95 protein-coding genes and 2 riboswitches (1 of these 97 cut by a window edge) are annotated in these 115,343 nt (G+C 62.2%); of the genes, 60 read left to right on the forward strand and 35 right to left on the reverse strand.

Features of this window, described 5'->3' with window-relative positions; all coding sequences use genetic code 11:
* Nucleotides 1-77 precede the first annotated feature (77 nt).
* Both treS and glgB read left to right on the forward strand, forming a co-directional pair.
* The gene (treS, locus tag LOY50_RS10505) at nt 78-3,422 is read left to right on the forward strand and encodes a maltose alpha-D-glucosyltransferase (protein WP_258690797.1); all 3,345 of its coding nucleotides are present in this window, start codon (nt 78-80) and stop codon (nt 3,420-3,422) included.
* A gap of 11 nt (nt 3,423-3,433) precedes the next feature.
* Nucleotides 3,434-5,668 carry a 1,4-alpha-glucan branching protein GlgB gene (gene glgB, locus LOY50_RS10510; protein ID WP_018611388.1) on the forward strand — a complete coding sequence of 745 codons (2,235 nt, stop codon included), beginning with the start codon at nt 3,434-3,436 and terminating at the stop codon, nt 5,666-5,668.
* Nucleotides 5,669-5,942: 274 nt separating this feature from the next.
* Here the strand turns inward: glgB and gudD are convergent, their stop codons facing one another.
* From gudD to LOY50_RS10525, 3 genes are read right to left on the reverse strand one after another with little or no spacing between them, the layout of a single operon-like run.
* Nucleotides 5,943-7,286 (reverse strand): glucarate dehydratase, encoded by a 1,344-nt coding sequence (gene gudD / locus LOY50_RS10515; protein ID WP_253473251.1) that lies wholly within the window; start codon nt 7,284-7,286, stop codon nt 5,943-5,945.
* A gap of 28 nt (nt 7,287-7,314) precedes the next feature.
* Nucleotides 7,315-8,661, reverse strand: coding sequence for an MFS transporter (locus tag LOY50_RS10520; RefSeq protein WP_258690798.1), 1,347 nt, complete (start codon nt 8,659-8,661; stop codon nt 7,315-7,317).
* Entirely contained in the window at nt 8,658-9,038 is a 381-nt protein-coding gene (locus LOY50_RS10525; protein ID WP_258690799.1) for a hypothetical protein, read from the reverse strand. Before LOY50_RS10525 ends, LOY50_RS10520 begins: the two co-directional genes overlap by 4 nt.
* On the opposite strand from LOY50_RS10525, the gene LOY50_RS10530 reads away from it, so the two are divergent.
* Nucleotides 9,000-9,710, forward strand: coding sequence for a FadR/GntR family transcriptional regulator (locus LOY50_RS10530; RefSeq protein ID WP_253473259.1), 711 nt, complete (start codon nt 9,000-9,002; stop codon nt 9,708-9,710). The genes LOY50_RS10525 and LOY50_RS10530 overlap by 39 nt on opposite strands.
* Before the next feature lie 249 nt (nt 9,711-9,959).
* Here LOY50_RS10530 and LOY50_RS10535 read toward each other — a convergent pair whose 3' ends face one another.
* From LOY50_RS10535 to LOY50_RS10545, 3 genes are read right to left on the reverse strand one after another with little or no spacing between them, the layout of a single operon-like run.
* A complete protein-coding gene (locus LOY50_RS10535) occupies nt 9,960-11,141 on the reverse strand; it encodes an acetyl-CoA C-acetyltransferase (RefSeq protein ID WP_258690800.1) in 1,182 nt (393 codons plus the stop codon).
* An 11-nt stretch (nt 11,142-11,152) separates the two neighbouring features.
* On the reverse strand, nt 11,153-11,818 hold the full coding sequence (locus LOY50_RS10540) for a CoA transferase subunit B (protein ID WP_003180355.1): 666 nt from the start codon (nt 11,816-11,818) through the stop codon (nt 11,153-11,155).
* 35 nt (nt 11,819-11,853) lie between these two features.
* Nucleotides 11,854-12,552, reverse strand: a complete 699-nt coding sequence (locus tag LOY50_RS10545) for a CoA transferase subunit A (protein ID WP_003200117.1) — start codon at nt 12,550-12,552, stop codon at nt 11,854-11,856.
* A 251-nt stretch (nt 12,553-12,803) separates the two neighbouring features.
* On the opposite strand from LOY50_RS10545, the gene LOY50_RS10550 reads away from it, so the two are divergent.
* Nucleotides 12,804-13,706 (forward strand): LysR family transcriptional regulator, encoded by a 903-nt coding sequence (locus tag LOY50_RS10550; RefSeq protein ID WP_258690801.1) that lies wholly within the window; start codon nt 12,804-12,806, stop codon nt 13,704-13,706.
* A gap of 134 nt (nt 13,707-13,840) precedes the next feature.
* Here LOY50_RS10550 and LOY50_RS10555 read toward each other — a convergent pair whose 3' ends face one another.
* Complete coding sequence (locus tag LOY50_RS10555; protein ID WP_253473268.1) at nt 13,841-14,668, reverse strand: NAD-dependent protein deacetylase; 828 nt, start codon at nt 14,666-14,668, stop codon at nt 13,841-13,843.
* A 185-nt stretch (nt 14,669-14,853) separates the two neighbouring features.
* Between LOY50_RS10555 and LOY50_RS10560 the strand changes: the two genes are divergently transcribed.
* The 3 genes from LOY50_RS10560 (at nt 14,854) to LOY50_RS10570 (ending at nt 17,097) form a co-directional block, all read left to right on the forward strand.
* On the forward strand, nt 14,854-15,126 hold the full coding sequence (locus LOY50_RS10560) for a hypothetical protein (protein ID WP_214509051.1): 273 nt from the start codon (nt 14,854-14,856) through the stop codon (nt 15,124-15,126).
* A gap of 358 nt (nt 15,127-15,484) precedes the next feature.
* Nucleotides 15,485-15,856: a general stress protein gene (locus tag LOY50_RS10565; protein WP_253473271.1), complete on the forward strand. Its 372-nt coding sequence runs from the start codon at nt 15,485-15,487 to the stop codon at nt 15,854-15,856.
* Nucleotides 15,857-16,167: 311 nt separating this feature from the next.
* Entirely contained in the window at nt 16,168-17,097 is a 930-nt protein-coding gene (locus LOY50_RS10570; protein WP_258690802.1) for a ZIP family metal transporter, read from the forward strand.
* A gap of 25 nt (nt 17,098-17,122) precedes the next feature.
* Here LOY50_RS10570 and LOY50_RS10575 read toward each other — a convergent pair whose 3' ends face one another.
* The 3 genes from LOY50_RS10575 to LOY50_RS10585 all read right to left on the reverse strand — a co-directional run bounded on the left by LOY50_RS10575 (nt 17,123) and on the right by LOY50_RS10585 (nt 20,280).
* Entirely contained in the window at nt 17,123-17,530 is a 408-nt protein-coding gene (locus tag LOY50_RS10575) for a YkvA family protein (RefSeq protein ID WP_253473277.1), read from the reverse strand.
* 81 nt (nt 17,531-17,611) lie between these two features.
* Nucleotides 17,612-18,856 carry an FAD-binding oxidoreductase gene (locus tag LOY50_RS10580; RefSeq protein ID WP_253473280.1) on the reverse strand — a complete coding sequence of 415 codons (1,245 nt, stop codon included), beginning with the start codon at nt 18,854-18,856 and terminating at the stop codon, nt 17,612-17,614.
* A gap of 5 nt (nt 18,857-18,861) precedes the next feature.
* A complete protein-coding gene (locus LOY50_RS10585; RefSeq protein WP_253473283.1) occupies nt 18,862-20,280 on the reverse strand; it encodes a PLP-dependent aminotransferase family protein in 1,419 nt (472 codons plus the stop codon).
* A gap of 296 nt (nt 20,281-20,576) precedes the next feature.
* Between LOY50_RS10585 and LOY50_RS10590 the strand changes: the two genes are divergently transcribed.
* The 5 genes from LOY50_RS10590 (at nt 20,577) to LOY50_RS10610 (ending at nt 24,948) form a co-directional block, all read left to right on the forward strand.
* Nucleotides 20,577-21,542 (forward strand): transporter substrate-binding domain-containing protein, encoded by a 966-nt coding sequence (locus tag LOY50_RS10590; RefSeq protein ID WP_253473286.1) that lies wholly within the window; start codon nt 20,577-20,579, stop codon nt 21,540-21,542.
* A 52-nt stretch (nt 21,543-21,594) separates the two neighbouring features.
* Nucleotides 21,595-22,371 (forward strand): amino acid ABC transporter ATP-binding protein, encoded by a 777-nt coding sequence (locus LOY50_RS10595; RefSeq protein WP_249410642.1) that lies wholly within the window; start codon nt 21,595-21,597, stop codon nt 22,369-22,371.
* A 3-nt stretch (nt 22,372-22,374) separates the two neighbouring features.
* Nucleotides 22,375-23,055, forward strand: coding sequence for an amino acid ABC transporter permease (locus tag LOY50_RS10600; protein ID WP_253473289.1), 681 nt, complete (start codon nt 22,375-22,377; stop codon nt 23,053-23,055).
* Between the two features lies 1 nt (nt 23,056).
* The gene (locus LOY50_RS10605) at nt 23,057-23,704 is read left to right on the forward strand and encodes an amino acid ABC transporter permease (RefSeq protein WP_214509058.1); all 648 of its coding nucleotides are present in this window, start codon (nt 23,057-23,059) and stop codon (nt 23,702-23,704) included.
* Nucleotides 23,705-23,928: 224 nt separating this feature from the next.
* Entirely contained in the window at nt 23,929-24,948 is a 1,020-nt protein-coding gene (locus tag LOY50_RS10610) for a hypothetical protein (protein ID WP_253473293.1), read from the forward strand.
* Nucleotides 24,949-24,957: 9 nt separating this feature from the next.
* Here LOY50_RS10610 and LOY50_RS10615 read toward each other — a convergent pair whose 3' ends face one another.
* Nucleotides 24,958-25,152 carry a hypothetical protein gene (locus LOY50_RS10615; protein ID WP_003200134.1) on the reverse strand — a complete coding sequence of 65 codons (195 nt, stop codon included), beginning with the start codon at nt 25,150-25,152 and terminating at the stop codon, nt 24,958-24,960.
* Between the two features lie 367 nt (nt 25,153-25,519).
* Here LOY50_RS10615 and glsB point away from each other — a divergent pair, with 367 nt between their 5' ends.
* Complete coding sequence (gene glsB / locus LOY50_RS10620) at nt 25,520-26,428, forward strand: glutaminase B (RefSeq protein ID WP_253473296.1); 909 nt, start codon at nt 25,520-25,522, stop codon at nt 26,426-26,428.
* Between the two features lie 62 nt (nt 26,429-26,490).
* Here the strand turns inward: glsB and LOY50_RS10625 are convergent, their stop codons facing one another.
* Complete coding sequence (locus tag LOY50_RS10625; RefSeq protein ID WP_253473299.1) at nt 26,491-26,820, reverse strand: hypothetical protein; 330 nt, start codon at nt 26,818-26,820, stop codon at nt 26,491-26,493.
* A 634-nt stretch (nt 26,821-27,454) separates the two neighbouring features.
* The gene (locus tag LOY50_RS10630) at nt 27,455-29,401 is read right to left on the reverse strand and encodes a DNA topoisomerase III (protein WP_258690803.1); all 1,947 of its coding nucleotides are present in this window, start codon (nt 29,399-29,401) and stop codon (nt 27,455-27,457) included.
* A gap of 244 nt (nt 29,402-29,645) precedes the next feature.
* Here LOY50_RS10630 and LOY50_RS10635 point away from each other — a divergent pair, with 244 nt between their 5' ends.
* The 4 genes from LOY50_RS10635 to LOY50_RS10650 all read left to right on the forward strand — a co-directional run bounded on the left by LOY50_RS10635 (nt 29,646) and on the right by LOY50_RS10650 (nt 34,208).
* On the forward strand, nt 29,646-30,053 hold the full coding sequence (locus LOY50_RS10635) for a response regulator (protein WP_003200142.1): 408 nt from the start codon (nt 29,646-29,648) through the stop codon (nt 30,051-30,053).
* A gap of 103 nt (nt 30,054-30,156) precedes the next feature.
* Nucleotides 30,157-30,678 (forward strand): sigma-70 family RNA polymerase sigma factor, encoded by a 522-nt coding sequence (locus tag LOY50_RS10640; RefSeq protein ID WP_253473305.1) that lies wholly within the window; start codon nt 30,157-30,159, stop codon nt 30,676-30,678.
* A complete protein-coding gene (locus tag LOY50_RS10645; protein ID WP_258690804.1) occupies nt 30,675-31,634 on the forward strand; it encodes a FecR domain-containing protein in 960 nt (319 codons plus the stop codon). The genes LOY50_RS10640 and LOY50_RS10645 overlap by 4 nt, the downstream gene beginning before the upstream one ends.
* 96 nt (nt 31,635-31,730) lie before the next feature.
* Nucleotides 31,731-34,208, forward strand: a complete 2,478-nt coding sequence (locus tag LOY50_RS10650; RefSeq protein WP_258690805.1) for a TonB-dependent receptor — start codon at nt 31,731-31,733, stop codon at nt 34,206-34,208.
* A gap of 43 nt (nt 34,209-34,251) precedes the next feature.
* On the opposite strand, the gene LOY50_RS10655 is transcribed toward LOY50_RS10650, so the two are convergent.
* Together LOY50_RS10655 and LOY50_RS10660 are read right to left on the reverse strand one after the other, a co-directional pair.
* Nucleotides 34,252-35,874 carry an MFS transporter gene (locus tag LOY50_RS10655; protein WP_258690806.1) on the reverse strand — a complete coding sequence of 541 codons (1,623 nt, stop codon included), beginning with the start codon at nt 35,872-35,874 and terminating at the stop codon, nt 34,252-34,254.
* Between the two features lie 207 nt (nt 35,875-36,081).
* Nucleotides 36,082-37,725 (reverse strand): GMC family oxidoreductase, encoded by a 1,644-nt coding sequence (locus LOY50_RS10660; protein ID WP_253473333.1) that lies wholly within the window; start codon nt 37,723-37,725, stop codon nt 36,082-36,084.
* A gap of 130 nt (nt 37,726-37,855) precedes the next feature.
* On the opposite strand from LOY50_RS10660, the gene LOY50_RS10665 reads away from it, so the two are divergent.
* The 3 genes from LOY50_RS10665 (at nt 37,856) to LOY50_RS10675 (ending at nt 40,798) form a co-directional block, all read left to right on the forward strand.
* A complete protein-coding gene (locus tag LOY50_RS10665; protein WP_053123328.1) occupies nt 37,856-38,740 on the forward strand; it encodes a LysR family transcriptional regulator in 885 nt (294 codons plus the stop codon).
* A 272-nt stretch (nt 38,741-39,012) separates the two neighbouring features.
* Nucleotides 39,013-39,384, forward strand: a complete 372-nt coding sequence (locus LOY50_RS10670; protein WP_253473336.1) for a cytochrome c5 family protein — start codon at nt 39,013-39,015, stop codon at nt 39,382-39,384.
* A 115-nt stretch (nt 39,385-39,499) separates the two neighbouring features.
* Nucleotides 39,500-40,798, forward strand: a complete 1,299-nt coding sequence (locus LOY50_RS10675; RefSeq protein ID WP_258691221.1) for a D-arabinono-1,4-lactone oxidase — start codon at nt 39,500-39,502, stop codon at nt 40,796-40,798.
* 226 nt (nt 40,799-41,024) lie between these two features.
* Here the strand turns inward: LOY50_RS10675 and LOY50_RS10680 are convergent, their stop codons facing one another.
* Complete coding sequence (locus LOY50_RS10680) at nt 41,025-41,969, reverse strand: transporter (RefSeq protein WP_253473339.1); 945 nt, start codon at nt 41,967-41,969, stop codon at nt 41,025-41,027.
* A 206-nt stretch (nt 41,970-42,175) separates the two neighbouring features.
* Here LOY50_RS10680 and LOY50_RS10685 point away from each other — a divergent pair, with 206 nt between their 5' ends.
* The 16 genes from LOY50_RS10685 to LOY50_RS10760 all read left to right on the forward strand — a co-directional run bounded on the left by LOY50_RS10685 (nt 42,176) and on the right by LOY50_RS10760 (nt 59,853).
* Nucleotides 42,176-43,219 carry an AraC family transcriptional regulator gene (locus LOY50_RS10685; protein ID WP_253473342.1) on the forward strand — a complete coding sequence of 348 codons (1,044 nt, stop codon included), beginning with the start codon at nt 42,176-42,178 and terminating at the stop codon, nt 43,217-43,219.
* A gap of 84 nt (nt 43,220-43,303) precedes the next feature.
* On the forward strand, nt 43,304-44,062 hold the full coding sequence (locus LOY50_RS10690) for a GntR family transcriptional regulator (protein ID WP_258690807.1): 759 nt from the start codon (nt 43,304-43,306) through the stop codon (nt 44,060-44,062).
* Complete coding sequence (locus LOY50_RS10695; protein WP_258690808.1) at nt 44,055-45,785, forward strand: fumarate reductase/succinate dehydrogenase flavoprotein subunit; 1,731 nt, start codon at nt 44,055-44,057, stop codon at nt 45,783-45,785. The genes LOY50_RS10690 and LOY50_RS10695 overlap by 8 nt, the downstream gene beginning before the upstream one ends.
* A gap of 24 nt (nt 45,786-45,809) precedes the next feature.
* Complete coding sequence (locus LOY50_RS10700) at nt 45,810-46,055, forward strand: ferredoxin family protein (protein ID WP_003180418.1); 246 nt, start codon at nt 45,810-45,812, stop codon at nt 46,053-46,055.
* A 220-nt stretch (nt 46,056-46,275) separates the two neighbouring features.
* The gene (locus LOY50_RS10705; RefSeq protein ID WP_258690809.1) at nt 46,276-47,682 is read left to right on the forward strand and encodes an ABC transporter substrate-binding protein; all 1,407 of its coding nucleotides are present in this window, start codon (nt 46,276-46,278) and stop codon (nt 47,680-47,682) included.
* Between the two features lie 129 nt (nt 47,683-47,811).
* Nucleotides 47,812-48,594, forward strand: coding sequence for an ABC transporter permease (locus tag LOY50_RS10710; protein WP_253473354.1), 783 nt, complete (start codon nt 47,812-47,814; stop codon nt 48,592-48,594).
* A complete protein-coding gene (locus LOY50_RS10715; RefSeq protein WP_253473357.1) occupies nt 48,594-49,442 on the forward strand; it encodes an ABC transporter ATP-binding protein in 849 nt (282 codons plus the stop codon). Before LOY50_RS10710 ends, LOY50_RS10715 begins: the two co-directional genes overlap by 1 nt.
* Complete coding sequence (locus tag LOY50_RS10720) at nt 49,439-50,401, forward strand: HEAT repeat domain-containing protein (protein WP_258690810.1); 963 nt, start codon at nt 49,439-49,441, stop codon at nt 50,399-50,401. The genes LOY50_RS10715 and LOY50_RS10720 overlap by 4 nt, the downstream gene beginning before the upstream one ends.
* Entirely contained in the window at nt 50,398-50,670 is a 273-nt protein-coding gene (locus LOY50_RS10725) for a gamma-butyrobetaine hydroxylase-like domain-containing protein (RefSeq protein WP_253473363.1), read from the forward strand. Before LOY50_RS10720 ends, LOY50_RS10725 begins: the two co-directional genes overlap by 4 nt.
* Before the next feature lie 195 nt (nt 50,671-50,865).
* Nucleotides 50,866-51,054: a nucleoid-structuring protein H-NS gene (locus LOY50_RS10730; protein ID WP_258691300.1), complete on the forward strand. Its 189-nt coding sequence runs from the start codon at nt 50,866-50,868 to the stop codon at nt 51,052-51,054.
* Between the two features lie 321 nt (nt 51,055-51,375).
* Complete coding sequence (gene lexA / locus LOY50_RS10735; RefSeq protein ID WP_018606049.1) at nt 51,376-51,993, forward strand: transcriptional repressor LexA; 618 nt, start codon at nt 51,376-51,378, stop codon at nt 51,991-51,993.
* Nucleotides 51,993-52,625, forward strand: a complete 633-nt coding sequence (gene imuA / locus LOY50_RS10740) for a translesion DNA synthesis-associated protein ImuA (protein WP_258690811.1) — start codon at nt 51,993-51,995, stop codon at nt 52,623-52,625. The genes lexA and imuA overlap by 1 nt, the downstream gene beginning before the upstream one ends.
* Before the next feature lie 7 nt (nt 52,626-52,632).
* Entirely contained in the window at nt 52,633-54,054 is a 1,422-nt protein-coding gene (locus tag LOY50_RS10745) for a DNA polymerase Y family protein (RefSeq protein WP_258690812.1), read from the forward strand.
* On the forward strand, nt 54,030-57,128 hold the full coding sequence (locus LOY50_RS10750; RefSeq protein ID WP_408980849.1) for an error-prone DNA polymerase: 3,099 nt from the start codon (nt 54,030-54,032) through the stop codon (nt 57,126-57,128). The genes LOY50_RS10745 and LOY50_RS10750 overlap by 25 nt, the downstream gene beginning before the upstream one ends.
* 319 nt (nt 57,129-57,447) lie before the next feature.
* Nucleotides 57,448-59,559, forward strand: a complete 2,112-nt coding sequence (locus LOY50_RS10755; RefSeq protein WP_258690814.1) for an ATP-binding protein — start codon at nt 57,448-57,450, stop codon at nt 59,557-59,559.
* Between the two features lie 81 nt (nt 59,560-59,640).
* Entirely contained in the window at nt 59,641-59,853 is a 213-nt protein-coding gene (locus tag LOY50_RS10760; RefSeq protein WP_390178984.1) for a hypothetical protein, read from the forward strand.
* 193 nt (nt 59,854-60,046) lie between these two features.
* Here the strand turns inward: LOY50_RS10760 and LOY50_RS10765 are convergent, their stop codons facing one another.
* Complete coding sequence (locus LOY50_RS10765; RefSeq protein WP_214509081.1) at nt 60,047-60,568, reverse strand: DUF4142 domain-containing protein; 522 nt, start codon at nt 60,566-60,568, stop codon at nt 60,047-60,049.
* 217 nt (nt 60,569-60,785) lie between these two features.
* Here LOY50_RS10765 and LOY50_RS10770 point away from each other — a divergent pair, with 217 nt between their 5' ends.
* The gene (locus LOY50_RS10770) at nt 60,786-61,022 is read left to right on the forward strand and encodes a YdcH family protein (protein ID WP_018604789.1); all 237 of its coding nucleotides are present in this window, start codon (nt 60,786-60,788) and stop codon (nt 61,020-61,022) included.
* A 256-nt stretch (nt 61,023-61,278) separates the two neighbouring features.
* Here the strand turns inward: LOY50_RS10770 and LOY50_RS10775 are convergent, their stop codons facing one another.
* From LOY50_RS10775 to LOY50_RS10785, 3 genes are all read right to left on the reverse strand, one after another.
* Nucleotides 61,279-62,142, reverse strand: a complete 864-nt coding sequence (locus tag LOY50_RS10775; protein WP_018604787.1) for a LysR family transcriptional regulator — start codon at nt 62,140-62,142, stop codon at nt 61,279-61,281.
* Nucleotides 62,143-62,346: 204 nt separating this feature from the next.
* Nucleotides 62,347-62,661, reverse strand: a complete 315-nt coding sequence (locus LOY50_RS10780; RefSeq protein WP_258690815.1) for an SCP2 sterol-binding domain-containing protein — start codon at nt 62,659-62,661, stop codon at nt 62,347-62,349.
* Between the two features lie 51 nt (nt 62,662-62,712).
* Nucleotides 62,713-63,423 carry a histidine phosphatase family protein gene (locus tag LOY50_RS10785; RefSeq protein ID WP_258690816.1) on the reverse strand — a complete coding sequence of 237 codons (711 nt, stop codon included), beginning with the start codon at nt 63,421-63,423 and terminating at the stop codon, nt 62,713-62,715.
* A gap of 226 nt (nt 63,424-63,649) precedes the next feature.
* Between LOY50_RS10785 and sohB the strand changes: the two genes are divergently transcribed.
* Complete coding sequence (gene sohB, locus LOY50_RS10790) at nt 63,650-64,681, forward strand: protease SohB (RefSeq protein WP_258690817.1); 1,032 nt, start codon at nt 63,650-63,652, stop codon at nt 64,679-64,681.
* A gap of 353 nt (nt 64,682-65,034) precedes the next feature.
* Here sohB and LOY50_RS10795 read toward each other — a convergent pair whose 3' ends face one another.
* Together LOY50_RS10795 and LOY50_RS10800 are read right to left on the reverse strand one after the other, a co-directional pair.
* Nucleotides 65,035-65,529: a DUF934 domain-containing protein gene (locus LOY50_RS10795; RefSeq protein WP_018604779.1), complete on the reverse strand. Its 495-nt coding sequence runs from the start codon at nt 65,527-65,529 to the stop codon at nt 65,035-65,037.
* Nucleotides 65,513-67,171: a nitrite/sulfite reductase gene (locus LOY50_RS10800; RefSeq protein WP_214509085.1), complete on the reverse strand. Its 1,659-nt coding sequence runs from the start codon at nt 67,169-67,171 to the stop codon at nt 65,513-65,515. Before LOY50_RS10800 ends, LOY50_RS10795 begins: the two co-directional genes overlap by 17 nt.
* 503 nt (nt 67,172-67,674) lie before the next feature.
* On the opposite strand from LOY50_RS10800, the gene LOY50_RS10805 reads away from it, so the two are divergent.
* Complete coding sequence (locus LOY50_RS10805; RefSeq protein ID WP_258690818.1) at nt 67,675-68,811, forward strand: ABC transporter substrate-binding protein; 1,137 nt, start codon at nt 67,675-67,677, stop codon at nt 68,809-68,811.
* A 75-nt stretch (nt 68,812-68,886) separates the two neighbouring features.
* On the opposite strand, the gene LOY50_RS10810 is transcribed toward LOY50_RS10805, so the two are convergent.
* On the reverse strand, nt 68,887-69,105 hold the full coding sequence (locus LOY50_RS10810) for a DUF2970 domain-containing protein (protein WP_253473397.1): 219 nt from the start codon (nt 69,103-69,105) through the stop codon (nt 68,887-68,889).
* A 155-nt stretch (nt 69,106-69,260) separates the two neighbouring features.
* On the opposite strand from LOY50_RS10810, the gene LOY50_RS10815 reads away from it, so the two are divergent.
* Both LOY50_RS10815 and LOY50_RS10820 read left to right on the forward strand, forming a co-directional pair.
* The gene (locus LOY50_RS10815) at nt 69,261-76,148 is read left to right on the forward strand and encodes an NEL-type E3 ubiquitin ligase domain-containing protein (protein WP_258690819.1); all 6,888 of its coding nucleotides are present in this window, start codon (nt 69,261-69,263) and stop codon (nt 76,146-76,148) included.
* Between the two features lie 171 nt (nt 76,149-76,319).
* Complete coding sequence (locus LOY50_RS10820) at nt 76,320-77,798, forward strand: reprolysin-like metallopeptidase (RefSeq protein WP_258690820.1); 1,479 nt, start codon at nt 76,320-76,322, stop codon at nt 77,796-77,798.
* A gap of 90 nt (nt 77,799-77,888) precedes the next feature.
* Here the strand turns inward: LOY50_RS10820 and metH are convergent, their stop codons facing one another.
* The gene (gene metH, locus LOY50_RS10825; protein WP_258690821.1) at nt 77,889-81,599 is read right to left on the reverse strand and encodes a methionine synthase; all 3,711 of its coding nucleotides are present in this window, start codon (nt 81,597-81,599) and stop codon (nt 77,889-77,891) included.
* A gap of 156 nt (nt 81,600-81,755) precedes the next feature.
* Here metH and LOY50_RS10830 point away from each other — a divergent pair, with 156 nt between their 5' ends.
* Both LOY50_RS10830 and nfuA read left to right on the forward strand, forming a co-directional pair.
* Nucleotides 81,756-84,047, forward strand: coding sequence for a fatty acid cis/trans isomerase (locus LOY50_RS10830; RefSeq protein WP_258690822.1), 2,292 nt, complete (start codon nt 81,756-81,758; stop codon nt 84,045-84,047).
* 115 nt (nt 84,048-84,162) lie between these two features.
* On the forward strand, nt 84,163-84,747 hold the full coding sequence (nfuA, locus tag LOY50_RS10835; protein ID WP_003182850.1) for a Fe-S biogenesis protein NfuA: 585 nt from the start codon (nt 84,163-84,165) through the stop codon (nt 84,745-84,747).
* A gap of 356 nt (nt 84,748-85,103) precedes the next feature.
* Here nfuA and cobM read toward each other — a convergent pair whose 3' ends face one another.
* The 4 genes from cobM to LOY50_RS10855 form a co-directional block, all read right to left on the reverse strand.
* The gene (gene cobM / locus LOY50_RS10840) at nt 85,104-85,850 is read right to left on the reverse strand and encodes a precorrin-4 C(11)-methyltransferase (RefSeq protein WP_024616630.1); all 747 of its coding nucleotides are present in this window, start codon (nt 85,848-85,850) and stop codon (nt 85,104-85,106) included.
* A gap of 77 nt (nt 85,851-85,927) precedes the next feature.
* Nucleotides 85,928-86,332, reverse strand: coding sequence for a cobalamin biosynthesis protein (locus tag LOY50_RS10845; RefSeq protein ID WP_258690823.1), 405 nt, complete (start codon nt 86,330-86,332; stop codon nt 85,928-85,930).
* On the reverse strand, nt 86,329-87,024 hold the full coding sequence (locus LOY50_RS10850) for a CbtA family protein (RefSeq protein ID WP_024616632.1): 696 nt from the start codon (nt 87,022-87,024) through the stop codon (nt 86,329-86,331). The genes LOY50_RS10845 and LOY50_RS10850 overlap by 4 nt, the downstream gene beginning before the upstream one ends.
* Nucleotides 87,025-87,035: 11 nt before the next feature.
* On the reverse strand, nt 87,036-87,224 hold the full coding sequence (locus LOY50_RS10855; protein ID WP_014338677.1) for a CbtB-domain containing protein: 189 nt from the start codon (nt 87,222-87,224) through the stop codon (nt 87,036-87,038).
* 99 nt (nt 87,225-87,323) lie between these two features.
* A riboswitch (cobalamin riboswitch) is annotated at nt 87,324-87,562 on the reverse strand.
* 205 nt (nt 87,563-87,767) lie between these two features.
* Nucleotides 87,768-87,982: riboswitch (cobalamin riboswitch) on the forward strand.
* A 97-nt stretch (nt 87,983-88,079) separates the two neighbouring features.
* Here LOY50_RS10855 and cobW point away from each other — a divergent pair.
* From cobW to LOY50_RS10935, 16 genes are all read left to right on the forward strand, one after another.
* On the forward strand, nt 88,080-89,144 hold the full coding sequence (gene cobW / locus LOY50_RS10860; RefSeq protein ID WP_309475808.1) for a cobalamin biosynthesis protein CobW: 1,065 nt from the start codon (nt 88,080-88,082) through the stop codon (nt 89,142-89,144).
* A 3-nt stretch (nt 89,145-89,147) separates the two neighbouring features.
* The gene (gene cobN / locus LOY50_RS10865; protein ID WP_258690825.1) at nt 89,148-92,921 is read left to right on the forward strand and encodes a cobaltochelatase subunit CobN; all 3,774 of its coding nucleotides are present in this window, start codon (nt 89,148-89,150) and stop codon (nt 92,919-92,921) included.
* A gap of 203 nt (nt 92,922-93,124) precedes the next feature.
* Nucleotides 93,125-94,123, forward strand: a complete 999-nt coding sequence (locus LOY50_RS10870) for an ATP-binding protein (protein ID WP_258691222.1) — start codon at nt 93,125-93,127, stop codon at nt 94,121-94,123.
* 101 nt (nt 94,124-94,224) lie between these two features.
* Nucleotides 94,225-94,782, forward strand: a complete 558-nt coding sequence (locus LOY50_RS10875) for a VWA domain-containing protein (RefSeq protein ID WP_258690826.1) — start codon at nt 94,225-94,227, stop codon at nt 94,780-94,782.
* A gap of 201 nt (nt 94,783-94,983) precedes the next feature.
* Entirely contained in the window at nt 94,984-96,630 is a 1,647-nt protein-coding gene (locus LOY50_RS10880) for a phospholipase D-like domain-containing protein (RefSeq protein WP_258690827.1), read from the forward strand.
* 66 nt (nt 96,631-96,696) lie between these two features.
* On the forward strand, nt 96,697-96,945 hold the full coding sequence (locus tag LOY50_RS10885) for a type II toxin-antitoxin system Phd/YefM family antitoxin (RefSeq protein WP_024616638.1): 249 nt from the start codon (nt 96,697-96,699) through the stop codon (nt 96,943-96,945).
* Complete coding sequence (locus LOY50_RS10890; RefSeq protein WP_186650661.1) at nt 96,935-97,216, forward strand: type II toxin-antitoxin system RelE/ParE family toxin; 282 nt, start codon at nt 96,935-96,937, stop codon at nt 97,214-97,216. The genes LOY50_RS10885 and LOY50_RS10890 overlap by 11 nt, the downstream gene beginning before the upstream one ends.
* 114 nt (nt 97,217-97,330) lie before the next feature.
* Entirely contained in the window at nt 97,331-97,672 is a 342-nt protein-coding gene (locus tag LOY50_RS10895; protein ID WP_253473429.1) for a hypothetical protein, read from the forward strand.
* A gap of 389 nt (nt 97,673-98,061) precedes the next feature.
* Nucleotides 98,062-98,910 carry a transporter substrate-binding domain-containing protein gene (locus LOY50_RS10900; protein WP_003200222.1) on the forward strand — a complete coding sequence of 283 codons (849 nt, stop codon included), beginning with the start codon at nt 98,062-98,064 and terminating at the stop codon, nt 98,908-98,910.
* A 54-nt stretch (nt 98,911-98,964) separates the two neighbouring features.
* Entirely contained in the window at nt 98,965-99,627 is a 663-nt protein-coding gene (locus LOY50_RS10905) for an amino acid ABC transporter permease (RefSeq protein ID WP_014338685.1), read from the forward strand.
* 8 nt (nt 99,628-99,635) lie between these two features.
* The gene (locus tag LOY50_RS10910; RefSeq protein WP_014338686.1) at nt 99,636-100,298 is read left to right on the forward strand and encodes an amino acid ABC transporter permease; all 663 of its coding nucleotides are present in this window, start codon (nt 99,636-99,638) and stop codon (nt 100,296-100,298) included.
* Nucleotides 100,295-101,101 carry an amino acid ABC transporter ATP-binding protein gene (locus LOY50_RS10915; protein ID WP_253473435.1) on the forward strand — a complete coding sequence of 269 codons (807 nt, stop codon included), beginning with the start codon at nt 100,295-100,297 and terminating at the stop codon, nt 101,099-101,101. Before LOY50_RS10910 ends, LOY50_RS10915 begins: the two co-directional genes overlap by 4 nt.
* 26 nt (nt 101,102-101,127) lie before the next feature.
* Entirely contained in the window at nt 101,128-101,517 is a 390-nt protein-coding gene (locus tag LOY50_RS10920; protein ID WP_013692714.1) for a RidA family protein, read from the forward strand.
* Nucleotides 101,518-101,657: 140 nt separating this feature from the next.
* Entirely contained in the window at nt 101,658-102,422 is a 765-nt protein-coding gene (locus LOY50_RS10925; protein ID WP_253473437.1) for an IclR family transcriptional regulator, read from the forward strand.
* Between the two features lie 40 nt (nt 102,423-102,462).
* Nucleotides 102,463-103,680, forward strand: coding sequence for an amino acid deaminase (locus LOY50_RS10930; protein ID WP_258690828.1), 1,218 nt, complete (start codon nt 102,463-102,465; stop codon nt 103,678-103,680).
* A gap of 152 nt (nt 103,681-103,832) precedes the next feature.
* Nucleotides 103,833-104,750 (forward strand): sugar kinase, encoded by a 918-nt coding sequence (locus LOY50_RS10935; protein WP_258690829.1) that lies wholly within the window; start codon nt 103,833-103,835, stop codon nt 104,748-104,750.
* Nucleotides 104,751-104,839: 89 nt separating this feature from the next.
* Here LOY50_RS10935 and LOY50_RS10940 read toward each other — a convergent pair whose 3' ends face one another.
* Nucleotides 104,840-105,115, reverse strand: coding sequence for a peptidylprolyl isomerase (locus LOY50_RS10940; protein WP_003182808.1), 276 nt, complete (start codon nt 105,113-105,115; stop codon nt 104,840-104,842).
* A gap of 48 nt (nt 105,116-105,163) precedes the next feature.
* The gene (locus tag LOY50_RS10945) at nt 105,164-107,701 is read right to left on the reverse strand and encodes a PAS domain-containing sensor histidine kinase (RefSeq protein WP_258690830.1); all 2,538 of its coding nucleotides are present in this window, start codon (nt 107,699-107,701) and stop codon (nt 105,164-105,166) included.
* A gap of 132 nt (nt 107,702-107,833) precedes the next feature.
* Between LOY50_RS10945 and LOY50_RS10950 the strand changes: the two genes are divergently transcribed.
* Nucleotides 107,834-108,952, forward strand: coding sequence for a PilT/PilU family type 4a pilus ATPase (locus LOY50_RS10950; RefSeq protein ID WP_258690831.1), 1,119 nt, complete (start codon nt 107,834-107,836; stop codon nt 108,950-108,952).
* A 118-nt stretch (nt 108,953-109,070) separates the two neighbouring features.
* Here LOY50_RS10950 and LOY50_RS10955 read toward each other — a convergent pair whose 3' ends face one another.
* From LOY50_RS10955 to LOY50_RS10975, 5 genes are all read right to left on the reverse strand, one after another.
* Nucleotides 109,071-111,026, reverse strand: a complete 1,956-nt coding sequence (locus LOY50_RS10955; protein ID WP_258690832.1) for an acetoacetate--CoA ligase — start codon at nt 111,024-111,026, stop codon at nt 109,071-109,073.
* 158 nt (nt 111,027-111,184) lie between these two features.
* Nucleotides 111,185-111,961: a 3-hydroxybutyrate dehydrogenase gene (gene hbdH, locus LOY50_RS10960; RefSeq protein ID WP_063321984.1), complete on the reverse strand. Its 777-nt coding sequence runs from the start codon at nt 111,959-111,961 to the stop codon at nt 111,185-111,187.
* A gap of 7 nt (nt 111,962-111,968) precedes the next feature.
* Nucleotides 111,969-113,360 (reverse strand): GntP family permease, encoded by a 1,392-nt coding sequence (locus LOY50_RS10965; RefSeq protein ID WP_253473456.1) that lies wholly within the window; start codon nt 113,358-113,360, stop codon nt 111,969-111,971.
* A 301-nt stretch (nt 113,361-113,661) separates the two neighbouring features.
* Nucleotides 113,662-115,077 (reverse strand): sigma-54-dependent Fis family transcriptional regulator, encoded by a 1,416-nt coding sequence (locus tag LOY50_RS10970; protein WP_253473459.1) that lies wholly within the window; start codon nt 115,075-115,077, stop codon nt 113,662-113,664.
* Between the two features lie 144 nt (nt 115,078-115,221).
* Nucleotides 115,222-115,343, reverse strand: the final stretch of a protein-coding gene (locus LOY50_RS10975; RefSeq protein WP_253478483.1) for an ABC transporter ATP-binding protein. It continues 1,459 nt past the right edge of the window; only the last 122 of its 1,581 coding nucleotides appear in the window; its start codon lies off the right edge, out of view — the gene reads right to left on this strand; it ends in the stop codon at nt 115,222-115,224.

A 115,343-nucleotide genomic window follows, 5' to 3' on the forward strand; every position in this document is an offset into this window, starting at 1 on the left:
GGGATAAGGCCCTCCGCCACAAAAAGACCTCACAAGCCTGTATCCCGCGGCTTTATTGAATTCATCAGGAGTTGCAAATGGCGAAGAAACCCCGGTCTGCCACCTTCATCAAAGATCCGCTCTGGTACAAGGACGCGGTGATTTACCAGGTCCACGTAAAATCCTATTTCGACTCCAATAACGACGGGATCGGTGACTTTCCCGGCCTGATCGAAAAGCTCGACTACATCGCCGACCTGGGCGTCAACACCATCTGGCTGCTGCCGTTCTATCCTTCACCCAGGCGCGACGACGGTTATGACATTGCCGAATACCGCGGTGTCAGCGCCGACTACGGCACCATGGCCGATGCGCGACGGTTCATTGCCGAAGCCCACAAGCGCAACCTGCGGGTAATCACCGAGCTGGTCATCAACCACACCTCGGACCAGCACCCCTGGTTCCAGCGCGCACGCAAGGCCAAGCCGGGTTCGAAGGCGCGGGACTTCTACGTCTGGTCCGATGACGACCACAAGTACGACGGCACGCGGATCATTTTCCTCGACACCGAGAAGTCCAACTGGACCTGGGACCCGGTGGCGGGCCAATACTTCTGGCACCGCTTCTACTCCCACCAGCCCGACCTCAACTTCGATAACCCGCAGGTCATCAAGGCCGTGTTGTCGGTGATGCGCTACTGGCTGGACATGGGTATTGACGGCCTGCGCCTGGACGCCATCCCGTACCTGATCGAGCGCGACGGCACCAACAACGAAAACCTGCCCGAGACCCATGACGTCCTGAAGCTGATCCGCGCCGAGATCGACGCCAACTACCCCGACCGCATGTTGCTGGCCGAAGCCAACCAGTGGCCGGAAGACACCCAGTTGTACTTCGGCGATGTCGACGCCCAAGGGATGAACGGTGACGAATGCCACATGGCCTTCCACTTCCCGCTGATGCCGCGCATGTACATGGCGCTGGCCCAGGAAGATCGCTTCCCTATCACCGACATCCTGCGCCAGACCCCGGAGATCCCCGCCAATTGCCAGTGGGCGATTTTCCTGCGCAACCACGATGAGTTGACCCTGGAGATGGTCACCGACAAGGAGCGTGACTACCTGTGGAACTACTACGCCGCCGACCGTCGGGCGCGTATCAACCTGGGCATTCGTCGGCGCCTGGCGCCGTTGGTGGAGCGCGACCGTCGTCGCGTCGAGTTGCTCAACAGCCTGCTGCTGTCGATGCCTGGCACGCCGACGCTGTACTACGGCGATGAAATCGGCATGGGCGACAACATCTACCTGGGCGACCGTGATGGCGTGCGTACGCCGATGCAGTGGTCCATCGACCGCAACGGCGGTTTCTCCCGTGCCGACCCGGCCAGCCTGGTGCTGCCGCCGATCATGGACCCGCAGTACGGCTACCAGTCGGTCAACGTCGAAACCCAGGCCGGTGACCCGCACTCGCTGCTCAACTGGACCCGACGCATGCTGGCGGTGCGCAAGCAATCCAAGGCCTTTGGCCGTGGCACGTTGAAGATGCTCTCGCCGAGCAACCGCCGGATCCTGGCCTATACCCGCGAATACACCGGGCCCGACGGCAAGCACGAAATCATCCTCTGCGTGGCCAACGTGTCCCGCAGCGCCCAGGCCGCCGAACTGGATCTGTCGACCTACGCCGGTATGGTCCCGGTGGAGATGCTCGGCGGCAACGCTTTCCCACCCATCGGCCAGTTGAACTTCCTGCTGACCCTGGCGCCGTATGGCTTCTATTGGTTCGCCCTGGCAACCGAGAACCAGATGCCGAGCTGGCACGTGGAACCGGCCCAGAGCTTGCCGGACTTCACCACCCTGGTGCTGAAAAAACGCCTGGAAGAATTGCTCGAAGCGCCATCGCGCACCACGCTGGAGCAAACCATCCTGCCGAGCTGGTTGCAGAACCGGCGCTGGTTCGCCGGCAAGGACAGCGCGATCGAGAAGGTCGAGATTGTCTATGGCGTGCGTTTTGGTGACCCGCAGCACCCGGTGCTGCTCAGTGAAATCGATGTCACCAGTGGCGGCCAGACCCTGCGTTATCAGCTGCCGTTCGGCCTGCTCGCCGAAGACCAGGTGGGTGCGGCGTTACCGCAGCAACTGGCGTTGTCACGGGTACGTCGGGTGCGTCAGGTGGGCTTGATCACCGATGCATTCAGCCTGGAAAGCTTCGTGCGCGCCGTGCTGCACAGCATGCAGGCCGCCACGGTGCTGCCGTTCGCCGAAGGTGAGTTGCGCTTCGAACCCACCGAAGGCCTGGCCGCGCTGAACCTGGGCGATGAGCCGGAGGTGCGTTACCTGTCCGCCGAACAGTCCAACAGTTCGGTGGTGGTGGGCAGCAGCCTGGTGCTCAAGCTGATTCGCAAGGTCGCCTCGGGCGTGCACCCGGAACTGGAAATGAGCGCCTACCTGACCGCTGCCGGTTTCAGCAATATTTCACCGCTGCTGGGTTCGGTGGTTCGCCGCGACGCCCAGGGTGAAGATGCGCTGCTGATGATCGCCCAGGGCTACTTGAGCAATCAGGGCGATGCCTGGGAATGGACCCAGAACAACCTCGAACGCGCCCTGCGCGATGAGCTGGCGGACGCGGTGTCCGAGCAGGAGCAACATTACAACGCCCTGGGCGAACTGAAGGATTTCGCCGGCATGCTCGGCCAGCGCCTGGGGGAAATGCACCAGGTATTGGCCCAGGCTACCGACGACCCGGACTTCGCGCCGCAGGCTACCAACGCCAAGCAAGCCCAGGCCATCGGCAAGGACGTGGTCGCCCAAGTGGAAAACGCCTTGCGCCTGCTCAAGCAGAACCAGGGCCAGTTGAACCCCGCGGACCAGGCCATGGTCGCACGCTTGCTGGAGCACAAGAAAACCGTCCTGGCCCATGTCCAGGCACTGGCCAGCAAGGCTGAAGGAGGCTTGCGCATTCGCGTCCATGGCGACCTGCACCTGGGGCAGGTGCTGGTGATCAAGGGCGACGCCTACCTGATCGACTTCGAAGGTGAGCCGGCGCGACCATTGCATGAACGACGGGGCAAGCACAGCCCGTACAAGGATGTCAGTGGCGTGTTGCGTTCTTTCGATTATGCAGCGGCCATGGCGATTCACTTGCACACCGTCGACAGCACGGCCGATGCCGATGCGGCGCGGCAACGAGTCGCCGATCGTTATCTGAAAGAGGCTCGCCAGGCATTTGTCGAGGCATATCGGCTGGCGGCAGCTAGTCTTGCCCATGAGTGGAAGGATGCTGAAGGCGAAGACGCCGCACTGGCGTTGTTCGGCCTGGAGAAGGCGGCCTATGAAGTGGCCTATGAAGCCGAGAATCGCCCCACCTGGCTGCCCGTGCCGTTGCACGGTCTGGTCGGGTTATTGAGTGGGCTGCAACCCTTTTCCGACGTAGCCGGACCGATTTAGTGGAGAGAATCATGAGTGTCTCGAACAAAGAACCACAGGGGCAGGCCAAAGAGTCGTTGCTGCCGGCGCCCCATGACATCGACGCGCTGGTGCGCGCCGAACACCACGACCCGTTTTCCATCCTGGGGCCTCATGGCGACGACGCCGGCGGCCAATTCATTCGCGCGTATCTGCCCGGTGCCCTGAGCGTGCATGTGCTGGCCCGCGATGGCGGCGAAGAGCTGGGGGAGCTGCAACCCACTGCAACCCCGGGGCTGTTCGTCGGCCATTTCGACCGCGCCCAGGCGTACTTGCTGCGCACCCGTTGGGCCGGCGGCGAGCAGGTAGCCGAAGACCCCTACAGCTTCGGTCCGTTGCTGGGGGAGATGGACCTTTACCTGTTTGGCGAGGGCAATCACCGCGATCTCAGTTCCTGCCTCGGCGCGCAGCTGACCACCGTCGATGGCATCGACGGCGTGCGGTTCGCGGTCTGGGCGCCGAACGCCCGGCGCGTTTCGGTGGTCGGGGATTTCAACGTCTGGGACGGGCGTCGGCATCCGATGCGCATCCGTTATCCGTCCGGCGTGTGGGAGATATTCGTCCCCAGGCTGGGTGCCGGTGAAGGTTACAAGTATGAAATCCTCGGTGCCCACGGCATCCTGCCGCTCAAGGCCGACCCAGTGGCCCTGGCCACGCAGATGCCGCCAGACACGGCGTCGAGAGTCGCCTCGCCCCTGAAGATCGAGTGGCAGGACGACGAGTGGATGCAGCACCGTCGCGAGCGCCAGCTCCCGGGTGCGCCGCTGTCGATCTACGAATTGCACGCCGGCTCCTGGCAGTGCGAAATCGACGAGGCGGGAGAGGTGGCCCGGCAATACAACTGGCATGAAATGGCCGAGCGGCTGATCCCGTATGTCAAGGACCTGGGCTTCACCCACATCGAGCTGATGCCGATCATGGAGCACCCGTTCGGCGGCTCCTGGGGCTATCAGCCGCTGTCGCAATTCGCGCCGACGGCACGCTTCGGCTCGCCGGACGATTTCGCGGCGTTCGTCAACGCCTGCCACCAGGCCAATATCGGCGTCATCCTCGACTGGGTGCCGGCGCATTTTCCCACCGACACCCACGGCCTGGCCCAGTTCGACGGTACTGCGCTGTACGAATACGGCAATCCGCTGGAAGGCTTCCACCAGGATTGGGACACGCTGATCTACAACCTGGGCCGCACCGAAGTGCACGGCTTCATGCTGGCGTCGGCGCTGCACTGGCTCAAGCATTTCCACGTCGATGGCCTGCGGGTGGATGCCGTGGCCTCGATGTTGTACCGCGACTATTCGCGCAAGGCCGGCGAGTGGGTACCCAACCGCCACGGCGGACGGGAAAACCTCGAAGCCATCGATTTCCTGCGGCACCTCAACGATGTGGTGGCGCTGGAAACCCCCGGTGCGCTGGTTATTGCCGAAGAATCCACGGCGTGGCCGGGTGTCAGCCAGAGCACCCAGCAGGGCGGCCTGGGTTTTGCCTACAAGTGGAACATGGGCTGGATGCACGATTCGCTGCACTACATCCAGCAAGACCCGGTGTACCGCGCTCATCACCACAACGAACTGAGTTTCGGCCTGGTGTATGCCTGGTCCGAGCGCTTCGTCCTGCCGATTTCCCATGACGAAGTGGTTCATGGCAAACGCTCGCTGATCGACAAGATGCCCGGTGACCGTTGGCAGAAATTCGCCAACCTGAGGGCCTACCTCAGCTTCATGTGGGGCCATCCCGGCAAGAAGCTGTTGTTCATGGGCTGTGAGTTCGGCCAATGGCGCGAGTGGAACCACGACCAGCAATTGGACTGGTATCTGCTGCAATACCCTGAGCACCGTGGCGTGCAGAAACTGGTGAGCGACCTGAACCGGCTGTATCGCGAAGAACCGGCGCTGCACGACCAGGATGATGCGCCCCAGGGTTTCCAGTGGTTGATTGGTGACGATGCGCTCAACAGCGTCTACGCCTGGCTGCGCTGGAGCAAGGAGGGCCGGCCGGTGCTGGTGGTCGCCAACTTCACACCGGTGCCGCGCGAGGCCTACCGGGTCGGCGTGCCGTTCGGCGGGCGCTGGGTCGAATTGCTCAACAGCGATGCCGACACCTATGCCGGCTCCAACTATGGCAATGGCGGCGGGGCCTCCACCGAAGAAGTGCCCAGCCATGGCCAGGCCCTGTCGCTGGAGCTCAACTTGCCGCCGTTGGCGGTATTGATCCTGCGGCCGGAGGGTTAACGTTCACCAGGCCCGACTGCCAAAGGCTGAGCTGATAACTGAAGGGGAATGATGACTGTGGCGAGGGAGCAAGCTCCCTCGCCACAGGTATTTGTGGCGCTCATGAAATCAAAGGCCACCCCAGAACCAAATGTGGGAGCGAGCTTGCTCGCGATAGCGGAGTGTCAGTCGACATCAATGTGGCTGACCCACTGCAATCGCGAGCAAGCTCGCTCCCACAAGAAGTCATGGATGACTTCAATTTCATGGGCTCCCACAGGGGGAATTGCTCGCTTCAGCGAACCAGGCACGGCCGCTTGTTGTTGAACGTCCAGCCCGGAATCAGGAACTGCATCGCCACCGCATCGTCCCGCGCGCCAAGGCCCATGCCCTTGTACAACTCATGGGCCTTGGCCAGTTGGTCGGTGTCCAGCTCAATCCCCAACCCCGGTTTTTTCGGTACCTGCACGCAACCGCCCTGGATCTGCAACGGCGCCTTGGTCAGCCGCTGGCCGTCCTGCCAGATCCAATGGGTGTCGATGGCCGTGATGTCGCCCGGTGCGGCGGCGGCCACGTGGGTGAACATCGCCAGGGAAATGTCGAAGTGGTTGTTGGAGTGCGAGCCCCAGGTCAGGCCCCATTCATTGCACATCTGCGCCACCCGTACCGAGCCCTGCATGGTCCAGAAGTGCGGATCGGCCAGGGGAATGTCCACGGACTGCAAGGTGATGGCGTGGCCCATCTCGCGCCAGTCGGTGGCGATCATGTTGGTGGCGGTCTTCAGGCCCGTGGCGCGGCGGAACTCGGCCATGACCTCGCGGCCCGAATAGCCGTTCTCGGCACCGCACGGGTCTTCGGCATAGGCCAGCACCTTGTGCTGGTCGCGGCACAAACGCACCGCTTCCTTGAGCGACCAGGCGCCGTTCGGGTCCAGGGTGATGCGTGCCTGGGGAAAGCGCTCGGCCAGCGCCGTGACCGCTTCGATCTCCGCGTCGCCTTGCAGTACACCGCCCTTGAGCTTGAAGTCCTGGAAGCCATAGCGGGCGTGGGCGGCCTCGGCCAGGCGGACCACGGCGTCGGCGTCCAGGGCTTGCTCATGGCGTACGCGGAACCAGTCGTTGTCGGCGTCCGGCTCGCTGCGGTAGGGCAGGTCGGTCTGCTGGCGATCGCCGACGTAAAACAGATAGCCGAGCATCTTCACTTCATCGCGTTGCTGGCCTTCGCCAAGCAGCGCCGCGACCGGTACGTCCAGGTGTTGGCCGAGCAGGTCCAGCAGTGCCGCTTCCAGGCCGGTCACCGCGTGGATGGTGATGCGCAGGTCGAAAGTCTGCAGGCCACGGCCGCCGGCATCGCGGTCGGCAAAGGCGTGGCGCACGGTGTTGAGGATCTTCTGGTACGTGCCGATGGGGCTGCCGACCACCAGGGAACGGGCGTCTTCGAGGGTCTGGCGAATGCGCTCGCCACCGGGTACTTCGCCCACGCCGGTGTGGCCGGCGTTGTCCTTGAGGATGACGATGTTGCGGGTGAAGAACGGGCCATGGGCGCCGCTGAGGTTCAGCAACATGCCGTCATGGCCCGCCACGGGCACGATCTGCATGCTGGTGATGATCGGGGCTTTGCTGGTTTCTGGGGTGCTCATCTGTACTTATCCTTGAACAATCGAATGATCAGACGTGGCTGGCGGCCGGGTCGGCTGGGGGTGTCACGGCTTTGGGCTTGGGCGTGTTGCGCGCGGCAAACACGATGATCGCGGCAATGATCGAGGTGGCCGCCAAGCCATAGAGGCCGCCCTGGATCGAGCCGGTGTTCTGTTCCAGCAGGCCGAACGTGGTTGGGGCGACGAACCCGCCGAGGTTGCCCACCGAGTTGATCAGGGCAATCACCCCGGCGGCGATCCGGGCGTCCAGGTAAGCCTGGGGAATCGGCCAGAACAGCGACGATGCGGATTTGAAACCCAGGGCCGCGAAACAGATGGCGACGAAGGCGAAGATCGGTCCGCCGGTGGTGGACATGAACATCCCGGCTGCCGCGATCAACAGGGCCGTGGCGACCCAGGCCTGCTGGAATTTCCACTTGGCCGACAGCGAGGCGAAGGCGTACATGCCGACGATCGACAGCAACCACGGGATCGAGTTGAACAGCCCGACCTGGATGTCGCTCAGTTCGCCCATTTTCTTGATGATGCTCGGCAGCCAGAACGTGGCGGCATAGATCGTCAATTGGATGAAGAAGTAGATCAGGCAAAACAGGATGATCTGGCGGTCCTTGAGCAGCTGGCCGATGGACAGTTTGATCGGCGAGGCGGCTTCCCGTGCGCGCTGTTCGTCATCGATGGTCTGGACCAGCACATCTTGTTCTTCGCGGCTCAACCATTTGGCGTCGTGGGGCTTGGAGTCCAGCCAGAACCAGACGAAGACGCACAGGCTGACGGAAAACATCCCTTCGATGAAGTACATCCACTGCCAGCCATGCATGCCCAGGCCGTTGATTTGCAGCAGTAGCCCCGACAGCGGGCCGGAGATCAGCGACGCGATGGCTGAACCGCTGAGGAAGATGGCGATGGCTTTGCCGCGTTCGACACCCGGCAGCCAGCGGGTGAAGTAGTAGATCACCCCAGGGAAGAAACCGGCTTCGGCCACGCCCAGCAGGAAGCGCAGGATGTAGAAGTGGGTTTCGTTCTGGATGAAGGCCATGCCCGCGGCCACCAGGCCCCAGGTGAGCATGATGCGCGTCAGCCAGATGCGCGCGCCGATTTTTTGCAAGAGGATGTTGGACGGGACTTCGAACAGCGCATAGCCGATGAAGAACAGGCCGGCACCAAAGCCATAGGCCGCGGCACCGATGCCCAGGTCGTGCTCCATATGGGCGCGCACGAAGCCGATGTTCACACGGTCGATGTAGTTGACGATAAACATGATGACGAACAGCGGCAGGATGTGGCGCTTGACCTTGGCAATGGCCGACAGCAGCACCGGATCCGCTCCGGCATTCGCCTTGAGGCTGGATGTGTTCACTGGTTTTTCTCCCACTCGTTATTTTTATGCGGGGCATCGTGCAGGTGCCGATGTTGATAGACATCATACAACTTGATTTTTTTGAGTGACAAGACATTTTTTAGCGTGATTGGATGGGCGGTTAGACTTTTTAGTGCCGTATTTATTGGGCGATATTGAGGTGTTTGATTGTGTGCAGGGTGGGCGGTGCGGTAGGGGTCGAGGCTTTCTGGACGTTGATTTTCGAAGTTAATCGCCAGATATGGTGTGTTGTCATACAAGTTTGGCGTTCTGTAATGCGCACTCTCAAGCCTGCCGGTGGTAGGATCGATCAGGCCTGTTTTCGAGGAACCCTGGCGATGCAAGACACCGAAGCGCCGCTGCGCAAGCGTACCCATAACCTGGCCCATGATTTGGTGGCGAAGCTGAGCCAGAGCATCTTGCTGGGGCAGTTGAAACCCGGGGAAAAACTGCCATCGGAAGGTGCCATCGTTCGCGAGCATGGCGTCAGCCGGACCGTGGTGCGCGAGGCGATTTCCAAGTTGCAGGCTTCGGGGCTGGTGGAGACCCGCCACGGCATCGGCACCTTTGTGCTGGCTCAAACCGGCGAGCCGGGGTTGCGGCTCAATGTCGACACTGCGGCGGGTGTGCGGGCAATCCTGGAGCTGCGCCTGGGCCTGGAAACCCAGGCGGTGGCCTTGGCGGCCCGGCGTCGTAGCGAACACCAGTTGCAGCAGATGCGCCAGGCGCTGGATGACTATCAGCGGTTGTCCAGCAATAACGACAGCTGTGTCGAGGCCGACCGGCGCTTCCATCTGCTCATCGCCGAGGCCACGGACAATGCCTGTTTTGTCGAAATCATGCAGCACCTGGGCAGTGCGATGATCCCCAGGACCCGAGTGAACGTGGCCGAACGCGGCCAGGCGGACCTGGGCAAGCTGGCACAACTGGCCAACCTCGAGCATGAGGCGATCTTCAATGCCATCAAGCGCCAGGACCCGGACGCCGCCCGCGCCGCCATGTGGCTGCACCTGACCAACAGTCGCGACCGGTTTGGTGCAGGTTCCTGACGGCTCATCGTCGCCTGACCCACCGCCATCGCGAGCAAGCTCGCTCCCACAATGGATCTGTGGTGGGCAGCGGATCTGTGAACACCCAGGCCCTCCTGTGGGAGCGAGCTTGCTCGCGATGAGGCCGGTAGGCCATGCTCAAAACCAGCAGGCAAAAAAAACCGGCGCAACCGAGGTTGCGCCGGTGGTGGTGCCAGTGGTTGTGCGGATATTCGTGGGTCCGCGCAACCACTGTTGAACTTGTGTCGGTTATGCCCGTTCCAGCGCCAGGGCCACGCCTTGGCCGCCGCCGATGCACAGTGTCGCGAGGCCTTTCTTGGCGTCGCGCTTGATCATTTCATGCAGCAGCGACACCAGGACTCGGCACCCCGATGCGCCGATAGGGTGGCCCAGGGCGATGGCGCCGCCGTTGACGTTGACCTTGTCCATGTCCCATTTCAGTTCCCGGGCCACGGCCAGCGATTGGGCGGCGAAGGCTTCGTTGGCTTCGACCAGGTCCAGTTGATCCAGCGACCAGCCGGCCTTGTCCAGGCAGCGGCGGGTGGCCGAGACCGGGCCAATGCCCATGATGGCAGGGTCGACGCCGGCATTGGCGTAGGCACTGATTTTCGCCAGCACGGGCAGGCCCAGGGCCTTGGCTTTTTCCGCGCTCATCAGGATCACCGCAGCGGCGCCATCGTTGAGCGAGGACGCATTGCCCGCGGTGACGCTGCCGTCCTTCTTGAAGGCAGGCTTGAGCGTGCCCAGGGATTCGGCGGTGGTACCGGTGCGCGGTTGTTCGTCGGTGGCGAACGCCACGGGATCGCCTTTGCGCTGGGGAATCAGGATCGGCGTGATCTCATCGGCGAACCGACCGCTCTCGATGGCGGCGACGGCCTTCTGTTGGGACGCGGCAGCGAAAGCGTCCTGCTCCTCGCGGCTGATGCCGTACTTGTCCACCAGGTTCTCGGCGGTGATGCCCATGTGGTAATCGTTGAAGGCGTCCCACAGGCCGTCGGTGATCATGCTGTCGATCATCTTCGCGTGGCCCATGCGCAGGCCGGTGCGGGCGGCCGGCAACACGTACGGGGCCAGGCTCATGTTCTCCATGCCGCCGGCGATGATGACGGCGGCGTCGCCACAGCGGATCGCCTGGGCGCCCAGGTGCAACGCCTTGAGTCCCGAACCGCAGACCTTGTTCAGCGTCAGCGCCGGCACCGCATGAGGCAGGCCGGCCAGGATCGCCGCCTGGCGCGCCGGGTTTTGCCCGGATCCGGCGGTCAGCACCTGGCCAAGAATCACTTCATCGACCTGTTCGCCCGACAAACCGGTCTGTTCCAGCAGGCGACGAATCACCGCGGCACCGAGTTCCGGCGCGGGAATGGCAGCCAGCGAACCCTGGAAACTGCCAATGGCGGTACGGGTAGCGGCGACAATCACGACTTCTTGCATCGAATCTCTCCTCACTGGGCAGCGAACTGCATTTCAGGCACGTGGTCCGGCACGATCAATTTGCCGGCGGTCTTGGCGACGATTTCCTCGACGCTGACGCCCGGGGCACGTTCTTTCAGGATGAAGGCGCCGTCCTGGATTTCCAGGTAGGCCAGGTCGGTCAGCACGCGCTTGATGCACCCGGCGCCGGTCAGCGGCAGGCTGCAACGGGGCAGCAGTTTAGACTCGCCATCCTTGGACGCATGGGTCATGGTGACGATGATGTTCTCGGCACCGGCCACCAGGTCCATCGCGCCGCCCATGCCCTTGACCAGCTTGCCGGGGATCATCCACGAGGCGATGTTGCCTTCGACGTCCACCTCGAACGCGCCCAGCACGGTCAGGTCGATATGGCCGCCACGGATCATGGCAAACGATTCGGCCGAAGAGAAGATCGACGCGCCGATGCGCGCGGTGACGGTCTGCTTGCCGGCGTTGATCATGTCGGCATCAACTTCGGCTTCGGTGGGAAACGCGCCCATGCCGAGCAGGCCGTTTTCCGATTGCAGCATGACTTCCATGCCTTCGGGAATGTAGTTGGCGACCAGGGTCGGAATGCCGATGCCCAGGTTCACGTAGTAGCCGTCCTGCATTTCGCGGGCGACGCGTTGAGCCATTTGTTCGCGGGAAAGTGCCATGTTGTTATTCCTTCATTCGGGCCGGGGGCAGGGGATCACTTACGCACGGTGCGCTGTTCGATGCGTTTTTCGAACGTGCCGCAAATGACCCGGTCGACGTAGATGCCAGGGGTGTGGATCTGCGTCGGGTCCAGCTCGCCGGGTTCGACGATTTCTTCGACTTCCACCACCGTGATCTTGCCCGCCGTGGCGGCCAGCGGATTGAAGTTCTGCGCGGTGTGGCGATAGATCACGTTGCCGAAATGGTCGGCCTTCCAGCCTTTGACGATGGCGAAGTCGCCGGTGATGGATTCTTCCATCAGGTACTGGCGGCCATGGAATTCACGCACTTCCTTGCCCTCGGCCACTGGAGTACCGACGCCGGTGGCGGTGAAGAACGCCGGGATGCCTGCGCCGCCGGCGCGCATTTTTTCCGCGAGGGTGCCTTGGGGGGTGAGTACGACTTCGATTTCGCCGCTGAGCAGCTGCTTCTCGAACAGGGCATTTTCGCCCACGTAGGAGGCGACCACCTTGCGGATCTGCCGGTCTTCCAGCAGTACGCCGAGGCCGAAGCCGTCGACGCCGCAGTTGTTGGACACGACGGTGAGGTCGCGGATGCCCTTGCGCTTGATCTCGGCGATCAGGTTTTCCGGGATACCGCACAGGCCGAAGCCGCCGGCGATGACGGTCATGCCGTCCTTCAAGCCTTCCAGCGCTTCTTCATAAGAACTCACGCGTTTGTCGAAACCTGCCATAGACACCTCTTTTATTCTTGATGGGGTCGCAATGGAATGCAGTGTTGCGCCAAGTCATATATTTGTTAAGTTGATTTTTAGGTTGGATTGATTGATAAAACTCAATAATTGCCTCCCACTGTAGGAGCTGTCGAGTGCAACGAGGCTGCGATCTTGCCAGAGACGCTTGAATCCCAAGCGAAAGATCAAAAGATCGTCCGAACGCGGCCCGAGCCTTCGGCAGCTCCTACGCAACCGGACACAGGACGCCCATGACCCTCAAGCAAATCCGCGCCTTCCTCGCCGTGGCCCAGAGCCTGAGCTTCGCCGTGGCCTGCGAGCGGCTGCATCTGTCCCAATCGGCCCTGAGCCTGACCATCAAGGCCTTGGAAGAAGGCCTCGGCGGTCGTTTGTTCAGCCGCAATACCCGTAACGTGGCGCTGACGCCCGAAGGCGAATCCTTGCTGCCACTGGCCCGACGGCTGATTGCCGACTGGGACAACGCCGAGGACGAAATGCGCCAGCGCTTCACCTTGCAGCGCGGTCGCGTGACGTTGGCGGCGATGCCGTCATTTGCCGGCAACCTGCTGCCGCCGATCCTCAAGACCTTCCGCGCCCGCTACCCGAATGTCAACGTTACGGTCAACGACGTGATCAACGAGCAGGTGCTGGAAATGGTGCGTGATCGTCATGTCGAATTGGGCGTGGCGTTCGAGCCGATGCAGGGGTCGTCATTGGCGTTCACGCCCTTGTATCTCGATCGCTTCGTCGCGGTGGTGCCGCTGGACTCACCGCTTGCCCAGCGCGACGAGATCCACTGGGAAACCTTGCTGGAACAGCCGTTCATCACGCTGCAACGGCCCTCCACCGTACGGGTGATGCTGGAAGAGCACCTGCAGGCCCGGGGCATGAAACTGCCTGTGGAGTTCGAGAGCCACCAGTTGGCGACCGTCGGGCGGATGGTCGCCAGCGGGCTGGGGGTGAGTGCCGTGCCGGCGCTGTGCGTCGGGCAGATGCATGAACTGGGTGCCCGCTGCATCACCTTGAGCGATCCGGTGATCGAACGGGCCATCGGGGTGCTGACCAAGCCGGGGTACGAACTGTCGGCGGCGGCGCAGGCGTTGTTCGATACGCTCAGGGATCAGGATTTGGGGGCGCAGTTGATACCGAAGTAACCACAATCCCCTGTGGGAGTGATGACCCTGTGGGAGCGAGCTTGCTCGCGATGGCGTCGGATCAGCCAGCAGTGATATTGACTGACCCACCGCCATCGCGAGCAAGCTCGCTCCCACAGGGAGATGGCGTGGTGTCAGATCAACAGTGGCAACAGTTGCTCACACGGCTCTTCAAGCTTGAGGTCCAGCAGCTCATCGGCCCGGGTCTTGCCCCGGTTGATCGCCAGCAGCGGCTTGCCCTGGTCCTTGATGGCCCGGCACAGGCGAAACGCCGAATACGCCATCAGCGACGAGCCCACCACCAGCAGGCCGTCCGCTTGCTCGACGGCTTGCACGGCGCGGGTCGCGGTGAGGGGGGCGACGTTCTCGCCGAAAAACACCACGTCGGGTTTCAACCGCTCGCCGCCGCAATGAGGGCAGCGGGGCACCTGGAAGCGCGCCTCGAAAGCCGGGTCGAGCAGGGTGTCGCCATCGGGCGCCTGCACCGCATCGACACCGGCCAGGTAAGGATTTTCGGTTTCCATCAACTGTTGAATCTGCTGTCGTTGGCTGCGCTGGCCGCAATCCAGGCACAGTACGCGATGCAGGCTGCCGTGCAGTTCGATGACGTCCTGGCTGCCGGCCTGGTCATGCAGCGTGTCGACATTCTGGGTAATCAGGCCGCTGATGCGTTGCCGTGCCTGCAACTCGGCCAAGGCCTCGTGAGCCGCGTTCGGCCTGGCCTGCCGCACGCGGGGCCAGCCCAGCATCGCCCGCGCCCAGTAGCGCCGTCGTGCCTCGGCCTGGGCGAGGAACTCCTGGTACATCATCGGCTGTCGACCCCGGCGCACACCGTCGCTGTCGCGGTAGTCGGGGATGCCCGAAGGGGTGCTGATGCCAGCGCCAGTGAGTACCAGGAAGCGGCGCCCGGCCAGGTACGCCTGCAACTGATCGAGCGGTTCGCGATGCAAATCGTCCGGCATGGGGGGGGCTCCGTGGGCCTGGATTCGTTGAGGGTAGCACTGTCGAGCACAAGGTCTACGTCACGCCTTTCGTCGCTCAGCGGCGCTGTTCTGCAAACTTTCCTTGCAGGAGGGGCCTCCACACTTATGTGTGAAAGAGCAATCGGGTTGTTTCGGTCGCTCTGAACCTGTCGCAGAGGAGGCTTATGAAGCAGACCATCGGTGAAGTACGGGCCATCAACAGACAGCGCGGATTGGTGGGTGTGTACGTGGGGCAGGAGCACGGCCATACCGTGCTCGCGCTGCGTTCGGCCAATGACATCGATATTGGCGACATCCTGGAATGGGACAGCGGCACGGCCTTGGGCACTCAGTCCTATCACAACCAGACCAAGGGCTGGACCGCCGATGTGTATGTGGCAAACCACGGTGTGGCGACGGCCAATCTTGAGGTCCAGTTGATGGTGGGCTCTTCCTGACGGAGCCTTCGAGACCGCTGCAACGGGTTGCTGGCGCGACCTGGCCCCCTGTGGGAGCGAGCTTGCTCGCGATAGCGTCGGATCAGCCTGTATTGATATTGACGGACACACCGCCATCGCGAGCAAGCTCGCTTCCACAGGATGTTGCTGGATGAAGTTTCGGTGTTCAGGGCGGCTAATCAATCACCGCCTGTTTAATAGCCTGTTGCAATAGAGGCCGAGGCAGCAGGGAAATAAATAACGACAGTGACCACTCGTCGCCGTTTGCAGATTTCTCTTAAAACCTTGGCGGCGCCATGTTTTCCGAATAAGACGAGTCAGCAAGGCTCGTTGACATCAACTAAACGAGGTGAATGAAATGGCTAACACAGGAAATAACAATCCTGGCAATTTCGCTAACGATCGTGAAAAGGCATCGGCAGCCGGGAAAAAGGGCGGCCATGCATCAGGTGGCAACTTCGCCAATAATCCTGAGCGTGCATCCGAGGCCGGGCGCAAGGGCGGGCAGGCATCGGGTGGTAATTTTGCCAACGACCCTGGGCGTGCCGCAGAAGCCGGCCGCAAAGGCGGGCAAGCCTCGGGTGGTAATTTTGCCAACGACCCTGAACGGGCGTCGGAAGCCGGCCGCAAAGGTGGCCAGGCCTCGGGCGGCAACTTTGCCAACGATCGGGAAAAAGCCTCCAAAGCGGGTAGAAAAGGCGGCGAAAACAGCCGTGTCGGCGATTCATAATGCCCGCTGACATGGCCAGCCCCGTGCCCATGGCATGGGGCCCATTGGTCTATATAGCGGATTTTGCCGAGTTTAAACTACAGCCGGGTTTTACAGCTTTTTCGCTTTATTCGTTAAAAAATACTAGCTAATTGGTGAGTTAATCACCGTTCGTCTCGTTTATTGAATAAAAGATAAATCATCCTTTTACTTCCTCCGACTATAAAAAGCGGCGAGGGCGGCGCTTCCTCGCCTGAATATTGCGTTTGATCGTCACCACCGTTTTGGAGCACGATCAGCCATGTTTTGGTCAACACCCGTAAGGACCTTCGATGGACCAGTCCACCTCCCGGAGTCGATCTTCCTGGCGCACCTGGCTCAACCCCGTGCAAGACAACTTGTTGCTGGGGGTGACGTTCTGGCTCGGGTTGGCGTTGGTGGCCGCGTTGTTGCTCTACAGTGGCTACAACGCCCTGGTTGGCGCCAATCGTCAAAACCTGGGCTATGCGGTGTTGGGCGGTACCTCGGGCTTTGCCGCCACCGCCCTGGGGGCGGTGATGGCGGTGGTGCTGCGCGATATCGCCTCGCGTACCCAGGACATCATGCTGGGTTTTGCCGCCGGCATGATGCTCGCCGCCAGTTCGTTCTCATTGATCCTGCCTGGGATCGAAGCGGCACAGCTCATCTGTGGCAATCAGTTGCTCGCCGCGTTTGTCGTCGTGCTTGGCTTGGGTCTGGGCGTGGCCCTGATGATCGGCCTGGACCGCTTCGTGCCGCACGAGCACGAACTCAGTGGCCGGCGTGGGCTCGAGGCCGAGCGCATCAATCGCGTCTGGCTGTTCGTGCTTGCCATCACCTTGCACAACTTGCCGGAGGGCATGGCCATCGGCGTCAGTTTTGCCGACGGCGACTTCAAGGTCGGCCTGCCCCTGACCACTGCCATCGCCATCCAGGACATCCCCGAAGGCCTGGCCATTGCCATGGCGCTGCGCGTCACCGGCATCAGCACCTTGCGTGCCGCGCTCATCGCGGTCGGCTCGGGGTTGATGGAGCCTCTGGGGGCGGTGATCGGCCTGGGCATGTCATCGGGCGTCGCCGTCGCGTACCCCATCAGCCTGGGGTTGGCGGCGGGGGCGATGATCTTCGTGGTCTCCCACGAAGTGATTCCCGAAACCCACCGCAACGGCCATGAAACACCGGCCACTCTGGGGCTGATGATGGGGTTTGCGGTGATGATGTTTCTCGACACGGCGCTGGGCTGAGCCCCCCGACACCGAATGCATGGTTTCAGCCGGTTTTGACGGGACCGCCGTAGAACATGAACCAGGCTCCTGCCAGTGCCGCTATCCAGGCCAGCACAATCAGCGCCGCCGCTAGCTTGTTCACCGGGCGCTGGCCATCGTTTTCCTGCCATTGCCGGGCCTTGGCTGCACATTCTGCGAGCACTGCGAGCGGCATCAGGCGAAGCGCCAACCAAATCCCCAGGGGCAACAAGATCACATCATCCAGATAACCCAATACCGGGATGAAATCCGGGATCAGGTCTATGGGGCTCAGGGCATACGCCACCACGATAATGGCGATCCATTTGGGCAGCCAGGGCGTCTGCGGATGGCGATAGCAGAACCACAGCGTCATGGTCTGGCGTTTCAGTGTCCTGGCCCATTGGCGAAGACGTTCAAGGAGCTTGGTCATCAAAGCCCTGCAAGGTCTGGGGTAGAGAAGGGTAACCGCAAACTGCGACGACAATGTACCCAACATGTGGCGAGGAGCTCTTTAGAAACGCTGCACGGAAAACCGTTCGAGCCATTGCGGTGCGGTGCCGGCGATGCACTCGGTGACCAGTTGTCCGGTCGCCCCGGCGAGGGTCAGGCCCAGGTGTTGATGACCGAAGGCGTAGATCAAGCGTGGCTCGTTCGGTGAGGGGCCGATCACGGGCAATGAGTCGGGCAGCGACGGGCGAAACCCCAGCCAGCGACGGGCAACCGGCTCGCGCAGGCCAAGCACGCGGCGCACGTGGTGTTCCAGATAATCGAAGCGTCGAGGATTGGCCGGGTCGTGAATCGAGCCCAGTTCTACCGTGCCTGCCACCCGCAGGCGCCCGGCCATGGGCGTCATGTAGAAGGCGCTTTCCACCGGACAGCAGGGCCGGTTGAGGAGCGTGTCCGGCAGGTCGAACTCGATGTGATAACCCCGTTCGGTGTCCAGGGGGATGCGATCGCCCATCTGCGCCGCCAGCACACCGGACCACGCCCCGCCGCACAGCACCACCCGGTCGGCCAAGTACTGCTGGCCGTCGGCGCTGTGCAAATGAAGCCCGTTGGCGGCGCGTTTTATCGCGATGACCGTCGCCTTGCGCAGCACCCCTTCGGCTACCAACGGTGCGGCCAGGGCTTCGATGAACAGCTTCGGGTCGTCCATGTGGGAGGACTCGGGAAAAAGCAGTCCGGCCACCGAGCGACCCGCCAGTGCCGGTTCCAGCTGTTCGATTTCGATGGCGCTCAACACCTGTTGGGCAATGCCCAGTGAGCGCCGCAATTCGATGGCGGCTTGTGCGGCGGCGAAGCCTTGCTGGGTGCCATAGGCATACAGGCAACCGTTGTGCCGCAAGCGCTGGTTGGCCAGGGGCGTGTCGGCCAGCAACGGTTCGTACCCGCTGTAGGTGCGTTGCAGGATCGTCGCCAGCGCCTGGGTATTGGCGGCGCAGCGCGAGGTCCGGCATTCATTGAGAAAACGCAACAGCCACGGCATCAGTCGCGGCAACCGGGCCCAGTTGATCACGAAAGGCGAATCGGCCGAGAACAGCAACGATGGGATGGCCCGCAGCAACGAGGGTTGAGCAATCGGCATCACCCCGTACGGTGCCAGCGTCCCGGCGTTGCCATACGAGGCGCCGGCGGCAATGCCATCGCGCTCGAGCACCAAGACCCGATACCCTTGGCGCCGCAACCAGCGCGCCGTGGCCACACCAACCACACCGGCGCCGATAACGGCGATCTCGCAATGAACGGGCTGTGTCATCGGCTTCAGATCCGGTTGTGCATGTGAAGGTGCCCCTGGCGAGCCAACTGGCTGATCACGGTCAGGGCCTTGACCAGTTGCTCCCGGGACAACGCGGCTGAAATGTTAATGCGCACTGCTTGCGGTGACAGTTCCGGGCTGAGGGTAAACGCGCCGCCGGGTAGCAGCACCACGCCCTGTTCCTGGCAGAGGCGGGCGAAGCGCGAGCTGTTCCAGGGTTCGGGCAGCAGCAGCCAGGCATGGGTGCCGGTGGCGCTGTGCTGAAACTCCAGCCCTTGCAGATGTGTCGCCAGTAGCGTCTGGCGGATCCGCAGCTCTTCGCGTTGTTCCGAGACCAATTGTTCGGCCAGGCCTTCCTCGATCAACCGTGTGGCGATCAGCGCCGTCAGCGGTGAATTGCTCCAGCAGTCGATGCGTTGCATGGCGATGATGCCCTGCAGCAACGCGGGCGGCGCCATGACAAAGCCCATGCGCAAACCGGGGGCGATGCATTTGGACAGGGCGCTGACGTAAATCGTCTGCTCCGGCAGCAGGGCTGCGAAGGGCGCGGGCGATTGTTCCAGCAGCGGTCGGTAGACGTCATCCTCGATCACCAGCACATCGGTCTGGCGAATGACCGCCGCCAGGGCTTCGCGGCGATCGGCGTCGAGGGTGATGGCGGTCGGGTTGTGAATCGATGGCACCAGGAACAGCAAGCGCGGTTGATGCTCGGCGCAGGCCTGGCGCAAGGCTTCGGGGCACATGCCGCGCTCATCGGCGTCGACACCCAGCAGGTTCAGGCCGAGGGTACGGCACAACCCGTTGATGCCCTGGTACGTAATGCTGTCGGCCAGCACCGTGTCGCCACTGCTGGTGAGGCTGCGCAAGGTATGGGCGATGCCGTGTTGGGCGCCTTCGGCGATCAGGATGTGATCGGCCTGGGCTTCGACGCCGGTGTGTCGCAACCATTGCGCAATGGCCTGGCGGGCCCAGAGCGGACCTTCGCAGGGGTGGTAATCCTTCATGTCGGCAAAACGCGGGTCATCGGCCAGCCGCGGCAGCAACTGGGCAAGCACCCGGTTGTAGCCGTCCGTGGCGGGGCGGTTGACGCTCAGGTCGGCGGTGCCTGGGTCGTTGCTGGGGGCCGACTGGAACTGCGCAGCCGGATGACGCCCCTGAGCCACTTGCGTACCACGGCCCGGCCGGCTTTCCACCAACCCTTTTTGCTGCAGCACCGCCATGGCCCGGGTGACGGTGGTGATGTTCACCCCCAGGGCACTGGCGAACTCACGATGAGGCGGCAGGCGATCGCCCGGCTTGAGCTGGCCATGAAGGATTGCGTGGGTCAGCGCGTCGGCCAGCTGCGCGTACAGCGTCTCGGCTTTCTCGCGATGCAGGCCGGCATGGTTCTTCAGTTCTTTCAGCAGTTTCTCAAATTGACTCATGAGTCCTTGTTCCTGGGTTGTCATGCTTCTTCGTGCGCCTTAAAGCAGACTTGTCATGCTTTTTATCCGATACAAAGGCCATTGACAAGGCAAAATAGCGTGATTAGTGTGTGAATTGTAATGCTTGTCATGCAGGTGCGCATGACAATGCGTTGAAAATTCGTTTCTCGCACCGGCTTCATTGAAGTCGAGCCCCGGAGGGGCGTGGTGGCCGCTTAGGGATCAGGCGGCAAGGTTGTTGTTTGGTTGTATGGCTTGTCCCGGTCAAAACCCTCAATTGCCAATAGGTGAAACCCATGTCCGACTCCAAATTCGATACCCCCGGCCTTTCCCGCCGTTCGGTGCTCAAGGCCGCCGGCTACGGTTCACTGGCCGCCGTCGCCGGCTCGGCCCTGGGGCCGATGCCATTCGCCTTCGCGGCCGGGCAACCGATCAAGACCATTCGCCCCGGTTACCTGACCGCCGCGTGCCTGGGGGACATGCCACTGGGGGCCCTGCGCGACGGCGTGCCGGTCGGCACTGACCTGGAATTGCTGAAGCTGATCGCCGACCGCCTCGAACTCAAACTCGATGTCTTGACCATGGGCTTTCCGGCGGTGATCGAAGCCGTGCGTTCGGGGCGCGCCGACTGGTTTGGCGGCAACTTCGCCTGGAACCCGATGCGTTCCAAGATCCTGTTGCTCACCGACGCGGTGTTCTACACCGGGGCATACGTGATCATGCGCGACAGCGAGCCGTTCCAGACCAGCATCAGCGTCAATGACATGAAAGGGCGTACGGTGGGCAGCAACACCGGCTATTTCACCATCCCCGACATGAAGAAAATCGACGGTGTAAAAGAGGTGAAACTCTATGACAACACCGACGCCTGCCTACGGGACGTGCGCGCCGGACGGCTGGACTTCGCCGTGCTCGACGCCCCCACCATCGACTACATGATCCTCCAGGACCCCAGCCTCAAGCTCAAGCAAGTGCCCATGGCCTACGACGAGAAATTCCCCAGCCTGACCGCCAAGTTCGAGGCGATCTGGGGCATTCATCCGCAGAACCAGGACCTGTTCGACGGCGTGAACCAAGGGCTACGCTGGTTACGGAGCACCGGACAGATCGGCCCCATCCTGGCCCGCTACGGCATCAAGAACCCCGACTACCTGGTGCCGCTGCCCAAGGACCAGCGCGTCGGCGTGGACCGGGACGAGCAGGGCAATCTCATCGGCCCGTTCAAGCACGCGCCCCGGGATTTCAGCCAGGCGTTTGCCTGACACACCCTCGCGCCTGCGCTCAACGATTGTCATCCACTTGCGGACATTGCTCATGGCTGAATCTCATCCACTGGTGCGGGTCGAGGGGCTTCACAAGTCCTTTGGCCGGCTGGACGTCTTGAAAGGCATCGACCTGCAGGTGCAGCAGGGTCAGAAAATATCCCTGATCGGGCCCAGCGGTTCGGGCAAGACCACCTTGTTGCGTTGCATCAACTACCTGGAAGAGCCGACCCGGGGCAGCATCTACATCGACAACGCGCTGATCGGCCAGCGCAAGGTGGGCGAGCGCACGGTGCCCATGGGCGACAAGGAGTTGGCCCGGATGCGCGCCAACATCGGCATGGTGTTCCAGCGCTTCAACCTGTTCCCGCACCTCAGTGTGCTGGACAACATCACTCTCGGCCCGCTGAAGGTCCAGCAGCGCAATCGCCCGGAAGCGGTGGAACTGGCCGAAGACTTGTTGAACAAGGTCGGCATGTTCGCCAAGCGCGATGCCTACCCGGACCAACTGTCCGGCGGCCAGCAACAACGCATTGCCATCGCCCGTGCCTTGGCGATGCGTCCCAAGTTGATGCTGTTCGACGAGGCCACCTCGGCGCTCGACCCGGAGTTGGTGGGCGAAGTGCTGACGGTGATGCGCAAGCTGGCCGAGGAGGGCATGACCATGATCATCGTGACCCATGAGATGCGTTTCGCCGAAAGCGTGTCCGACCAGGTGATTTTCATGGCCGATGGCAACATCGTCGAACAGGGACCGCCCCGGCAGATCTTCCGGGAAAGCCAGGTGGAGCGTACACGCGCTTTCATCAGCGCCGTTCAGGAGCATTGATCGATGTTCGATTCAAGCGAGCTGACCAAGTCTCTCGACCTGCTGCCCTATTTTCTTGAGGTCCTGGGCATCGGCGCACTGACCACCCTGGGCCTGACGGCGGCGTCTTTCATCGTGGCGGCGTTGCTGGGGTTTGGCCTGGCGCTGATGCGCCTGTCGCGTCACCGGGTCTTGCGATGGGTGGCCAGTGTTTACCTGGAGGTGTTTCGCAACGTCCCGATCCTGACCCAGCTGTTCATTCTTTATTTCGGCCTGACCTACATTGGCATCACGTTACCGGCCATCGGCGCGGCGATCATCGGTTTTGGCCTCAATGGCGCGGCGATGCTGTCGGAGGTGTTCCGTTCCAGCATCCTGAACGTCGATCGTGGGCAGAGCGAGGCCGCGTTCTCCATCGGCATGACGCGGGCCATGGCGATGCGCATGATCGTCTTGCCCCAGGCCTTCAAGGTGTCTATTCCAGGCATGGCGAACTTTGCCATCGGTTTGCTCAAGGATACGTCGCTGGCCTCGGCGGCGGCAGTGCCGGAGCTGACATTCAAGGCCAAGATGCTGGTGAGCGAGACCTACCAGACCAACCTGATCTATTTCCTGCTGGCCATCATTTACCTGGCGCTGAGCCTGGTATTGGCCCATTGGGCGGCGCGCACCGAGCGTCGTCTCACCGTGATCAAGGAGCACTGACATGGGCTATGGCGAGTTGTGGGAAGCCACCCACGTCGAACTGCTGCAAGCCGCCTGGGCCACGTTGCAGTTGGCGTTTGGTGCACTGGTGATTGGTTTGGCGGTCGGGTTGTTGGTGGCGCTGGCGCGCTTGTCCGGCTCGCCGGCGTTGCGTCGGTGTGCGTTGTTCTACATCGAGATTTTTCGCGGCACGCCGGCGCTGGTGCAGCTGTTCATCGTCTACTTCAGCTTGACGGCGGTGGGCGTGCAGTTCAGTTCGTTCCAAGCGGCGATGATCGGGCTGGGGCTCAATGCGGCGGCCTACTTGTCGGAAATCTATCGTTCGGGCCTGGAGGCCGTGCCCAAGGGCCAGGTCGAGGCGGCGAAAGCCATCGGCATGCCGCGCCTCCAACTGTTGCGTTGGGTGGTGCTGCCCCAGGCGATCCGCATCGTGCTGGCGCCCATCGGCAATGTGGCGATTTCCCTGCTCAAGGACACCTCGGTGGCCTCGCTGATTGCCGCACCGGACTTGATGCTGCGGGCCCAGGATTTGAGCTCCGTGTATTTCATGCCGCTGGAAACCTATGTGCTGGTCGGCGCCATGTATTTCGCCATGTGCTATCCGTTGTCGATGGCGGTGCGCAGATTGGAGCGGCGGCATAAATCCTGAGCAGCAATCAAACACTTTCGTAGATTCTTAGATGAAACCTGTGGGAGCAAAGCTTGCTCGCGATGGCGGTGTATCAGTCGACATCAATACTGCTGACACACCTATCGCGAGCAAGCTTTGCTCCCACAGGTTTTGCTTCAACAGGTTTTGTTTTCACAGGTTTTACGGTGCCTCGCGACCTATACTCAACTCCGTGAGTGACGTGAATCCGGGGTGGCGCGATCGTGCTGCGTTCGCTGATGTTGGCCGTTTTGCTCGTTCTGGCGGGGTGCGCCACGCCGCAGCGCGGTCAACAGGCTGCCACGGTGTCGATCGACCAGGCCACTTGGCGACAGGTGGACCAGCAGATCATCGCAGCATCGAAAAGCGCTATCGAACAGGCCGGACGCTACGCCCGCGGGTCGATGGAACATTGGCGTGTGTTGGTCTATGAGCGCACCGAGGCTGAGTTCATCCCCTGGTTCAGCAGTTATTGGACCCAGGAATGGCTGGCGGTGAAGGTCAGCTGGTATGCCGCCAGTGCCAAGGCTGAGGAGGATTCCCCGGCCAGGCGCCTGGCGGTTTACTTGCAAGAACAATATCGTGAGCAGGTGTTGGAGCCGGTGGCGGTGGAAATTGATCCCGAGGCGATCAGGGCTGCCGCGACGGACTACTACATACGCCAGCTCAATCAGCAGGTCCAGGTCATCGCCCTGCGGCATCGAATCCCGAACGAACTGATGAACCGGCGTCTGCACGGCATTCCTGCCATCAGCCTGGGGCCGCCGGCGGCGCGTAACGCGTCGTTGTACGAAGTGGTGCATACCGAACCGCTGAATACGCTGCCGGCTTATGCGGCCCTGATCGATCACGTCAATAAGGCCGCTGCCACAGGTGCCGGGCCCTCAGAGGCAGTGATCGCAACAGTGGCGCAACGCACCAGCGAAAAAATCGAGGCGCAATTTGCCACACGCGGGGCGACCGGCGCGGCGGCGGCGGTCGCCGGGAAGGCGGCCGGGGCGTTGATTTCGGTGGGGGTGGCGGGTATTCGCGCGATCATCCACGAGGGCGAGCGGCCGGAAATGGAGGCGCAGATCCGCAAAAGCCTGAGTGCTGCGTTCGATGAGGCGTGGTTCAAGTCGCTCAAGCATCCCCTCAGCGGGGTGATGGCACCGGTGTACTACCTGGACGAGGAAATAGAAGGCAACCTGGTGGAAGCGGAGCTGGCCAATCGCGCGGTGGCATTGCCGGACATCAAGCCGTGACGGGCCGGCTCATTCTGACCCGAGGGTGACACGACAACCCTTGCGCTGGCGGATCTGCTCGTCCGATGGGCGCTCCTTGATGAACTCGAAGCGCGGCTCGCCTTCGCTGTAGATCACCAGCCAACCCCATTCCAGCTCGCTTTCATCCTGCCCGGGCTTGGGCGGTGAGGCCCACCAGGGTTCTTTTTGCATGATCTGGCGCATCGTCTACTCCTGTCGATTGATCCTTTGCACTATAGACCGCTCGATTCGACGACCAGCGCCCATGAAAACGCTTGCATTCATTGCGGCGAACACGGCTGTTGTGGCGAGGGAGCTTGCTCCCGCTGGGGCGCGTTGTAGGAGCTGTCGAGTGCAACGAGGCTGCGATCTTGTCCCAGACAATTGAGTCTAGAGCGAAAGATCAAGATCAAAAGATCGCAGCCTTCGGCAGCTCCTACCACAGCCCAGCGGGAGCAAGCTCCCTCGCCACGTTTTTTTAACTGGCAAATCAGTGTGCTCTGACCTCGCCCACCAGCGTCTAGCGTCTGTATCCCCGCACTCGAACGGGGAATGACTGGACCCCGCGCATATGCAAGCACTGTTGAACGAGATCCTCGATGCGGTTCGCCCCCTGATTGGTCAGGGCAAGGTGGCCGACTACATTCCGGCCCTGGGCACTGTGGCGCCCAACCAGTTGGGTATTGCCGTGTATGGCAACGACGGCGAGTTGTATTGCGCCGGCGACGCCGAAACAGCGTTTTCGGTGCAGAGTATTTCCAAGGTGTTCAGCCTGGTGCAGGCCATCGGGCATTCCGGCGAAGCGATCTGGGAGCGCTTGGGCCATGAGCCGTCTGGCCAACCGTTCAATTCCCTGGTGCAACTGGAATTCGAACGTGGTCGACCGCGCAACCCGTTCATCAATGCCGGCGCGTTGGTGATCTGCGATATCAACCAGTCGCGTTTCGCCGCCCCGGCGTTGTCGATGCGCGATTTCGTACGCCGTCTGTCGGGTAACCCACAGGTGATGGTGGACGGCAAGGTCGCCGAATCGGAATACCAGCACCGCGCCCGCAACGCGGCGATGGCGTACCTGATGCAATCGTTCGGCAATTTCCATAACGATGTGGAAGCGGTACTGCGCAGTTATTTCAGCCACTGTGCCTTGCGGATGAGCTGTGTCGACCTGGCGCGGGCGTTCTGCTTCCTGGCCAACGACGGGTTCTGCAAGCACAGCGGCGAACAGATCCTCACCGCCCGGCAAACCCAGCAGGTCAACTCCATCATGGCCACCAGCGGCTTGTACGATGAGGCCGGCAATTTCGCTTATCGCGTCGGCCTGCCGGGCAAGAGCGGGGTCGGTGGCGGGATTGTCGCCGTGGTGCCGGGGCGGTTCACGGTGTGCGTCTGGTCGCCTGAGCTCAACGTCGCCGGCAACTCCCTGGCCGGCATGGCGGCGCTGGAACTGATGAGCCAGCGGATCGGCTGGTCGGTGTTCTAGAGCCTGCCTCACAAAAAAAGCCCGCTCCTGATCCAGGAGCGGGCCTTTTTGTCGAGTGGCGATCAGCAGAGGCGGTCGATGACCCGGACCTCAGAGGTGCTCTGCATCGACTGCCAGGCCTGGGTCAGCGTTTGCAACACGCGACCGATGAAGTCTTTGTCTGCCGCGGCCTTCTTGCCAACGTAGCCCTGGCCACGGCGGTACATCTTCAGCCGGGCACCCAGCTCTTGCGTGTTCTTTTCGAACTCGTCTTCGCGGGTGTAGGGCGACAGGCAGTCCATATGCACCTGGCCAGTCTTGCTGATCCACAGGATATGGCTGTCGAGAGTGTCCTTGTGTGCGGCGAATATGCGAGCCAGTTCATCAATAGATGGTTGATTATTCAGATTCATGTGTAAGCCCCTTGACCATTTGGTTGATCTGTCTGGTGGTTCGCAAAAACTTCGCTACTCGGTAAGTACCTGCCTGCTACCGAAACCAGGCCGTCAGCGTTCTTCCGTCGAACTTCGACGGGGTCGTGCATCGGTTGTGTAGTGTTATCGAAGGGCTGCTACGCAAATGCGCTGCAACGAAGAGAAACAGCGAAGAATCTTCAGGCAGTGTCAACTTTCGAGGGTTGAACCACGCGCATCATGAGGATCTTCGCCGACGTTTCTCGCCCTTGTTACCGGACGGTCAGGCCAGGTCAGCACCTTCAATCTGCCTTGTGGGCAGTCCCTTATCCAAAAAACAGCTCGGCGGTCAGACGAGCTTGCTCAAACAATTGCCTGTACTCCCGATCGGGGAGACGTCTGCATCATGCAAGGGCAAATCGGAGGCGTCAACGGTTTTGTAGTGATTATTTTTGATCACTACATATTGTCTGACAAAACGGTTTGGGTATGAGGATTTCCAGCCAGACCCCATTCAATGTGGGAGCGAGCTTGCTCGCGATGGCGGTGAATCAGCCCCAGATAATTGACTGACACACCTCTATCGCGAGCAAGCTCGCTCTCACAGGGGATTTATGGTGGGCCTGATTTCAGCTCAGGTTGCCTTGGTTTTAGTGGCTTTGCGCGGTGCGCCGCCGGTCTTGCGCTTGGTCGGCTTGCGTTTGTTTTTCCACGGCGTGGCGCCGCGCCCGGCGGGGCTGGCCGGGCCGCTGATGGTCAGGCTCATGCCTTGGCAGCGGGCGACGTGTTTGCTCATCCAGGCGGCTTGCCGGGTCACGAATTCTTCCAGGCTCATTTCGCCGCTTTGCACCATGTCCAGCGCTTGCTCCCAGATGGCCGTGGTGCCCGGGTCGGCGATGGCCCGGGGCACGGCGTCGATCAGGCTGAAGGCCGCCGGGGTAGCGGACAGCGCCTTGCCGTTTTTCACCAGGTAACCGCGGTCGAGCAGCCCCTGGATAATCGAGGCCCGGGTCGCTTCGGTGCCGATGCCGGTGGTGTCCTTGAGCTTCTGCTTGAGCAACGGGTCTTCTACCAGCTTGGCGACGTTCTTCATCGCCTTGATTAGGTCGCCTTCGGTGAACGGCTTGGGCGGTTGGGTCCACAGGTCCTTGGGTTTCACCTCGTCTACGGCGCAATCGCGGCCTTCGGCCAGCGCTGGCAAGGTCTGCGGCGCCGGTGCTTCACGGCCCCTGGCCGGTGCTAGCGCTTCGGGCAGGGCGCGTTTCCAGCCGGGTTCGACGATCTGCTTGCCCACGGCACGCAGCGCCTGGCCGGCACAGTCGAAGTCGGCCTGGGTCCGGTCGTATTCGTGGTTGGGCAGGAACTGCGCCAGGTAGCGTGCGCGAATCAGCGTATAGACCGCGCGCTGCTTGCCGGCGAGTTTGTCGAGGTTCCTGGCGGCGGCGGTGGGAATGATGCCGTGGTGGGCGCTGACCTTGGCGTCGTTCCAGGCCCGGGACTTGCGTTGCGGTTGCAGGTGCTCGCGCAGCGGTGCAAGGCTTGGGTCGGCCTGGGCGAGGGCGGCCAGGATGGCTGGTGCTTCACTGTGCTGGCTCAAGGGCAGGAAACCGCAATCGCTGCGAGGGTAGGTGATGAGCTTGTAGGTCTCGTAGAGCGACTGGGCGATGTCCAGGGTTTCCTGGGCGCCGAGGCCGAGTTTCTTCGAGCAGACTTCCTGCAGCGTGCCCAGGTCGAAGGGCAACGGCGCCGCTTCGCGCAGACGTTCGGTACGTACCTTCAGTGTCCGGGCGGTGGCGGCGTTGGCCATGGCTTGGGCGGCGTCCCGGGCCAGGGCCTGGTTCAGGCAGCGCTCCTGGTCGTCGCAGGCGTCCGGGTCGGCGCGCCACTGGGCGGTGAACGCCGTGCCTTCGTGGCTGAGCTGTACGTCGATGGCCCAGTAGGCGACCGGCACGAAGTCGGCGATGCTGCGGTCGCGGTCCACCACCAGCCGCAGCGTCGGTGTCTGCACGCGGCCCACCGGCAACACGCCCTGGTAGCCGGACTGGCGCCCCAGCAAGGTGAACAGGCGACTCATGTTCATGCCGATCAGCCAGTCGGCCCGGGATCGACCCAGGGCCGAGTGATACAGGTTGAAGGTTTCGGCCCCTGGCTTGAGGGCGGCCAGGGCCTTGCGGATCGATGCTTCGTCCAGGGCCGAGAGCCATAGCCGCCGGATCGGCCCTCGATAACGGCAATGTTCCACCAGCTCCCGGGCGATCATTTCGCCTTCGCGGTCGGCGTCGGTGGCGATCACCAATTCCTTCGCTTCCCCCAGCAGGCGCTTGACCGCCTTGTACTGGCTGGCGGTTTTCGGCTTGACGGTCATTTTCCATTGCGCTGGCACGATGGGCAGGTCGGCCAGTACCCAGCGCTTGTAGCGTGCGTCGTAGGCGTCGGGTGGGGCGGTTTCCAGCAGGTGGCCGATGCACCAGGTGACCGTGATGCCAGGGCCCAGCCAGCAACCGTCGCCACGGCGCGTGGCACCGAGCACGGCGGCGATGTCCTTGGCCTGGGACGGTTTTTCACACAGGTACAGCTGCATAGCGCCCTTTTCCTGAGCAGGTTTCATGGGGTTGTAGCATGGTCATGGATGCGCGCCAGGGCAAGTTTTATCTGTATGGATATACAGATAAAAAAGCGTTGCGCTGCGTTGCCAGGGGGGCTCTGGCGTGACATTCGGCGGCCTGTTGGCACACAGAATGAATTTCTCGCAGGGGGATTGCTCATAACTTCAAGGCGGTTGTTGCCGCAAAGAAGGTTTTATGAGGTCAAGGAGAGTCACTTTCATGAATTCGATGCCAAATGGCAACGGCCAGGCGACTACACGTTTGATTCTCGTTGTGGAAGATGATCCGACCATCCTGGAGTTCCTCTGTGAAATCCTCGAGGAGGAAGGGTTTGTCGTGGAGCCTCGGGAAAGCGCCGACGCGGCGTTGACGTTTCTCGAAGAGAGTGCCCATTACGTCGACCTGTTGCTCACCGATATCACCATGCCCGGCAAGATCGACGGCGCGGACCTGGCCAACCTGACCGGAGACCGCTGGCCACAGATACCGCTGCTGATCATGTCCGGCTTCGAAACGCCGGAAAGCGCGGGAATCAAGCATCACGCTTCGTTCATCGCCAAGCCCTGGGCGCTCGGACAGATGCTGGACCTGGTGGAAAGCACGGTGAAAAGTCACTCCATGAACTGAGCCATTCCAGCGAGTGGGCAGTGGCCGGGCATGTTTGGGTTGCAAGCGGCGATAGGCTCCATGACAATGCGAGTCATTATCAGTCGCGAATTATTCCATTGCCATGTCCGCCAACGATCTGACCCTACGCAGTGCTGTCGACGTTCTGTACAGTGATCATCACGGTTGGCTCCAGGGCTGGCTGCGCAAGCGTTTGGGCAACACCTTCGATGCCGCGGACCTTGCCCAGGATACGTTTGTGCGGGTGATCAAGGCGCGCACTGCGCTGGATATCCGTGAGCCACGACCGTATTTGTCGATGATCGCCAAAGGGCTGTTGATCGACCTGTTTCGCCGTCGCTCGCTGGAGCAATCCTACCTCGAAGTATTGGCGGCCATGCCGCAAGAGCAGCACCCCTCGCTGGAAGAGCAGGCGATCATGCTCCAGGCCCTGATGGAGATCGATCGCTTGCTCCTGGGGTTGGGGCCGCGGGTCAGGCAGGCGTTCATCCTGTCGCAGTTCGATGGCCTGACGTACCCGCAAATTGCCGAACGCCTGGGTGTCAGCGTACGCACGGTCAACAACCACATGGCCAAGGCCATGGAGCATTGCTGCCTGATGCAGATTCAATTGCAGCTTTCATGAACCTGCCCCCGGAAGAGTTGAACGCCATTCGCGTGGCGGCGCAGTGGTACGCCCGGCTGCATTCCGGCATCAGCACCGACGCGGACCGCGCCGACTGGCGCGCCTGGCTGGCTGCCGATCCGTTGCACAGCCAGGCCTGGCAACGCATGGCGGCAGTGGCCGAGCAGATGGCAAGCGTACCGGGTGCCTTGGCCGCACCGACCTTGAGCGACACCCATCATCGATCCCGCCGCCAGGTGTTGCGCAGCGCCTTGCTGCTGACGTCCGCTGGCGGCCTGGGTTGGTTGGGCTGGCACAGCCAGGCAAGCCAGCACCTGTTTTGCGATTACCGCACCGCCGTGGGTGAGCGTCGCGAGTTCCAACTCGCTGATGGCAGCACGGTCCTGCTCAACACCGATACCTCGATCAATGTTCGTTTCGATGGACAGCAGCGGCTCGTGGAGTTGTTGCGGGGTGAGGTGCTCGTGACGACGGCGGTCGATCCCTTGCGGCGTCCGTTCAAGGTGGTGACGGGGCCAGTCGAGGTGCTTGCGTTGGGCACGCAGTTTATCGTCCGGGCCCAGGCGCGGGGCGGCGAAGTGGTGGTGCTGGAGAAAGCGGTCGAGGTGAGTCTGCCGGCGATGGGGTCAAGGCGGCGGGTCGAAGCCGGCCAGCGCCTGGATTTCAATGAGCGGTCGCTGGGAACGTTGCGTGGCAACGATGTGTCGGTCGGTGCCTGGCAGAAAGGCAGCATCATTGCCATTGACCGTCCCTTGGCGGCGCTGCTGGAGGAGCTATCGCGCTACCGTCCCGGTGTGTTGCGTTGGGATCCGGCGATTGGCGACTTGACGGTGTCCGGTGTGTTTCCCGTCGATAACACCGATCTTGCCTTGGCCGCGCTGGAAAGTGGTTTCTCGTTGCGGGTGACCCGCTACAGCCGATTCTGGGTCCAGGTCGCAGGTGGCGACCGGCGGTGACGCTGTGTAATAAAAAAATCCGGGCCTGCACTTTTCATCCTCATCGTTCGGCTCTTCCTCAGTGAGTTTTTATCGACCGTTTTGGGGAGGGGAAATATGCCTTGGGTAAGCGCGCCAGGCCGTCTGGTGTTTGCAGTGAAAATCGGCTTGCTAGCTGTCACCACCGCCGGCGCCACGGCCGTGAATGCCAACCCGGTTCCAGGCGCCTCGGCGCAGTTGCGCTCGGTGCAGGCCTACGATATCGGCGCCGGCAGCCTGGTGGATGTGCTGACCCGTTTCTCCAGCGCCGCCGGGGTCGCTCTTTCGTTTGATGCCCGGCAACTTGAGGATCTGCAATCGCCTGGCCTGAGAGGTTCTTTCGGCGTGGGCGACGGCTTTGCCCGCATCCTTGGCGGTAGTGGCCTGCAAGCTGAGCCCCAGGCCAACGGCACGTATGTGCTGCGCCGGCTGCCCGCCAACGGTTCGGTCATGGAACTGGGAGCAACCAGCATCGAGGCACAGATGCTCGGGGCGACCACCGAGAACAGTGGTTCCTACACGACAGGCGCGGTGACCATCGGCAAGGGCGAGCATACCCTGCGCGAAACGCCGCAGTCGGTGACGGTGATCACCCGCAAGATGCTCGATGACCAGAACCTCAACACCATCGATCAAGTGATGGAAAAGACCCCCGGCATTACCGTCTACGACTCGACCATGGGCGGCAAGTATTTCTATTCCCGTGGGTTCCGCATGTCCGGCCAGTATCAATACGACGGCGTTCCACTGGACATGGGCAACAGCTATGTCCAGGCCGACAGTTTCAGCAGCGACATGGCTTATTACGACCGTGTCGAAGTCCTGCGTGGTGCCGCCGGGATGATGAAGGGCGCGGGCGGCACCTCCGGTGGCGTCAATTTCGTGCGTAAACGTGGCCAGGCCACGGCCCAGACCGAACTCAGTCTCTCGGGTGGCACCTGGGACAACTACCGTGGGCAGGTCGATACCGGTGGCCCGCTGAATGATTCCGGCACCGTGCGGGGCCGGGCGGTGATCGCCGAGCAGAGCCGGCATTTTTTCTACGACGATGCCCGGCGCAAGGACCAGATTTATTACGGTGCCCTGGATTTCGATCTGTCGCCCGACACGACGCTTGGCGTGGGCGTTGCCTATGAAGACGTCGATGCAAGCCCTTGCTGGGGCGGGCTTCCTCGCTATCGGGACGGTAGCGATCTGAAACTCAGCCGTTCCACTTGCCTGGATCCGTCGTGGAACACTTGGCGCAGCCAGCGGACCACGGTGTTCAGCGATCTCAAGCATCAGCTCAATGACGATTGGGCGGTGAAGGTCGCTGGTGTCTATACGAAAAATACCCAGGACATCAAATACGCCTTTGCATCGGGTTCGGTGGCGCCGGGCACCTCGACCACCAACCTGCTGGGCAGCATGTACGACTACGACCAGGTCGATTACGGCCTCGACGCCTACCTGGACGGCAAGTTCGACGCCCTGGGGCAGCAACATGAATTGATCGTCGGTTTCAACGCCAGTCGTTCGGACAAGGATGACTTCTTCTCGGTGGCACTGCTGCCACAGAAGCAGAACGTGTTCGATCCGGATCGACATATTCCCGAACCGGACGACAGTTACTTCATCGAAAACTCGACGCGCGGTGGCCCGGTCAAGACCGTTACCCAGCAGCAAGGCATGTATTCGACCCTGCGCCTGAAACTGGCGGACCCGTTGACCGTTGTCGTCGGCAGTCGGGTGAGCTGGTACCGCTCCAAGACCGACTCGGTGTTCCTCACCGGCGGTTCGGAGCATGCCAAGAGCACGGAGACCGGCCAGGTCACGCCGTTTGCCGCCGTGCTGCTGGACCTCAATGAGCACCTGACGGCCTATGCCAGTTATTCGGATATCTTCACGCCCCAGGGCAACTATCGTTCCGAAAGCGGCTCGGCGCTCAAGCCCCTGGTGGGCGAGAGTTATGAGTTGGGGATCAAGGGCGAATGGTTCGAGGGACGCTTGAACAGTGCTTTCAACCTGTTCCGCACGCTGCAGAAAGACCAGGCCCAGACCGACTACTTCTCCAGTTGTGCGTCCTCGGACGGCTTCTGCTATGAGAACGCCGGCAAGGTTCGCGCCCAGGGCTTCGAAGCCGAGATCAGCGGTGAAGTCATCGAGCGCCTGCAACTGCTGGCCGGCTACACCTACACCCAGACCAAGACCCTCAGCGACATAGACACCAGTCTCAACGGTGGTTCGTTCAACAGCTACGTGCCGCGCCATGTGCTGCGCCTGTGGGCCGATTATACCCTCGGCGGAGCGTTCGAACGGGTTAGTGTCGGTGCCGGGGTCAATGCCCAAAGCGATAATTTCCGGGTATCGCCGGCGACGGGCGAGAAGATCACCCAGGCCGGTTATGCCGTGTGGAATGGCCGTGTCGGCTACCGCATCGATGACACCTGGTCGGTGGCCCTCAATGGCAACAACCTGTTCGACAAGCGCTACTACACCACCATCGGCACCGAGAATTTCGGTAACTATTACGGTGAGCCGCGCAACTTCACCATGACCGTGAAGGCGCGCTTCTGATCCCGGTGGCGAGGGCGCCAGTGCCCTCGCCACGGTTTCGTCCTCAGTTTTTATCCAAATCCACGTTCCGGGTTTCCCGCAGGCAGATCATGCCCACCACCAGGCTCACCCCGGTGATCACCACCGGGTACCACAGCCCATAGAAAATATCCCCGGTGTAGACCACCAGGGCGAACGACACGGTGGGCAGGAAACCGCCGAACCAGCCGTTGCCGATGTGATAGGGCAGGGACATGGAGGTATAGCGGATGCGGGTCGGGAACAGTTCGACCATCAACGCCGCCAGCGGTCCGTAGCACATCGCCGAGATGATGATCAGCGCCACGATCAAGGCCACGATCATTGGCCGGTTGATCTGCTGGGCGTCGGCCTGTTGCGGATAGCCTGCCAGTGTCACGGCGCCGCGCAGGGCGGCTTCGTCGTAACCTTCGAGTTTCACGTCACCGACGCTGACCTGCACCGTACTGCCAGCCGGAGCCGCAACGCTGCTGTAGGGCAGGCCTTGCTTGACCAGGAAGGTCTTGACCTTGTCGCAAGGGCTGTCGAAACGCGCCTTGCCCACCGGGTCGAACTGGAAGGTGCAGGTGGCCGGGTCGGCGATCACGGTGATCGGTGCCTGGCGGCTCGCCTGGTCGATGGCCGGGTTGGCGTAGTGGGCCAGGGTCTTGAAGATCGGGAAGTACAGCGCGGTGGCCAGCAGCAGGCCGATCATCAGCACCGGTTTGCGCCCGACCTTGTCCGACAGCCAGCCGAAAAAGATGAAGAACGGTGCGCCGATCACCACGCTGACGATCAGCAGGCTGTTGGCCAGGACCGGGTCCATCTTCAGGAACTGGGTGAGGAAAAACAGTACGTAGAACTGCGCGGCATAGAAGGTCACCGCTTGCCCGGCGTTGATGCTGAACAGGGCGATCAGCACCACTTTCAGGTTTTCCCATTTGCCGAAGGATTCGCGGATCGGCGCCTTGCAGCACTTGCCTTCTTCTTTCATTTTCAGGAAGGCCGGCGACTCATGCAGGCTCAGGCGAATCCAGGTGGAGATGCCCAGCAGCAGGATCGACAGCAGGAACGGAATGCGCCAGCCCCAGACTTCGAACTGATCGCCGGTGAAGTAGCGGCAGCCCAGCACCACCAGCAGCGACAGCAGTAGCCCGAGGGTGGCGGTGGACTGAATCCAGCTGGTATGGAAACCGCGCTTGCCCATTGGCGCGTGCTCGGCAACGTAGGTTGCTGCGCCGCCGTACTCACCACCCAGGGCCAGGCCCTGGAGCATGCGCAACAGCACCAGGATGATCGGCGCGGCGATGCCGATGCTGGCGTAGTTGGGCAGCAGGCCGACGCAGAATGTCGCCAGGCCCATGAGGATGATGGTCGCCAGGAAGGTGTATTTGCGCCCGATCATGTCTCCCAAACGACCGAACACCAGTGCCCCGAACGGCCGCACGATGAAGCCGGCGGCGAACGCCATCAGGGCGAAGATGAACGCGGTGGTGTCGTTGACCCCGGCAAAGAACTGCTTGCTGATCACCGCCGCCAGGGCGCCATAGAGGAAAAAGTCGTACCACTCGAACACCGTCCCCAGGGACGAGGCGAAGATGACTTTCTGGGTTTCCTGGCTGGTGCCGACGCTGCGCGTGGCTTCCAGGGGCTGAACATGCTCGGACATAGCGGTATCCCTCACAGTGATTGTTTTTGTTGTTCCACTGCGACGCCGGGGTGGCGTCTCCTGATTTGACACACTTTCCTTGAATCGACTCAGCCCCCTTGTGGGAGCGAGCTTGCTCGCGATAGCGGTCTGTCTGTCGCCTAGGTGTTGAATGTGCCGCCGTCATCGCGAGCAAGCTCGCTCCCACAGGGGGACTTTTGTTGTTTTTCAGACCGTGGCCGGCTCCTTTTGGGGCGTGGTGATTCTTGTGTCTGCCTCAAGCATCATCTGCGCCGCCTTCTCGGCAATCATCAACGTCGGCGAGCAGGTGTTGCCCGAGGTGATGCGCGGCATGATCGAGGCGTCGGCAATGCGCAGGCCCTTGATGCCATGGACACGCAGTTGCGCATCCACCACCGCGTCGCGATCCTGGCCCATGCGGCACGTGCCGACCGGGTGGAAAATCGTCGTGCCGATGCGGGCGGCGGCCTGGTGCAACTCCTCTTCGGTTTGCAGGCTGGACCCCGGCAGGTATTCCACCGGTTTGAACGCGCTCAGGGCCGGGGCCGCGACGATGCGTCGGGTCAGGCGGATGGCGTCGGCGGCGACCCGCAAGTCTTCGGGGTGGCTCAGGTAATTGGGTTGGATCAGCGGCGCTTCGTGCGGGTCGGCCGAACGAATGTCCACCCGACCACGGCTTTGCGGGCGCAGGTCGCAGACCGATGCGGTGAACGCCGGGAAGCTGTGCAGCGGTTCGCCGAAGCGTTCCAGGGACAACGGTTGTACGTGGTATTCGAGGTTGGCCGAGGCCTGCTCCGGGCCCGAGCGGGCGAATGCGCCGAGTTGGCTGGGGGCCATGGACAGCGGGCCGCTGCGGTCGTACAGGTAGCGCAGGCCCATGCCCATTTTGCCCCACAGGGTGCCGGCGATCTGGTTCAGGGTGCGGGCGTTTTCCAACTGGTAGATCAGCCGCAGTTGCAGGTGGTCCTGCAAGTTACCGCCGACGCCGGGCAGCTCATGCGTCACGCCGATGCCCAGGCGTTGCAGCAGGCTGCGCGGGCCGATCCCGGAACGTTGCAGGATGCCCGGCGAGCCAACGGCGCCGGCGCACAGGACAATTTCCTTGCGGGCCTTGAAGGTCATGCCCTTGCCTTGCCAGCGGGCGCTGATGGCGTGGGCGCGGTCGTCACGCAGCAACACGCGGTCGACCTCGACGTCGGTCAATACCGTGAGGTTGGCGCGGTGGCGAATCGGCTTGAGAAATGCCTTGGCCGCGTTCCAGCGCACCCCGGCTTTCTGGTTGACCTGGAAGTAGCCGCAGCCTTCATTGTCGCCGCTGTTGAAGTCGTCGACGTTGGGGATGCCGCTCTGTTCGGCGGCACTGCGAAAGGCATCGAGAATCGGCCATGACAGGCGCTGGCGTTCGACCCGCCATTCCCCACCGGCGCCGTGAAATTCGGACGCGCCGGCAAAGTGGTTTTCACTCTGGCGGAACAGCGGCAGCACGTCGTTCCAGGCCCAGCCAGCGTTGCCCTCGGCGGCCCAGCCGTCGTAGTCCGCCGCCTGGCCGCGCATGTAGATCATGCCGTTGATGGAGGAGCAGCCACCCAGGACCTTGCCGCGGGGGTAGCTCAGGGCGCGGCCTTGCAGGCCGGGTTGTGCTTCGGTCTTGAAGCACCAGTCGGTGCGTGGGTTGCCGATGCAGAACAGGTAGCCGACCGGGATGTGAATCCACGGATAGTTGTCGCGCCCGCCGGCTTCGAGCAGCAGCACCCGGTGTTGCGGATTGGCCGACAGCCGATTGGCCAGCAGGCATCCGGCAGGGCCGGCGCCCACGATCACGTAATCGTATTCATCGACGACAGGTTGCATTCGCGACCTCATTCTTGTTTTTGTGGGATCCATCCTAGTTGTTAGTTTTCGTCAAAAGAATGTTAGTTTTTGCGCAGCGGCTGTGCGTTTATAAACAGTCATGCCTTCAGGCGCGTTCAAGGATCGCCTCATGTTCGACTGGAATGACCTGCGTTATTTCCTGGAGCTGCAACGCAGCGGGCGTCTGCTGACGGCTGCACGGCGCCTGAACACTACCCACGCCACGGTGGCCCGGCACATCGAGGCCATCGAGAAAAGCCTGGGCACCGCGCTGTTTGTCCAGCATGCCCAGGGCTATGAACTGACCCCGGCCGGCGAGACGCTGCTCAAGCACGCCGAAGCCATGGAGAACGTGGCGTTGCTGGCCCAGGAGGACATCACCCAGTCCAGTGCGCCCCTGGGCAAGATCCGCCTGGGGGTGACCGAAGGGCTGGGCATCATGTTCCTCGCCAGTCGCATGGACGGGTTGTTCCAGCGCTATCCGGGGCTGGAGGTGGAACTGGTGGCGGTGCCGCGCTTTGTCAGTATCCTCAACCGTGAGGCGGAAATCAGCATCCACCTCGAGCGCCCGGCGGCCGACCTGCTGGTCACCCGCAAGCTCACCGACTACAGCCTGGCGCTGTACGCCAGCCAGGCCTACCTGGACCGTTCGCCAGCACTGCGCAGCCGCGAGGACCTGGCCCGCCATGCCTGGATCGGGTATGTCGATGACCTGCTGTTCAGCCAGGAACTGATGTTCCTCAACAGCTTTTGCCGCAACCCTCGGGTGGTGTTCCACAGCACCAGCGTCATCGCCCAGCAGCAGGCCGCGCGCTCCGGCCTGGGGATTGCCGTGCTGCCTTGCTACATGGCCAGCGGCGACCCGACGCTGGTGCCGTTGCTGCCGGACGAAACCATCCGCCGCAGCTACTGGATCAGCACCCGCCGCGAACTGCACAAATCCGTACGCCTGCGGGTGCTGTGGGATTACGTGGTGCAGCTGTGCGAGCGCGAGCAGGGGCTGCTGTTGCCCTGACCCCAAATCCGGTGACATCCCTGTGGCGAGGGCGCTTGCTCCCGCTGGGCTGCGCAGCAGCCCCAAAACCTCAGTTCGCAAAGTCCCTGACCCACCGCAATGAATGATCAGGGCTGCTTCGCACCCCAGCGGGAGCAAGCTCCCTCGCCACAGAGGGCGCAGCGAATGGGCTGGCCGCCCAAGCCCCCTTTTATGGCCCCCAATGACCTCAAGCCGAAGCAGTGGCGTGCCTTAGTGTTGACCCACAACAAAAGCGCCGCCGAGAGGGCCCCATGCCGGCAACGACACCTTCAACCTGGCTCAACCCAGCCTTCATCCTCCTGCTCGGCACCTTGCTCGCCGGCTGCGGCGAAGAGGCCAAGCCGCCCGCGCCCACGGTGTTCACGGCCATGCCCAGCGATGCGGCGCTGGCCCAGGTCTACGACAGTAGCTGCAAGCTCTGCCACGCCAACCCTGGTGCCGGGGCGCCGTTGACCGGCGATACGAACGCCTGGGCGCCACGGGTGGCCCAGGGCGCCGACACCCTGCTGGACCACGCGATCAACGGCTACAACGGCATGCCGCCGATGGGCCTGTGCATGCACTGTTCCGAAGAACAGTTCCTGGCCCTGATCGCCTTCATGTCCGGTCATCACTTCCAATAATAAATACGGGTACTACGGCATGACGATGGACTCCTCACGGCGCCGGTTGCTGCAGCAGGCCGGCGTTGTCGCAGCCTTTACGGCCCTGGGTAGCCAGGGTGCCCTGGCCGAGCTGATGCGCGCGCCGCGGCTGATCCCCTGGCGCAACTGGTCCGGCGCGCAGAGTTGCCTGCCGGCGGCGCGCCTGGCCCCCAAGGACCTCGATGAACTGGTGAGCGTGGTGAGGCGCGCCGAAGGGCGGATTCGTCCGGTGGGTTCCGGACATTCCTTCAGTGCCCTGGTGCCCACTGACGGCACCTTGTTGTCGCTGAGTTTTTTCAGCGGCCTGTTGGCTCATGATGCAGCCAGCCTGCAAGCCGAGTTCGGCGGTGGCACGCCCATGTCCCGCATGGGCCCGGCGCTCAAGGCCATCGGCCAGGCACTGCCGAACATGGCCGACGTGGATTACCAGACCCTGGCCGGTGCCATCGCCACCTCGACCCACGGCACTGGCAAGGCCTTCGGCTCCTACGCATCCCAAGTGGTCGGCCTGCAACTGGTGACGGCCAGCGGCGCGGTCCTCGATTGCGATGCCCAGCGTCATCCAGAAGTGTTCAAGGCCGGCCGGGTGTCCCTTGGTGCGCTGGGGCTGGTGACTCGCGTGCGCCTGCAGAACCGCGCCGCCTATCGCTTGCGCGAGCACCAATGGGTGGCGAAAACCGAGGAGTTGCTCGAAGACGTGGACACCCAGACCCGGGACAACCAGCACTGGGAAATGCAGGTCGTCACCCATTCCGACTATGCGTTGTCGATCGCCCTGAACGAAACCACCGATCCGGCCACGCCGCCGATCAGCCCCGAGGAGGAGGGCGGCAACGAATTCGTCAGCCTGATCGAAAACCTCGACAAGTACGGCAGCGACTTTCCAGCGACCCGGCGAGCGCTGCTCAACAGCCTGCGGCTGGTGGCCGATTTCGACGACCGGGTCGGTGACTCCCATGACATCTATGCCAACGCTCGCACCGTGCGCTTCAACGAGATGGAGTACTCGGTGCCGGCCGAATACGGCCCGGCGTGCCTGCGAGAGATTCTGGCGCTGATCCGCGACAAGGACCTGCGCACCTGGTTTCCCATCGAATACCGCTACGTGAAGGCCGACGACATTGCCCTGAGCATGTTCGAAGGCCGGGACAGTTGCTCGATCTCGGTGCACCAGCATTACCAGATGGACCATCACAATTTCTTTGCCGCCATCGAGCCGATCTTCTGGAAATACCAGGGCCGTCCGCATTGGGGGAAATTGCATTCCCTGAACGCCAAGGCGCTCCAGGCGCTGTACCCGCGCTGGACGGAATTCACCGAGGTGCGCCAGGCGCTGGACCCCAGCGGCAAGTTCCTCAATGGGCATCTTTCATCGATTCTGGGTTTGAGCTGAAGGAAGACCCTGTGGGAGCGAGCTTGCTCGCGATGGCGGTGTAGGAGCTGGCGAAGCCTGCGATCTTTTGATCTTGATCTTTCGCTCTCGACTCAATTGTCAGTGGAAAGATCGCAGCCTCGTTGCACTCGATAGCTCCTACACGGCTCCTACCCAGCGCCTACACAGCTAGCCCTACACCGCCGAGCGGGAGCAAGCTCCCTCGCCACAGGTGCTGTGAAACACTCTAGAACGCAAACGGAATACAGACCTTGGCCCAGAGCATTTCGCCCTCGGTGCGGTTCTCCACTGCAAACTCCTTGGCCCAGCGGATTTCGGCGCTGGCGTACTTGAGGAAGGTCAGGTGTAGCGCCGGGCCGATGGCGAAGACCTGGCCGCGTACGCCGTCGTCGACGTCCTGCCCGGCGAATTGCACGGTGCGGCCGTATTGTTTGTCGTCGGTGGTCTGTTTGAGGTAGTAGCCGTTGAGCCCCAGCCTCACGTTGTCGGTCAGGCGGTAGCTGGCGGAATAATCGAAGTGGAAAATCTGCCCCGAACGGTAGTCGGTGTCCTTGTTCTTGCGGTTGAAGCTGTAGGTGGTTTTCATCGACACCTCGGTGTCTTCCGAGGGCAACCAGGTGAAGGAAAACAGCGGCTTGTAGGTGTAGAAATTGTTGCTGGTATTGGCCAGTCGATCGGTACTGTATTCGCCGGTCGGCACGGTGATTTCCAGCGCCGCGGCCAGGGTCAGGTTCTTGCCCATGTCCCAGAGCACGATGGGCGAAATGGTGGTGTCGCCCATGCCCTCGCGGGTGTCGTGCAAGCCGAACACCGAGACTTCCTGCTTGATCCAGGGCTGGGCGATGTAGATCCCCGCGCGCCCACCGGCCACCCGCAACGGGCTCAAGTAATCGATACGCGGGACCACTGCCGTGGATTCGATTTCTACGTCCGGCAGTTCACCGCCCAACGAACTGATATTGAATTTCCGGGCCTTGTAATGGTTGTAGTAGAGGTTGAACGCGACCATGTTGTCCGGAAGGCTGTCGACTTCCAGCGGCAACACGAAAAAACCGTCGGTGCCGGGGCCGATGTTGTCGACCCCCGATTCGGTCGCCAAGGCGGGCAAGGCACTGGCGCAGGCCAGGCCGAGGGTCAATTGCAAGGCGAATGTCGTGCGGATCGGGTTCATGTGGAGGCTCATTATTATTGTTGGAGATGCACCGAAAGTCCGAGCCATACAAATAAGCCGTTCGCCGCCAACAGGGCAGGGTATTGGCGGCCATACAGGGGACTTGGGCGGCCAGATTTTTGTGCCCCTCGATCCGCCGGGGCATGCTAACTTTGTGAAACAACCGGTTACAAAAACGCCGCCTAACGTGCTCCGGAACCCGCCCCATGCAGATGAAAGTCATCGACCCGACCTATGAATTGGCGTTGGTATCGCCATTCCTGCTACAGACCCTGGCCGAGGTGGTGGCGGACAAGGGCTTCGATGCCGCCAGCCTGTGTCGCGGCCTGGGGTTCGGCCTTGATGATCTGCAAGACCCCGCCCAGCGCATTTCCTACCGCCAGGCCGTGGTCATGATTCAGCGGGCGCTCAAGCTGTTGCCCGACCAGGGACTGGGGTTGTGGGTGGGGGACCGCAACGTGCTTGGCACCCTTGGCCTGCTGGGCCACGTCCTATCGCTGTGCGAAACCCTGCGCGATGCCTTTGCCCTGGGGGTTCGTTACCAGCACACCACCGGCGGCATCGCGGTGACCAGCGTCGAAGAAGCCACTGACCGGATCATGGTCGAGGCGACCTGCCGGCTGCCTTTCGCCGAGATCCAGGTGTTTGCCGTGGAAGAGTTCTTCGCCAGCCTGATGGTCTATGGCCGGGCGCTGGCGGGGCCCGATTTCAAGCCCCTGGCCGTGGAGTTCATGCACGCCGCGCCGTCCTATGCCCAGGAATATCGGCGGATTTTGGGACCGGATGTGCACTTCGGTTGCCGACACAATCGCATGCTGATCGACGTGCGCTGGCTGGATATGCGTTTGTCCAATCACCACCCGTTGGCCCTGCGCCAGGCATTGGCCTTGCTGGAGCAGGAGGCCACCGAGGTGCACCAGAAAATCGATCTGATCCAGACCGTGGAACGGGCGATTGCCCGGGATCTGACTCGGGGCAGCCACATCGAGAAAATCGCCAGCGATCTCAATATGAGCAGCCGCACCCTGCGTCGGCGCCTGACCGAACACAGCCTGACCTTCGAAGCCTTGCTCGAACAAGTGCGCCGCGGCCGGACCCTGAACCTGTTGGCCAACCCTGAACTGTCCATCGAGCGCATCACCGAAGAAGTCGGCTACAGCGATGTGCGCAGTTTTCGCCGGGCGTTCCGACGCTGGACAGGCATGAGCCCGAGCGCGTTTCGCAATGAGAGCGCCGACGCCCGGCTCTAAGGATATGTCCAAACAGTATTTCTCAAGCCGTGTGGGCTTTCCCTAAGATCACGTCATAACTCGTTATGACAAGTGATAAGGGCCATGTCCGACAACGTTCTTCCCCTCAACAGCGTACCGCTGCATACGCAACTGCGAGACGTGCTGCGTGCGCGCATTCTCGACGGTGAATACCCCCAGGGCGGCCAGATGCCCTCGGAAAGCGAGCTCGGTGCGCTGTTTCGCGTCAGCCGCATCACCGTGCGCCAGGCCCTGGGCGATCTGCAAAAGGAAGGCCTGATTTTCAAGATCCACGGCAAAGGCACGTTCGTGGCCAAGCCCAAGACCTTCCAGAACGTCAGCACCCTCCAGGGCCTGGCCGAATCCATGACCGGGCGCGGCTTCGAGGTGATCAACCGCTTGCTCAGTTTCAAGTTCATCGCCGCCGACCGGCTGGTGGCCGAGCGGCTGAAGTTGACTGAAGGGGAAATGGTGGCGCAGATCAAGCGGGTGCGCTTGATCAACCGCGAGCCGGTCTCCCTGGAGATCACCTACCTGCCCAGGGCCCTTGGTGAACGACTGGAAAAGGCCGACCTGGTCACCCGGGACATTTTCCTGATCCTGGAAAACGACTGCGCCTTGACCTTGGGCCATGCCGACCTGGCCATCGATGCGGTGCTGGCCGACAACGACCTGACCCAGGCGCTGGAGGTCGAGCCGGGCTCGCCCATCATGCGCATCGAACGCCTGACCCATGACGCCAGCGGCCAGCCACTGGACTTCGAACACCTCTACTACCGTGGCGATGCCTTCCAGTACCGCTTGCGGATCGACCGGCAAAAAGGAACGCAGCGCCATGACTAGAAACACCCTGGAACAGGAATACGACATCGTCGTCATCGGTGGTGGCACGGCCGGCCCCATGGCGGCGATCAAGGCCAAGGAGCGCAACCGTGATTTGCGCGTGCTGCTGGTGGACAAGGCCAACGTCAAGCGCAGCGGTGCCATCAGCATGGGCATGGACGGCTTGAACAACGCGATCATCCCCGGCCATTCCACGCCCGAGCAATACACCAAGGAAATCACCATCGCCAACGACGGCGTCGTCAACCAGGCGGCGGTGTACGCCTACGCGACCCACAGCTTCGAAACGATCGAGCAACTGGACCGTTGGGGCGTGAAGTTCGAGAAGGACGAAACCGGTGACTATGCGGTGAAAAAGGTCCACCACATGGGGGCCTACGTGCTGCCGATGCCGGAAGGGCATGACATCAAGAAAGTCCTCTACCGGCAGTTGAAACGGGCGCGGGTGAGCATCACCAATCGCTTGGTCTGCACTCGCTTGCTGACCGACGAAGCGGGCGCGGTGAACGGTGTGATGGGTTTCGATTGCCGCACCGCCGATTTTCATGTGATCAAGGCCAAGGCGGTCATCCTCTGCTGCGGCGCGGCGGGGCGCCTGGGGTTGCCGGCCTCCGGCTACTTGATGGGCACCTATGAAAATCCGACCAATGCCGGCGATGGTTATGCCATGGCCTATCACGCCGGCGCCGAACTGGCGAACCTGGAATGCTTCCAGATCAACCCGCTGATCAAGGATTACAACGGCCCGGCGTGCGCCTATGTCACCGGTCCCCTGGGCGGCTACACCGCCAACAACAAGGGCGAACGCTTCATCGAGTGCGACTACTGGAGTGGGCAAATGATGTGGGAGTTCCACCAGGAGCTCGAAGGTGGCAATGGTCCGGTGTTCCTCAAGCTCGATCACCTGGCCGAGGAGACCATCCAGAACATCGAGGAGATCCTGCACAGCAACGAGCGGCCCAGTCGCGGTCAGTTCCATGCCAACCGCGGCACCGACTACCGCACGCAGATGGTGGAAATGCACATCTCCGAAATCGGTTTTTGCAGCGGTCATTCGGCGTCGGGCGTGTGGGTCAACGAGCGGGCCGAGACTTCGGTCAAGGGCTTGTACTCGGCCGGCGACATGGCGGCGGTGCCGCACAACTACATGCTCGGTGCGTTCACCTACGGTTGGTTTGCCGGCAACAACGCAGCGGATTTCGTGGCGCAGAAGGAGTTCTCGGCGCTGGATGCCGGGCAGATCGAACGGGAGAGGGCACGTGTCTACGCGCCCCTGGACCGCGAGCACGGCCTGCCGCCAGCCCAGGTGGAATACAAGCTGCGACGTTTCGTCAACGATTACCTGCAACCGCCGAAGGTCACCAAGAAAATGCAGATCGGCCTGCAACGCTTCAGCGATATCCAGCGCGACCTGGACCAGATCAAGGCCCACAACCCTCACGAATTGATGCGCGCCATGGAGGTCAGCGTGATCCGCGATTGCGCCGAAATGGCCGCCCGCGCCTCGCTGTTTCGCGCCGAAAGTCGTTGGGGGCTGTACCACTATCGAGTCGATCACCCACAACGCAACGACAGCGACTGGTTCTGTCATTGCCACTTGAAGAAGGGCGACGACGGCGCGATGACCTCATTCAAGAAAGCCGTCGAGCCCTACATCATCGCCCTCGATGCCGACGAACTGCAGGCCTATGACCGGCTGCGGGTCGGTGCCGACGCGGCGTGAACCGTCCACCCAGAGAGACCGCCCATGGCCTATCAACCCCAGGAAATCTTCTTCCGCTCCAATGCCCCCGTCACCGTGGACGAGGACAAGTGCATCGCCCACAAAGGCTGCACCGTCTGCGTCGATGTCTGCCCCATGGACTTGCTGGCGATCAACCCGGCGACCCAGAAGGCCTACATGGCGTTCGACGAATGCTGGTACTGCATGCCCTGTGAAAAGGACTGCCCGACCGGGGCGGTGAAAGTCGAGATTCCGTACCTGCTGCGTTGACTGACAGGACGCTATCGCGAGCACGCTCGCTCCCACAGTGGATTTGTGGTGAGCGCCGAAAAAAATGTGGGAGCGAACTTGCTCGCGAAGAGGCCCGCCCAAACACCACAAAAGCCATCCGGCCACCCCGGACGCCAAATTCAGAACACCCCTCGTTTCCCACCGCGCCCTGATCGCGGCGGAGACGAACATCCAATAAATGATTCGAGGGGACACACCCATGTTATTGCGTGCAGCACTCGCCGGTCTGGTACTGGCTTCGTTGACCTTGCCTGCCCAGGCAGAAACCATCCGTATCGCCATCGGCACCCAGGACACCACCATCAACTGCGCCGCCGGCGGGTTGTTGATTCGTGAACTGGGCCTGCTGGATAAATACCTGCCCCACGACGGCGCCTACAAGAGCGCCCAATACGATATCCAGTGGAAGAACTTCACCAGCGGCGCGCCGCTGACCAACGAGATGGTCGCCGGCAAGCTCGACTTCGGCGCCATGGCCGATTTCCCCGGGGCGTTCAACGGCGTGGCGTTCGAAACCGCCGGCAAGCACAGCCTGTTCATCAGCGTGTTGTCGGGCAGCACCCAGGGCAGTGGCAACGGCATCGTGGTGCCCAGCGCGTCGGGCGTGCAGTCGTTGGCCGAGCTCAAGGGCAAGACCATTTCGGTGCCGTTCGCTTCCACCGCCCATGGCATGTTGCTGCGCGCTGTCGCGGCCCAGGGATGGGACCCGCTCAAGGACGTCAACATCATTGCCCAGCCGCCGGAGGTGGCCGGCTCCGCGTTGCAAGCTGGCAAGATCGACGCCCACGCTGACTTCGTGCCTTTCGCCGAACTGTTCCCCAGCCGGGGTTTCGCCCGCAAGATCTACGACGGTGCCCAGGCGGGCGCGCCAACCTTCCACGGCGCGTTGGTAGATCAAGCCTACGCCAGACAGTACCCGGAAATTGTCGTGGCCTACCTGCGCGCGAGCATCGAGGCCAATCAACTGCTGGCCGCCGAGCCGGAGAAGTACAGCGAGCTGATCGCCAAGGTCACTGGCGTGGATGCCGAGGTCAATTACCTGTTCCACGGGCCGCTGGGCGTGCAGACCCGCGACCTGACCTGGAAACCGGAATACCGCCAAGCCGTCGGGACCGCCATCGACACCCTCAAGTTGCTGAAAAAGGCCGATCGCGGCCTGGACCTCAACACCTTCATCGATGACCAGTACATCCGCGCCGCATTCAAGGCATCGAACCTCGATTACACCGCGCAACTGGGTAACTACGCCCAGACCCCGCTGGGCAGTACCGATGCGGCGACCGGCCAGGCGATAACCGATTTCAGCCACGTGGCCGAGATCTGGGTGCGTGGCGAGTCGAAAGTGCGCCATTACGCCTCGGCGCAATCGGCCTTCGCCGCGCTGGCGAGCCTCAAGCAGGAAGGCAAGGGCATCCGCGCCGTCTATGCCCAGGCCAGCGACAGCGGGATCAAGCTGCTGGCCGAACAGGCGTGGTTTGCCAGTGATGCCAAGGGCCAGCTCAGCGCATTTCTGCTCAAGGACCAGGCCCAGCAATTTGCTAGCGCCCAGGGCGGCAAAGTCTTGGACTTCAGCGAAGCCACCACCCAGGCGGTCGCAGCCCGCTGACCTGACTCATGACCCTGTGGGAGCGAGCTTGCTCGCGATAGCGGTGTGTCAGTCATCTCAATTGCAGCTGATCTGACGCCATCGCGAGCAAGCTCGCTCCCACAGGGATTCCACTCCGGAGGAAGATTTGTGCATCCATCACCCAAACGCTGGTTCCTGCGAGCCGCTTCCCTGTTGCTCTGCCTGCTGTTCTGGCAACTCGCCGCCAACGGCCACTGGAACCTCGGCCTGGTGACCTTCGCCAACGTCCCGACCCCTCTGGCGGTGATCGAGGCGGCGCTGGGCCTGGGCGAGTCCGGCAATCTCGCCCGGCACCTGGGCAGTAGCCTGGGTCGGGTCTTTGCCGGTTATGGCGCGGCGCTGTTGATCGGCGTGGCGCTGGGCTTGGCCATCGGTCGTTCGAAATGGGCTGAAGACTTATTGCTGCCACCGCTGGAAGTGCTGCGGCCGATCCCGGCGGTGGCCTGGATTCCCCTGGCGATCCTGATGTTCCCTTCGTCGGAACTGTCGATGGTATTCATCACCTTCACCGGCGCGCTGTTCCCGATCCTGCTCAACACCGTGCACGGCGTCGAAGGGGTGGACCGGCGGCTGATCGCGTCGGCGAAGAGCCTGGGGGCCGGGCGCCGGGCGATCCTGCTGGAAGTGATTCTGCCGGGCGCCGCGCCGAGCATCATCACCGGCCTGGCCATCGGCATGGGCACGTCCTGGTTCTGTCTGGTGACGGCGGAAATGATCGCCGGCCAGTACGGCATCGGCTACTACACCTGGGCTTCCTACACCGTGCAGAACTACGCCGATATCGTGGTCGGCATGTTGCTGATCGGTGTGTTGGGCATGGGCAGCAGCCTGTTGATCAAGCGCCTGGGCGGGTTGTTCACGCCTTGGCATCGACCACGAGGAAAAGCCTGATGAGTGTGATGCAAACACCCGAAGGACGGATCGACATCCGTCAGTTGTCCATTGTCCTTGGCCAGGGGAACCAAGCCTTCGAAGCGGTCCAGGGCCTCGATTGCCAGATCGAGGCGGGCCAGTTCGTCTGTGTCCTGGGGCCGTCCGGTTGCGGCAAATCCACCTTGCTCGGGGCCCTGGCCGGGCATCTGCAACCGCGCACCGGCACTTTGAATGTCGACGGCGTGAGCGTTTGCGGCCCGTCGCCCCAACGCGGCATGGTGTTCCAGCAACACACGTTGTTTCCCTGGCGCAGCGTGCGCGACAACGTCGCCTTCGGCCTGAAGATGCGTGGCCTGGGCAAGGCCGAACGGCACCGGGCCGCCGATGAAATCCTCGCATTGGTGGGCCTGGAAGGCTTCGCCGGGCACTGGCCGGACCAGCTCTCCGGGGGTATGCAGCAACGGGTGGAGATCGCCCGGGTGCTGGTCAACCGTCCACGGCTGCTGTTGATGGACGAACCCTTCGGCGCGCTGGATGCCCTGACCCGGTTGAACATGCAGGAGCTGCTGCTGGACATCTGGACGCGCATCCGCACCACCGTGGTGTTCGTGACCCACGACATCGACGAGGCGTTGTTCCTGGCCGATCGTTTGCTGGTGATGAGCCCGCGTCCCGGCCGGATCATCGAGGACCTGCGTTTGGATTTTCCACGGCCACGCACGACCGAACTGGTGACCCGCCCTGAATTCTCCCGCTTGAAGCGCCACTGCCTCGACCTGCTGCGCCATGAAGACGGCCGGCAATTGCCGCGCCTCAATCCTCTCGGGCTTCCCCCTGAAACCTCCTTGCCGCGATTTGCCCTATGACCTCTCTATTCGAAGACACCGACAACGACGACATCCTCGCCCTGCAACCGCGCCTGACCGACGAGGACCCTGGCGTGCGCCGCATTGCCTTGATTGAACTGGCCGACCTTGAGGAACCTGAGGGGCTGCTGTGGCTGGTGGATCGTCTGGCCGAGGACTCCAGTGCCGATGTTCGGGCCGAAGCCGCGCGATTGCTTGAAGCCTGGGAGGACGCGTCGGTGGTTGCGGCCCTGTGCGAGGCCCTGACCGACCCGTCCGCGACCGTACAGGCCGCTGCCGCCCAGAGCCTGAGCCTGCTCAAGAGCGAGGCAGCGGGGCGGGTGATCCTGCCCTGGACGGCCCATGCCGATGCTAGCGTGCGTGTCGCGGCGTTCAGGGCTTTGCGCGAACTGCGCCTGGCCGACGCTGCGCCGGCTGCAATCGCCGCATTGGCCGACAGCGATGCCAGCGTGCGTCGCGAGGCAGTTGGCGTGCTGGGCTGGCTCAAACACCTCGACGCTTTGCCAGCCCTGGCCCGGCTGGCCAGCGATGATCCAGATACTGAAGTGCGCCGCGCGGCCACCGGCGCCCTTGGCCTGGCTTCGGACGCGCAAGTCTTGCCGGCGCTGCGCCAGGCCCTCCGGGATCCGGCCTGGGCGGTGCGCGAAGAAGCCGCCACTACCCTGGGCAAGGTCGGTCACGCCGCTGCCGGCCCGGCCCTGGTCGAGGCGCTGGCCGATGATTATTGGCAAGTGCGGTTGCGGGCGACCCGCAGCCTCGGGCGTTTGCGGTATGCCCCGGCGTTGGCGGCCTTGATCGAGACCTTGGGCCACCGCATCAGCAATCTGCGCAAGGAGGCGGCCCTGGCCCTGGGGGAGTTGAACGATCGCGGTGCGATCCCGGCGTTGCAGGCGGCCCGGGATGATGGCGACCCGGAGGTGCGCAAGGCCGTGCGTATTGCCTTGGGGCAGTTGCAATGAGCCCGTTGGCGATTGGCAATTGCCGGGACAAGGGACAATTGAGGCTCGACTGGCCCGATGGTCGTGAGCAACGGCTGGACCACGCTGAGCTGCGTCGCCGATGCCCATGCTCCCAGTGTCGGGCGTTTCGTCTGCGAGGGTTGGCGGTTCAGGTTGATCCGCGGGTTCGGGTGGTCGGGGTCAATGCCCAGGGGTATGGGGTGCAATTGGTGTTCAGTGATGGGCATGAGCGGGGGATTTTTCCTTGGGCTTATCTGGCGGGGTTGTAGTCTCTCTGTAGATTCCTTGTGGGAGCGAGCTTGCTCGCGAAGGCGGCGTTATGGCTGACCGGGATTTTGTTGATCGGGTACATATCCATTACTGCGGTAACGGCCACTTAGGGTTCCGCCCTGACGGCGGCTCACTTTTGAGAAGCCCGGGAGCCGGCCCAGTCAAAAGTAAGCAAAACGCTTCTGCCCCACCACTTGGCACCTCGCTTAGGCTCGGTGTGCCCTCACTCCGGCATTGCTCCGTGGGCCCGCCGCGAAGGGCCATCCATGGCCCAGCGCGGCTATCCCGGCATCCATGCCGGGATGCCCACTGCGCAATGCCTGCGTTCGGCCATCGTGGTTAACGGGGCGTCCGAGATCAACGTCCACCCCGAGGCGGCCTGATAGCCGACCTGGTTCTCCTGGTCGTACACCCGTCAGATCTGTGGGAGCAAAGCTTGCTCGCGAGGCGGCCTTACAGCCAACCTATCTCTCCGGCCATACCCCAATCCAACTGTGGGAGCGAGCTTGCTCGCGATAGCGGTGGGTCAGCTTGCATGGATGTCGAGTGTGCTGATGCTTTCGCGAGCAAGCTCGCACACAGGAAAATGCTGTTCACTTGGAAAAGTGTTGATACCTGTGGCCAGAGAATGCTCCCGCTGCGCAGCGGCCCCGAGCTGTGAACTGACTGGCGGCGCTTGTCAGAAAAATCCTTAAAGAGTACAAATGTACTCCATGACGACTCTCACTCCCCGCCGTACCGCCATCCTGACTTTCATCCGCGAACGCATCGCCGATCAGGGCCAGCCTCCCAGCCTCGCTGAAATCAGCGAGGCGTTCGGTTTTGCCTCTCGCAGTGTGGCGCGCAAGCATGTGCTGGCGCTGACCGAAGCCGGTTTCATCGAGGTCAATCCGCACCAGGCCCGGGGCATTCGCTTGCTGAACCAGCCACCACGACCCGAGCTGCTGGACGTGCCGGTGCTGGGGCGAGTGGCTGCCGGGTTGCCGATCGGCGCCGATGCCGAGGTCCACAGTCGCCTGATGCTGGACCCGGCGATTTTTACCAAGGCGCCGGATTACCTGCTGCGGGTCCAGGGTGATTCGATGATCGAGGACGGCATTCTCGACGGTGACCTGGTGGGCGTGCAGCGCACACCCCAGGCCTCCAACGGCCAGATCGTCGTGGCGCGCCTGGATGGCGAGGTCACCATCAAGCGCTTCGAGCGCATTGGCGAGCGGGTGCGTTTGTTGCCGCGCAACCCGGCCTACCAGCCGATCATCGTCGAGGCCGACCAGGACCTGGCGATAGAAGGGGTGTTCTGTGGCTTGGTGAGGCAAGGCTGATGGGCGCTGTCGTTGCGCTGGACACGCTGTTCAACGGCGGCCAGGTCTGGAAGGGCCGGCCTGCGCCGCCAGCCGCCAGCCCGCAACCCACCGGTCATGCGGCATTGGACGCGGCGTTGCCCAGTGGTGGCTGGCCGGAGTCGGCGTTGACGGAACTGCTCATCGCCGCGCCGGGCGTGGGTGAGTTGCAACTGGTGTGGCCGACCCTGGCGCGGCTGGCGGCGGCGGGGGAGCGGATCGTGCTGGTGGCGCCACCGTTTGTGCCCTATCCCCAGGCCTGGCAGAACGCCGGCGTCGACCTGCGCCAGTTGTCGGTGATCCGCGCCGATGAGCGCGATGCCCTGTGGGCCACCGAACAATGCTTGCGTTCGGGCAGTTGTGGCGCGGTCCTGTGCTGGCCCCGCCAGGCGGATGACCGGGCCTTGCGCCGCTTGCAAGTGGCAGCGGAAACCGGCCAGACCCTGGCGTTCGCCTGGCGCTCGATCCAGGAGGCCATCAACCCGTCGCCGGCGGCGCTGCGCATCGCCATCGATACCCGGCCGGCGCAATTGCGCGTGCTCAAGTGCCGCGGCGGGTTGGCTCGTTCGGCGCCGATTGCCTTTGCCATGCTCGCCCCACAAACCGGGCATTGAGGTTGCGATGCGCTGGGTCTGTATTCTCTTCCCGCAATTGGCGCTGGACGCCGCACTGCGTCAGCGCCCCGATCCCGACCAGCCCCTGGCATTGCTGACTGGTCCGGCCCAGCGTCGGGTGCTGCAAGCGGTGAATGCGCCGGCACGAGCCCTGGGCTTGCGGCCTGGCCAGACCATGACCGCCGCCCAGGCCTTGAGCAAAGGCTTTGCCACCGCCGAATACGACGCGGCGCAAATCGAACACTGGCAACAGTTCCTGGCGGCCTGGGCCTACCGTTTCAGCTCCCAGGTCAGCGTGCATTACCCGCGCACGTTGCTGTTCGAGATCGAGTCGAGCCTGGGCCTGTTTGGCCCCTGGCCGGTGTTCGAGGCGCGCTTGCGGGCCGAGCTGACCGAGCTGGGCTTTCGTCATCGCATCGTCGCCGCACCCAATCCGGTGGCGGCGCGGGTGTTGGCCAATGCCTATGATGCCCTGGTGGTGCCCGACGCCGAGACCTTGCAACAGTGCCTGGGAGACATGCCTGTGGAGCGGATCGGTCTGGAACCCGACGTCGCCACGGCGCTGTCGCGCATGGGCCTGCGCCGCCTGAGCCAGGTCCAGGCCTTGCCCCGGCAGACCCTGGCTCGGCGCTTCGAGGCCCAGGTGCTCAAGCACCTCGACGCGCTGACGGGCAGTCGCACCCTGGCGCTGTCGTTCTACCTGCCGCCAGACCGTTTCGATGTACGCATCGAACTCAACTACGACGTTCAGTCCCATCAGGCGCTGCTGTTTCCGTTGCGCCGGCTGACCGGTGACTTGTCGGCCTTCCTGTGCGGACGCGACAGCGGCGTGCAGCGCTTCGACCTGCACCTGGAGCACGCCGGTTTGCCGGACACGCTGATCAAGGTCGGCTTGCTCAGCGCCGAACGGGATCCTGCGATGCTCTTCGAACTGGCCCGCGGTCGCTTGGAACAGGTGCAGGTCGCGGCCCCGGTGCGGGGTTTTCGCTTGTGTGCCGAGGACCTGCCGAGTTTCGTGCCCCAGCGCCTGGAGCTGTTCGACGAGCGCCCGCAACAGTCATTGCCCTGGGAGCAACTGCGCGAACGGCTGCGGGCGCGGCTGGGAGATGACGCGGTGCAGGGCCTGGGTTTTCGCGATGACCATCGACCTGAATGCGCCTGGCAAATGACGCCGCAACCCCGGCCCCAGGCCTGTCCGGTACGCGCTGGTGTGCAACGTCCCGGCTGGCTGCTGAATGAGGCCCAGGTGCTGCAGGACAGCCAGGCGCGAATCCTCATGGGCCCGGAACGCATCGAGACCGGTTGGTGGGACGGAGCCGACGTACGCCGTGACTACTACCTGATCGAAACCCGCAGCGGACAACGTGGCTGGGCCTATCGACCGGTGGGCGAGGGCGGGCCGTTGTGGCTGCAGGGCTGGTTCGCATGAGCGTTGAGTATGCCGAGCTGCATTGCCTGTCGAACTTCAGCTTCCAGCGCGGCGCCTCCAGTGCCCTGGAGTTGTGTCGTCGGGCCAGGCAAGAGGGCTACCAGGCCCTGGCGATCACCGACGAATGCACCCTGGCCGGAATCGTCCGGGCCTGGCAGGCGGCCAAGGAACTGGAGTTGCAACTGATCGTCGGCAGCGAAATCCAGGTCGAGAACGGCCCGAAACTGGTGTTGCTGGTGGAAGACCTGGAAGGCTATCAAGCCTTGTGCCGGCTGATCACCCGCGCCCGGCGTCGCAGCGAGAAGGGCCACTATCGTATCTTGCGAGAGGACTTCGACCAGCCCTTGCCGGGGCTGCTGGCGTTGTGGATAGCCGAGGGCAACGACGCTGAGGAACACGGGCGTTGGCTCCAGTCGATCTTTGCCGGGCGCCTGTGGCTGGCGGTCCAGTTGCATTGTGGGCAGGACGACCGCCGCCGGTTGGCAGACTCGTTGGCGCTGGCCGAGCGCTTGAATCTTCCCGCCGTGGCCAGTGGCGATGTGCACATGCACGTGCGCGGCCGTCGTGCCTTGCAGGACACCATGACCGCCATCCGTCACCACGTCACGGTGGCCGAGGCTGGCCAGCGCCTGCACCCCAACGGCGAGCGCCACTTGCGCAGCCGCAAGGATCTGGCCGATCTCTACCCGCGGGCCTTGCTCGACGAAACCCTGAACATCGCCCGGCGCTGCACCTTCGACCTCGGCCAACTGCGTTACCAATACCCCCGCGAGCTGGTGCCCGAGGGGCATGATCCGGCGTCCTGGCTGCGGGAACTGACCGAGCGTGGCATGCGCGAGCGGTGGAAGGATGGCGTGACAGACAAAGTGCGAGCACAGATCGACAAGGAGCTGAGCCTGATCGCCGAGTTGGGTTATGACAGCTATTTCCTCACCGTACAGGACATCGTCAGCTTCGCCCGCAGCCGCCATATCCTTTGCCAGGGGCGTGGTTCGGCGGCCAACTCGGCGGTGTGCTACGCCTTGGGCATCACCGAAATCGATCCCAGCCTTACCAGCCTGTTGTTTGAACGCTTCCTGTCCCGGGAGCGCAACGAGCCGCCGGACATCGACGTCGACTTTGAACATGAGCGTCGCGAGGAAGTGTTGCAGTACGTGTTTCAGCGCTATGGCCGTCATCGTGCGGCATTGACGGCGGTGGTCAGCAGTTACCACGGCGCCGGGGCGGTGCGCGATGTGGCCAAGGCCCTGGGCCTGCCGCCGGACCAGATCAACGCCCTGGCCGATTGCTGTGGCCGCTGGAGCGACGAGGCGCCGCCAGTGGAGCGCTTGCGTGAAGGTGGCTTCGACCCGGACAGCCCGGTGTTGCGCCGGGTCCTGAGCCTGACCCAGCAATTGATCGGTTTTCCCCGGCATTTGTCCCAGCACCCGGGCGGCTTCGTGATTTCCGAACAGCCCCTGGACACCCTGGTGCCGGTGGAAAACGCCGCCATGGCCGAGCGCACCATCATCCAGTGGGACAAGGACGACCTGGACGCGGTCGGGTTGCTCAAGGTGGACATCCTGGCCCTGGGCATGCTCAGTGCGATTCGGCGCTGTTTCGACCTGATCGAGCGCTATCGGGGCCAGCGCTACGCCCTGGCGTCGCTGCCCAAGGATGATCGGGCGACCTACGAAATGATCAGCCGCGCCGACACCATCGGTGTGTTCCAGATCGAGTCCCGGGCGCAGATGTCGATGTTGCCTCGGCTGAGACCCAAGACCTTCTACGATTTGGTCATCGAAGTGGCGATCGTGCGGCCCGGGCCGATCCAGGGTGGGATGGTGCATCCGTACCTGCGCCGCAGAAACAAAGAAGAGGCGGTGACTTATCCCTCTGAAGCGTTGAAGCAAGTGCTCAACCGCACCCTGGGTGTTCCCTTGTTCCAGGAGCAGGTCATGCAGATCGCCATCGTCGCGGCCGATTACACCCCGGGTGAAGCAGACCAACTGCGTCGCTCCATGGCGGCCTGGAAACGTCACGGTGGCTTGGAGCCCCATCGGGAGCGCCTGGCGCAGGGGATGAAGAAAAACGGCTACACCGCTGAATTCGCCGCGCAAATCTTCGAACAGATCAAAGGCTTCGGCAATTACGGTTTCCCGGAATCCCACGCCGCCAGTTTCGCCTTGCTGACCTACGCCAGCAGTTGGCTCAAATGCCACGAACCGGCGGCGTTCGCCTGTGCCCTGATCAACAGCTGGCCCATGGGGTTCTACAGCCCGGACCAGATCCTCCAGGATGCCCGCCGGCATCAACTGTCGATCCGCCCGGTGGACGTACGCGCCAGCAATTGGGATTGCAGCCTCGAGCCCATGGACGGTCGACAACCGGCGATCCGCATGGGGCTGTGCATGGTCAAGGGCTTTCGCGAAGAGGATGCCCGCCGTATCGAAGCGGCCCGCCGGCATCGGCCCTTCAGCGATGTGGCCGACTTGGGCGAGCGCGCGCAGCTCGATGCCCGGGCCCAGGCGCAATTGGCCGATGCGGGGGCCTTGCAGGGCTTGGCCGGTGATCGCCATCGTGCCCGCTGGGAAGTGGCTGGGGTGCAGAAGCAACTGGGCTTGTTCGCCGGTTTGCCCTGCCAGGAGGAACCGTCCGTGGCCCTGCCAAAACCTACGCTGGGGGAAAACCTGTTTGCCGATTACACCACGCTCGGCACGACACTGGGCCCTCATCCACTGGCCCTGCTGCGTCCCGAACTGCGCGCCCGGCGCTGTCGCAGCTCACGGGAACTGCAAGAGGTGGAACATGGCCGCAATGTCAGCGTCGCCGGGCTGGTCACCGGTCGCCAGCGCCCGGGTACGGCCAGCGGTGTGACCTTCGTTACCCTGGAAGATGAATTCGGCAACCTCAACGTGGTGGTCTGGCGCGACTTGGCCGAGCGCCAGCGCAAGACCTTGGTGGGCTCGCAATTGCTCAAGGTCGACGGGCGCTGGGAAAGCGTCGGCGAGGTCCGCCACCTGATCGCCGGGCGCTTGAGCGACCTGACCGAGTTGTTGGCGGGCATCCAGGTGCATAGCCGTGATTTCCGCTAGACAACACTACCCTGTGGCGAGGGAGCTTGCTCCCGCTCGGCGGTATGTAGGAGCTGACGAGTGAAACGAGGCTGCGATCTTTCCCCAGCCACTTGAATCTCAAGCGAAAGATCAAGATCAAAAGATCGCAGGCTTCGCCAGCTCCTACAGAGCCCAGCGGGAGCAATCTCTGGCCACAGGAAGCATGTCCCTAGTCCAGACAGGTCGTCGTTCATGACCTCCCCATGAAACCAAACGCCAACCCAGCGCTCGAAGCTCTGATCGCAAGGGATTTGTGTATGCCGACTCCCAGCAGGCATTTTGAGGTTCAGAATCGACCATGCAGTTTCTATCCCAAAATCACGGGTGCCCTGGATGGGGCGGTGAAATGGCCGGGCGTATCCGGGCGTTCGATTGGAGCCGGACCGAGTTGGGCGCCATCGAGCACTGGTCCGCCAGCCTGCGCAGCGCCGTCCAGTTGTTGCTGGCTTCGCCCCTGCCGATGGTGATGTTGTGGGGCCGCCAGGGCTTCATGATCTACAACGATGCCTATGCCGAGTTCGCCGGTGGCCGCCATCCTTACCTGCTGGGGTGCGCGGTGGAATTGGGCTGGCCGGAGGTCGCCGAATTCAATCGGCATGTGCTGGACGTCTGCCTGGCCGGCGGCACCTTGTCCTACCGCAGCAAAGAGTTGGTCCTGTTGCGCGATGGCAAGCCTGAAGATGTGTGGATGGACCTCTATTACAGCCCGGTGCCCGATGACGACCAGTCTCCGGCGGGCGTGCTGGCGATTGTGGTGGAAACCACCGAGCTCGTGTTGACCGAGCGTGCCCGGCAAGAGGCCGAACGCAGTTACCGAGCCGTCAATGAACGCATCCAGTTGGCGCTCTCGGCCGGACCATTGCTGGGATCGTTCGTCTGGGACATCCAGGCCGACACACTGTCGGGCGATGAGCGTTTCGCCCGTACCTTCAACTACCCGCCAGACTGTTCGCTGGACGCACTGCCCATCGAAATTGCCCGCCAGCGCATCCACGCCGATGACCTCGACGAGGTCAACCAGCGGGTCGAACTGACCGTGCGTACGGGCATCCCCTACAGCGCTGAATATCGGGTGCGCCGCATAGGCGGTGATTACCTGTGGGTGCTGGCCAGCGGTCGCTGCGAATTCGATGCCACGGGCAAGCCCCTGCGTTTTCCAGGTGTGCTGATTGACATCAATGAACGCAAGACAGCCGAAGCGTCGCTGCTCAAATTCACCCGCGATCTGGAACAGCGGGTCGCCGACGAGGTGCAAGCGCGGCTGGCGGCAGAAGAGCAGTTGCGTCAATCGCAAAAGCTCGAGGCCATTGGCGGTCTCACGGGTGGCGTGGCCCATGACTTCAACAACCTGCTGCAAGTGATTGCCGGCAACCTGCACTTGCTGGCCCGCCACGAGCGGGGCAACGTCAACGTGCAACGACGGGTCAGTGCCTCCATCGAAGCCGTGGAGCGGGGCGCCAAGTTGTCATCGCAACTGCTGGCTTTTGCCCGGCGCCAGCCATTGTCACCGGCGGTCTACAGCCCACGACGCATCTACGATGGCATGGGTGAACTGCTGCAACGGGCCTTGGGCGAAACCATCCAGATTGAAGTGAGCCTGCCCCTGGAGCCCTGGTGCATCCACGTCGATCGCAATCAATTGGAAAACGCCCTGTTGAACCTGGCGATCAATGCTCGCGATGCCATGGGCGGCGAGGGCATCATCCGCCTGATCGGGGAGAACATCGGGCTCGATGAAGCGTTCTGTGCCGGCAAGGGGATCTCGGCCGGCGACTATGTCCGGCTGTCGGTGATCGACTGCGGTGCCGGCATGCCGCCCGAGATCCTGAAGCAGGTGTTCGAACCATTTTTCACCACCAAGACCGATGGCCAGGGCACCGGGCTTGGATTGAGCATGGTGTTCGGGTTCGTCAAGCAGAGTGGCGGCCATATCGAGATCTCCAGCGACCTGGGCGAGGGCACGCGAGTACGGATGTATTTCCCTCGAAGCCTTGCGCCCGAAGCGGGCGAAACCGAGCAACACGACGTGCTTCAGTCTGGCCGGCAAGAGACGATCCTGGTGGTGGAGGACAACGACGAGGTGCGCAGCGCGTCGGTGGAACTGCTGGAGCAGTCCGGCTATCGGACCCTCACGGCCGCCAACGGCGATGAGGCGATGAGGCTGCTGCTGGAAGGCATCTCGGTCGACCTGATCTTCACCGACGTCGTCATGCCCGGCCTGATCAAGAGTTCCGACCTCGCCGCCTGGGCCAAGGTGCAGAAACCGCCGGTCCCGGTGCTGTTCACCTCGGGGCACACCCGGGACATCATCTCCCGCAACCATCAGTTGAGCCCCGATACCCATTTGTTGAGCAAACCCTACGGCCCGGACGCGCTGACCCGGATGGTGAAGAGTGTGCTGGGCGGCTGATCGCGGCACTGCAAACAAATGGAACCGACGCCGTCGCATCACCTTCGAATGTTCAAGACCGGTCATCCATCCGGCCCTGCCATGAACGAGGTGCCTATGAACGACGATCCCGCAAACACCCAACCACTACGCCCTGCCGGGACGGACCAGGCCCAGAGCGCCGCCACGGAGGTCGATCAGAAGAATCGTCATAGGGACAATGACAACACCTTCAGCCCCGGCTTCAAGCCTGAACCGGATCGGCCGAAATCTGGCGAGGATACTGACGCTGATATCGACACTGATGGTGGCTAGCCCATGACGGATGTGCGACACCGATTCATTGTGGGAGCGAGCTTGCTCGCGATGACTGTGGCAAATTCGATATCCCTGTGACTGGACCACCGCTATCGCGAGCAAGCTCGCTCCCACAGGGGGGCGCTTCGAAAAAACGGCGCTTCCCTGCCAAGGGAGGCGCCGTTTTTCCTTGAGTGAGCAGTGCCTCGCTCTACTTGCTTGGATGCGCAGCCTGAAGTTTCTTGGCGGCTTCCAGGTGATGTTGCAGATCTGGCAGCATCTTCTGGGCGAACGCCTTGAGTTCGGTATTGCCAGCCTTCTTGTCGTCGGTAACGGTTTCGGCTTCTTTCTTGAACAGGGCAATGGTTTCTTCGTGGGCCTTGACCTGGTTGTTGGCGTAGGCCGCATCAAAAGACTCATCGCGCACGTCGAGAATTTTCGCCTTGGCTTTTTTCATCAACGTGGTGTCGTCGGGTACCTCGATGTCATGTTTTTGCGCCAGGGCTTTCAGCTCTTCGTTGGCCTTGGTGTGGTCAGTGATCATCTTGTTGGCGAATTCCTTGATGTCCGCCGATTGGCTTTTTTCCAAGGCCAGTTTGCTGGTCTCGATCTCTGCAATCCCACCGGCCGCCGCGTTGTCGACAAAGTCGTTGGAAGTCGCGGCCCATGCCATGTCCATGCTGGTACTCAGGGCAACTGCCAGGCCGAGTTGACGCAGGGTAAATCTGTCCATAGGTAAGTCTCCATACAAGTTGAACGAGCGACTCTTGTCGTCTCTGCTCAATGGAGGGCGACGCACCGGCAAAGGTTTGATCGCCAAGCGATCCGGTACGACGAACGGTCACCGCTGGTCGGATTGGCGGTCGACAGAACCCTGTCGAGGAGGCCATCCTGATAATCGACGGGCGCCGCAAGGGCGTCTGCCACCGACCCATCGAAGGAGGTGTTCCATGCCGGTGTCCCACGATTTGTGCCAGGATCTCAAATGCACAAAAGACCACATCCAGCAAAAACGCAGCGAGAATCCAAGGCTCGACTCGTTACTTCAAAAATACTCCCAACTTGATGCCGAGGTGGTCGAAGCCGAGAAACCGTCCTCCGGCGCGTTGTCCGACGATGCTTTGGAGACGCTCAAGAAGAAGCGATTACTGGTCAAGGACGAGATCGTGGCCCACATGCAGAGATAATGCGAGGGGCTTTTGTGGCCAGAGATTGCTCCCGCTGGGCCGTAGGAGCTGTGTAGGAGCTGTGTAGGAGCTGTGTAGGAGCTGTCGAGTGCAACGAGGCTGCGATCTTTTCCCTGCCACTTGAATCTCAAGCGAAAGATCAAAAGATCAAAAGATCAAAAGATCAAAAGATCGCAGGCTTCGCCAGCTCCTACAAAGTACAAAGCGGGAACAAGCTCTGGTCACGACGGCCCCTCATGCCTTGCCTCCCAACCTGTCAGGTCAATGGATCCCAGCGCTGCGACCAGTCGCTGCCGGTCTTGACGATCTCTCGCAACACCTCGAATGCCTGCTGCAACGCCGCTGAGTCCCGATCGCGGGAGTAGACCAGGTAGGTGGGGTAGTTGAATTCCGGTGCCTTGGGCACCCGTTCCAGGATGCCGCTGTCCAGGTAGCTCTGCACGACCCGGGTGCGGAAGTAGCCGCTGCCGCCGTTTTCCAGGATGTACTGCAGGGCCAGGGGGCCGAGGTTGAAGGTCACGGCGGCCTTGGCCTTGTCCGGTAGCGCGGTGTCGTGTTGGCGCCGGAAGTCAGCACTCCAGTCGATGTACACGTAGGGCTCGGGACGGGCGGCCAGGCGTACCAGGATGAGTTTCTCTTCCAGCAGCTGTTCTACCTGCAGGCGTGGCCAATATTCGGGCTGATACACCACCGCCGCGTCCAGCAGACCCAGCTCCAGCTGTTGTAGCAGTTTCTCGCCGTCGCGGATGTCCATGCGCAGGGCATGGCCGGGAATCTTCTGGCGCAGTCCGCCGGCCCAGGCAAGCATCAAGGGATTGCACAGGCTGACCTCGCCCCCCAGGTGCAAGACGTTGCGATAGCCCTCGGGCAGTGGCAGGTCCCGACGGGCTGCTTCCCAGGTCTGCACGAGCTGGTTGGCGTAGACCACAAATGCCTCGCCGTCGCTGGTCAATCGCGCGCCGGCACGGTTGCGTACGAACAGCGCGCAGCCAAGCTGGCTTTCGAGCTTCTGGACCCGGGCGGTGATCGCCGTCTGGGTCACGTGCAGCTTTTCGGCCGCAGCAGCGAGGCTGCCGTGGCGGACGATTTCCAGGAAGGTGCGAGCGAGGTCGATGTCCATGTTCAGGCCGATACGGGGAAGCGGGCATTGTAAGAGCTGCCGCGCCTCCCCGATACCTGCGAACCGCAGATGCCTTGTGGGAGCGAGCCTGCTCGCGATAGCGGCGGGGCAGCCAGCGAAGATACTTGAGGCAAAAACACGAATCCCGCCACGGGGGCGGGATTCGTTTGCAATCAAAGGCCCGCGAAGAACGCGAGCGCAGTCTCAGCCTGGGAACAGCTCGGACAGTTTCATGGCCAGCATCATGTCGCCTTCGGCGCGCAGCTTGCCGCCCATGAACGCTTGCATGCCGTCGGTTTCACCGCTGACGATGCCTTGCAGGGTTTCGCCGTCCATCACCAGGGTCACCTGGGCGTCCGGGTTTTCACCTTCCAGCAGTTCGCAGGTGCCTTCCTTGACGACCAGCGAGAAATTCTTGGTATCGTCGATGCGGAAACCGAATACCAGGTCCAGGCCGTCAGCGGCGGTTGGGTTGAACTTGGCTTTCATGGCTTGTACGGCGTCGGCTACGGAGGTCATGGTTTCGATCCTTATTTGGGTGGTACAGCAAGGGTCTACAGTAATCCGGACTCAGCGAAAGGTGATGAGGTCCGGGGCCTTCAGCAGTTGCAGGTGGGCATGGCTGTTGAAGGAAGCCAGGGCCACCTCGCGGCCCCTGAATTTCAGGTGGTTGAGCGAGGTGTTGACGATTTGCCAGTTCAGTTCGAAGGCCTGTCGGGCCGGTATCTGGGTGATCAGGTGGAGCAGGGCGGTGATGGTGCCGCCGGAGGTGAACACGGCGATTTTATGGGTGTTGTCGGCTTGCTCCAGGATGCGGTGCAGGCCCGCCTGGACCCGCTCGACAAAACCCAGCCAGCTTTCCAGGCCCGGCGGGTCATACTGGCCGCTGAGCCAGCGTTCGACGATCAGTGCGAAGATGCGCTGGAATTCGGCGCGGTTCTGCGCAGCGTTGCGCAGGATATGCAGCGCCTCGGGCTCCTGGACAAGCATGTCCGGGAGCAGGGCGCGAATGACCGCGTCGGCATCGAACTCGTTGAACGCGGCGTCGATTTCCAGCCCGGGAACCGGCAACCCGGCGGCGGACATCTGGCCCAGCGCGCCGATGGCGGTATCCTGTTGGCGACGCAGGTCACCCGAGAGGCAGCGATCGAATACGACACCGAGCTGCGCCAGGTGGCCGCCGAGCACTTGCGCCTGGCGCACGCCATTGGGTGAAAGGACATCGTAGTCGTCCGCACCAAAGGAGGCCTGGCCATGTCGAATCAGATAGATACTGCCCACGTCCGCGTCATCCCGGTACGTTGAAGGTTTGGCGAGGTTATGGGGATGGCGGTGAGCTGTCAATGAAAAAACATACGCTTGTTTGAAATGCCCGTTGCAGCCTTGTCCTGCCTCGCTCGCGTTAAGGTAACCACTGGTTTCATGACTGGTCGCGACGCAGGCGCATGGGTATGCTGGGGCCGTTACGCGCCTGCGTTCAGTGGCGCATTGCATTTAAGGAGTTGCTGTGGAGTTTTTCATCGAGTACGCCGGTTTCCTGGCCAAGACCGTGACGCTGGTGATCGCCATCCTGGTGGTGTTGATCAGTTTTGCTGCGTTGCGCAGCAAGGGGCGGCGCAAGTCGACCGGTCAGTTGCAGGTGAGCAAACTCAACGATTTCTACAAGGGGCTGCGTGAGCGCCTGGAACAGACGCTGCTGGACAAGGATCAGCTCAAGGCGCTGCGCAAGGCCGAAGGCAAGGCTGAAAAGGCCGGGAAGAAAAACAAGGACAAGCCGGCGGCCAAGCCCCGGGTGTTCGTGCTGGATTTCGACGGTGACATCAAGGCCTCGGCCACCGAGAGCCTGCGTCATGAAATCACTGCGCTACTGACCCTGGCGACGCCGAAGGATGAAGTGGTGCTGCGCCTGGAAAGTGGCGGCGGCATGGTCCACAGCTACGGCCTGGCCTCGTCGCAGCTGGCGCGGATCCGTCAGGCTGGCGTGCCGTTGACGGTCTGCATTGACAAGGTCGCGGCCAGTGGCGGCTACATGATGGCGTGCATCGGTGAGAAGATCATCAGCGCCCCCTTCGCGATCCTGGGCTCCATCGGCGTCGTCGCGCAATTGCCCAACGTCAACCGGCTGCTGAAGAAACACGACATCGATTTCGAAGTGTTGACGGCCGGGGAATACAAACGCACGTTGACGGTGTTCGGCGAAAATACCGAGAAGGGCCGGGAAAAATTCCAGGAAGACCTGGACATTACCCATGAGCTGTTCAAGAACTTCGTGTCCAACTACCGCCCGCAACTGGCCATCGATGAAGTGGCGACCGGTGAGGTCTGGTTGGGTGTCGCGGCGCAGGGCAAGGGCTTGGTGGACGAGCTGAAAACCAGCGATGAATACCTGGCCGAACGCGCCAAGGGTGCCGAGCTGTACCACCTGCACTACGCCGAACGCAAAAGCCTGCAGGAACGCATCGGCATGGCGGCCAGTGGTTCGGTGGATCGCGTGCTGCTCAGTTGGTGGAGCCGCCTGACCCAGCAGCGATTCTGGTAATTCGGGGGCGGCTCCTCGGTACTGCGTCTAACCGCCAATCCCCCTGTGGGAGCGAGCTTGCTCGCGATGACGGCGGTAGATCCGATATCGAGGCAAGCTGATCCACCGCTATCGCGAGCAAGCCCGCTCCCACAGTGGTTCGGGGGTGGGCTGGAAGTTCGGACTCACCGCCATTCCCTTGTGGGAGCGAGCTTGCTCGCGATGACGGCTGCACACCCCCATTGATGCAAGCTGTCCCTCCGCTATCGCGAGCAAGCTCGCTCCCACAGAGGTTTCGGTGGGGTTGCGAGAAATGCCCAACAAAAAAGCCCTGAACCGGTATCCCCGGATCAGGGCTTTTTCATGGGGCTGTCTCAGCGACGACGGAACAGCGGCAGCGGTTCGTCAGTGGCAGCCTGGTAGGTCACCGAGAAGTCCTTGAGGCTTTCGAGGGCTTCGTAGGGGTCTTTGTCGGCACGCAAGGCGAAGGCGTCGAAGCCGCAGCGGCGCATGTAGAACAGCTGGTCGCGCAGCACGTCGCCAATTGCCCGCAATTCACCCTTGAAACCATAGCGGTCACGCAGCAGGCGAGCGTTGGAGTAGCTGCGCCCGTCGGTGAAGGCCGGGAAGTTCAAGGCGATGACCTGCAACTGGTTGGCGTCCTCGCCGATTTCCTCGGCTTCCTCGTCAGCGTCCAGCCACACACCCAGGCCGCCGTCGCGGGCCTTGAGGGCGTGGGCATGATCGCGCCACAGGGCCAGGGGCACGATCAGGTCGTCACAGTTGGAGATGCCGTCGAAGGTCGCGTCCTTGGGCAGCAGGTGCCAGGTTTCGTCGATGACCTCGTTGTTCTTAATGATTCGCTGCATAGACGCGTTCCTTGAAGAGGTCGATGCCAATACGTTGGTAAGTGTCGATGAAGCGCTCGTCTTCGGTACGTTGTTCGATGTACACGTCGATCAGCTTCTCGATCACGTCAGGCATGTCGTCCTGGGCAAACGACGGGCCGAGGATCTTGCCCAGGCTGGCGTCGCGGCTACCGCTGCCGCCCAGGGAGACCTGGTAGAACTCTTCGCCTTTCTTGTCCACGCCCAGGATGCCGATGTGGCCGACGTGGTGGTGACCACAGGCGTTCATGCAGCCGGAAATGTTCAGGTCCAGCTCGCCGATGTCGAACAGGTAGTCCAGGTCGTCGAAACGACGCTGGATCGATTCGGCGATAGGGATCGACTTGGCGTTGGCCAGCGAGCAGAAATCGCCGCCCGGGCAGCAGATCATGTCGGTCAGCAGGCCGATGTTCGGGGTGGCGAAGCCTTGCTCGCGCAGCTCGCCCCACAGGGTGAACAACTGGCTCTGTTCAACGTCTGCCAGGATGATGTTCTGCTCGTGGGAGGTGCGCAGTTGGCCGAAGCTGTAGCGCTCGGCCAGGTCGGCCACGGCGTCCAGTTGCTTGTCGGTGATATCGCCGGGCGCGACGCCGGTCGGCTTCAGGGACAGGGTCACCGCGACATAACCCGGCTTCTTGTGGGCCAGGGTATTGCGGGTGCGCCAGCGGGCGAAGCCCGGGTGTTCTTTGTCGAGGGCTGCCAGTTCGGCGTCCTGGTTGCCCAGGGCTTTGTACTGCGGGTCGACGAAATGCTTGGCGACGCGATGCACTTCGGCTTCGGTCAGGGTGGTCTGGCCGCCACGCAGGTGAGCCATCTCGGCTTCGACCTTCTCGGCGAACACTTCAGGCGTCAGGGCCTTGACCAGGATCTTGATCCGCGCCTTGTATTTGTTGTCGCGACGGCCGTAGCGGTTGTATACCCGCAGGATGGCGTCGAGGTAGCTCAGCAGGTCCTGCCACGGCAGGAACTCGTTGATGAACGCGCCGACCACCGGGGTACGCCCCAGGCCACCGCCCACCAGCACACGGAAGCCCAGCTCGCCGGCCGCGTTGTAGACCGTCTCCAGGCCGATGTCGTGGACTTCGATGGCCGCACGGTCCGAGGTCGAGCCGTTGATGGCAATCTTGAACTTGCGCGGCAGGTAGGCGAATTCCGGGTGGAAAGTCGTCCACTGGCGGACGATCTCGCACCACGGGCGCGGGTCGATCAACTCGTCGGCCGCGACACCGGCGAACTGGTCGGTGGTGACGTTGCGCAGGCAGTTGCCGCTGGTCTGGATCGCGTGCATCTGCACGGTGGCCAGTTCGGCGAGAATCTCGGGCACATCTTCCAGGGCTGGCCAGTTGTACTGGACGTTCTGCCGGGTACTGATGTGGGCGTAGCCCTTGTCGTAGTCGCGGGCAATTTTCGCCAGCTTGCGCACCTGGCGCGAGGTCAGTTGGCCATAAGGCACAGCCACGCGCAGCATCGGGGCGAAGCGCTGGACATACAAGCCATTCTGCAAGCGCAGAGGGCGGAATTCTTCTTCGCTCAGCTCGCCTGCCAGATAGCGTCGGGTCTGATCACGGAACTGCTTGACGCGGTCCTCGATGATCCGCTGATCGTACTCGTCATATACGTACATATAAGTCTCGGTCTCAGGCTTGGGCCGATCAGAAACAGCTGCATGTTGGCTCGCTGGAATCGGGTTCTGCCTCGGCAATTCTGCGCGCACGGCCGCGCACTCCTAGAGGAGCCGGTGCAAGATACCTGTTTTGAGTTATGCGCAAAAGTGATGTTTGAGTATATGTAAAGAACCAAATCGACTAATGAGATTGATTATTGCCTAACCCACATTTGTCGTGCGGGCAATCATCGTCTTAACTGTGGTCGAGTCCCTATGCAATCACCTACAAAACCGACAAGAGGCGATGCAATGAGCAATCCGACCAAAGCAAGGAAAAGCGACAGTTCTGTTGATGCCTGGGCCATTTTGTTCCTGATTATCCTGGTGGTGGGCACCGCAGTGTTCTGGGTCAGTCATCAATAGGTTCGAGCCGTTGCCGGCCACATGAAGGTCTCGCGTTCATGTGCCTGTTCGCCACCCGGGTCGTTATACTGGGTGGCGTATTACTTGGGGCGGGCGGGATGTCGAAGTTTATCTGCAGGCTAGTGGGGCTGTTATGCCTGTCATTCTGGACGCAGGCCCAAGCCGCCCGGGTGGTTTCTTCTTCCGAGGCGTTGCCTGGCAGTTCGACTGCTCCTTCGGTCGTGTTCCTGAACCCGGGCCACTCCACCGAACCCTTCTGGGTCAGCTACACCGAATTCATGCAAGCGGCGGCAAGCAAGCTGGGCCTGCGGCTGCGCGTGGAGTATGCCGGGCGCGATCCCCAACTGATGATTCGCCTGGCGCGCGAGGCCGTCACGGCGAAGGACCGTCCGGACTACCTGGTGTTGGTCAACGATCAATATGTCGCCCCGCGGATCCTGCAATTGGCGCAGGGCAGTGGGGTCAAGCTGTTCCTGGTGAACAACACGTTGACCAGCGATCAGACTCGCCTGCTGACAGAGAACGGCGCCCCACCTCCCGAGTTGCTCGGCAGCCTGGTGCCCAATGATGAGCGCAGCGGTTACCTGATGCTCAAGGAACTGTTGCGCCAATACGGACCGCTGGCACCTGGGCAGACGCTCGATCTGCTGGCTTTTTCCGGGAAGAAACTCACCCCTTCGGCGCAACTGCGCGAGAAGGGCCTGCTCCGGGCGCTGGCCGAGCACCCGCAAGTGCATCTGCGCCAGTTGGTCTATGGCGAGTGGAGTCGCGAACGGGCTCATGAGCAGGCGAGCCAGTTGGTCAAGCGCTATCCGCAGACCGCGCTGGTCTGGTCGGCCAACGATGAAATGGCCCTGGGTGCCATGCAGGCGTTCGAGGAGGCGGGTCGTCAGCCAGGCAAGGATGTGTTGTTCAGCGCCATGAACAGCTCCAGGGCGGCGCTCCAGGCCCGTATCGACGGGCGCTTGAGCGTGCTGTTCACCGGGCACTTCAGCTTGGGAGGGTGGGCCATGGTGCTGCTCCATGATCACGCCCGAGGCGTCGACCTCGCGCGTCATGGCGGTTACAACCAGCAGATCGACCTGATGCAATCGCTCGATCCGGCCCGCGCCCGCGCGTGGTTGAACATGGACCCCGCCAAGGACTATCGCCTGGACTTCAAGCGCTTCAGCCTGGTGTCTCACCCGGATGGCGAGCGCTATGCCTTTTCGCTCGATGCCCTGGGGCGGCGCTAGAGCGACTCAGATCGAGATGGGCGGTATGGCTGTTTCGTTTCGCAAGAGGCCCGGTTCCATTTTTGCAGATTCGTTCTATATGCCCGCAAAGTACAACACCAGATTGACGATCCCATACAACGTCAACCCGAAAATCACCGTAAACAGGATGCCGAGGATGATGAAGTGGCTCGGCTTGCCATGGGTGAAGTCGCGGGCGCGGTTTTTTCCGCTTTGCACGCCGAAGGCCGCCGCTCCCACGCTGTGGAGCATTTGCCAGAGGGTGGGCGCCTTATTTTCGCTTGGTTCGTCCATGATGCTCTCCATACACAAGGTCGTATGTGGAGAGCATAGTCAATCTCTGCCGGCTTAAATCCCTCATTACACAGTTTCCCATCGACCTATAACTATGTACCGCCCATGCGGTTCGCTAAACGGGCCTGCTGTCGCTTCATTCAAAGGAGCGATGTATGTCACCCAATTCCACACAGTCCCCGGAAAAAATACAGCCAGAGCCACCGGCCACGGAGAGTCTGCACGCGGACTTCCTGGAAGCCGCGATGCCGGCATGGCTCATCGAGGCTTCGACGCAACGCAGGCAGGCGATGAAGCAAGTCGGAACGCAGATGCCGGCCTGGTACGCGAACGCTTCGCCAGAGCAGCGCAAGGTCGTGGATGCCTGTTTTAAGGAAAGTCTTGCGGCACAGAATCAACTGGATAAGACCCTGTCGTCGTTCCTGGACATCGACACGTTTGCCAGGCCGCTCTTGATCCAGGCCTTGAAGGATCGGTTCCAGGTAGAGGTGGATGTCGACAAAACCTTGCTACGCCTTACACGGCCATGGGAAACAACCGTGATCAAGGTGGAAATTTCTTCGTTCGAATTGTTCAAGTTGCCCTTGCTGCAGGTTGCGCTGCACAACTTCGAAAGCTGGGAGTGCGAGCACGGCGCCTATCATGAAACATCAGAATTCATGGTGGAGAAGGACACACCCGGCACTTACGCGCCCGTGGCGTTGAATGTGTCGGTCGGTCAATTCCTCACCCTGTGCCGCACCTTGGACATCGGTGCGAAGTACCAAGCCTACCTCAAGTCATTTTCCTACCCGGCTGACGCTGCGACCGAAACGACGCTTCGCCAGCACTTCATTGCCAGCCAGAAAGCCGCGTTGAGGGCCGCAGCCGAGCAGGCGCTATTGACAGGGGATATCGAACCCAGGGATCACGCGATGATTCTCTCGGTCATCAAGGGTGAAAATAACCCCTGGATGGGCGAAAAGCCGGTCTGGTTCGAAGACATGTCCCTGATGAAGCAAAGATTGGTGGGCTGTGTCGCGTTCTCGATCTGTGAGCTACATCGCTACAGCGACGAAATGATTCTTTATGTTCCCCATGATCCTGAACATCCAATGAAGCGCTACGACGGCGACCAACTGGAAACACGCTTCAGGCAATTGCTTACCACCCCCGAAACCACGCCGTTGGAATACACCGGTCCTACACCCTACCAGCGCTTTTTCAGTCAGTTCGTGCCCTACGATAAACGACCTTATTTCTTCAGCCAGTTTGTCCAGGAGGCAGCCGGCTTCCCAAGCATCCAATTGCCTGCGCCATGGTTGGGCATTTTTGAACCTTTCATGCCCTCTTCGCTGATGGTGCACCTCCCGGGAGTCCCTCCCGATCCCTTAAAGGCAAAGCGCGAACCAAATCCCTACATCGCCCCTTCGACGTTGCCGCAGAAAGGCCGATCGTTGTGGGACGATAACTTGGATCCGTGGCACTACCTCTATGAGCGACACCGTGAAAAAGTGCTGGCCGATGCGCGCAGTCATGCGGTGCCCACGAGTGACGTCGACGCCAAGGCAAGGCAGGAAAAACTGGCCAACCTGCTACAAATGGGGCTGTCTGCGGTGAACATGTTGTCGATGTTCGTTCCGGTGTTGGGCGAGGTCATGATGGTCGTCATGGCGGGACAGCTTTTATATGAAACCCTTGAAGGTGCAGTCGAGTGGGGCGAGGGCGACAAACGGGCAGCCAAGGCTCACTTGATCGACGTCGCAGAAAACCTGGCGTTGATGGGCGCGATGGCCGGTGTGGGGGCCGGGGTCAGCAAGCTGGCCGCCATCAAGCCTGAACCCGTGATCGAGTGCCTTGAGCCTGTGACGTTGCCTAATGGCGAAACACGCTTGTGGAAGCCGGAACTGAGCAGCTATGAAAGCGCTGTAACACTCACCGATACGAGCACTCCGAACGCGCTGGGGCAATACGAAGTCGATGGGAAAACCCATATTCGTCTAGGGGGAAAGGTGCATGAGCAGTTTTTCGACGCATCGATCCACAAATGGCGAATCAAGCATCCAACGGACGAGGCGGCGTATCAACCTATCCTCCTGCATAACGGCAACGGAGCCTGGCGGCATTCGCTGGAGCGCCCGATGACGTGGGATCGCCTGACGCTGCTCAGGCGCATGGGCCATGAGACCGCGGCGTTTTCGGATGAGATGCTGCTCAGGCTCGCCGATGTCAGCGGCGTCAGCGATAACGCGCTACGCAAAATGCACATGGACCGAACGATGCCCCCTCCCGAGCTGAGGGATGCGATGCGGCTGTTCAAGGCGGATGCCGAGGCCGCGCAGGTGATTGATCAGTTGCAAGCTGCAGCAAATCTGGGAGGGTTAACCCGGCAGCAAGTTTTTGAAAGGATCTACAAGGGCACGGAACCTGTGGACGGTCGTATCAGGATTTTGCAGCGTGAGTGCCCAGGCCTTAGCGAGGCTGCCGCCCAGGAGGTCATCGCCCACGGTAGCGCTGCGGATCTCACCCGTCTTGACGCAAGGCGCCGCGCGCCGTTGAGCATGCTCGAAGAGGCTCGCTGGTATGCACGACAAGGACGTCAGGTTCGGGCGTATGGGGGATTGCACAGCGACAATATCGTTTCGGCCGACAGCCGGCGCTTGGCATTGCATGCCCTGGAAAGACTGCCGGGCTGGCCCGTTACGCTGCGCCTGGAAGTGCGCGAGGGAAGCGACACGGGTGCGTTGCTCGAAAGCATCGGCGACAAGAATGCGCCTGAAAAAAAATACCTTATTAAAAACGGACCTGGCTATCAGGCCTTCAATGAGCTGGGTGACGAACCGGGTGGCATGCCCCGGCGGGGTGGCGACTTCTACCGTTCGATCCTGCATGTTCTGCCCGCTGAGGCGCGTTCCGCCCTGGGGCTGCCGGAGGGGAACGGCCCCGAGCTGCAACGCATGATCATCGATTACGCCTACCTGCATCGTGGGGACATGACCCAGCTCCTTGAAACCCCCGCCAAGCGCTTCAAACCACCGGTTCGCGTGAGCGCGACGCTCAAGGGGTATTACGCGAGCGGCCGGGGTAGGGGAATGCATCCTTCCATTGAGGCGCGGGTGGAGGCACTTTACCCCAGCGAGCCACAAGCCGAAGCGTTCATCAGGCAGCAACGGGGAAAGACAGAACGGCAGATCTATTTGGAACTGCAAACGCGCCAGCGCGAGTGGGAGTCGCTCGACGGCACGCTTGAACAATGGCTGGGCGAGACGCTCGGGAGCCCGGCCGATGCTCACAAAAATAGGTTTGCGCAGGCGCTCAGGGACGGTTGGCGCAATCGCCCGTTAGCGGAAGAATCCCCCGAAGGCGCGCGGCTGGTGCTTTCCTGTGAGGGGTCGCTGCCCCCCATAGCCACCCATTTTGCGCATGTACGGGAATTGTCGGTGATTGGCGGCGGCATGACAGACGCCAATGCGGATGCCTTCCTGGCACTTTTCCCTGGGGTCACGAAATTGGAGATTGGCCTCAGGGAATCCGGATTCCTCGATCTGTCCTTCGGGCACCCACCGTTGACCACCTTGCCGCACGCGGTGAGCCAGATGCCAGGACTCACCGACTTGCGGTTTTCCACCGCCGCTGTCTCGCTGGCCGAGAGTTTTCCACAAAGGCTCTCTTCCCTGACTTCACTGGAGGTGCTGCACATCGATTGCTCAGGTTTCGATCAGACCGCCATGCACAACCTTGACCTGACACCATTGAGCCGTTTGCGTACGTTGAAAATCGAGGCGCCTCAAGCGTTATCGCAATGGCCTGAATACGTGCAGCGTCTTCCCCGGCTCGAACGCCTGGAGCTGTCGCGCACATCGATACGTACGCTGCCGGATGCCATATTCGAAGGGCACGAAAAGTTGTGGGCCGGGCTATCGCTGAATTGGTCAGCGCTGACTCCGCAAACGTTCGCGCGCGCCTACCGGTACGTCAGCGAATACTCGGGAGCGTTCGGCCATTTGGTGGACGTGGATCAAATGGTGGACGGCTACTGTCGCGGGCAATTGCGCTTGCTGGTCGGGGAGGCCGAGTCTGTCGGGCGCCTGCCCGTGAAATTTGACAGTGCCTCCAATACTCCTCAGGAACGATTTGCTGCGGTAGAAGCACTCAGGGCTGAACACGATGGAATCTTTGCGCAGTTTTTTTTCGAGCCGACGGGGGCGGAAGATTTGTCATATGCCTTGCTTTCGCCAGTGTGGTGGGAGGGCGGAGGTCTGTTGTTTCGAGCGTTGCGAGACAGCTGGCGCGGCGCTGTACGCCAACGCCTGGGTTTGCCGACCGCAGGGGGCTCCTTGTTTGAGCTGCCGGTTTCCGGGTCTGCTCTTCCCGGTAAGCAGTTTGCGGCGCTCCCAGCGTTGCCGCCCGCAAGCTTCTCCCACGTAGAAACGCTGCGCTTGGGATCGTTGGATGTTTCCCCCCGGCAGGCGCGCAACTTTTTCAGGGCATTCAGCGGTACGCGAACATTGGAAATAAGCGGCAACGGCTTCACCGAGCTGCCTTTCGACGCCGAAGACTTGCCGGCCCTGACGCAACTCGATATGCGCAACAACAACCTGCTCGTCACGCCCACTGTTCAGGCGCAGTTCAATGGGTTGACGCTGCTTGAGCAACTGAATCTGGAAAACAACCCGCTCGAGACGCTTGATGTCAGTGCCTTGACCCGGCTCAAGGCACTGGGCCTCAAAGCCACCCAGTTGCGGGCTTGGCCAACCGGTGCCGAGAACCTGACGCAGCTTTCCTGGCTTGACTTGCGGGATAACCAACTGCAGTCGTTCCCGCCAACAGTGCTGTCCAATGATGCGCTCATACTGAAAGCCAACTTGACCGGTAACCCCTTCAGCCCTGAAGGCGAGGCAGCCTTGAGTGCGGCACATCAGCGAATCGAGGATGCAAGAGGACTCCTTCAGGGGACACTGGCTCGGCTTGCCAAAGAACCCGTACCGTCGCAGTTCCCCCCGGCAGAAACCAGCGAAACAATAGCTCGACTTCTTTTACCTCTTCCTGAGGAATCGGCGGTGGCCGAGGGAAGTGCCGGGCTTGAGCTACGCCTGCAGCGGCTGGATCCGGCCCTGACTCAGGAGCAGGCGGCCCGGCAGCTCGGGCAGTGGCGTGAAAACGGGATGACCGACAAGCAAATCGACGATCAAATCAGCCAGTGGCATCAAGCGTGTGTCTCGCTGACTCGTCGGTTGAACGAATGGCTGTTTATCCGAGAACGACGTACAGCCAGAACCGTCGTGTCTGCGCAAAGCCGCGCACTTGCTGCAACGAGAATTCGCGAGGTGTGGCAAGAAGGGTTGATGCGCCATGACGGCGCAGGGCAAACACTGAGTCTGCATGGCCTGCAAGTGGGGGACTTGCCTGAGCGGGTTGCACAGTTTCCTGGCGTGACGATGCTGGAACTTTCGGGTGTCTTGTTAACTGAACAAGGGTCCAACGATTTCCTGGGGGCTTTTCCTCATTTGAACCGATTGGACTTGGCCGGCAATGATCTGGACGCCGTACCGAGCGTTGTCTTGCAAATGGCACAGTTGGAGCACTTGAACCTTAGTCACAATAACTTGCCGGCTACGGGCGTTTATCCGTTATTGATTAATGGTCGCCTGCGTTCGCTTAACCTTTCCCTTAATAGACTGGTCACGTTCGATCCTCCGGATTTTGGCCAGATCGAAGTGCTGGATCTTAGCTACAACGAGATAGAAAACTGGCCCAGCCAGCTATTGAACGCGCAAGAGCTGGGTGTGCTTAACTTGAGCGGCAACGAGTTTACTGATCTTCCGGCGGGGTTGCTGGATGGCAGCCACCAGAGGCTCGTGGGCGGAATGGATTTGAGTGATAACGAAGACCTGTCGCTCAACACATTTTATGAACTCAGGGATTACCTTGAGTCAGGCAATCGCGAAGATGTTTCAGGATTTTCCCGAGAAGAAATTGATAGCCTGATCGCTATGTCAGAGGCGCCGCAAGGCGATATCTCGGATTTCAATGACGACTCCGATGGTGGCGCAGGCGCTAATGGCCGTCACGATCCGCATGCCTCTGTCGCTGCGGTCGAACCTCTTCTTGATCCGACGGGCGACGCATCGGCCGAGGCGCTGAGTCCATGGCTGGTGGGCTCAAACAGTGAACAAGTCACGGTCCGGAGCCGGATCTGGGCGCAGTTGGCCGAAGAAAACGATCACGAGCGGTTCTTCCAGTTGCTTGCGCTGTTGCCTGATACGTTCGATTTCAGGTTTGACCGGGCAGAACTGACGCGACGGGTATGGAATGTCATGGACGCTGCCAGCGAAAACAGCGTATTGCGTCAGTTGCTGTTTCAAAACGCCGAAACCCACGGTACTTGCATCGATGGCCGCATCTTGACCTTTAGCGAGTTGGAAGTTCGTGTGTTTGTCTTTCAGGCCTTGCGTGACATTCCGCTGGACCGTCCCCTGCTCAGGGGCCAGGCGTTGCTGCGCTTGTCGCGGCAGTTGTTCCGGCTGGAGAGGGTCGAAACGTTGGCTGAAGCGGCTGGCCAGGGCAGGGATAGGGCGGAAGTGCGCTTGCGTTATCGCATTGGCCTGACGAGCGGATGGGGCGACGGCATCGATTTGCCGGGGCAGCCTACGCACATGGCGTTCGGCGCGCCGATCACTGGAGAACTGGCGGCGCGCACCCGCACCTCGATTCTTGAGGCAGAGCGCAGCGATGCGCTATTGGTAAGCATGGCGTCGCGTGACTACTGGACGACCTACCTGCAGGAGCGGCATCCAGAACAAATGAGCAACCTCGCGGATGCTGTCGCCAATAGGCGTCATGAGCTCCTGGACGCACTGGAGGATCGCCGGGCTGATGGCGGAATCGATACGCAGCAGTACAACCTGGAACTCAATGCGTTGGGCAGAACAGTCGATGCCCTGCGCACGGAGAAGCTGGTCGAGTTGACGCGAAGCGAGTTGAACGATTTGCGAAGCACCGTTGGTGACGCGGGGCAATCCGGTAGCCGGTCACCCCAACCTGGACCGTCACGCCGCAACTGATCCGCAGTTGCGGAGCTGAAGGCCGATCTGTCGATACCGGTGCCGTCGATGGGTCGGTTTACTGATGTTAATAGGCTTGTTTGCTGCTCTAGCTACTGTCATATCTGACAGTAGTCGTCCCGGTTTAATGGGATCAGTCTTATGGCTCCTGTCTTCGCAAGGAAATACGCCATGAATACTGGAAATCCATTCTCTACGGCTGGGCGCCCCCGCCTGACAGCGCTGGCGTTGGCACTTGCGCTGCCCGCACTGGTCAGCGCTGCAACCGATAGCCCCGAAGATTCGCCCCAAGCGACGTCTGCCAGCGTATATGCCGATGCGATCGGCAGCGCACATTTTGAGCGTTCAGCGATCAAGGTTGAGCAGGGGTACACGGTAGAAAGCGGTAATTTATATACTCGCGACGGTGATACTGGCTCATTGGTGGTGGTCAGGTCGCCTGACGGTTCCGTGACTGCAATAGTCAATTCTCCTGACAAGCGTGGTTTGTTGACGGTCAATGCCCAAGGCAAAAGCAAGTTTACTGAGGAGCCAGTTGTCGACGCCCAGGAAAATGATGTGGTTGAATCCAATGAGCCGATGGGCGTCGATTCGACCATAGCAGCGGAGCATCGGTATGTGGACGCGCTTTTCGCTTATGCAGCCTACACGCTGGGGAAACTGGAATCTGATGCGGTAGGCTATGCGCTGGCGCAAACTGAAACCGTCAATCTTAGTTTGCGCAACTCACGGATATCCGATGTGTCGTTGCGACTGGCGGCGGTTGCTGTCTTCGGCGATAGCAATAAAGTCCTCGATACGTCGAGTGAAGGACTCGATAATTGGCAAAGTCTCTTGAGTCCTTATAGAACCTTGTTCAAAACTGATATCAACGCGGCCATTGCCGGCGGAGAGGGCGCTAATGGCAGAGCCAATAGGCCGGGATATACCAGCGTCAATGTCTGGTGGTCACCCACGACGTTCGCCCATGAGATGGGTCACAACGCCGGGGGCAGACATTGTCTTGAACAAGATGGAGTCAATTTTAATTTCGGTCACGACAATGGCAAGACCAAAACCAATCTGTGCTACGGAAGTCGGGCTTTTTATTATTCGACACCTGATGTTCTCGATGCTTATGGTTTGCCACTAGGCAATGCTCAAACCGCCAATATGGCTCGTGTATGGCGAGAAAATACCGCGCGATTGACGGGTTACAATCCAGAGTTGCCGGGCCTGCGCGTGCTGCTTGTCAGTCCATCTGGTGCACAATCCGAAGCATCTACCACTTTGGCTATTCCTTTGGTTATTCCAGCTGGGGGAATTCACGTAGGTGTGGTTGCCCTGAGTCGGGATATAGGCCCTACTGAGTTGATCACCGAGTCAGCAGCGCGGGAAACAATGCTCACTGTGCCGTTATACAACGCTGCCTACAACCAAGTTCCTGTAAAGCTTCGCGCATCACGCCGAAGAGGGAACTGCACAACGGCCATGAACGTGGCGGTGTCATGTTCTCCCTACGATAAATTGGATTTTAATATAGAGTACAAAGCTAGTGATAATCCGGCTTTGCCGGTCGGATATTACAATGGGCTTCTGAAGCTTAAAGCTAAAAGCCCTGATTCAAACTGGAGTATGCCCATTAATATTGTTATTTCGGCACGAAAATGAATACGGCTTAGGGCAAGTCTGTATTCAGGGCGCTCCTGGATATGCTCTCCACCACAGATTGTATGAAGAGCACAAACAGCCGCCATTGACTTAGTTGTCATAACCCAAATTCGGCGCTAACCAACGCTCAGTCACACTCAAGTCCTGGCCCTTGCGTGCGGTGTAGCTCTGGACCTGGTCCTTGTCGATCTTGCCCACGGCGAAGTATTGCGCCTGGGGATGGGCGAAATACCAGCCGCTGACCGCTGCCGCCGGGAACATGGCGTAGTGTTCGGTGAGGAACACGCCGCTGCGTCCCGCTTTCATTTCACTGGCCTCGGGATCGAGCAGGCGGAACAGGGTGGCTTTCTCGGTGTGATCCGGGCAGGCCGGGTAGCCGGGGGCAGGGCGGATGCCGATGTACTGCTCCTTGATCAGCGCCTCGTTGTCCAGGCTCTCGTCCTTGGCGTAACCCCAATGTTCCTTGCGCACCTGCTGGTGCAGCCATTCGGCGCAGGCTTCGGCCAAGCGGTCGGCCAGGGCCTTGACCATGATCGAGTTGTAGTCGTCGCCGGCCTCCTGGTAGGCCTTGGCGACTTCTTCGGCGCCGATGCCGGCGGTAGTAATGAAGCCGCCGACGTAGTCGGTGACGCCGCTGTCCTTCGGCGCGACGAAGTCGGCCAGGGAGAAGTTCGGCTTGCCGTCGGTCTTGATGATCTGCTGGCGCAGGTGATGCAGGCGCGCCAGTGGCTTGCCATCGTCGCCGTAGACTTCCAGGTCATCGTCGTGCACCTGGTTGGCCGGCCAGAAGCCGAACACGGCGCGGGCGCTGATGAGTTTCTCGTCGATCAGCTTGCGCAGCATCGCCCGGGCATCGGCATACAGTGCGGTGGCCGCTTCGCCAACCACTTCGTCGGTGAGAATGCGCGGGTATTTGCCGGCCAGGTCCCAGGAGATGAAGAACGGTGTCCAGTCGATGTACTCGGCCAGCACGTTCAAGTCGATGTCGTCCAGCACCCGTGCGCCGGTGAAAGTCGGTTTGACCGGCTGGTAGCTGCTCCAGTCGAACTGCGGCTTCTTGGCCACGGCGGCGGGGTAGCTCAGGCGTTCGGTGCGGGCGCTGCGGTTGGAAGTACGCTCGCGCACTTCGATGTAGTCCAAGCGGGTTTTCTCGACGAACGCCGGCTTGAGTTCCTTGGACAGCAACTGGGTCGCCACGCCCACGGCACGGGAGGCATCGGTGACGTAGATCACCGCGTCGTTGCTGTACTTGGGCTCGATTTTTACCGCCGTGTGGGCCTTGGAGGTGGTGGCCCCGCCAATCATCAGCGGCAGGTGGAAGTCCTGGCGCTGCATCTCCCGCGCCACATGCACCATCTCATCCAGGGACGGGGTGATCAGGCCGGACAGGCCGATGATGTCGCACTTCTGCTCCTTGGCCACCTGCAGGATCTTCTCCGCCGGCACCATCACGCCCAGGTCGACGATGTCATAGCCGTTGCAACCGAGCACCACGCCGACGATGTTCTTGCCGATGTCATGCACGTCGCCTTTGACCGTCGCCATCAGGATCTTGCCCTTGGCCTCCGGCTTGTCGCCTTTTTCCGCCTCGATGAACGGGATCAGGTGGGCCACGGCCTGCTTCATCACGCGGGCGGACTTGACCACCTGGGGCAGGAACATTTTGCCGGCGCCAAACAGGTCGCCGACGATGTTCATGCCGGCCATCAGCGGGCCTTCGATGACCTCGATCGGCCGGGCGAACGACAGTCGCGACTCCTCGGTGTCTTCAACGATGTGGGTGGTGATGCCCTTGACCAGCGCATGCTCCAGGCGCTTGTTCACTTCCCAGCCGCGCCACTCCTCGGTTTCCGCTTCCTTGACACTGCCGTCGCCCTTGTACTTGTCGGCGATGGCGAGCAGGGCGTCGGTGCCTTCGGGGGTGCGGTTGAGGATCACGTCTTCCACGGCGTCGCGCAGTTCCACCGGGATCTGATCGTAGATCTCCAGTTGGCCGGCGTTGACGATGCCCATGGTCAGGCCCGCGCGGATCGCATAGAGCAGGAACACCGAGTGGATCGCCTCGCGCACCGGGTTGTTGCCGCGGAACGAGAAGGACACGTTGGAGACCCCGCCCGAGGTCAGCGCGTAGGGCAGTTCGTCGCGGATGTAGGCGCAAGCGTTGATGAAATCCACGGCATAGTTGTTGTGCTCTTCGATACCGGTGGCGACGGCGAAGATGTTCGGGTCGAAGATGATGTCTTCCGGTGGGAAGCCGACTTCATTGACCAGGATGTCATAGGAGCGTTTGCAGATTTCCTTCTTGCGCGCCTCAGTGTCGGCCTGGCCGGCTTCGTCGAAGGCCATCACCACCACGGCGGCGCCGTAGCGCTTGCACAGCTTGGCGTGATGGATGAACTGCTCGACGCCTTCCTTCATGCTGATGGAGTTGACGATGCCCTTGCCCTGGATGCACTTGAGGCCGGCTTCGATCACTTCCCACTTGGAGGAGTCGATCATGATCGGCACGCGGGAGATGTCCGGTTCGCCGGCAATCAGGTTGAGGAAGGTCACCATGGCCTTCTTCGAATCGAGCATGCCCTCGTCCATGTTGATGTCGATCACCTGGGCGCCGGCCTCGACCTGTTGCAGGGCCACTTCCAGGGCTTCGGTGTAGTTGTCCTCGCGGATCAGCCGGGCGAACTTGGCGGAACCGGTGATGTTGGTCCGCTCGCCGACGTTGACGAACAGCGAACTGCGATCGATGGTGAACGGTTCCAGGCCTGACAGGCGGCAGGCCCGTGGGATCTCCGGGATTGGCCGCGGCGCGTAGCCAGCCACGGCCTTGGCGATGGCTTCGATGTGCGCCGGGGTGGTGCCGCAGCAGCCGCCGACAATGTTTAGGAAACCGCTCTGGGCGAACTCTTCGATGACCTTGGCCGTTTCGGCCGGCAGTTCGTCGTATTCACCGAACTCATTGGGCAGGCCGGCGTTGGGGTGGGCCGATACGTGGGTGCTGGCCTTGTTCGACAGCTCTTCCAGGTACGGGCGCAATTCGCTGGCGCCGAGGGCGCAGTTCAGGCCCACGGAGATCGGCTTGGCGTGGGCCACCGAGTTCCAGAAGGCTTCGGTGGTCTGGCCCGAGAGGGTGCGGCCGGAGGCGTCGGTGATGGTGCCGGAAATCATGATCGGCAGTTCGACGCCCAGTTCTTCGTAAACGCCTTGCACGGCAAAGATCGCCGCCTTGGCGTTCAGCGTGTCGAAAATGGTTTCGATCAGGATCAGGTCGGCGCCGCCTTCGATCAGGCCCTTGGTGGCCTCGGTGTAGTTTTCCACCAGTTCGTCGAAGGTCACGTTGCGGTAGCCGGGGTTGTTCACATCCGGCGACAGCGAGCAGGTGCGGCTGGTCGGGCCGAGCACGCCGGCGACGAAGCGCGGCTTGTCCGGGGTTTCCAGGGTCTTGGCGTCGGCCACTTTACGGGCCAGGCGCGCGCCTTCCAGGTTCAGCTCGTAGGCCAGGCTCTGCATGCCATAGTCGGCCTGGGACACCTGGGTGGCGTTGAAGGTGTTGGTCTCCAGGATGTCGGCGCCGGCATCCAGGTAGGCTTTTTCAATGGCACCGATCACGTCGGGGCGGCTGAGCACCAGCAAATCGTTGTTGCCCTTGACGTCGCTCGGCCAGTCGGCGAAGCGCTTGCCGCGGTAGTCCTGTTCTTCCAGCTTGTAGCTCTGGATCATCGTGCCCATGCCGCCGTCGAGGATCAGGATGCGTTCCTTGAGGGCTTGCTGGAGAAGATAAAGGCGAGCGCTGCGATCAGACATAGGACTACCTGGAAAAAAAGACCATTACGAAGGCCGGGATGATAGCAAACCTGTGCAGGATTTGATCATGATGGGCTTTTGCATGAATATCGCTCATGTTTGCAAGGCGATGCTGGCCCGGTAGAATCGCCGGACTATCTCTTAGGGACCCGAGACATGCCGTACCGCGTCTTATTCGGCAGTCTGTTGCTGCTGTTGTGTTTTACCGCAGCCGCCGGGAGTCCCGCTCCCACGATCTCCTACACTCGCGACATCCAGCCGATCTTCACGGAAAAATGCGTGGCCTGTCATGCCTGCTACGACTCCGCCTGCCAGTTGAACCTGGGCAGCGGCGAAGGCGCGGCACGGGGCGCGAGCAAACTGTCGGTGTACGACGGCGAGCGGCGCCAGGCGGCCGATCCGACCCGCTTGTTCTATGACGCCTCCGGCCAGCGCGCCTGGCAGCGCAAGGGCTTTTATTCAGTGCTCGACGCCCAAGGCAGCCAGGCTGCCCTGATGGCGCGCATGCTGGAGTTGGGCCACCGCACACCGTTGCAGCCCAACGCCAAGCTGCCGGAAGAGATCGTGCTGGGCCTCAATCGTGAAAACAGCTGCGCGATGCCGGATCAATTCAACGAATACGCAGGCGCCCATCCCAAGGAGGGCATGCCCCTGGCCGTCACCGGCCTGACCGATCAGCAATACCAGACCCTGCAACGCTGGCTGGCCGCAGGCGCCCCTATCGATCAGCAGGCCCTGGCACCGAGTGCCGCCGAAGCCTTGCAGGTGGTGCAATGGGAAAACCTGCTCAATGCCCCTGGCGCCCGGGAAAGCCTGGTGGGCCGCTGGTTGTTCGAGCATTGGTTCCTGGCGCACATCTATTTCAAGGACGGCGAGCCGGGGCATTTCTTCCAGTGGGTCCGTTCGCGCACGCCCAGCGGCCAGCCGATCGACCTGATCAATACCCGCCGTCCGAATGATGACCCCGGCACCCGCGTCTATTACCGGCTCTGGCCGGTGCAAGGGGTGATCGTGCACAAGACTCACATCACCTACGGCTTGAGCGCGGCGAAGATGGGGCGCATCAAGAGCCTGTTCTACAGCGGCAAATGGCAGGTTTCCGCGTTGCCGGGCTACGGTCCGGAGCGCCGGGCCAACCCGTTTTCCACCTTTGAAGCGATCCCGGCCCAGGCTCGCTACCAGTTCATGCTCGATAACGCCGAGTATTTCGTGCGCACCTTCATTCGCGGGCCGGTGTGCCGGGGCCAGATTGCCACGGACGTGATCCGCGACAATTTCTGGGCGCTGTTCCAGGCCCCCGAACATGACCTGTACATCACAGACCCGAACTACCGCGGCCAGGCCACGCCGCTGCTCGCGATGCCGGGGCAGAACGACGATGTGGGCAGCGTCGTCAGCCTGTGGCTCGACTACCGGGACAAGCGCAACGAGTACGAAGCCTTGCGCCGCGACGTCTATGCCGATGCGCCGGCGCCGAGTTGGTCGACGCTGTGGGCCGGGAATGACAATGCGTTGCTGAGCATTTTCCGGCACTTCGACAGTGCCTCGGTCAACAAGGGCCTGATCGGTGAAGTGCCGCAGACGATGTGGCTGTTCGACTTCCCGTTGCTGGAGCGCACCTATTACCAATTGGCGGTGAACTTCGATGTATTCGGCAACGTGTCCCACCAGGCCCAGACCCGGCTGTATTTCGACCTGATCCGCAACGGTGCGGAGCAGAACTTCCTGCGCCTGATGCCGGCCGACTCCCGGGAAGGCTACCTTGACGACTGGTACCAGGCCGGCGGCAAATTCAAGATGTGGCTCGATTACGAGGCTATCGACGATGACAAGCCGACCGCCCTCAAGCTTGACGAACGCGACCCCAAGGGCGATTTCACCCAGCAACTGCTGGCCCGGTACGGCGAGCTGAATGCCCGCCCCGATCCGATCAATCGCTGCGACGGGGCCTATTGCTCGCGCCCGAACATCGACCCGGCGCTGCAAAACGCCGAACAGGCCCTCAGTCGGCTGGTGTCGCGCCCGGCGGCGGGGCTCAAGGTGATCGACCAACTGCCGGAAGCGACCCTGCTGCGCGTCGAAACCGCCAGTGGTCAGCGTGAGGTCTACAGCCTGCTGCGCAACCGAGCCCACAGCAACGTGGCGTTCCTGCTGGGCGAGGAGGCACGCTACCAGCCGGGGCTGGACACACTGACGGTCTACCCGGGCGTGCTCAGCAGCTATCCGAACTTCATGTTCAACATTCCGGCCGGGCAAGTGCCGGCGTTCGTCGAAGCCATGCAAGGCGCCCAGGATGGGCCGGCGTTCGAGCGAATTGTCGAGCGCTGGGGCATTCGTCGCAGTCACCCGCAGTTCTGGTACTACTTCCATGACCTGAGCCAGTACATCCAGGAGACGGAGCCCGTGGAAAGCGGTGTGTTGGACATGAATCGCTACCAGAACCTCTGATCGACAGCTCCGGCGGCAAACTCCGTGCCGCCGGGCGCTTTCCTGACAAAAATACTGGGACTTTGTCCGGCGCGATGATTGGCGTAAACTGCTGGCAAGCCTGCGAGGAGTTTCCATGACCGCCATTACCATTACCGATGCCGCCCACGATTACCTGGCCGACCTGCTGTCCAAGCAGAATACGCCTGGTATCGGGATCCGCATCTTCATCACCCAGCCCGGCACCCAGTACGCCGAGACGTGCATTGCCTACTGCAAGCCGGGGGAAGAAAAACCCGAAGACACCGCGCTGGGGCTCAAGAGCTTCACCGCGTACATCGACTCGTTCAGCGAAGCCTTCCTGGACGATGCGGTGGTCGACTACGCCACCGACCGCATGGGCGGCCAACTGACCATCAAGGCGCCAAACGCCAAGGTGCCGATGGTCAATGCCGACAGCCCGGTCAACGAGCGCATCAATTACTACCTGCAAACCGAAATCAACCCGGGGCTGGCCAGCCACGGCGGCCAGGTTTCGCTGATCGACGTGGTGGAAGACGGCATCGCCGTGCTCCAGTTCGGCGGCGGCTGCCAGGGCTGCGGCCAGGCTGACGTCACCTTGAAGGAAGGCATCGAGCGCACCTTGCTCGAGCGCATTCCGGAGCTCAAGGGCGTACGCGACGTGACCGACCACACGCAGAAAGAAAACGCCTACTACTGATAGGCGTGCGCTGCGAGCAAAAACTGTGGCGAGGGAGCTTGCTCCCGCTCGATTGCGAAGCAATCGCCAGGTAATCGATGCATTTCTCGTGATGGTGCATGGGTTGCCTGGGGACCGCTTCGCGGTCCAGCGGGAGCAAGCTCCCTCGCCACAAAAGCTTCAGCGATCAGCTCGTAATCTTTGGTAGCCCGCCGCCCCCTGTGGGAGCGAGCTTGCTCGCGAAGGTGTCGGCACATCCAGCATCATCGTCAGCTGACCCAGCGCTATCGCGAGCAGGCTCACTCCCACATTTGATCTGCGGTGACCGTCACTTTTCCTATCGCTCCCACAGGGGGCAGGCTGGCTCTTGCTGAGCCTCAGGGCCGGTAGAGATGCGCATGCCCGGCGCGGTACAGCGAAGATTCGCTGAACACATCGTTGCCCAGCACATGTCCCACCAGAATCAGCGCCGTGCGGCGAAAGCCCTTGGCGTGCACCTTTGCCGCGATATCGTCCAGCGTCCCCATCACCCAATCCTGATCCGGCCACGTCGCCCGGTGGATCACGGCAATCGGGCAATCGGCGCCATAGTGGGGCCGCAGTTCGTCGACGATTTTTTCCAGATGATTGACCCCCAGGTGAATCGCCATGGTCGCCCCGTGCTGCGCCAGGCTGCCCAGTTCTTCCCCGGCAGGCATTGGGCTTTTGTCGGCGTAGCGGGTGAGGATCAGGCTTTGGGAAATGTCCGGCAAGGTCAGTTCGGCGCCCAGCAGGGCGGCGCAGGCTGAGGTCGCGGTCACCCCCGGGATGATTTCGAAAGGGATGCCCAGTTCCCGCAGGCAACGAATCTGCTCGCCAATGGCACCGTACAGGCTCGGGTCGCCGGAATGCACCCGGGCCACGTCCTGGCCCTTGAGATGGGCACTCTTGATCAATTCGATGATCTGTTCCAGATGCAGCTCGGCGCTGTTAATCACCTGTTCGGCACAGTGGCCTTCCAGGACGGCGGTCGGCACCAGCGAGCCGGCGTAGATGATCACCGCGCAGTGGCGGATCAGTCGCTGGCCTTTGACGGTAATGAGATCCGGGTCGCCGGGGCCGGCGCCGATGAAGTAAACGGTCATGACCGGCTCCTGTGAAAGGTGGGTGAGCGTCGCCCAGATGAAGATCGCTCATGATCCTGGGCGCCGATTATCGGGATTTACGCCACGACCGCCAATGCCAACGTGCTCTTGGGGCCTTTTTGGCGAGTAATCAGCAGCGTCGCGGGCGGTGTGCCCAACTGTTCGGCCAAGGCCAGGGCGGCGCTTTCGGCGATGCCGTAGCAACCGGTTCGCTCGAAGGCGATCTCGGAGCGGTGACTGAGCCGCTGCTCGTAGCTGGCCAACTGTTCGACACTGAAACAGGTCAGCGGCAGGGCCAGTTGCCCGGCCAGCTCCAGCAGCCCGGGCTCGTCACGCTTGAGGTCGATACTGGCCAGGGCCCGTACCCGATGAAGTTCGATGCCGTGGGCCAGCAGCGTCTCGTCGAGCAAGGCCCGCAGCGTGCTGGCCGGGCAACCACGCTGGCAGCCCAGGCCGATCACCAGGATCGGCTCGGCGCTCATGCGTCGTGGTGGGCTTGGCCGTCACGGCGAAACAGCCAGGCGCTGATCAGGCCCAGGGCCAGCCAGAACGCGACGTTGGTCAGCTGCGAGGCGATCTTGAACTGGCTCTCAAGCGCTTCGGGCGCCAGCATCGAGTGGACTTCGGGCTGCGGTGCGCCGATGACGTGGGGCACCAGCAACGTCGCTACGCCCAGTACCTTGAGCAGCCAATGCCGGCCGAAGGCGATCAAGGCAATGCCCACCGCTGTGGACGCCGCGGTGCCGATCCACCACATCTGCCGTTGGGCCAGGTCGGCCGCTGCGGTGCCAGGCAGCTCCGGCGGCAGGCCAAGTGTCGGCGCCAGGACGAAAGTGGCATAGCCGGCCAGGCCCCAGAGCAGGCCTTGGGATGTGCGAGTCGGTGCGCGCAAGGTGTACAGGCCCGCCAGCATCAGGGCAAAACCCACGGCGACTACCAGGTTGCCGCCTGTGGTGGACAGCACGCGCTGCCAACCGTCTTCCGGCTCCCAGGCCTCGGCATCATGGGTATGAGCCGCCCCGTCGGCGTGTTCATGGACCTCGGTCGCCGGGGCCTTCTCGAAGGTTTCCGCCTGGAGAATCAGCGGCGATACCCAGAAACTTTGCAGCAGGGTCAGCAGCAGGGCGGCCAGCAAGCCGCTGAAACCAGCGGTCTGCGCGATACGCTTGATCATGTCGTCAGTTCTCAGTGGCACGGGAAAGCGGCGCTGTGACGGGTATCGTGAGCGGCGTTGTGCACCGCTTCGATGTGGGAGAAACCGGCGAAATAGACCAGCCCTGCGCCCAGGATCGAAGCAAGGATCGCGGCGCTCAGGCGTTGGCTCAGGGTGGTGGTGCTGCTGGCGGTGCGGGCGGTGCTGCTGATGGTCGACATGGCGCTTCCCTCTGTTCTTGTTCAGTGGGCATTCGAGCGCGATGAGACCCCGGGCGAAAGCCCACCAAGGTTCGAACAGCGCCCGCCCACCGCGGGTTTGTTGATGCATGAGTCATGGGCCGGTCTCCGGGCTCGCGAGGGGCAGGGCTTGCGCCTGGCCTGCAAGCGTCACCTTCCCATGCGCCCTTTTTGTAGCAGGGCCTGCACAGTGGTTCAGACGCTTCGCTCGCTTACCGTTGCGGGGGCAGCACCGGACTGACGTGGCCTTGAAGTAAAGCACACGATTCACCGGTTTCCCGTTTCACCCTGTGAAGGGCACCCGTAACTAGGCGCACAGGAGAGCATGGGCGGGGGGCGGGCGTCAATGCGAAGGGAGGGCGGCTGCGCTGCCCAATCGCGAGCAAGCTCGCTCCCACACAGGATCTGCGCCGGGCCCAAAATTCAAGGCCAATGGAGACCCACTGTGGGAGCGAGCTTGCTCGCGATGAGGCCCGTCCATACACCACAGAGCACTCTGGCGATTGACCCGCCCCCACACCCTGCGTAGCCTTGCGCCTTCGAGGTTCTTCGGCGTGCGCCGAAGCTAAGAAGGGAACGCGGTCCAAGCCGCGGCTGCCCCCGCAACTGTGAACGGTGAGGTTTCTGCAAGGCCACTGTGCATGCCTTTTTACAAAGGTGCACGGGAAGGCGCAGCAATTGCCAGTCAAAAGACTGGCCCGCCGTCAGCCAGGAGACCTGCCTCGAGACAGATTCTCACTACAACCGGGCGGGGTGATCCGGTGGCGAAATCTTCCGTGCACCTCTGTGTCTGCGGTTGTCGTCCCGTTTGCCCGCCACCTTGCCAAAGGGCATCCGATGAAAACACTGGCCAAACTCCCCGTCACCATCGTCACCGGTTTCCTCGGCTCGGGTAAAACCACCTTGCTGCGGCACATGCTCGACAACGCCCAGGGCCGCCGTATCGCCGTGATCGTCAACGAATTCGGCGAGCTGGGCATCGACGGCGAGATCCTCAAGCAGTGTTCCATCGGCTGCACCGAAGAAGAAGCCAACGGCCGCGTCTATGAACTGGCCAACGGCTGCCTGTGCTGCACGGTGCAGGAAGAGTTCTTCCCGGTGATGCGCGAACTGGTGGCCCGGCGTGGCGACCTCGACCACATCCTCATCGAAACCTCCGGCCTGGCCTTGCCCAAGCCGCTGGTCCAGGCTTTCCAATGGCCGGAAATCCGCAGCGCCTGCACCGTCGATGCGGTGATCACCGTGGTCGACAGCCCGGCCGTGGCCGCCGGTACCTTTGCCGCGTTTCCCGACCAGGTCGATGCCCAGCGCAAACTTGACCCGAACCTGGACCACGAATCGCCGCTGCACGAACTGTTCGCCGACCAACTGGCGAGCGCCGACCTGGTGATCCTCAACAAGGCTGACCTGATCAGCCCTGAAGACCTGGCCAAGGTTCGCCTGGAAGTCGCCGAAGAGCTGCCACCGGCGGTCAAGGTCATCGAAGCCAGCAGCGGTCGCCTGCCGCTGGACGTATTGATCGGCCTGGGCGCCGGTTCCGAAGAACACATCGACGGCCGCCACAGCCATCACGATCATCACCACGATGGCGACGATGATGACCACGATCATGACGCCTTCGATTCCATTTCCATCGAACTGCCCCAGGCTGACGAAAGCCTGCTGCTCGTCGCGCTGACGCAACTGGTGGTCCAGCACGGCGTACTGCGAGTCAAGGGTTTTGCGGCGATCCCGAACAAGCCGATGCGCCTGTTGATCCAGGGCGTCGGCACGCGTTTCGACAAGCATTTCGACCGCCAGTGGGGCGCGGAGGAAGCGCGGGTCACCCGTCTGGTGCTGATCGGTCAGGCGCTTGATGCCGCGCTGCTCGAAGCGCAATTGCGCGCCGCCCTCGGCGCCTAAGCCATGCACCTGCTCAGGACCCAGCCCGGCGGTTTCGTGTCGGATGACAACATCGCCGACCTGGGGCAAACCCCCGCCGAACTGGTGATCCTGTGCAGCGGCGACTCCAGCCTGGCGCTGTTGGCCGAAGCGGCGAAGCAGTTGCCGGGCGATTATCCGCAGTTTCGCCTCGCCAACCCGATGCAGGTGCAGAACCACGCCTCGGTGGATCTGTATGTCGAAGACGTGCTGCAACACGCCAAGGTCATCCTGTTGTCGCTGCACGGCGGCATCGGCTATTGGCGCTACGGCATCGAGCGCCTGATGGAACTGGCCGGGCGCGGGGTGAAGCTGATCCTGGTGCCAGGGGATGATCGTCCGGACCCGGAACTCAGTGACCTGAGCAACGTGCCCTGCGAAGACCGCGACCGGCTCTGGCAGTTCTTGCGCCAGGGCGGGCTGGGCAATGCCCTGGACCTGTTTTACAACCTCGGCAGCCAATGGTTCGGCCGCGATTATCCGTGGGCCGAGCCGCAGGCCTTGCCACGCACGGCCATCTATCATCCGGCGAAAGCCAGCGCCAACCTCGACGATTGGCAAGCCGACTGGAGCGCCGGGCAACCGGTGGCGGCGGTGCTGTTTTATCGCTCCCACCTGCAAGCGGCGAACACCGCGTTCATCGACGTGTTCTGCCAGCGCCTGCAAGCGGCGGGGCTCAATCCGCTGCCGATTGCCGTGGCAAGTCTCAAGGAGCCTGGTTGTCTCGCACTCGTAGAGGACTGGCTGGACGAGGTGCAGGCGGGTGTGATCCTCAACACCACCGGCTTCGCTCAATCCAGCCCCGAAGCTCCGCATCTGCGACCGTTTCGCCGCAACATCCCGGTGATCCAGGCGATCTGCGCCCAGGACAACGAACCCGGCTGGCGTGCCAGTGAGCAGGGCCTGGGACCGCGGGACCTGGCGATGCACATTGCCTTGCCGGAACTGGACGGACGGATCATCAGCCGCCCGATCAGTTTCAAGGACCTGGCCTGGCGCAGCGAGCGCAGCCAGAGCGACGTGGTCTGCTACCGGGCCGCGCCCGAGCGCATGGATTTTGTCGCCGAGCTGGCCCGACGCTGGACCACCCTGGCGCGTTTACCCAATGCCCAGAAGCGTGTGGCGCTGATCCTCGCCAACTACCCGACCCGCGACGGTCGCATCGGCAATGGCGTCGGCCTGGACACCCCAGCAGCGGCGCTGAATATCTTGCGGGCCCTGCAGGTCGAAGGTTATCCATTGCCGGCTGAACTGCCGGCGAGCGGCACTGCATTGATCCAGCAATTGCTCGGCGGGGTCAGTAACGACCTGGACAGCCTCGACTTGCGTCCCTGCCACCAGAGCCTGGCCCTTGCCGAGTACCAGGCCTTGTTCGACGCGCTGCCCGAGGCCAATCGCCAAGCGGTGCTGGCGCGCTGGGGCTCGCCCGAGCAGGACCCGATGTGCCGCGAGGGACGCTTGATGGTCGCCGGCCTGCGCCTGGGCCTGACGTTCGTGGGCATCCAGCCGGCGCGGGGTTATCAGGTCGATCCGAGCGCGGTGTACCACGACCCGGACCTGGTGCCGCCCCACGGTTACCTGGCGTTTTATTTCTGGTTGCGCCACACCTACGGCGTCCATGGGGTGATCCACGTCGGCAAGCACGGCAACCTCGAATGGCTGCCGGGCAAGGGCGTCGGGCTGTCGGAAAACTGCTGGCCGGACGTGCTGTTGGGGCCGCTGCCGAATATCTATCCGTTCATCGTCAACGACCCGGGTGAGGGCGCCCAGGCCAAGCGTCGCACCCAGGCGGTGATCATCGACCACTTGATGCCACCGCTGACCCGGGCCGAAACCTATGGGCCGCTGCGTAACCTCGAGCTGCTGGCGGACGAGTACTACGAGGCGCAATTGCTCGATCCGCGCCGTGCCCGGGAGCTGCAACGGGACATCCTCAACCTGGTGCGCGAGACGCACATCGACCGTGAGCTGCAACTCGATACCGGTCTGGACAGCGACGCCGACGCGGCGATCTGGTTGCCACGCCTGGACACTTACCTGTGTGACTTGAAGGAGTCGCAGATCCGCGACGGCCTGCATATTTTTGGCGAGTCGCCCAGCGGACGGCTGCGCATCGACACCTTGCTGGCGTTGCTGCGCATTCCCCGGGGCGACGGCAAGGGCGCGCAGTCGAGTCTGTTGCGGGCGCTGGCCAAGGCGTTCGGGCTGGGTTTCGACCCGCTGGATTGTGCCTTGGCCGAGCCCTGGACTGGTGAGTGTCCCGAGGCGTTGCGACGGGTCAGCACCGAGCCTTGGCGCACCGCCGGCGATACCCGCGAGCGCCTGGAGCTGTTCGCTGTGCAGTTGATCGAGCAGGCGCTGGACGGTGCGGTGGAGCAGCTCGACGCGCCAGGCTGGGAGCTGGTGGGCAGCATCATTGAAAACCTGCGATCCGTCGTGGCCCCGCGCCTGGACGCTTGCGGCCCGGCGGAAATGCGCGGCCTGCTCGATGCCTTGAGCGGGCGCTTCGTGCCGGCCGGCCCCAGCGGCGCACCGAGCCGCGGGCGCCTTGATGTGTTGCCCACCGGGCGCAACTTCTTCTCGGTGGACGTGCGCAACCTGCCCACCACCACGGCGTGGCGCATCGGTTTCCAATCGGCGAACCTGATCCTTGAGCGGCATTTGCAGGACCACGGTGACCACCTGCGTCAGCTCGGCCTGTCGGTGTGGGGCACCGCGACCATGCGCACCGGCGGTGACGACATCGCCCAGGCCATGGCGTTGATGGGCGTACGTCCGGTGTGGGCCACCGGCAGCCAACGGGTCGATGACTTCGAGATCCTGCCGTTGAGCCTGCTGGACCGGCCTCGGGTCGATGTCACACTGCGCGTGTCCGGCTTCTTCCGTGACGCCTTTGCCAACCTGATCCGCTTGTTCGATGCTGCCGTGCAGGCCGTCGCCGCCCTCGATGAGCCGGACGACCTGAATCCCTTGGCGGCCAAGGTGCGCAGTGAGCGCGAAGCCTTGCTGGCATCGGGTCTTGAGCCGGACGCCGCGGCGCGCCAGGCCGGCTGGCGGATCTTCGGCGCCAAGCCCGGTGCCTATGGCGCGGGCGTGCAGGGCGCGATTGACGGGCGCTTGTGGCAGAGCCGCGAGGATCTGGCCGAGGTGTACCTGAACTGGGGCGGTTACGCCTACGGCGCCAGCGATGAAGGCACGGCCGCCCGGGAGTCGTTCTCCCGGCGCTTGAGCCAGGTTCAGGCGGTGTTGCAGAACCAGGACAACCGCGAGCACGACCTGCTCGATTCCAACGATTACTACCAGTTCCAGGGCGGCATGCTGGCGGCGGTCGAGACCCTCAGTGGTGATGCGGCGGCCAGTTACCATGGCGATCACAGCCAGCCAGACTTGCCCAGGATCCGCACCCTGAAAGAAGAGCTCAACCGCGTCATCCGTTCTCGCGCAGCGAATCCGAAGTGGATCGACGGCGTGAAGCGTCACGGCTATAAAGGCGCGTTCGAACTGGCGGCGACGGTGGACAACCTGTTTGCCTTCGACGCCACCACCCGGTTGATCGACGATCACCAGTACGCCTTGCTGGCCGATGCCTACCTGCTCGACCCGGATACCCGGGATTTCGTCCGCCAGCACAACCCCGACGCCCTGCGGGACATGACCGAGCGCATGCTCGAAGCGCAGCAGCGGGGGATGTGGCAGGATCCAGGCGAGTATCGCGAGGCGTTGGAAAATTTGTTGTTGGACATCGAAGAAGATGGCTGACATGCCTTTGTGGCGAGGGAGCTTGCTCCCGCTCGGCTGCGCTGTAGGAGCTGCCGAAGGCTGCGATCTTTTGATCTTTCGCTTGAGACTCAAGTGTCTGGGGAAAGATCGCAGCCTCGTTGCACTCGACAGCTCCTACACAGCCCAGCGGGAGCAAGCTCCCTCGCCACATGGGACTATCGAACATGCATGAGACATTCAACATGACCGAAACCCCGCATTTCCCGCTCTGCGCCGTGGTCGGTGCCGATGCTCTGAAACTGGCCCTGTGCCTGGCCGCGATCGATCCGAAAATCGGCGGTGTGCTGATCGAAGGGCCGCGGGGCATGGCCAAGTCCACGTTGGCCCGGGGGTTGGCGGACCTGCTGGCCAGCGGTCAGTTCGTCACCTTGCCCCTCGGTGCTACCGAAGAGCGGCTGGTGGGCACCCTGGACCTGGACGCAGCGCTGGGGGAAGGGCGCGCGCAGTTTTCTCCCGGCGTGTTGGCCAAGGCTGACGGTGGCGTGCTGTACGTCGACGAAGTGAACCTGCTGCCCGATCACCTGGTGGACTTGCTGCTCGATGTGGCCGCCAGCGGCACTAACCTCATCGAGCGCGACGGCATTTCCCATCGGCATCCGGCGCGCTTTGTGCTGATCGGCACCATGAACCCGGAGGAGGGGGAGCTGCGCCCGCAGTTGCTCGACCGGTTTGGCTTGAACGTCGCCCTCGACGGTCACACTGCACCGACTGAACGCGGCCAGATCATCCGGCGGCGGCTGGATTTCGACAGCGATCCGCTGGCGTTCTGCGTGGCGTGGGAGACGGCCCAGCAGCAGTTGCGTGACCGTTGCCAACAGGCGCGCGACCGCTTGGCCGGGATCGCCCTGGATGACGCGGCGCTGGCGCAGATCACCGAGCGCTGTTTTGCCGCCGGGGTCGATGGCTTGCGCGCCGACCTGGTCTGGCTGCGGGCGGCCCGGGCCCATGCCGCCTGGCGCGGGGCTGCTGCAATTGCCGATGAAGACATCGATGCGGTCGCCGAGTTTGCCTTGCGGCACCGGCGGCGTGGGCATTCGGCACCGGCACCGTCCCAGGCGCCGACCGGCGCGGAAAAAACCACTGAACCCAACGAAGGCCAGGGCCAGTGGGGCGATCTGCCGGCCCGGGCATTGCCGACCGGTGCCCGGCGTGACGTGCCGAGCTGGCCAAAAAAGCCCTAGGCATTCGCCCTCGTTCGCCAGCGGGGGCGAATGCCAGACCCCGTGCAGGACGACTCGACCAGGGCCGCCAGGGCCGCAGCAAAGCGGCGGCCTGCGGTGCGGTGAACTGGCCGGGGACCTTGCTCAATGGCCGGCCACGTCTGTACGAAGACCTGCGCTTTCACAGTCGCCAGCGTTCGTCCCATGAGTTGTGGCTGGTCATCGTCGATGCGTCAGCCTCGACCCGTCGTCATCGCGCCTTGAGTGACGGCAAGGGCCTGCTGGCGCAACTGTTCGACGACGCCTACCGACAACGCGCCCGCCTGGCGCTGTTGACGGCCAGCGGCACGCTTCCCCATTGGCAGGTGCAAGGTCTCAAGGCCTCGGCCGGCCTGCGCGACTGGCTCGATGGGCTGGGTGCCGGTGGCGGAACGCCGTTGCTGGCGGCGCTGAACGAGGCCGGGCGCTGGCTGGTGGCGCGACGCAAGCGCTACCCGGCGGAGCAGCAACGGGTGTTGGTGATGACCGACGGACGAGTCAAAGAGGGGGTTTCATCGCCGCCTCTCGATTGCCCGTGCCTGTTGATCGACATCGAGAGAGGCCCGATCCGCCTGGGCCGGGCCCGGCAGTTGGCGGAACAGTTGCAGGCGGAATATCGGCATATCGATGAAACCACTTGAAATGCTCTTTGGCTGTGAAGGCCTCATCGCGAGCAAGCTCGCTCCCACATTTGCTTTCGTTGTGCACACATAACTGATGAACACCACGGCCCCCCTGTGGGAGCGAGCTTGCTCGCGATCAGCATCACCTCGGTCCCGGATCTGCCCACCTGACCCGCATCACTGCACTATGCTCAGGCAGCCCCCTCACAGGAGTGAACCATGCGCGTACTCGTCACCAACGCCCAGGACGATTTTCGGGTCAAGGCCTATGCCGGCACCAACGGCGTGCTGCTCGCCATGGACCTGGCGGAATCCCGGCGCAAAGGGCTGCTGGGCTTTGCCATCGAGAAGCAGCAGGGTGAGAAGCCCTGGCTGTTCCTGTTCAACAGCCTGACCTTCCCCGACAAGGCCCACACCTTTCCCCAGTTCCACGCCACCCCCAGCGACAAGGCACCCTTGCAGAAATTTCGCTGGGCCGACTACGCGGTCAACCCTGGCGTGACGATCCACTACCGCGTGCACCTGGCCTACGGCAGCCCCGATGCACCGCAGTTGGGCGAATCCCTGGCCGTCACCGTCACCAGCGACGACGGGCAGCCGGCCAACCAGCGGGTGATTTTCAACCGTGCCGTGGCCGCCAGCCAGGCGTTCCAGCGCAAGTTTCCTGAAGTGGACGCGCTGATCGGCGCCAACAAGCACCTGTCCATCGATGACTGGCCCGACGCCCCGCGTCGCTGGCTGGAGAATGGCCTGCTGGGACGCCTGACCGGTTTTATCGATCGGGCGCTGGATGCCAACTGGGCGCTGGATGTCGCCATCTATGAATACGAACTGCCGGTGATCGTCGACGCGGTGACCGCCGCTCATGCTCGCGGCGCCCAGGTGCGCGTGCTGTATCACGCCGAGCCAGGCGACGACACCACGGCGCGCAACGAAGCCAGCCTGGAGAAAATGCCAGCAGCCAACAAGCGCGGACGAGTCACCCATAACATTTTCCACGACAAGTTCATTGTGCTGAGCAAGGTGGACGGCAACGGTTCCTTGCAACCGGAGGCGGTGCTGTGTGGCAGCACCAACTTCACCGCCAACGGTGTCTACCGCCAGGCCAACGTCGTTCATGTACTGGACGACCCTCGGGTGAGCGGCAGCTACTTCCAGGTGTTCGAGCAAATCTGGGCCGAGCCCCAGGACGTCGATGCCACTCGCCAGTGGCTGACCGACAACAATGCCATGGCTCCACAAGAAGCGTTGTTCGCCGGGTTCTCGCCGCGCACCGGGGAGGGCGATCTGGATCGCTTCGTCGACATCATCAAGGGCGCGCGAAAGGACCTGTTGTTCGTCACCGCATTCGTCTTGCCCGAGCGCATTCTCGACGCCGTGCTCGGCCAGCCCAATGACGACGTGTTGCGCTACGGCCTGCAAAACACCAAGAGCCGCATCACCGGCTTCCACGCCGACCGCACCGCCGAATTCGCCGCCACCGCGCTGCTCAACACTGGCCTGGAAGGTTGGCTCAAGGAAAACATGAAAGGCCAGAAGGGCAATCTGCTGGTGCACACCAAAGCCATCGTCACCGACTTCACCAGCGATACGCCGACCATCATCAGCGGCAGCCACAACCTGAGCGCCGCGGCCAGCAGCGGCAACGACGAGAATTACCTGATCATCCAGGGCAACACCGACCTGGCCGACCGCTACGGGCTGGAGTTGCTGCGTTTCTATGAACATTACCGCTTTCGCTACTTCGCAAAAAAACTCGCCCTCAAACAGGTCAAGCCACTGGCGGTGGATGACAGCTGGAGCGATGACTATTACCGCGAGGGGGATTTGCGGATGTTATCCAGGGTGAGGTTTTGCGGGCGCTGAGCAGTGGTAAGAGATGTTTTAGAGTGCTACTTTTAGCGCCATTAAGAGTGCTTAAGGACTCATCTCATGACACATATCGTGCTTTCTCAGGTTGTAGCCAGCATTTCCGAGCTTAAGAAAAATCCGATGGGCACTGTCGCTGCCGGGGGAGGATTATCGGTAGCGATCCTCAACCGCAACGAGCCGGCTTTTTATTGCGTCCCCGCTCGGGAATATGAAGCCATGATGGATCGGCTTGAGGACATGGAGTTGGTCGCTCTCTGCCGCGAGCGTGAAAATGATCCAACGATCAAGGTTTCTCTTGATGACCTATGAGTTGGAGTTTTCCGATAAAGCATGGAAGGAATGGCAAAAGCTGGGAGCAACACTCAAGGAGCAATTCAAGAAAAAGCTTGAGGAGCGACTGGTAAATCCGCATGTCCAGGCAGACCGACTGCACGGGTTGGGCAATGCCTATAAAATCAAGTTGCGTAACGCCGGCTATCGATTGGTTTATCGGGTAGTAGATGACTTGCTGGTTGTTACGGTGATCGCAGTAGGTAAACGCGAGCGCGGCCAAGTGTATGACGAGGCTGCCAAGCGGTAAAATAGCCATGTTTCCCCGTCAGCGGGATGTTATCCAGGGTGAGGTTTTGCGGGCGTTAGGTGCCGTAGATTATCCGGTGCTAGCATAGGGCCATCTATCAGCCTGGAAGCTGTCATGAATCTCTGTCACGGAACGTCTGCTTTACTTCGCATCTGCGTCGCGACCCTGTTGTTGGCGCTGTGTACTTCAGCCCTCGCCGCCAACCAACCGTGTTCCGGGCGCAAGGGCGGGATTGCCGGGTGTGACGGCGATACCTTCTTGTGCAACGACGGCTCCATCAGTGCTTCGAAGCGGTCCTGTTCCGCTGTGTTGGGCCTCCGGAACGAGGCCCGGCCGCAGTCGTTGCTCAAGTCCGCTGACGGTTGCCAGTGCGGCAGTGGCAATTACTGCGTCGGGCCTCGGGGTGGGGTCTATTGCCTCACACCTGGCGGCAGCAAGAGCTACAAGCGCAAATAGCCCAGGGACGCCGCCGAACCCTTGTGGGAGCGAGCTTGCTCGCGATAGCGTCAGGTCAGTCGCCATCGATATTGACTGATGTACCGCCATCGCGAGCAAGCTCGCTCCCACAGGGTATCCATTTACACATTCCACAGTGGCTCCGTTTCGGTGCGCCGAGTACCCGGCTTGGGGCCTTGTTACCCGTGCGTCGTGGCCAACGGTAGCAATAGTGTTCGCACGCAGATGCCACTGTCCTGGCGTCTGTTTTTCCCATATCCCTGATTTCCTTAACTTTCCATTTTCCTCACCTACGAGCTGCAAGCCTGTGGCACACTTTCTGCTGTCTATTCCGTTGTTACATACCGTGTTCCGGTATAGCGGAATAAACTCACTCTGGAGTGCTTGCCATGCAACGCCGACCTTCCTTGTTCAAAGCGTGTGTTTTTCTCTTCGCGGCCACGACGGCTGCCATGGGGGTCGCTCAGGCGGCCGACAGCAAGCTCGACAGCGTGCTGCAGCGGGGGAAATTGATCGTGGGCACGGGCAGTACCAATGCCCCGTGGCACTTCCAGGGAGCGGATGGCAAGTTGCAGGGCTTTGATATCGATATTGCGCGGATGGTCGCCAAGGGCCTGTTCAACGACCCGGAGAAAGTCGAGTTCGTGGTGCAGTCTTCCGATGCGCGCATTCCCAACCTGTTGACCGACAAGGTCGACATGAGCTGCCAGTTCATCACCGTCACCGCCAGCCGCGCCCAGCAAGTGGCGTTCACCCTGCCGTACTACCGCGAAGGCGTGGGCCTGCTGCTGCCGGCCAACAGCAAGTACAAGGAAATCGAAGACCTCAAGGCCGCCGGCGACGGCGTCACCGTGGCGGTGCTGCAGAATGTCTACGCCGAGGAGCTGGTGCACCAGGCGCTGCCCAAGGCCAAGGTCGACCAGTACGACAGCGTCGACCTGATGTACCAGGCGGTGAACTCCGGCCGCGCCGATGCCGCCGCCACCGACCAGTCCTCGGTCAAATACCTGATGGTGCAGAACCCTGGCCGCTACCGCAGCCCGGCCTATGCCTGGAGCCCGCAAACCTACGCCTGTGCGGTCAAGCGCGGCGACCAGGACTGGCTGAACTTCGTCAACACCACCTTGCATGAAGCCATGACCGGCGTGGAATTCCCCACCTATGCGGCGTCCTTCAAGCAGTGGTTCGGTGTCGAGCTGCCGTCGCCGGCGATCGGTTTCCCCGTTGAATTCAAATGACCCTGTGAGCCCGGGGCGTCACTTGCGGGCGCTCCGTCGAAGGTACTGCCGACCATGAATTATCAGTTGAACTTTGCCGCCGTCTGGCGCGATTTCGACACCCTGCTGGCGGGGCTGGGCCTGGGGCTTTCCCTGGCGCTGGTGTCGATCGCCATCGGTTGCGTGATCGGCCTGGCGATGGCGTTCGCGTTGCTGAGCAAACATCGGGTCTTGCGGGTGCTGGCGTCGGTGTATGTCACGGTGATCCGCAATACGCCGATCCTGGTGTTGATCCTGCTGATCTACTTCGCCTTGCCGAGCCTGGGCATCCGCCTGGACAAGCTGCCCTCGTTCGTCATCACCCTCTCGCTGTACGCCGGGGCCTACCTGACCGAAGTGTTTCGCGGCGGGTTGTTGAGCATTCACAAGGGACAGCGTGAAGCCGGGCTGGCCATCGGCCTGGGCGAGTGGCAGGTGAAGGCCTACGTCACCGTGCCGGTGATGCTGCGCAACGTGTTGCCGGCCTTGTCGAACAACTTCATTTCGCTGTTCAAGGACACCTCCCTGGCGGCGGCGATTGCCGTGCCGGAGCTGACCTATTACGCCCGCAAGATCAACGTGGAGAGCTACCGGGTGATCGAGACCTGGCTGGTGACCACGGCCCTGTATGTCGCGGCCTGTTACCTCATTGCCATGCTGCTGCGGTATTTCGAGCAGCGCCTGGCGATCCGCCGTTAGGAGTTCCCATGTACGAATCACCCAGTTGGTTGCATGAGTTATGGGTTGCCCGGGACACCCTGTGGGCCGGCTTCCTGACAAGTGTGCAGTGTTCGCTGCTGGCGATTGTGTTGGGCACGTTGATCGGCCTGGTCGCCGGGCTGGTGCTGACCTATGGCCGGACCTGGATGCGCGCGCCGTTTCGCTTCTATGTCGACCTGATTCGCGGCACGCCGGTGTTCGTGCTGGTGCTGGCCTGCTTCTACATGGCTCCGGCCCTGGGCTGGCAAATCGGCGCGTTCCAGGCCGGGGTCCTGGGGCTGACGCTGTTTTGTGGCTCCCACGTCGCCGAGATCGTGCGCGGGGCCTTGCAGGCATTGCCCCGCGGGCAGATGGAAGCGAGCCAGGCCATCGGCCTGACCTTTTTCCAAGCGCTGGGTTATGTGCTGTTGCCCCAGGCCTTGCGGCAGATCTTGCCGACCTGGGTCAATTCCTCCACCGAGATCGTCAAGGCCTCGACCCTGCTGTCGGTGATCGGCGTCGCCGAACTGCTACTCAGCACCCAGCAGATCATCGCCCGGACCTTCATGACCCTGGAGTTTTATCTGTTCGCCGGGTTTCTCTTTTTCATCATCAATTACGCCATTGAATTGCTCGGGCGGCACATTGAAAAGCGGGTGGCCTTGCCATGACTGACGTTTCGAATCTCTCCAATACGGAGCTCTCCAACACCCAGCCGCTGCTGGACATTCGCGGCCTGCGCAAACAATACGGCCCGTTGGAAGTGCTCAAGGGCGTGGACCTGAGTATGCAGCGCGGCAACGTGGTCACGTTGATCGGCTCCAGCGGTTCGGGCAAGACCACGCTGCTGCGCTGCGTCAACATGCTGGAAGAATTCCAGGGCGGGCAGATCATGCTTGACGGCGAGTCCATCGGTTACGACGACATCGACGGCAAGCGTGTGCGCCACGCCGAGAAAGTCATCGCCCGGCACCGGGCCATGACCGGCATGGCCTTCCAGCAATTCAACCTGTTCCCGCATTTGACCGCGTTGCAGAACGTCACCCTGGGCCTGCTCAAAGTGAAAAAACTGCCCAAGGACGAGGCGGTGGCCCTGGCCGAGAAATGGCTGGAGCGGGTGGGCTTGTTGGAGCGGCGCGATCACTTTCCTGGCCAATTGTCCGGCGGCCAACAGCAGCGCGTGGCGATTGCCCGGGCGATTGCCATGAACCCCAGCCTGATGCTGTTCGACGAAGTGACCTCGGCCCTGGACCCGGAACTGGTCGGCGAAGTGCTGAACGTGATCAAGGGCCTGGCCGAAGACGGCATGACCATGCTGCTGGTGACCCACGAAATGCGCTTTGCCTTCGAGGTCTCCGACAAAATCGTGTTCATGAACCAGGGCCGCATCGAAGAACAGGGGCCGCCGAAGGAATTGTTCGAACGGCCACAGTCGCCACGCCTGGCGGAATTTCTCAAGAACACGCGTTTTTAATTTTCCATTCAATAAGGAGATAACCCATGAGCATTACGCGCTACGGCACCGGCAGCACCGCAGGTGGCGGTCAGCCTCGGCCATTCGCCCGCGCCGTGGAGGCCGATGGCTGGCTGCACGTGTCCGGCCAGGTGCCGGCGGTGAACGGCGAGATCATTGTCGGCGGGATCGTCGAGCAGACCCACCAGACCATGAAGAACCTGGTCGCCATTCTCGAAGAGGCCGGATATGGCCTGGAAGATGTGGTGCGCTGCGGCGTGTGGCTGGAAGACCCGCGGGATTTCTGGAGTTTCAACAAGGTCTTCGGCGAGTACTTCAGCCCGGAACACGCCCCGGCCAGGGCCTGCGTGCAGGCGAGCATGATGGTCGATTGCAAGGTCGAGATCGACTGCGTCGCCTACAAGAAAAAGGCCTGAACCGTTGTAGGAGCTGCCGAAGGCTGCGATCTTTTGATCCTGATCTTTCGGGCTTTCGCTCATGACTCAATTGGCTGGGGAAAGATCGCAGCCTCGTTACACTCGACAGCTCCTACGACCAATGAACGGGAATGCAATAAATGACCGAAGACACCATCAAACGCCGGGCCCGGGGATTGGATCGGGCGTTCGATATCCTCGACTTCCTCAAGGAAATCGGCCAGCCGCTGCGCCCGAACGATATTGCCAGCGGCATCGGCAGCCCCAAGTCCACGGTCTATGAACTGGTGGCGTCGCTGCTGGAGCGGCGCATCCTCGAGCCGGTGGGCAAGGACGGCCATGTCTACCTGGGCCGCCAGTTGTACTTTCTCGGGCAGGCGCACCTGCGGCATTTCGACCTGAGCCGCGAGGCTGACCATGCCTTGCAGGAGATCGTGCGCCAGACCCGGGAAACGGCGCAGATGTGCCTGCTCAACGGGCGCAAATACACCGTCGCGCTGATGAAGGAAGGCGAGCGGCATTTTCGCATTTCCTCGGACATCGGGGAAAACGCGCCGATCCCGTGGACGGCGTCCGGGCGCCTGCTGCTGGCGCATCTGAGTGACCAGCAGATCGTCGACCTGATCGACCCTGACGACTTCATTTTGCCGGACGGCGAGCGCCTGCCCCTGGAGCAATTCCTCAAGGAAATCCGCCAGGCCGGCCTCGATGGTTTTTTCTCCTTCGACAGTGTCGCCGACACCTTCACCCACTGCTTCGCCGCACCGGTCAAAGACCCGAATGGCGTGGCCATCGCCACCCTGTGCATCGTCGCCCCACGGGCCGACGCGAAGAACAATTACGCCGACTACCGCCGGGTGCTGATCGAAAGCGCCAACCACCTGGCCCGTCGTATCAATGAATAGACAGCAACGGCACTAGCGGCCGTGTGCGAGGAGTTCGAACATGCCTTCCGCCATCCTTAATGCCGGCGTCGAAAAGGGCGCCGCCACCGTCGGCGCCCACCTGCTACGGGACGTCAGCCTGCCGGTGCTGGTACTGCATCGCGCGGCGCTGGAGCACAACATCCGCTGGATGCAAGATTTCGTCACCCGCAGCGGTGCCGAGCTGGCGCCCCACGGCAAGACCAGCATGACTCCCGCGCTGTTTCGCCGGCAACTGGAGGCCGGCGCCTGGGGCCTGACCCTCGCCAGCGCCGTGCAGACCCGTGCCGCTTACGCCCATGGCGTGCGCCGGGTGTTGATGGCCAACCAATTGGTGGGCACGCCGAACATGGCGCTGATTGCCGATTTGCTCGTCGACCCGGCGTTCGAATTCCACTGCCTGGTCGATCATCCGGACAACGTCGCTGACCTGGGCGCTTACTTCGCCTCTCGCGGCGTACGGCTCAATGTGATGATCGAGTACGGCGTGGTCGGCGGGCGTTGTGGCTGCCGGACCGAAGCCGAGGTGTTGGCCCTGGCCGAGGCGATCCAGGCGCAACCGGCGTTGGCGTTGACCGGCATCGAAGGCTACGAAGGGGTGATCCACGGTGACCACGCCATCAGTGGCATTCGTGCGTTCGCGGCGTCCCTGGTGCGGTTGGCGGTGCAGTTGCAGGACAACGGCGCGTTTGCCATCGACAAACCGATCATCACCGCCTCGGGGTCGGCCTGGTACGACCTGATCGCCGAATCCTTCGAAGCCCAGAATGCCCACGGACGGTTCCTCAGCGTGCTGCGCCCTGGCAGCTACGTGGCCCATGACCATGGCATCTACAAAGAGGCGCAGTGCTGCGTGCTGGAGCGCCGCAGCGACCTGCACGAAGGCCTGCGCCCGGCGCTGGAAGTCTGGGCCCACGTGCAATCGCTGCCGGAGCCGGGCTTCGCGGTGATCGCCCTGGGCAAGCGCGACGTGGCCTACGACGCTGGCTTGCCGGTGCCGCTCAAGCGCTACCAGCCCGGATCGGACACGCTGGTGGGTGATGATGTGAGTGGCTGCAAGGTGACGGCGGTGATGGACCAGCATGCGTTCATGACGGTAGCGGTGGGGGTTGAGTTGCGGGTCGGGGACATCATCTCGTTCGGTACTTCACATCCGTGCCTGACGTTCGACAAGTGGCGGGTGGGGTGCCTGGTGGATGAGCAGTTGCGGGTGGTGGAGAGCATGGAGACTTGTTTCTAGCCTTTGAACCGAGTTGCGGCTATCGCGGGCAAGCCTTGCTCCCACATTGATCGACTGTGAACACAAAATGGGTGTTTACCCAAGATCCCCTGTGGGAGCAAGGCTTGCTCGCGATAGCAGCCTGCCAGACACCACCAAATCCAGGATCATCCATGAGCAACCCCAAACCCCGCATCGCCCTGATCGGCGAATGCATGATCGAACTGCAACAACGCGCCGACGGCAGCCTGCTGCAAAGCTTCGGTGGCGACACCCTGAACACGGCGGTGTACCTGTCCCGCGCCTTGGGCGACAGGGGCGCGGTGGATTATGTCACCGCCTTGGGCGACGACAGTTTCAGCGATGCCATGTGTGAAAACTGGGCCGCCGAGAACATCGGGCTGCAACGGGTCCAGCGCTTGCCTGGACGCCTGCCGGGTTTGTATTGCATCCAGACTGACGCGGCGGGGGAGCGGCGATTCCTGTATTGGCGCAACGAGGCGGCGGTGCGCGATTGTTTTACCACCCCGGCCGCCGGGCCGATCCTGGCCGCGTTGCTGGATTACGATGTGCTGTATTTCAGCGGCGTCACCCTGGCGGTGCTCGGCGAGCAGGGGCGTGGCAAACTCATCGAAACCCTGGTCGAAGCGCGTCGGCGCGGGGCGCTGGTGGTGTTCGACAATAACTTCCGGCCCCGGCTCTGGGCGTCGATCGAAGCGGCGTGGGTGGCGTATCGCAGCGTCTTGTCCTATGTGGAGTTGGCGCTGCTGACCGTAGAGGATGAACAGGCATTGTTCGGTCATGCCGACAGCGAGGCGGTGTTCGCCGCCTATGCGCAGCTCGGCACGCCCGAGGTGGTGCTCAAGCGCGGTGCCGAGGCCTGCCTGATTCGTTGCGACGGCCAGTCTTATGAAGTCCCTGCCCTGCGGGTCGAGCACGTTGTGGACACCACGGCGGCGGGGGATTCCTTCAGCGCCGCGTACCTGGCGAGTCGTTTGCTGGGCGGTAGCCCGGCGGAGGCGGCCGAGGCAGGGCACCTGTTGGCGAGCCGGGTGATCCAGGTGCCGGGGGCGTTGATGCCCAAGGACTGACTGGGGGCTCGATGTGCCTGTGGGAGCAAAGTTTGCTCCCACAGGCAAGCTTTGTTTCCACAGACAGGCTTCGCTGACAAAGTGACCGATCAATCCCGGTAGAACACCTGCACCAGGTGATACCCGAACTTGCTCTTGATCGGCCCATGCACCACCCGCAGCGGTTTCTTGAAAATCACCGCATCGATCACGCCGACCATCTGCCCCGGCCTGACTTCACCCAAATCGCCGCCGCGTTTGCCCGAAGGGCAGGTGGAGTATTTCTTGGCCAGCACGTCGAAAGCTTCGCCCTTGGCGATGCGTTGCTTGAGCTGTTCGGCTTCTTCGGCGGTTTTCACCAGGATATGGCGGGCTTGGGCTTTCATTGCTGCGGTGACCTGAACGGTGCGACGGGGTGGCGATTATGCCTCAAGTCAGTTGCCATGGTTGATCATCGTCCGAATCTTGTTGGCCAGCAGATCGAGGGTGAAAGGCTTGGCGACCATGTCCATGCCCTGGTCGAGGAACCCCTGGCGTTCGGCGGCTTTCTGCGCGTAGCCGGTCATGAACAGCACTTTCAACCCCGGGCGGTGCTGGCGGGCGATTTCCGCCAGTTGCCGGCCATTCATGCCCGGTAGCCCGACGTCGGTCACCAGCAGGTCGATGCGCTGGTCCGATTCCAGCACGGGAAGCGCGGTCACGGCGTCCCGGGCTTCGAGAGCGGTGTAGCCCAGGGCCTGCAACAGGTCGAGCACCAGCATGCGCACGGCGGGTTCATCCTCCACCAGCAACACGGTCTCCCCGGCGATGGCCGGCGGTACGACGACCGTCTCGGGCGTCTCGGGTGGTTGGGTCGGCGAAACGTGCAAGCGCGGCAGGTACAACTGCACCCGCGTGCCTTGGCCCGGCACACTGTCGAGGTTGAGGTGCCCACCCGACTGCTGGGCAAAGCCGTAGATCATCGACAAGCCCAGGCCGGTGCCCTGGCCGATGGGCTTGGTGGTGAAGAACGGATCGAAAGCCTTGGCCAGCACGGCGGGGGTCATGCCGCTGCCGTTGTCGCTGACGGCGATCATCACGTAATCCCCGGCCTTGACCGGCTCCAGGGTGTTGATGTCCGTAGCGTCGAGATAGACATTGGCGGTTTCGACGATCAGTTCGCCGCCCTCGGGCATGGCATCGCGGGCGTTGATCACCAGGTTGAGCAGGGCGTTTTCCAACTGGCTGGCGTCGGTGTTGACCGGCCACAGCTCGCTGGCCAGTTGCAGCCGCAGCACGATGTGATCGCCAGTGGTGCGGCTCAGCAGGTCTTCGAGCGAGTGCACCAGCTCGTTGGCGTCCAGCGGTTTGCGGTCCAGGGACTGGCGTCGGGAAAAAGCCAGCAGCCGATGGGTCAGGGCCGCGGCGCGGTTGGCCGAGGACACCGCCGCTTCGGTGAAGCGCCCGATCTCGTCAGTGCGGCCAGCGGCGATGTAGCGTTGCATCAGGTCGAGGCTGCCGAGGATGCCGGTGAGCATATTGTTGAAGTCATGGGCAATGCCGCCCGTGAGCTGGCCCACGGCTTCCATTTTCTGCGCATGGCGCAGGGCTTCCTCCGCGCGCTCGCGTTCGAACATCTCGCTTTGCAGCCGGTGATTGGCTTCGGCCAGTTGCTGGGTACGGGCGATGACGCGTTCTTCCAGTGTTTCGTTGAGGTTGCGCAGGGCCTCCTCGGTTTTCCGGCTCTCGGTTTCGTCGATCACGAAGATGTAGAAACCGTTCACCGCACCGTCCGCCCCATGGCGAGGCAGGTAGTTGATCAGCGAATGGCGCGGGCGCCCGTCGCGATGGTCCATCTGCACGGTGAAGCTGCACGGCTTGCCGGCCAGGGCATCGGCGATCTGTTGGGCGCGGGCGGCATAGGCCTCTTCACCGAGCACTTCGCGGATGGTCTTGCCGTAGAGTTCCTGCGGGGTCAGGCCGTACCAGTCCAGGTAAGCGCTATTGTTCAGCCGGAAACGCTCTTCGCGGTCCACGTAGCTGATGAGGATCGGCATCGCATTGATGATCAGCTGCAGCTCGGTCTGGCTCTGGCGCAGGGCTTGCTCGGTGCGCTTGCGTTCGGTCAGGTCCAGCGCCGCGCCAAGAAAACGCTTGGGCCGGCCGTGGCGATCCTTGTAGCAACGGCCGCGCACGTATACCCAGCGCAACTCATCGTCGGGCTGCAGCAGTCGGTACTCCTCGGCGTATTCGGTGCCGTGGGTGATGCAGTGCTTGATGCTGCGGGCAACCATCGCCCGGTCCTCGGGGTGCACGCCTTCGAGGTAGGCACTGATGGGCAACTGGCGGGACAGGCTGGGGTCGACGCCATGCAACAGGGCGAAGTGCGCATCGGCAATAAAGCGGTCTTCGCTGATGTCCCAGTCCCAGGTGCCCAGCGCGTCGGCGGCGGCCAGGGCCAGTTGCAGGCGCTCTTCGCTTTCATGTTGGGCCTTGAGGCTGGCCTCGGAGCGGCGTTCGAACTCCATGGCCAGGCGGCGTCGTTCGCTGGTCTCGATGGCGGTGACCAGGATGCCGGCGACGCTGCCGCTTTCGTCACGCACCGGGCTGTAGGTCAGGTCCAGCCAGACATCACAGAGACGGCCGGCGAAGGGCACGCGCCATTGCTGGTCGCGGCAGGAGTGTGTCTGGCCTTGCAACACACGGTGATAAATCCCTTCGGTCGTACTCTTGAGTTCGGGCCATGCTGTATGGGTCGGTCGGCCGAATGCCCGGGGGTGCTTGTCACCGGCCAGTCGGCCGAAGGCGTCGTTGTAGAGATGGGACAGCTGCGGTCCCCACAGCAAGGCCATCGCCATGGGCGAATGGAGCATGATGTCCACGGCGGTGCGCAGGCTCTGGGGCCAGTTCTGGGCAGCGCCCAGCGGGGTCAGGGCCCAGTCCATCTGGCTGATCAGGCGCTGTGTATCGCTGCCGGCGGGTGTCGCGTTCATCAGGCGACCCCTGGCTGTCGTGTCTGTGCCACGGCGTCGACTATCCTCAGAAGAGGGTACATGCGGGTGGGTCTGAAGGGGTTCATGTTCGGCTCAGCTTGTTTCATTGATGTCTCGCGGAAGTTTCAGTCCATGGAAATCGATCCGTTGTTGCGAATCCTGGCGAGCCAGAATGGTTCCGACCTTTACATGTCCACGGGTGCGCCACCGTGCGCGCGCTTCGAGGGGGTGATCAAGCCCTTGGGTAACGAGGCGTTCAAGGTCGGCGACATTGCCAGGCTCGCCGAGTCTCTGATGGACGCCGAACAGCGCCTTGAGTTCGATCGGGAGTTGGAAATGAACCTGGCGATCTCCCTGGCCGGTGTCGGGCGGTTCCGGGTCAATATCTTCAAGCAGCGCAATGACGTGTCCATGGTGATTCGCAACGTCAAGCTGGACATCCCGCGCTTCGAAGACCTGAAACTGCCTCGAGTGCTTTTAGACACCATCATGCAGAAACAGGGGCTGATGCTGTTCGTCGGTGCGACAGGCTCGGGCAAGTCGACCTCCCTGGCGGCGCTGATCGATTACCGCAATCGCAACAGCAGCGGCCACATCATCACCATCGAGGACCCGGTGGAGTATATCCATCGGCACAAGAAATCCATCATCAATCAACGGGAAGTCGGTGTCGACACCCGCAGTTTCCATGCAGCCCTGAAAAACACCCTGCGCCAGGCGCCGGACGTGGTGCTGATCGGCGAAATCCGCGACCGGGAAACCATGGAGCATGCCTTGGCGTTTGCCGACACCGGGCACCTGGTGATTTCCACCTTGCATGCCCATAACGCCAACCAGGCCCTGGACCGGGTGATCAATTTCTTTCCGGAAGAACGCCGGCCGCAGTTGCTCATTGACCTGGGCAACAACCTCAAGGCGTTCGTCTCCCAGCGCCTGGTGCGTACCCGCACCGGCCAGCGACGAGCGGCGGTGGAGGTCATGCTGGGCTCGCCGACGGTGGCCGACCTGATCCGGCGCAACGAGCTCGGCGAGCTCAAGGGCATCATGGAGAAGTCAGAGGAACTGGGGATGCAAACCTTTGATCACGCGCTGTTCAACCTGGTGGTCGAAGGTGCCATCGATGAGGAAGAAGCGCTGAAGAATGCCGACTCGGCGAACAACCTGCGGTTGCGGTTGAAGTTGCATAGCGAGTCGGGGGCGGCGGCGCCACCGGTCGATCCGGCGGCGGGTGAGTGGGGGTTGATGGATTGATTGTTTTAAAGGGAAACCGCGTTATCGTTCATCGCGAGCAAGCTCGCTCCCACAGTGGATCTGCGGTGATTGGCAGACCCATGTGGGAGCGAGCTTGCTCGCGATGAGGCCCTGACGGTCAGCTCGCCAGCTCTGGCCGATCCCGAAACTGCTCCAAAGCCCCAGGGTTGGCCAAGGCATCGGTGTTCTTCACCACCTCGCCATGCACCACATTGCGCACCGCCAGCTCCACCACCTTGCCGCTGATGGTTCGCGGAATATCACTGACCGCGAGGATCTTCGCCGGTACATGACGCGGCGTGGTGTTGGCCCGGATGACTTGGCGGATCCGTTGTTCCAAGGCTTCATCCAGGCTCACACCCTCGCGCAGGCGCACGAACAGCACCACCCGGACATCGCCCTGCCATTGCTGGCCGATGGCGACGCAGTCCAGCACTTGCTCGACTTTTTCCACCTGCCGATAGATTTCCGCGGTGCCGATGCGCACGCCGCCAGGGTTGAGCACGGCATCGGAGCGGCCATGGATCAGGAAACCGCCGTGGGGCAGTTCCTCGGCGTAGTCGCCTTGGGCCCACACGCCGGGAAACTGGGCGAAGTAGGAGGCGCGAAGCTTTTCCTGCCGAGGGTCGTTCCACAAACCAATGGGCATCGCCGGGAAATGCCGGGTGCACACCAACTCACCTTTTTCACCAATGACCGGGTTGCCGGCCTCGTTCCAGACCTGCACGGCCATGCCCAGGCTCTTGCCCTGCATCTCGCCCCGGCGCACCGGCGACAGCGGGTTGCCGTTGACGAAGCAGGACACAATGTCGGTGCCACCAGACATCGAGGCCAGGCAGACATCGGCCTTGAGGTCGCGGTACACGTAATCGTAGCTATGGGGGGCCAGCGCCGAACCGGTGGAGAGCAGGGTTTTCAGACTGTCCAAACGGTGCGTCTGGCGTGGCTTGAGGCCCTCGCTTTCCAGGGCAGCGAGGAACTTGGGGCTGGTGCCGAAGACGCTGATGCGCTGCTGGTCGATCAGGTCCAGCAAGCGCTCGGGGCCGGGGTGGAACGGCGAACCGTCGTAGAGCACCACCGTGCTGCCCACGGCGAGGGCCGACACCAGCCAGTTCCACATCATCCAACCGCAGGTCGTGTAGTAGAACAGCCGATCCTCGGGCCCGAGGTCCACGTGCAGGCCATGTTCCTTGACGTGTTGCAGCAGCACGCCACCGGTGCCATGGACGATGCACTTCGGTACGCCGGTGGTGCCGCTGGAGTACAGGATGTACAGCGGGTGGTCGAAGGGCACGCTGACGAATTCCGGTTCGCCACCGCGTTGATAAAAGTCGTTCCACAGCGCGACAGCGGCCGAGGTCTTGAATGCCTCGACGCGCACGTCCGGCTGCGCATAAGGCAACACGATCAGTTGCTGCAGCGACGGTAGCCGTTCAAGGATTTCGTTGACCTTGGCTCGCTGGTCGATGATCTTGCCAGCATAGCGATAACCGGCGCAGGTGATCAGCACCTTGGGTTCGATCTGGCCGAACCGGTCGATGACGCCTTGGGTACCGAAGTCCGGTGACGAGCACGACCAGATAGCACCCAGGCTGGTGGTGGCGAGCATGCCGACCAGGGTTTGCCAGGTGTTGGGCAGGCAAGCGGCGACTCGATCACCCTGGGTGACGCCGGCGGCCTTCAGGCTTGTTTGCAGGCCAGCGACATGGGCGGCGAGTTCGGCCCAGGCCAGTTGTTCCTGGCCGCCGTTTTCGTCGAGCGCCACCACTGCGACGGCGTCATCGCGGCGGCGCAGCAGGTGCTCGGCGAAGTTCAGCGTGGCGCCAGGGAACCACTGGGCGCTGGGCATTTGCGAACCTTCCACCAACACCGCGTCGGGCGCTTGGTGAAAGCGAATCTCGAAGAAATCGACAATGGCCTGCCAGAAGGCTTCGCGCTGGTCGATGCTCCAGGCGTGCAGGGCCGGGTAGTCGTGCAGTTGCAGGTGATGTCGCGCGTTGACGAACTGGCGAAAGGCGTTCATGCGCGACTGGGCGATGCGTTCGGGGCTGGGTTGCCAGAGGATGTCGGACATGGGGTGCCTCTTGTTCTTTTGTCGGGCCTGACGATCGTTCCTACGCTCTGCGTGGGAATGCCTCTGGGGACGCTCCGCGTTCCGTTCTTGGGACGCAGAGCGTCCCTGTCTGCATTCCCACGCAGAGCATGGGAACGATCAGTATCCAGTAGTGAGGGTTATTGAGCCAACCACCCACCATCGATATTCCACGCCGCGCCGCGCACCTGGCTGCCGGCTTCGCTGCACAGGAACAGCACCAGTTCCCCCAGTTGCGGCGGGGTGACGAATTCCAGGGACGGCTGTTTCTCGGCCAATAGATCGTGCTGTGCCTGTTGCGGATCGACGCCGGCGGCAATGCGATCGTCGATCTGTTTTTGCACCAGTGGCGTCAGCACCCAGCCCGGGCAAATGGCGTTGCAGGTCACGTTGCTGGTGGCGGTTTCCAGGCCGACCACCTTGGTCAAGCCGATCACCCCATGCTTGGCCGCGACATACGCCGCCTTGCCCACCGAGCCGACCTGGCCGTGCACCGAGGCGACGTTGATAATCCGCCCCCAGCCCTTGGCACGCATGCCCGGCAGGCTCAGGCGGGTGGCGTGGAACACCGAGGACAGGTTGATGGCAATGATCGAGTCCCAACGCTCCACCGGGAAATCCTCCACGGCGGCCACGTGCTGGATTCCGGCGTTGTTCACCAGGATGTCCACGCCGCCGAACTCGCGCTCGGCGTAGGCGAGCATGTCGGCGATCTGCGCCGGGTCGCTGACATCGGCCGGATGATGACCGACCTTGCCACCGAACTGTTTCACCTCGGCGATCACCGCCGAGGCATCGCCAAAGCCGTTGAGGATCAGGTTGGCCCCGGCCTTGGCCAGGCTCAGGGCGATGCCCAGGCCGATGCCGCTGGTAGAGCCGGTGACCAGGGCGGTCTTGCCCGAAAGAGTGGTTGTCATGGGAACCTCACACAATGCCAGTGGCGTAGAACACACCGATCACCACGAAGACCGCGAGGGTCTTGATCAGCGTAATGCAGAAAATGTCTTTATAGGCTTCGCGGTGGGTCAGCCCGGTCACCGCCAGCAGGGTAATCACCGCGCCGTTGTGCGGCAGGGTGTCCATGCCGCCGCTGGCCATGGCCGCCACCCGGTGCAATACCTCCAGGGGAATGTTGGCGGCGTGGGCAGCGTTGATAAAGGTTTCGGACATCGCTGCCAAAGCGATGCTCATGCCTCCCGAGGCGGAGCCGGTGATGCCCGCCAGCAGCGTGACGGTCACTGCTTCGTTGACCAGTGGGTTGGGAATGCTCTTGAGCCAGTCGGCCAGCACCAGGAAACCCGGCAAGGATGCGATGACCGCGCCGAAGCCATATTCCGACGCAGTGTTCATCGCCGCCAGCAACGCGCCGCCCACGGCGCTCTTGCTGCCTTCGGCCAGCTTGCTGCGAATGGCCCGGAAACCGAACAGCAGGACCATGATGATGCCCACCAGCAACGCCGCCTGCACCGCCCAGATCGCGGTGAGCTTGGCGATGTCGCTGGTCACTGGCGTCGCCATGCCCGGCAGCGCCAGGCTGTGGGTCTTGCCATACCACTGGGGAATCCACTGGGTGAACAACAGGTTCATGAGCCCTACCGCCAGCAGTGGCGAAACGGCGATCCAGGGGTTCGGCAGCTTGATGTCTTCGGCGGTTTCCGGCTCGTTGCGCAACTCGGTGCCGTAGCCTTCGCCCACGCGCTGGGCCTTGTTGCGCTGGCGTTGCAGGAACAGCATGCCGAGGCTGAACACGAAGATCGTGCCGATCACACCCAGCCACGGTGCGGCCCAGGCCGTGGTGTTGAAGAACGTGCTGGGGATGATGTTCTGGATCTGCGGCGTGCCGGGCAGGGCGTCCATGGTGAACGAGAACGCGCCGAGGGCGATGGTGGCCGGGATCAGGCGCTTGGGGATATTACTCTGGCGGAACATCTCGGCGGCGAACGGGTACACCGCGAACACCACGACGAACAGAGACACGCCGCCATAGGTCAGCAAGGCACAGACCAGCACGATCACCAGCATGGCCTGGCGCGTCCCCAGCAAGCGAATCGCCGCGGCGACGATGGAGCGGGAGAAGCCCGACAGCTCGATCAACTTGCCGAACACTGCGCCGAGCAGGAACACCGGGAAATACAGTTTGATGAAGCCGACCATTTTTTCCATGAACACCCCGGTAAAGGCAGGGGCAACGGCGGACGGGTCGGTGAGCAGGACGGCGCCGAGAGCGGCGATGGGGGCAAAGAGGATAACGCTGTAGCCACGGTAGGCGGCGACCATCAGCAGCGTGAGGGCTGCCAAGGCAATGATCACACTCATGGTGTGTCTCCTGGATTGTTATTGTTGTGGTGAAGCTGTGGAGGGGGCTTTAGCGAGTTTTGTGCCAAGTGTGTAACTGGCTGAAATATAAAGACTTTATTTGCCGTTTTAGGATGAGGAGGGACTGTTTGTCTCTGTTTTGAGATTTTTTTGGGTGTGCAGGCCTCATCGCGAGCAGGCTCGCTCCCACAGTTGACCGCGTACTTCAGAAGAACCCCAATACCTTGTGGGAGCGAGCTTGCTCGCGATGAGCGCAAAGCGCTCCAAAAGCACAAGTCTATATTTTGAGAATTGAGTCTCTCTATTGAGACTCGGCAATCCCCAACGCCACCATCTTCTTGTACAACGTCGACCGTCCCAACCCCAACCGCTCGGCCGCTTCAACCACTTTGCCCCCGCATTGCGCAAGGGTGGTTTCGATCAACTGTCGGTCGAAGCGCGCCCGGGCCTGGCTGAAAGTTTCTTGCGGCAACGGTTCCAGGCTCGGGCTTGCTGTGTGGGTTACCGGTATGAACGTGCCGATGGCAGCGCGGATGTCTGGCGCCGTGAGCACCAGGTCATCACTGAGCAGCGCGGCCCGTTCCAGCACGTTGCGCAGTTCGCGGATGTTGCCCGGCCAGGCATGTTGCCGCAGCAGGTCGAGGGCGGCGTGGTTCAGTTCATGCTGGCTGCGCAGTTCTTCAAGGATCGCTTCGCTCAGGGCCGGCAAGTCCTCCAGGCGTTCGCGCAACGGCGGGACCTGGATCGGCAGCACGTTGAGGCGGTAATACAGGTCGGCGCGGAACTCTCCGCGCTTGATCGCCGCTTCCAGGTCCATGGAGGTGGCGGCGATTATGCGCACGTCGCTTTGCAGCACCTCGTTGGAGCCCACCGGTTCGTATTCCTTTTCCTGGAGCACGCGCAGCAGTTTGCTTTGCAGCGGCAGCGGCATGTCACCGATCTCGTCGAGGAACAGCGTACCGCCCTGGGCGATCTGCAGTTTGCCGGCGCGGCCCTTGCGGTCGGCCCCGGTAAACGCCCCTGGCGCGGTGCCGAAGAATTCGGCTTCCAGTAGCGATTCAGGAATCGCTGCGCTGTTGATGCTGACGAACGCCTTGTGGGCGCGCGGCGAAGCACTGTGGATGGCCTGGGCCAGCAGTTCCTTGCCGGTGCCGGTTTCGCCGAGCAGCAGCACCGGCGAATCGGCGCTGGCGCTGCGCCGGGCACGGCGCTTGACCTCAAGGCCGGCGTTGCTGGTGCCAATGAAATGGGCAAAGTTGTACTTGGTCTGCCGCGCCCGCAGCAGCGAGCGGGTGGAGGCCAGTTCTTCCTGCATGCTCAGGTAGCGCTTGAGCATCGGGGACAGGCTGCGCAACTCATCGAACAAGGCAAAGCCGATGGCACCGATCACCGCACCCGCGCTGTCGTGGATCGGCAGGCGCATCACCACCAGGGGTTCCTTGGGCGTGTCCTGCATGTCCAGCAGGATCGGGCGCCCGGTGCGCACCACTTCACGCAGCAGGCTGCCGGGAATCACGCTTTCGCACGCCCGGCCAATCGCCTCCTGCGCCGAGTTCAGGCCGAAGCGGCGGGCGTAGCGTTCGTTCATCCAGACGATATTCGCGTCACGATCGACAATCACCGTGCCTTCGCTGGACTGCTCGATGATCTCGAACAACGAACGGATCGCCAGCGTGCGGACGCGCTTGTAATCCTTGAGGCTTTCGGTGGGGTTCATGGTCGGGTCCGGATTGTGTGTTGCTTGTCAGGTCCTCATCGCGAGCAAGCTCGCTCCCACAGTTGATCTTCAGTGCGACGCAGACCACTGTGGGAGCGAGCTTGCTCGCGATGGGTGCGACACGAAGCTATGCCATGCGCCGCATTATGCCCACCCCGGATGCGCCGCCGCCAACAGCTCCTTCGTATAAGGATGCTGGGGCGAGTCGAACACGTCATGACTGGCGCCTTGTTCGACCACTTTGCCGTCCTTGATCACGATCATGT

The organism is Pseudomonas sp. B21-010 (assembly GCF_024749325.1).
In the GTDB taxonomy this organism is placed as follows: domain Bacteria; phylum Pseudomonadota; class Gammaproteobacteria; order Pseudomonadales; family Pseudomonadaceae; genus Aquipseudomonas; species Aquipseudomonas kilonensis.

What these genes read in the sequence shown, in the direction of transcription:
- LOY50_RS10655 (WP_258690806.1), bottom strand. Translation starts at nt 35,874, where the DNA reads ATGTCCGAGCATGTTCAGCCCCTGGAAGCCACGCGCAGCGTCGGCACC.
- LOY50_RS10700 (WP_003180418.1), top strand. Translation starts at nt 45,810, where the DNA reads ATGGCCTATCAACCCCAGGAAATCTTCTTCCGCTCCAATGCCCCCGTC.
- LOY50_RS10965 (WP_253473456.1), bottom strand. Translation starts at nt 113,360, where the DNA reads ATGAGTGTGATCATTGCCTTGGCAGCCCTCACGCTGCTGATGGTCGCC.
- LOY50_RS10600 (WP_253473289.1), top strand. Translation starts at nt 22,375, where the DNA reads ATGTTCGATTCAAGCGAGCTGACCAAGTCTCTCGACCTGCTGCCCTAT.
- LOY50_RS10955 (WP_258690832.1), bottom strand. Translation starts at nt 111,026, where the DNA reads ATGTCCGACATCCTCTGGCAACCCAGCCCCGAACGCATCGCCCAGTCG.
- metH (WP_258690821.1), bottom strand. Translation starts at nt 81,599, where the DNA reads ATGTCTGATCGCAGCGCTCGCCTTTATCTTCTCCAGCAAGCCCTCAAG.
- LOY50_RS10910 (WP_014338686.1), top strand. Translation starts at nt 99,636, where the DNA reads ATGTACGAATCACCCAGTTGGTTGCATGAGTTATGGGTTGCCCGGGAC.
- LOY50_RS10940 (WP_003182808.1), bottom strand. Translation starts at nt 105,115, where the DNA reads ATGAAAGCCCAAGCCCGCCATATCCTGGTGAAAACCGCCGAAGAAGCC.
- imuA (WP_258690811.1), top strand. Translation starts at nt 51,993, where the DNA reads ATGGGCGCTGTCGTTGCGCTGGACACGCTGTTCAACGGCGGCCAGGTC.
- LOY50_RS10890 (WP_186650661.1), top strand. Translation starts at nt 96,935, where the DNA reads ATGACCTATGAGTTGGAGTTTTCCGATAAAGCATGGAAGGAATGGCAA.
- LOY50_RS10930 (WP_258690828.1), top strand. Translation starts at nt 102,463, where the DNA reads ATGCCTTCCGCCATCCTTAATGCCGGCGTCGAAAAGGGCGCCGCCACC.
- LOY50_RS10760 (WP_390178984.1), top strand. Translation starts at nt 59,641, where the DNA reads ATGAACGAGGTGCCTATGAACGACGATCCCGCAAACACCCAACCACTA.
- cobM (WP_024616630.1), bottom strand. Translation starts at nt 85,850, where the DNA reads ATGACCGTTTACTTCATCGGCGCCGGCCCCGGCGACCCGGATCTCATT.
- LOY50_RS10720 (WP_258690810.1), top strand. Translation starts at nt 49,439, where the DNA reads ATGACCTCTCTATTCGAAGACACCGACAACGACGACATCCTCGCCCTG.
- glgB (WP_018611388.1), top strand. Translation starts at nt 3,434, where the DNA reads ATGAGTGTCTCGAACAAAGAACCACAGGGGCAGGCCAAAGAGTCGTTG.
- LOY50_RS10895 (WP_253473429.1), top strand. Translation starts at nt 97,331, where the DNA reads ATGAATCTCTGTCACGGAACGTCTGCTTTACTTCGCATCTGCGTCGCG.
- LOY50_RS10755 (WP_258690814.1), top strand. Translation starts at nt 57,448, where the DNA reads ATGCAGTTTCTATCCCAAAATCACGGGTGCCCTGGATGGGGCGGTGAA.
- LOY50_RS10850 (WP_024616632.1), bottom strand. Translation starts at nt 87,024, where the DNA reads ATGATCAAGCGTATCGCGCAGACCGCTGGTTTCAGCGGCTTGCTGGCC.
- LOY50_RS10745 (WP_258690812.1), top strand. Translation starts at nt 52,633, where the DNA reads ATGCGCTGGGTCTGTATTCTCTTCCCGCAATTGGCGCTGGACGCCGCA.
- LOY50_RS10880 (WP_258690827.1), top strand. Translation starts at nt 94,984, where the DNA reads ATGCGCGTACTCGTCACCAACGCCCAGGACGATTTTCGGGTCAAGGCC.
- LOY50_RS10630 (WP_258690803.1), bottom strand. Translation starts at nt 29,401, where the DNA reads ATGCAGCTGTACCTGTGTGAAAAACCGTCCCAGGCCAAGGACATCGCC.
- LOY50_RS10815 (WP_258690819.1), top strand. Translation starts at nt 69,261, where the DNA reads ATGTCACCCAATTCCACACAGTCCCCGGAAAAAATACAGCCAGAGCCA.
- LOY50_RS10690 (WP_258690807.1), top strand. Translation starts at nt 43,304, where the DNA reads ATGTCCGACAACGTTCTTCCCCTCAACAGCGTACCGCTGCATACGCAA.
- LOY50_RS10535 (WP_258690800.1), bottom strand. Translation starts at nt 11,141, where the DNA reads ATGCAAGAAGTCGTGATTGTCGCCGCTACCCGTACCGCCATTGGCAGT.
- LOY50_RS10575 (WP_253473277.1), bottom strand. Translation starts at nt 17,530, where the DNA reads ATGACCAAGCTCCTTGAACGTCTTCGCCAATGGGCCAGGACACTGAAA.
- LOY50_RS10705 (WP_258690809.1), top strand. Translation starts at nt 46,276, where the DNA reads ATGTTATTGCGTGCAGCACTCGCCGGTCTGGTACTGGCTTCGTTGACC.
- LOY50_RS10945 (WP_258690830.1), bottom strand. Translation starts at nt 107,701, where the DNA reads ATGAACGCGACACCCGCCGGCAGCGATACACAGCGCCTGATCAGCCAG.
- LOY50_RS10870 (WP_258691222.1), top strand. Translation starts at nt 93,125, where the DNA reads ATGACCGAAACCCCGCATTTCCCGCTCTGCGCCGTGGTCGGTGCCGAT.
- LOY50_RS10935 (WP_258690829.1), top strand. Translation starts at nt 103,833, where the DNA reads ATGAGCAACCCCAAACCCCGCATCGCCCTGATCGGCGAATGCATGATC.
- LOY50_RS10550 (WP_258690801.1), top strand. Translation starts at nt 12,804, where the DNA reads ATGACCCTCAAGCAAATCCGCGCCTTCCTCGCCGTGGCCCAGAGCCTG.
- LOY50_RS10555 (WP_253473268.1), bottom strand. Translation starts at nt 14,668, where the DNA reads ATGCCGGACGATTTGCATCGCGAACCGCTCGATCAGTTGCAGGCGTAC.
- cobW (WP_309475808.1), top strand. Translation starts at nt 88,080, where the DNA reads ATGAAAACACTGGCCAAACTCCCCGTCACCATCGTCACCGGTTTCCTC.
- LOY50_RS10905 (WP_014338685.1), top strand. Translation starts at nt 98,965, where the DNA reads ATGAATTATCAGTTGAACTTTGCCGCCGTCTGGCGCGATTTCGACACC.
- LOY50_RS10645 (WP_258690804.1), top strand. Translation starts at nt 30,675, where the DNA reads ATGAACCTGCCCCCGGAAGAGTTGAACGCCATTCGCGTGGCGGCGCAG.
- LOY50_RS10670 (WP_253473336.1), top strand. Translation starts at nt 39,013, where the DNA reads ATGCCGGCAACGACACCTTCAACCTGGCTCAACCCAGCCTTCATCCTC.
- LOY50_RS10650 (WP_258690805.1), top strand. Translation starts at nt 31,731, where the DNA reads ATGCCTTGGGTAAGCGCGCCAGGCCGTCTGGTGTTTGCAGTGAAAATC.
- lexA (WP_018606049.1), top strand. Translation starts at nt 51,376, where the DNA reads ATGTACTCCATGACGACTCTCACTCCCCGCCGTACCGCCATCCTGACT.
- cobN (WP_258690825.1), top strand. Translation starts at nt 89,148, where the DNA reads ATGCACCTGCTCAGGACCCAGCCCGGCGGTTTCGTGTCGGATGACAAC.
- LOY50_RS10525 (WP_258690799.1), bottom strand. Translation starts at nt 9,038, where the DNA reads ATGGGTACGCTTGCGCAGCGGCGCTTCGGTGTCTTGCATCGCCAGGGT.
- LOY50_RS10830 (WP_258690822.1), top strand. Translation starts at nt 81,756, where the DNA reads ATGCCGTACCGCGTCTTATTCGGCAGTCTGTTGCTGCTGTTGTGTTTT.
- LOY50_RS10715 (WP_253473357.1), top strand. Translation starts at nt 48,594, where the DNA reads ATGAGTGTGATGCAAACACCCGAAGGACGGATCGACATCCGTCAGTTG.
- LOY50_RS10680 (WP_253473339.1), bottom strand. Translation starts at nt 41,969, where the DNA reads ATGAACCCGATCCGCACGACATTCGCCTTGCAATTGACCCTCGGCCTG.
- glsB (WP_253473296.1), top strand. Translation starts at nt 25,520, where the DNA reads ATGCAAGCACTGTTGAACGAGATCCTCGATGCGGTTCGCCCCCTGATT.
- LOY50_RS10640 (WP_253473305.1), top strand. Translation starts at nt 30,157, where the DNA reads ATGTCCGCCAACGATCTGACCCTACGCAGTGCTGTCGACGTTCTGTAC.
- LOY50_RS10625 (WP_253473299.1), bottom strand. Translation starts at nt 26,820, where the DNA reads ATGAATCTGAATAATCAACCATCTATTGATGAACTGGCTCGCATATTC.
- LOY50_RS10765 (WP_214509081.1), bottom strand. Translation starts at nt 60,568, where the DNA reads ATGGACAGATTTACCCTGCGTCAACTCGGCCTGGCAGTTGCCCTGAGT.
- LOY50_RS10795 (WP_018604779.1), bottom strand. Translation starts at nt 65,529, where the DNA reads ATGCAGCGAATCATTAAGAACAACGAGGTCATCGACGAAACCTGGCAC.
- LOY50_RS10775 (WP_018604787.1), bottom strand. Translation starts at nt 62,142, where the DNA reads ATGGACATCGACCTCGCTCGCACCTTCCTGGAAATCGTCCGCCACGGC.
- LOY50_RS10915 (WP_253473435.1), top strand. Translation starts at nt 100,295, where the DNA reads ATGACTGACGTTTCGAATCTCTCCAATACGGAGCTCTCCAACACCCAG.
- LOY50_RS10570 (WP_258690802.1), top strand. Translation starts at nt 16,168, where the DNA reads ATGGACCAGTCCACCTCCCGGAGTCGATCTTCCTGGCGCACCTGGCTC.
- LOY50_RS10810 (WP_253473397.1), bottom strand. Translation starts at nt 69,105, where the DNA reads ATGGACGAACCAAGCGAAAATAAGGCGCCCACCCTCTGGCAAATGCTC.
- gudD (WP_253473251.1), bottom strand. Translation starts at nt 7,286, where the DNA reads ATGAGCACCCCAGAAACCAGCAAAGCCCCGATCATCACCAGCATGCAG.
- LOY50_RS10580 (WP_253473280.1), bottom strand. Translation starts at nt 18,856, where the DNA reads ATGACACAGCCCGTTCATTGCGAGATCGCCGTTATCGGCGCCGGTGTG.
- LOY50_RS10565 (WP_253473271.1), top strand. Translation starts at nt 15,485, where the DNA reads ATGGCTAACACAGGAAATAACAATCCTGGCAATTTCGCTAACGATCGT.
- LOY50_RS10800 (WP_214509085.1), bottom strand. Translation starts at nt 67,171, where the DNA reads ATGTACGTATATGACGAGTACGATCAGCGGATCATCGAGGACCGCGTC.
- LOY50_RS10950 (WP_258690831.1), top strand. Translation starts at nt 107,834, where the DNA reads ATGGAAATCGATCCGTTGTTGCGAATCCTGGCGAGCCAGAATGGTTCC.
- LOY50_RS10635 (WP_003200142.1), top strand. Translation starts at nt 29,646, where the DNA reads ATGAATTCGATGCCAAATGGCAACGGCCAGGCGACTACACGTTTGATT.
- LOY50_RS10885 (WP_024616638.1), top strand. Translation starts at nt 96,697, where the DNA reads ATGACACATATCGTGCTTTCTCAGGTTGTAGCCAGCATTTCCGAGCTT.
- LOY50_RS10545 (WP_003200117.1), bottom strand. Translation starts at nt 12,552, where the DNA reads ATGGCAGGTTTCGACAAACGCGTGAGTTCTTATGAAGAAGCGCTGGAA.
- LOY50_RS10725 (WP_253473363.1), top strand. Translation starts at nt 50,398, where the DNA reads ATGAGCCCGTTGGCGATTGGCAATTGCCGGGACAAGGGACAATTGAGG.
- LOY50_RS10585 (WP_253473283.1), bottom strand. Translation starts at nt 20,280, where the DNA reads ATGAGTCAATTTGAGAAACTGCTGAAAGAACTGAAGAACCATGCCGGC.
- LOY50_RS10970 (WP_253473459.1), bottom strand. Translation starts at nt 115,077, where the DNA reads ATGAACCCCACCGAAAGCCTCAAGGATTACAAGCGCGTCCGCACGCTG.
- treS (WP_258690797.1), top strand. Translation starts at nt 78, where the DNA reads ATGGCGAAGAAACCCCGGTCTGCCACCTTCATCAAAGATCCGCTCTGG.
- LOY50_RS10540 (WP_003180355.1), bottom strand. Translation starts at nt 11,818, where the DNA reads ATGGCACTTTCCCGCGAACAAATGGCTCAACGCGTCGCCCGCGAAATG.
- LOY50_RS10615 (WP_003200134.1), bottom strand. Translation starts at nt 25,152, where the DNA reads ATGCGCCAGATCATGCAAAAAGAACCCTGGTGGGCCTCACCGCCCAAG.
- LOY50_RS10595 (WP_249410642.1), top strand. Translation starts at nt 21,595, where the DNA reads ATGGCTGAATCTCATCCACTGGTGCGGGTCGAGGGGCTTCACAAGTCC.
- LOY50_RS10770 (WP_018604789.1), top strand. Translation starts at nt 60,786, where the DNA reads ATGCCGGTGTCCCACGATTTGTGCCAGGATCTCAAATGCACAAAAGAC.
- hbdH (WP_063321984.1), bottom strand. Translation starts at nt 111,961, where the DNA reads ATGACAACCACTCTTTCGGGCAAGACCGCCCTGGTCACCGGCTCTACC.
- LOY50_RS10530 (WP_253473259.1), top strand. Translation starts at nt 9,000, where the DNA reads ATGCAAGACACCGAAGCGCCGCTGCGCAAGCGTACCCATAACCTGGCC.
- LOY50_RS10660 (WP_253473333.1), bottom strand. Translation starts at nt 37,725, where the DNA reads ATGCAACCTGTCGTCGATGAATACGATTACGTGATCGTGGGCGCCGGC.
- LOY50_RS10820 (WP_258690820.1), top strand. Translation starts at nt 76,320, where the DNA reads ATGAATACTGGAAATCCATTCTCTACGGCTGGGCGCCCCCGCCTGACA.
- LOY50_RS10845 (WP_258690823.1), bottom strand. Translation starts at nt 86,332, where the DNA reads ATGAGCGCCGAGCCGATCCTGGTGATCGGCCTGGGCTGCCAGCGTGGT.
- LOY50_RS10675 (WP_258691221.1), top strand. Translation starts at nt 39,500, where the DNA reads ATGCGCGCGCCGCGGCTGATCCCCTGGCGCAACTGGTCCGGCGCGCAG.
- LOY50_RS10685 (WP_253473342.1), top strand. Translation starts at nt 42,176, where the DNA reads ATGCAGATGAAAGTCATCGACCCGACCTATGAATTGGCGTTGGTATCG.
- LOY50_RS10780 (WP_258690815.1), bottom strand. Translation starts at nt 62,661, where the DNA reads ATGACCTCCGTAGCCGACGCCGTACAAGCCATGAAAGCCAAGTTCAAC.
- LOY50_RS10900 (WP_003200222.1), top strand. Translation starts at nt 98,062, where the DNA reads ATGCAACGCCGACCTTCCTTGTTCAAAGCGTGTGTTTTTCTCTTCGCG.
- LOY50_RS10605 (WP_214509058.1), top strand. Translation starts at nt 23,057, where the DNA reads ATGGGCTATGGCGAGTTGTGGGAAGCCACCCACGTCGAACTGCTGCAA.
- LOY50_RS10590 (WP_253473286.1), top strand. Translation starts at nt 20,577, where the DNA reads ATGTCCGACTCCAAATTCGATACCCCCGGCCTTTCCCGCCGTTCGGTG.
- LOY50_RS10695 (WP_258690808.1), top strand. Translation starts at nt 44,055, where the DNA reads ATGACTAGAAACACCCTGGAACAGGAATACGACATCGTCGTCATCGGT.
- LOY50_RS10925 (WP_253473437.1), top strand. Translation starts at nt 101,658, where the DNA reads ATGACCGAAGACACCATCAAACGCCGGGCCCGGGGATTGGATCGGGCG.
- LOY50_RS10665 (WP_053123328.1), top strand. Translation starts at nt 37,856, where the DNA reads ATGTTCGACTGGAATGACCTGCGTTATTTCCTGGAGCTGCAACGCAGC.
- LOY50_RS10560 (WP_214509051.1), top strand. Translation starts at nt 14,854, where the DNA reads ATGAAGCAGACCATCGGTGAAGTACGGGCCATCAACAGACAGCGCGGA.
- nfuA (WP_003182850.1), top strand. Translation starts at nt 84,163, where the DNA reads ATGACCGCCATTACCATTACCGATGCCGCCCACGATTACCTGGCCGAC.
- LOY50_RS10805 (WP_258690818.1), top strand. Translation starts at nt 67,675, where the DNA reads ATGTCGAAGTTTATCTGCAGGCTAGTGGGGCTGTTATGCCTGTCATTC.
- LOY50_RS10920 (WP_013692714.1), top strand. Translation starts at nt 101,128, where the DNA reads ATGAGCATTACGCGCTACGGCACCGGCAGCACCGCAGGTGGCGGTCAG.
- LOY50_RS10855 (WP_014338677.1), bottom strand. Translation starts at nt 87,224, where the DNA reads ATGTCGACCATCAGCAGCACCGCCCGCACCGCCAGCAGCACCACCACC.